Source organism: Novosphingobium naphthalenivorans NBRC 102051, assembly GCF_001590985.1.
Lineage (GTDB): Bacteria > Pseudomonadota > Alphaproteobacteria > Sphingomonadales > Sphingomonadaceae > Novosphingobium > Novosphingobium naphthalenivorans.
In genome coordinates this window covers 1-113827 of the sequence record NZ_BCTX01000004.1, presented here as the reverse complement: position 1 = coordinate 113827, position 113827 = coordinate 1, and the positions used below count along the sequence as shown (strand labels likewise).

Sequence of the window (113827 nt, the reverse complement as noted above, 5' to 3'; positions counted from 1 at the left end):
ACGCGGCGGTAGGCTTCGTGGGGGGATTGCTGCAGCAACATATTAACTGCTCGAATTGTTCCAAGCGTCGATCTGGCTCTGGAGCATCGTCTGGGTCGATTTCAGCGATGCGATGCGGCTCTCGGAGGTGGTGAACTGGGAGGCAAGGCGGGCGCGCAGCGCTTCCTGCTGGTCGGCGACCTTGGTGAGGTCTTCGCCGATCTGGGTCAGCTGCGAGTTGAACTTCGTGATCGACCCGGCAAGCGAGCCGGTATTGGTGGTCGATGACGCCGAACGGTAGATCTTGTCGAACGTGGCATAGACACCATAGAGGCCGTTGGTGAACATCGCGGCCACGCCTTCGGGATCGGCTTCCAGCGTGGCTTTCAGGCGATCCGTATCGAGCGAGAAGGTGCCGTCGCGCTGGGTCGAGAGGCCCAGGTCCGCAAGCGTCTTGGCCGCGCCGGTGGCGTTCGGCATGACGGTCGTGCCGGCCAGCTGCATCAGCGACTGCTTGAGGAGGCGGGCGCCGGAATCGTTGGCGAGGTCGCCGCCGAGCGCCGTGGCCGTGTTCAGCGAGGACATCACCTCGTTGAGGGCATCCGTGAAGTCCTGCATCGAGCTGCTGATGCTGTCGGACGGATCGCTGAAGCTGATCGTCGTCGGCGATCCCACGTTGGTGCCGGTGAGCTGTAGCTTCAGGCCGGGAACCGGATCGGTGATGGTATTCGAGGCCGAAGTGTAGGACAGGCCATCGATGGTGTAGGAGGCATCCTGCGCTGTTGCCAGCAGCGTGCCCGATCCGGAGCTGGGCGTCCAGGCGAGGTTGGAAAGGCCCGGATCGGCCGCATCTTCCGTCGCTTCAAGGATGAAGCCGTTGGCGGCGCCTTCCGCGCCCTTCATGACGAGCTGGGAGCCGCTGGCGGTATTGGCGATATAGGCCGTCACACCGGCGCCGGAAGCGTTGATGGCGCTGGCGACATCGGCAAGCGTGGCGCCGGCCGCGATCGTGATGTCGACCGAGGCGTGGCTTGTGTCCTCGGTGAAGCTGCTGCCCGACACTGTGCCGAAACGCAGAGTGAGCGTGCCCGAGCCCGTCGTGCTGGCGGAGGACGCGTAAGCGGTGCTCGCGAGCTGCTGACCCTTGGCGATCTGGCTGACTTCCAGCGAGTATGTGCCGGTGGGCTGGCTGGTGCCCGACAGCGTTGCCGTGGCGACCGAGCTGTTGGCGACGCTCGGTGTGCGAGCGAGGTCGCCCGAGCGGACGAGCGTGCCCAGCGAGGTGTCGAGAGCGAGCAGCTGCGACTTGATGTCGGAGGCTGTCGAAATCTTGGTGTTGAGCGTGTCCTGCTTGGTCGTCAGCACCGAAGTCCGGTACTCGAACTGGGCCGTGGCAAGGTTGTTCGCCAGCGCCGCCATGTCGATACCGCTGCCCGCGCCGAGCAGCGTTGCGATGGACGTCGTCTTCAGCGAAGTGCTCGCCGTGCTCGTGCTGGTGGTGCTGGTTGTCGTGGTCATGGCTTCTAGGACGGATTTTCCAGGGGGCGGTTAAGGGACGAAGACGGATTTCCGTGGTTTCCCAACATCGTCATTCTCACACGCTGGCCGGGTCGAGACGGCCGTCGGCGTCGAAGCGCAGAGTGACCGGCACCGTGACCTGCGGGGCGGCCCGCTTCTCGCCGCGCTTGATGGCCAGGACGAAAGCAAGGATCGCGGCGACGGCGACGTAGTGCTCCTCGCGGATCGCCTCGCGTTCGCGGGTGGTGTAGAACACCGAACGGGCCAGCGAGGGATATTCGAGCATGGGCACGGCATATTCGGCCGCCAGCTCGCGCATGGCCATGGCCTTGTCGCCGCGCCCTTTGGCAATGACGACAGGCGCGAAGTGCTTTTCCGGATCGTAGGCGAAAGCGACCGAGAAGTGCGTCGGGTTGGTGATGACGAACTGCGCTTCCTTCATCGCCGGGACCAGCCCGCCCATGGCGATCTGGCGCTGGCGCTCCTTGATCGCGGCTTTCTTTTCGGGGGCGCCTTCGGAGTCCTTGTGCTCGTCGCGCACTTCCTGGAGCGTCATCTTGAGGCGCGACATGCGGCGGAACAGCTGCACCGGCAGGTCGATCATGGCGATCAGGAACAGTCCGGCGGCCAGCCAGAAAAGCAGCGTGATGATGCCGTGCCAGGCCCAGGAAAGCTGCTCGAACAAGTCGCCGCGGCCGAGCCGGGCGAATGTCGGCAGGCGGCCGCTGGCCCAGACCCATGCGATCGTGCCGAGCAGGCCGATCTTGAGCAGGCCCTTGCCCAGCTCGATCAGGCCGTTCGGGCCGAACATGCGCTTGAGGCCGGAGGCCGGATTGATGCGCGAAGCCTTGGGGGCGAGGTTGCCGGCATTCCAGCGCCCTTCGCCGAAGCCGAGCTGCGAAATGAGCGAGGATGCGATGATTGCTAAGCCGAGGATGGCGACTGGCGGCAGGACCGCGAGCATCGCCGACATCAGCATCTGGCCGGGCGCAAAATCGATGATTGAGGCGCGGTCCCAGGTGAAACCGGCGCGCAGGTTGCCGAGCAGGAGATCGAGAAGCCAGGGACCGGCGATCAGCAGCCAGGTTGCGCCGATGCCGACGGCCGCTGCCGTGGCGAGTTCGCGCGAACGGATGACGTCGCCTTTTTTGGCGGCGTCGCGTTTGCGCTTTTCTGTTGGCGCAAAACTCTTTTCGCCACTGGACTCGCTCATTTGGCCATGACCTCGGAAGTTGCCGTGATGGCGTCAGCGGACAGGCGCGTGACAAGATCGGTCAGCACCGGGGTGGACAGCATCAGGGCGGCAATGCCGGCCAGCAGGCCAGCCGGTAGCCCCAGCGAAAACAAGTTGAGCGAAGGTGCCGAGCGGCTGAGCACGCCCGTAATCATCTGAACGATGAACAGCACCAGCGTGACCGGCAGCGCGATGGTGACGGCCGTGACGAACATCTGCGATGCGAAACCGGCAACCATCGCGAAGCGTTCCGGGCCGAGCCAGGTGTGGCCCGGAGGGAACACGCGGTAGCTTTCCACCAGCAGCGCGAACCACTGCAAGTGGGCGCCCAGCGCGAGGAAGATCAGCGTCAGCACCACCATGAAATACTGGCCAAGCGCCGGGGACTGGGTGCCGGAGGTCGGATCGACCGCGATCGCCATGTTCATGCCCATGCCGCCGCCGATGACTTCGGCCGCCATGATGGGCGCAGCGAAGGACAGCTGCAGCACGAAGCCGAGCGTGAGGCCGACCAGCACTTCGCCGGCGACGCTGAGCATTCCGGCCAGAGAGAACAGGGCGGGCGGGGCCTGAACGTTCGTCCAGGCGCAGATCATGACGGCGATGGCGCCGGCGCCGATCACCCGCACTTGCGCGGGAACCGAAGCGGAGCCGAACAGCGGCGCGGCCAGGAGCGCGGCACCGATCCGCGTCATGACGAACAGCAAGCGCCAGAATTCGACTTCGAGCGCGCCATAGCCGAAGTCCAGATTGATCACGGCGCCACCTGCTCGGCCTGGCCGATCGTGGCGATCTGCGTGAAGATTTCCTGCGTGAAGTCGGCGATCAGCGTCATCATCGAGCTGCCGAACAGCACCAGCACGAGAGCAATGATCGCCAGCTTGGGCACGAAAGTGAGGGTCTGCTCGTTCACCGAGGTCGCGGCCTGGATGATGCCGACCACAAGGCCGATGGCCAGCGCGGCGAGGAGCACCGGGGCAGCGACCAGCGCTGCCACCCAGAGCATCTTGTCGGCAAGGGCCAGAAGGGCGGAGATGTCTTCCACGCGGGGCTTATCCGAAGCTCGATGCCAGAGAGCCCATCAGCAGCGCCCAGCCATCGACCATGATGAAGAGCAGCAGCTTGAAGGGCAGCGAGACGATCATCGGGCTCATCATCATCATGCCCAGCGACATGAGGACCGAGGAAACGACGATGTCGATCACCAGGAAGGGCAGGAACAGCATGAAGCCGATCTGGAACGCGGTCTTGAGCTCGCTGGTGACGAAGGCTGGCAGCAGGATCGAGAAGGGCACATCTGCGCTGCTCTGGAACTTGGGCGCCTTGGCCATGTCGGCGAACATCATCAGGTCGCGCTGGCGGGTCTGGCGGATCATGAAGGCGTGGAATTCCCCGCCCGCGTTCTGGATCGCCTGCTCGGCGTTGATCTGGTCGGCGGCATAAGGAGCGATGGCGACCTGGTTCACCCGGTCTAGCGTGGGCGACATCACGAACAGCGAGAGGAACAGCGACAGGCCGATCAGCACCTGATTGGGCGGTGACTGCTGCAGGCCGATCGCCTGGCGCAGGATCGACAGCACGATCAGGATGCGCGTGAAGCTGGTCATCATCAGGATCAGGCTGGGCAGGATCGTCAGCAGCCCCATGATGAGCAGGAGCTGCAGCGACAGGTTCATGCCCGGCCCTTCGGTGCCGCCGAGCGAGCCGAAGGCGCGGTCGAGCGCGCCGGGAATCGCGGTCGGTGCGGAAGCCGCCGCGGGAGCCTGCGCCTGGGCGAAGGCTACGACCGGAAGCAGGGCGGCGGGGATCGCCGCGATCAGGGAGAAGATGCGCTTCACTGGGGCAGACCCTCGCTGCGTTCGCGTGCCGGCGCTTCGGCGAGGCGGGTCAGGCCCTGGCGCGAGACCGACACGAGGATCTCGCGGCCGTGGAATTCGAGCACCGCCAGCTTCAGCGTCGGCGAGAGCATGGTCGTCTCGACGATGCGGACCGATTTCGAACCGGCGCCGATGCCGGCCTTGTCCTGCATCTTCTTCGCCAGCTTGAGCGCGCCCCATGCCATGAGGCCGATCATCGGCAGCATGATGATGAGCTTGAGGATGTACCAGAGCATGGAAGGATCAGGCCCCTGCGATGTCGGCGTCTGTGTCGGAAATGGCCATCGAGTTCTGCGCCGGGGCAGTCTCCTCGACGCCGACCATCTCGACGATGCGCAGGCCGAAACGGCCGTTCTGCGAAACCACTTCGCCCTTGGCGATGGGCTTGCCGTTCACCAGCACGTCGAGCAGTTCGTCGGTCAGGCGGTCGAGCACGACAAGGCTGTCGGGGCCGAGCGCAAGGACGTCCTTGAGCTTCATCTGGGTGCGCCCCAGTTCGACGGAGAGACGGACATCGACATCGCGAAGGAAATCAAGGCCGCGGGAATGCATGGTCATGGGATCAATCTTTCCGAATGTCAGAATGCTTGCTGGATCTGGACCGCGACGCGGTCCTCGACTTCACCGATGGTGCCGGTGGCAATGGTGCGTCCGTCGACCTGCAGCGGGACCGAACGGGCGATAGCCACCGGCAGGACATCGCCGGGCTTGAGGGATGAAAGACGCGAGAAGCCGATGGTCATGTCGACCAGCACGGCGGTAACGGGAACCGGCATCGAACCGTAGGGCTCGGCCGAGGGGTCGGGCGTGCCCTGGCGGGCCTTGCGGCGGACCGGGTGGCGCGGCTCGGTAGTGACGGCGGCCAGCGTCGGCTGGGGGAAGGCCAGCGAGAACGACCAGGGCTCCACGCCGGGCTCTTCCACTTCCAGCGAGAGCTGCAGCAGGTCCTGGCGCTTGTCGAACGGGTTGAGGTAGCGCAGGCTGGTGTCCCGGCGCATCGCGCGGACCTTGTGTTCTTCCTGGCCGCCGAAAGTCGTGGCGAGGGCTTCGCAAAGCGCCTGCTCAAGGCGGCCCAGCAGCAGTTCGGCGGACAGCGGGAAGCTGTCGGGGAATTCGTCGGGCACGTCGCCGCGCCCGCCAAAGGCCCGGTCGATCAGCCGGAACACCGAGGGCGCCTCGAAAATGGCCAGCATCGGCAGGCCCTTGGGCCCAACCGCCATCAGTGTGTGCGAGGCCAGCGTTTCGATGTCTGCGGCGATCGAGGCGAGGTTGCAGTCCATCGGCATGCCGATGCGTACCAGCGGCGGTTCACCACCGGCGAAAGGCGAGAGGTGGCCGGGCAGGATGCGGGCCAGCCGCTCGCCGAGCAGCGCAAGGGCCGGGACCAGTTCGTCGATCGACGGGCCGGTGCCAAGCAGCTCGGAGCAGTGCTTGGCCTTGCGGCTCTGGCCGAATTTTGCGGAAGTCATGGTCATGGCGGTTCAGGCGGCCGGATTACTGGATGATGAAAGTGCGGAAGTAGACGGCGTCGACGCCGCCGAAGCCTTCCTTCTGGATCAGGACCTGGTTGATCGCAGCCGTCATGCGCTTCTGCAGCTTGTCCTTGCCCTGCATCGTGTAGACATCGTCTTCGGGCGTATCGGCCAGGATCTGGAGCAGGTGCGAGCGGATCGCCAGTTCGTGCTTCTTCAGCCACATCAGCACGCGGCCATCGCGGCGGGTGGAGCAGGCCAGGCTGGTCTGGATCAGCGCGTCGGAGTCCTTGAGGTTCGACGTGAAGTCTTCCGTGAAGGTGTAGTAGGCAGTGCGGTATTCGTCGCCGCCCTCGCCTTCCACTTCCATCGCGGTGCCTTCGCCCTCGCCTTCCTTGGTCTTGGGCATGTAGGGATCTTCCTCACCCTTGCGGACGAGCTGGGGACCGCGCTCCTTGGGCTCGTTGGCATGGCTGCCACCGATGACGCCGGTCGCAACGAGGGCAAACACGCCGCCGCCGCCGATCGCGAGCATACCTACGGCGACGAGGATCAGCATCAGCTTGCCCTTGCCGCCTTTGCCCTTGGCGTCCTTGTCCTTGCTCTTGTCACTCATTTACGTTCCCCTGGTATTCGAAAGGATCAGGCGTAGATGCCGCCGGCGCGCCGGGTGCCGTCCCGGGACTGGCGGGGCGCGGACGCCTCCTGATCGTGCGGAAGGGATGCCGTTCCCTGTCCGCGGTTCATCGATTGCCCGGCCTGATCGGCGCGGGCCTGCGAATTCTGTCCGGCGCCATTGCCCATCCCTGCACCGGTGCCGTTGGCGGCCGTCTGGTTCTGGGAGGAGGCCGGGGTGTACTGCTGTTGTTGCTGCTGCGAGGAATCGCTGCCGTTGCCATTCGATCCGCCCGAGAGCGAGGCGCTGGCGGCCGCATGGACGGCGCTGGCGAAGCCCGGATCGGCGTTCGCCATGGTCACGGAAAGGGCGTTGTCCTCGTGGCGGAACTGCAGCGAGATCTGGCCGAATTCGGCGTGATTGATCGCCGTCTTGACGAGATTCGGGTTCGCCGCTTCGCGCGCTTCGGCAAGGCGCGAGACGAGCGTGGAGAAGTCCTGAGGGCCGTCCACCGCCGCGCTGGTGGAAGGCGTGCTCACGGCGACCGGCGCCGGCGTGGTGTCCGCCGTTGCCGGGGTGGCTACCGTGATCTGCGTGGGCTCGATCATGCGCGCCAGCGGCGATGCCTGTTCCGTCCGGGCAGGCGTCTCCAGCTTGTCAGCGGCCTTGAGCGAGCCGGTCTCGGGCTGATCCGTCTCGCTGCGGGCGGCGCGCGGCGTGAACGAAGCGGTCTGCAACGCGGCACTGTCCTGTACGGTCTGGGCCTGCTGCACCGGCTGCGAAGTCTGGGCCGCCTGGGCGGTCTGGAGCGTCTGCGCGCCCGAAGCCGGTTGCGCGGACGAGGCCGCTGCGGTCACTTGCGGGCGGGTGGCGAGCTGCGCGGCGATGGCGGGCACGGTATCGCTTGCCGTCGCGGAAGGGGCTGCCGGCTGTTCGGCAACGATCGTGATCGGCGCCAGTGCGACATCGGGAAGCGCGGGGGCGTTCGCGGTGCCCTTGGCGGAAGCCGCGGTCTGTCCCTGTGCCTGCACCTGGCCCTGCACTTGCGCTGCCAGCGCCTGCTGGGCGGAGGCGGGGGCCATCGCGACGGCGGCAGTTCCCGCCATCAGGCTGGCGGTCGATTGCGTGGAAGTGCCGGCGGCCGCAGGCGGATTGGCCGCCGTGGCTTCGGTGCCGGACTGCGGCTTGACGGGAAGCGGGAGAACACCGGCAAGCGCAAGCGACAGGACAGCCGGGTCCAGTGCCGCGTCGGAAGAGGCCGTTTCGGCGTCCGCATCGGTATCGGCAGTCGTTTCGGTCTCGCCATTGGTGTTCGCGGCAGCGTCCCCGGCCGCACCCGGCAAGGTTTTGCCGGTTGCCTTGCCGGTATTGCCGCCGGCAACCGACGCCAGCAGTGCGGCAAGGACGGTGCTGGCGTCGGTTTCGGTAGCCGGTGCGGCTTCCTCGGGCGCGGCATCGAGGCTGCCGGAAAGATCAAGAAGCGCAGAAAAGCTGCCCGCTCCCGCAGCGTTCACGGCAGAGCCGTGCGCTTTGCCCGCAGCCTGGGTGTGGCCGGCGGAGGGTGAGGTGGCAGCGGTTTGGATCATGTGGAACGGGTCCTTGTTCTGGCGTCGCAGAACACTAATCAAGATCCGTGCCAGATCCCTTTCTGCTTGTAAGAACAGGCTGTTCCGAGGCTTTCGCGATCAGCCGCGCCTGCAGTTCCGCGCGTTCTTCGATGGCCGCGCGGCGGCGTTCGGCTTCGGCCAGTTCGCGCTGCTTGGCATCGGCGATCGATTGCGCGCGCAGGGCGTCGCCATCGGTGGTGCGGCTGAGCGCCTGCAGCCCGACGACGAAGCGGCCGAGCTGGCGGAGCGAGGCGCCATCGGCGGCCTCGCGGCGGCTGGCATAGTCGGAAGCCATCTGCCGGGTCCGTTCGGACAGCGAGCGCAGTTGCGTGAGTGTGCTTTCCGCCTGCGCGGCTTCGACGGCTGCCGTCTGCTTGGCAATGGCGCGGATCTTTTCGAGCCGCTTCAGCCGGGCGAGGCGCTGTTTCTCTTCCTTCACGGCGAGATCTCACGACGGGGCGCGGCGTGCATGTCCATCATCCCAGCAGCGCCACCAGTTGCGCGGCGCTGTCTGCGAGATTGATCGTTTCGCGTGCCGACTGGCTCAGGAACGCGGACAGCAGGTCGTGCATGGCAATCGCGCGGTCCAGCTTGTGGTCGGCCCCCGCACGGTAGGCGCCCATCAGCACCAGGTCACGGTTGGCTTCGTAGCTTGCCGTCAGCGCGCGGAATTCGCGGGCCAGCTCCTGATGCTGCGGCGGCACGATGTCGTTCATCACGCGGCTGAGCGAGGCGGCGATATCGACCGCCGGATACTGGCCGCGCTGCGCGAGGGCGCGCGAGAGCACGATATGGCCGTCGAGGATCGAGCGGGCGGTATCGACCACCGGATCGTCCTGATTGTCGCCGTCTGCCAGCACGGTGTAGAGGCCCGTCACCGAACCGCCGGTCGCCGCCGAATTGCCCGCGCGCTCCACCAGCTTGGTGATCGTGGCGAGCGCCGAAGGCGGATAGCCGCGCGCTGCGCCGGGCTCGCCCAGCAGCAGGCCGATCTCGCGCGCGGCGTGGGCGACGCGGGTGAGGCTGTCCATGATGAGCAGGACTTTCTTGCCCTGCGCACGGAAGTGCTCGGCCATCGAAGTCGCCAGCATCGCGCCGCGCAGGCGCAGGTTCGGCGCGTGGTCGGCGGGAACCGCGACGACGACCGTCTTGTCCTTCTTCTCGGCATTCATGTGCCGTTCCACGAAGTCCGAGACTTCGCGGGCACGTTCGCCGATCAGGCCGACAATCACGATGTCGGCGCTGGAGCCGCGCGCGATCATGTCGATCAGCACCGACTTGCCGACGCCTGAGCCGGCCATCACGCCGATGCGCTGGCCGATGCCGAAAGTGGTGAGGGCATTGAGCGCGCGCACGCCGGTGTCGAAGGTCTCGCGCACCGGGCTGCGATCGAGCGCGGAGGTGCGCACGCCGCCGGCGGGCCATTCCATGCGGCTGTGGATCGGCGGGCCGCCGTCGATCGGCAGGCCTTCGCCATCGACCGCGCGGCCGAGGAAGCCGTCTCCCACCGGCAACATGCCGGGGCGGCCCTGCGGGCAGACGCGGGCGCCGGGGCGCAGCATGATCGTGTCGCCCAGCAGCATCATCATCGTGCGGCCGTTGCGGAAGCCGATGACTTCGGCGGAAATCGAAAGGTTGCCGCCATGGGCGATGCGGCACATCCCGCCCACCGGCACGGACAGGCCGCTCACTTCGAGCAGGCCGCCGTCGCAGGCGACCACTCGGCCGAACCGGCGCGGGGCGAGGTCGATCTGCTCGCCGGACATGTCGGTCAGGATCGAATCCCAGAGCTTCAGCATTCGTGCATCGCCTCGGCAATGGCGAGGCGCCAGGTGGCGGGGCCATCCTCGACGCCGCCGTTCTGGCTCTCGATGCGCACGGTGCCGCGCTCCAGCGTGGCATCAGGCTTGACGTGCCATTCGCGCGAGAGCTGCGGAGCGATCAGCTTGATGTCGTCCGGGTGAAGCCGGACGAGGCGCTCGTCGTCCGCCCGCGCCAGCATCGATGCCGCGCGGGTGATGCGGTGCATCAGCGCGTCCTCGTCGATGGCGAGCGGGGCCAGCGCGGCTTCGCACAGGGCTACGACGGTATCGCGCAGGCGCAGGCGCAATTCTTCTTCCAGAGCCGCGTCGAGCCGGCCGAACGCCAGTTTCAGCCCTTCGAACGCAGCCGCGTCTTCGGCGGCGCGTGCCTGCGCTTCGGTCTGGGCCTGGTCGTGGCCTGCGGCAAAACCCTGGGCAAAGGCCTCGGCGACCGGATCGGGCTGTTCCTCTTCGGCGGCGGCGGCCGGTTCAGGGGGCGGAGCCGGTTCGGGTTCCGGCTCAGGCTGCGGTGCGTTCGCATCCAGCAGCGCCTCGAAACGCTTGTCCGGCCGGAACCCGCCCGGTCTGGCGAAAGCCTCCAGCAGACTGAATTCGGGTTTTGGGACGGGAAAGCCGAGGTCAGACATAATCGTCGTCGCTCGAACCGAACACGATCGTGCCTTCCGCCGCCAGCTTGCGGGCGATCGTCACGATCTCCTTCTGCGCAGCGACCACATCGGCCAGCTTGGTCCGGCCGCGTGCGGCGATCTCGTCCTTCACGCCATCGGCGGCGCGGCTCGACATGGCGCGGAAGAAGAAGGTGCGTTCTTCCTCGCCGATACCCTTCAGGGCGTCGATCAGGGTGTCGCTCGGGACATCGCGCAGCAGGGCGCCCATCGCCATGGGTTCGAGCACGAAGAGGTGCTCGAACTTGAACATCTCTTCCTCGATCTTCTTGGCCATCGGCTTGTCGAGCTTGTTGAGCTCGCTCATGATCCGCTTTTCCGTAACCTTGCCGGTGCCGTTGATGATCTCGGCCGCCTCGCGCGCACCGCCCATCTGCAGCGGGCGCTGGCCGTGGCATTCGGTGATGCGCTGGTTCAGCAGTTCCTCCAGCATTTCCAGCGCGGGCGGCGCAACCGGGCCCAGCGTGGCGATGCGGTGAATGATCTGGGGCTGGATTTCGGGCGGAAGCGAGTGGAGCACTTCGGCCGCGACTTCGGGGTCGAGCTGGATCAGCAGCACTGCGATGGTCTGCGGATGCTCGTCCTTCACCAGCGGCACCAGCGCTTCCGGATTGAGCCAGCGCGCCAGTTCCAGCGTCGAGGTCTTCGGTTCCTCGGGCACGATCCGGCGCATCAGGTTCTCGGTCTTCACCTCGCCGATGGCGCGGTGCATCATCGAGCGGACCTGGCCGACGCGGTTGTGGGCGACAAGGCCGAGCTTCTCGGTCTTCTCGACGAAGCCGGTGATGGCCTGGGCGATGATTTCCGGGCTGATTTCGCCCAGAGCGCACATCTTCTCGCCGAGCATCCGCAGCTCGTCCGGTTCGAGCTCGGAGAGAATGCGGGCCGTCTGGTCTTCAGCCAGCAGCATCATCATGACAGCGGCGCTGTCAGCTGCGCGCAGGGGAACGACTTCACTCATCACGCGGCTTCCTGCTTGGTCTCATCCTCGGAGGGCGGTTCGTTCAGCATCTGGCGCAAGGCAGCGACGGCGCTGGCGGGCTGTTCGGAGACGAGGCGCTGGGCCAGGTCGAGCTGACGGGTCAGAAGTTCGGACCGGTGCATCTCGATGTTCACGCCTTCCGCACCGAGCAGACTGTTCGGGTGGATCAGCGATGCCGTGGCCGGCGGGCTGTCCTGAGCGGCGGCTCCGGCGGCTTCGCCTTCGATATCCTCGCTCTCTTCATCATCGTCCTCGTCCGAGGCGCCCTTCTTGGCCTTTTTCGCCTTCTTGTCGTCCTTCGCGGGCTTGTCGCCGCGCAGGGCCTTGATCACCGGGCGCACACCCAGCAGCAGAACCAGCAGCACGGCCAGCACCGCCGCGCCATTGCGCACGAGCATCGCGAACCAGCTGGTTTCGTAGAAGGGCAGGGCATCTTCAGAGACCGGCTCGAAGCTGCGGGTCACGACTTTCACCTGGTCGCCGCGCCGGGGATCGGCGCCGACCGCGGCACTGACCAGCGCTTCCAGATCCCTGAGATCCTGCGGCTTGGCGCCCTTCATGGCATCGGCGCTGATGGCGACGGCCACCGAAAGGCGCTTGATGGAACCTGGCCCATTGCTGGAGACCGAAACCTCGCGGCCCAGTTCATAAGTGCGGGTGGAGGAGGATTCGCCGCTCGTCGGCGGGGTCGCGGCCGGCGTGGGCTGGGTGCCCTGCGGTGCTCCCGGAGTGGCTTGCGTGGTGGGCGGCGGCGTGTTGGAGAGCACGCCGGGGACGCCGACGGGCGCCTGGCTCGCTCCGGTGGACTGCGACTGCTGCTCGGACTCGCTGCGCACGACGCCATCCTTGTCGTAGCTTTCGCGCGCGGCGGTGACTTCGCTCATGTCAAGATCGACTTGGATCTCCGAAGTGAAGTTGCCTTCGCCAAGGACCGGGCGCAGGAGCTGCGAGACTTGTTCACGCAGTTTGCTTTCCATGCGCGCCTGCAAGTCAAGGCGGTCGGAATCGGTATTGCCGCTGCTGTCGGACAGCAGGCGGCCGTGCTGGTCGACCACACGAACGGCGTCTGGCGAGAGACCGGGCACCGAGCCTGCGACCAGATTGACGATCGCGGAAACCTGGCTGTCGCTGAGCTGGCGGCCGGATTTCATGCGCACCATGACCGATGCGGACGGTGCGACGTTGTCACGCACGAAGACCGATTTCTCGCCTTCGGCCAGATGGACCCGGACCGAATCGACCCCGTCGATCTCACCGATCGTCAGCTGCAGGTCATGCTCGCGGGCAGAGCGCAGGCGTTCGCCTTCCAGCGTGCGGCTGGCCCCCATCGGCAGCTTGTCGAGAACCTGGTCGCCGCTTTCGGGCGTTGCCAGCGAGCCGTTGGAGGCGACCAGCATCCGGGCCTTGTAATAGTCGCTGTCGGCAACCGTCAGGGCGCCGGTCGAGTTGTCGATGTGATAGGGAATGGATGCCTGATCGAGCGCGGCCGCGACGCCCGCGCGATCGCTGTCGTCGAGCTGGGCATAGAGCGTGCGCTGCGGGTCGGGCGTCAGCGCGCTCCAGGCCAGCAGGGCGCCGCCGACTGCCGAGAGGCCGACGAAGGCAGGCAGCATCTTCTTGATCGCAGGCTGGGCACCAAACGCGGAAAGGCGCGTCAGCACGCTGCCGCCGGCCGGGTTCATGAGCGGGGCGAACAGGGAGGCGGACGCCGGAAGACCGGCGCCCGGCGCACCATCGGGAGTAGCGGGAACGAGATCGGACATGTCTTATCAGACCCCCATTCGCATGATGTCCTGATAGGCGGACAACAGCTTGTTACGAACCTGCAGGGTTGCTTCGAAGGCAACACCGGCTTCCTGGCGGGCGAGCATGACCTTGGCGACGTCGGTCACTTCGCCCTTCTGATAGGCTTCGGTCAGCCCGTCGGCTTTCGCCTGCACCGAACTCACACCGTCCAGAGCATTCTTCAGCGTATCGGCGAAACCCTGTGCGGGCTCCTGCGTCTGGGCCGGGCCGGCAACGGCAGTGGCGTCGGCGCCCTGGGTGGAATGCAGTTGCTTGAGCAGATCGTTGCGCTGAATGATCTGCTGGCGCATCTGCATGATCTGCTGGACACCGCCGGCGCCACCGCCGATGCCAGAGATCCCGCTCATCGCCGGCCGCCGACCGCAGTGCGGCCGATCTCAATGCCGGCCTCGCGCAGCGAGGCGAGGCGGTAGCGAAGCGTGCGCTCCGAAATGCCGAGCTCGCGGGCGGCGCGGCCGCGGTTGCCGCCGCAGGCCTCAAGCGTTTCCATGATCGCGCGGGCTTCCGAGATCTGGACGACGCTCGACAGGCGGCGGGGCGCTTCGGCGGCCGCGGCAGCCGCGAGGGCTTCCATCGAGGTCGGCGCCGGAGCGGCAACGAGACGGGCCGGGCTGTCGAAGACGATATCTTCGGGGGCGATCAGGTCCTTGCCGTGAGCCAGCAGCAGGGCGCGGCGCATGACGTTTTCGAGTTCGCGGACATTGCCCGGCCACTGGTGCAGCTTGAGCATGGCCAGGGCGCCTTCGGTCAGCACCGGAACGCGGGCCGGATCGGGCGCATGGCGCAGGGCCATGGCGAAGGCGAGCGGCGCGATGTCGTCCGGACGTTCGCGCAGCGGGCGCAGCGTCAGCGGGAAGACATTGAGGCGGTAGTAAAGGTCGGCGCGGAAACGGCCTTCGGCAACTTCGGCCGGAAGATCGCGGTTGGCGCAAGCGATTACCCGCACGTTAACCTTAATCGGGTGAGTCGCACCGATCGGCACGACTTCCTGTTCCTGGAGCGCACGCAGCAGCTTGGCCTGAAGCTGGAGCGGCATCTCGGCGATTTCGTCGAGCAGCAGGGTGCCGCCGTCGGCTGCACGCATGAAGCCTTCGCTGGCCTGGGTCGCGCCGGTGAAAGCGCCCTTCTGGTGGCCGAACAGCATGGCCTCCAGCATGGCTTCCGGCATCGCCGCGCAGTTGACGGCGATGAACGGGCCGTTGCGACGGTCGCTGCGGGCATGGATGAAACGGCTGAGCACTTCCTTGCCGGTGCCGGTCGGGCCATTGATCAGAACGGGGATGTCGCTGGTGGCCAGACGGTCGGCCAGCGCGAAAATCGAGAGACTTTCGGGATCGGCGGCGATCGGTTCGGCGGGGCCGGACATGGCGGCGAGCAGCATGGCAAGCGAGGCTTCGCTGACGCCGTCGCCGTAAGTCAGGCTGATTTCACCATCGGCAGCGCGGCTCAGGGCGGGCATGTGGCCGCGGGCAAGACGCACGGTGCGCGCATTCGGATTGCCCGGTGCAGTATCCTTCGCGTCGCGCAGATCGATCGCGGTGCAGTCGAACAACGACGTCGCGATCGCCCCCGCGCGATTGACCAGCGGACCATGCCGGCGCGCAAATTCATCGTTAAGAGCCAGAGCGGCCATGTCTCGATTTCCCCCGTGGAATTAACCAGTTCCGAGGGTGTTTATGTGGGCCTAACGGCCAAGAGATCGGAAATTTAAGGCCTCGTATTAACACCTAAATTTGCCGTTATGCGGCAAGGGTCTGCAGGCCATCCGGCAAGCCCCCGGCAAGAAACCGGCAACGAAGCGGCTTAATTTTGCCGGTCCGTTGCCGGTCTATGCAGTGGCAGCCGTGCCGGATGGGCCGGTCAGGTTGCCCGGATCTCGGGACACCTAACGGGAGCTTTGAAATGTCAGTTATCAATACCAACATCTCGGCGATCAAGGCGATGAACGCCTCGAACTCGGCGAGCAAGATGCAGAGCACGGTCATGGAGCGCCTGTCGACCGGCAAGCGTATCAACGGTTCGAAGGACGACGCCGCCGGCCTCGCCATCGCCACCTCGATGACCTCGTCGATCAAGGGCATGAGCCAGGGCATCCGTAACGCCAACGACGGTATCTCGCTGGCCCAGACCGCCGACGGCGCTCTGTCGGAAGTTACCAACATGCTGCAGCGCGTTCGTGAACTTTCGGTCCAGTCGTCCTCGGGTACCTACCAGGACTCCGACCGTGCGGCGATGCAGTCGGAAGTGACCGCGCTCACCAGCCAGATCGGCGACGTGCTCTCGCAGACGAAGTTCAACGGCAACGCGCTGTTCTCGACCACGTCGGGTTCGGACGTCTCCTTCGACATCCAGACCGGTGCGAACTCGGGCGAGAAGATCACGCTGACGTCGACCGCGATCGACGGCACCAACATCACGTCGGCGGCTCTGGACGTTTCGACCTCGACGGCCGCTTCGACCACCATCGACAACGTCGATTCTGCTCTGGCGGACGTTAACTCCACCCGCGCTTCGCTGGGTGCCGGCCAGAACCGCCTCGAATCGGCGATCAACACCCTGACCAACAACGTGACGAACCTCTCGGACGCGCGTTCGCGGATCGAGGACGCCGACTATTCGAGCGAAACCACGGCGATGGCCAAGGCGCAGATCCTCTCGCAGGCTTCGACCGCGATGCTCTCGCAGGCCAACCAGAGCCAGCAGAACGTCCTGTCGCTGCTGCGCTAATCTAAAAATTAGTTAACCAGCCTGCCCTAACCAAGCAGGTTTTCGGGCCCGGTGGGTTTCCCCAGACCGCCGGGCCCTTTTTCGTGTCTGCAGGATAGGCACAGGGAACCTTCGCCATACGGTGGCGATGGTCTCCCACGCAGGTTCGGAGCGGCCGCTTTGCCGGAGGGGTTCTCTGACATAGCGGGCCCCAGACTGCCCCCTTTCCCGAAAATGCCCGCGATCGTTGTGGACTTGGCGATGCGCCTAGCGGCGCTGCCGGTTACACGGATGGTGCCGGGCATGACCCAGTAGGGTCAAACACGGCTATCGTCAGCCGGTCAGCTCTTGGCGTTCGGACAAGGCCGCCTTGCGGATGCATCGTTAATACCATCGCCGGTGGACCTCTTCCTCACGCAGCCGACTGTCCGGTGGGCCAACCATCGCTGCTTTGTCCTTGCGCGTTTCCCATGCGCGAGGACGCGTCCGCATAAGCCTCCCAACACGTTCGCGAATGGTTATCCGGTTGCGTGCCGGGCCAGTGAGAACGGCATCGGGCCGATCGGGGCGGGACTCGCGCTTACGGACGTGAGGACGATTGGCGAGCTACCCCTGCACCGTGCGTCGAGACGGATGTTGGGGGCTGCCAGTGCGGCAAGGCTTTTCGGCCTCGAAACAGGGCGAGCGCCAGCGGGCGTGCCCGGCGCAGATGGTCAACCAGACCTCACGGTCGATCCGAAGAGCGCCGTCAGTAAAGCTTTCGTAGAGAGCACGGAGGGTGGGAAGGCCGGATTCCGGTCCGGTTGCACCAGGCACGCTCTCCCTTTCGTTCGAGCGCCATGGCGCGGCGGCCGGACGCGTGGCCCGGCAACCGGATCGCGGCCGTGATGGCCGGATCCGGGTACAGGGCCGGCGCCGGATCAGTCCAGCAGCGTGATGGAGATACGGCGGTTGCGCGGATCCTGCGGATTGTCCGGGATCAGCAGTTCCTTGTCGGCCACGCCTTCGATGCGCTTGAACCGGTCCTCGCTGATGCCATCACGCATCAGGGCCTGGCGCGTCGCTTCGGCACGGCCGGCCGAGAGCGACCAGTTGTTGCCCCGGACATCCGCCTTGTACGGCAGGGCATCGGTATGGCCGCGGATGGTGAGCTGGCCAGCATCGGGGCCGACGGCCTCGGCGAGCGCGCTGATCAGTTCGGCGGCCTCGGGGGTCAGCACCGTGGTGCCCATGCGGAACATCGAGAAGTCGGCGTCGTCCACCAGGTCGATGCGCACGCCCTCAGTGGTGTCGACGAGCCGGACCTGTTTGGCGAGCTGGCGCAGGCGCCGGGTCGATTCGAGCTTTTTCGTGACCGCTTCCTTGGCGCGCATGGTGCGCTTGACCTTAGTGCCGCCTTCCTTCGGTCCGCCGGTGGCGTCGCGCGGAATGGTCAGCGTCTTGGTGCCGGTCTGGCCGGCGCGGTGCGGATAATCGTCGGCGTCGACAAGCGAGGAACCGCCCAGCAGGCCGGCGCCCGACCCTGCGGAGGCGTCCTTGTTCTTGACCAGCGTCGGCGTGAAGTAGTCGGCAATGCCCTTGCGCTGCTTTTCGGTGGTCGCACCGAGAATCCACAAGAGGAGGAAGAACGCCATCATCGCCGTCACGAAGTCGGCATAGGCGACTTTCCACGCGCCGCCGTGGTGGCCGCCGGCAACCACGGTGATCTTCTTGACGATGATTGGTTTGGGCGGCTCGTTCTTGCCCCGCTTGGCGGCCATCTCAGCGGCCCCTCATGGCGTCGAGCAGTTCGGACAGGCCGGGGCGGAACGCGTGGCCGAGGCCCGAGCGGGCCGATTCGACCACCAGCGGCTGCGGCCAGCCGTGCAGCGAGGCGATGATGACTTGCTTGACGGCGTGGAAGATCTGCTCGTCCTGCTCGTTCACCTGCTTGAGGCGTCCGGCCATCGGCGCGACAATGCCGTAGGCCAGCAACACGCCCATGAAGGTGCCGACGAGCGCCGAGCCGATCATGCCGCCCAGGATCGAAGGCGGCTTGTCGATCGAGCCCATGGTCTTCACGACGCCCAGAACGGCCGCGACGATACCGAGCGCGGGCAGGGCATCGGCCAGCGTCTGCAGCGCGTGCTGGGGTTCGTGCAGCTCGTGGAAGTGAGTCTTCATGGCGTTGTCCATGACGTCCTCGACGGCGTGGACTTCCAGCGTGCCGGAGGAGACGACAATCAGCGTCAGGGTGTCGCAGATCAGGTGGACCAGCGCTTCGTTGCCGAGAATGCGGGGGAATTCGGCGAAGAGCGAGGAGGTCTTGGGATCGTTGACATGGCTTTCCAGCGCCACCGGGCCTTCCGAGCGCAGGATGCGCATCAGACGGGTGGTCAGGATAATCGCATCGATATGATCCTGCTTGTTGTGCTTCGGCCCCTTGAACACGCGTGCGAAACCGGCGCCGAGCGCCTTGATCTCGTGCATCGAGTTGCCGGTGACGATTGCCCCCACGGCGGCGCCGCCAATGATGATGAGCTCGTGCGGAATCGCTTCGAGCACCGGGCCGAGCGCGCCGCCGGTGATCGCGAAGCCGCCGAACACCATCACCAGCAGGATAACGACGCCGATGATTGCAAACATGGTTAACTTCCCCCGTCGAAAAAGAACCCGGCCCTGCCGAAGGCCGGGGGCAATGGTCTCAGTTCAGGTTGTTGAACAGGCTGAGGCTGGACAGCTTGGTGAAGCTCGCCTGGCTGGCCTCGAGAACGGTCAGTGTTTCCTGCAGGTTCGCGATGGCCTCGGTCATGTCGACCCCGCCGAGGTCGGACTTCTCGTTCGCCCGCAGTTCCGAAAGATTGGTGCTGCGCGTGGCGACGGTATCGAGCCAGGCAAGCCGGGTGCCGACCACCGTCTGCGCCGTGGACAGCGTGTCCAGACCCGTCTTGAGCGATGCCAGCGCGTCGTTGGCTGATCCGGTCGGATCGGTGGATCCGCCCTTGAGCGCATCGGACAGCGACTTGATCGTCGCCATCACGTCGGTGGTATTGCCGTTGCCATCGGTGAATTCGAAAATCTGCGTGCCGGTCATCGAACTGGCCATCGTCTGGCCGTCGCCGATCGGCAGGCTGTCCGCGCTGCCAGTGCCGATATACGTGGCGTTGCCATTGGCATCGAGCTCATAGGCATTGCCTGAACTCTCGCCCCCGAACAGCGCGTGGCCGTTCGAATCGCGCGAATTGGCGAGAGTCACCAGATCCTGCTGGATCTGATCCAGTTCGGTGGCGATGCCAGCGCGCTGGGTGTCGGTCAGCGTGGTGCTGGCGGCCTGGGTGGCCAGTTCCTGGGCGCGGATGATGGCGGTCGACATGTTCGACATGGCCGAATCGGCCAGCGACAGGTCCGCGGTCGCGCGGTCGGCGTTCGACGAGTCGATGGTTGCCAGTTTTTCAAGCCGCGAGAGCGTGCGCAACCGGGCGGCGGCGACGGGATCGTCCGACGAGCGCGACAGTTTTTCGCCGCTGCCGACCTGTGCCTGCAGAGTCTCGGCCTTCAGGCGCAAGTCCTTCATGCTGGCGCGGGACCGCTCGTAAAAGGCGCTGGTGCTGGTGGAAACGATCGTCATGGCGGGCCTACTTGATGCCTAGGATGGTGTCGAAGATGTCGGAGGCCACCTGCATCACCCGGCCCGAAGCCTGGAATGCCTGCTGGTAGCGCACGAGGTTGACGGCTTCCTGATCGAGATCGACGCCGGCCTGAGCCTGAAGCGCGACCTTGGCGGCGCTGGCGATCGAATCGAGAGCGTCGCGCGTCACTGTCCGTCCGGCCACCGCGCTGGAAATGCCGAACAGCACAGTGTTCATGTCGCCCGCCGGATCGGCGGTGGAGAGCGCGTCGCGCAGGGCCGTGAGGTTCGTCGCGTCGCGGCTGCCTGCGGCGCTGCCGGCCGCGGCGGTGGCGACGGCGCTGCCGCCGGTGGCGATCATCGTCATGTCGGCCGCGCCGGTGCCGCTGAACAGCGCCGTGCCGGTATCGCCGTTCAGGTCCACGCCATTCGCCTGCGCGGTGTTGACGGTATCGATGATCTTGGCGGCGAGCGCGTCGAGCTGGCTGTTGGTGTCGGCAAGCTGGGTCAGGGCCTGTCCTTTGCCGGCCAGGGCCCCGGAATCGATCGTCGCTGCGGAACTGTCCAGCGTGAAGGAGATGGTCCCGTCAGTGGCGGTGGCCATTTCCAGAGTCGAGGCCGTGCCGCCCGTGACCATGGTCGGGCCGGAGGAATCCCCCAGCGTGACAGTGACGACGCCATTGGTGCCGAAACTGGTCGAGATGCCGAGCTGGTCGCTCAGGTTCTGCAGCAGCAGATCGCGCTGGTCCAGCAGCGAGGTCTGGTCGCTCGACGAATCCGAGGAGCGGGCGAGGCGCAGGTTCACGCGGGCCAGTTCGGTCGTGATGCTGTTGACCGTGTCAACGCCCGACTGCGCTTCGAAACGCAGCCCGTCGCCGACGGCCTGGAGGCTGGACGACGTGACGTTGAAGGTCTCGGCCATGCTGCGGCCCTGTTCGACCACCGAAGCGCGCAGGGCGCCGTCGGAGGGGTCGGAGACCAGCTGCTGCAGGGCCGCTTCGAAGTTGACGATCGAATCGTAGGCGCCGGTCTGCTCGACGGCGGATTCGATGTTCTCCAGACCCTGCACTTCGGCATCGGCGCGCGCGGCGTCGGAGCCGGTGCGGCGGACTTCGGACTGGCGGAAGGTATCGGCGTTGCGGACCACGCTGGCGACGCGCACGCCGGCCAGGTTGATTTCGGTCGGCGAAGTGCTGACCGAGTTGACGCCCAGTTCGGTGACAGTGACGCTGCGGCGGACATACCCTTCCGACGAGGCGTTCGAGATGTTGTTGGCCGTGACGTCGAGCGCTGCCTTGGCAGCACGCGCGCCCGAACTGGCGATCGTGAGGAGGTCCGCGGCCATGGCTTAGGTGTCTCCCGTTCCGGTGGTGGTGCCCATGGTGATGCCCGTACCGCTGCTCGGGCCGATGCCAATACCGGCAGTAGTCTGGTCCGCGCTCTGTTCGGGCAGGAACCGCGCCATCTGCGCCTCGATGATGGTGGCAAAGCCGAGCGTGCCGCTCTGCGCGGTCACGTCGGCGAAATGCTCGTCCTGCATCTGGTTGAAGGTGTCGAGCGCCTGGCTGCTGAACAGCTTGTCGCCGCCGAAGTCGGCCTTGCGGGCGCTCGACAGCATCTGGCGCATGAACAGCGATTCGAACTGCTTGGCCACGGCTGTGAGCTTTTCGCGATCGGTCGCGGTCGCAGCCGTGGTCATGCCGGGAAGGGAGGACGTGATCGTGCTCATATCACCACCATTTCCGCCTTGAGCGCGCCGGCCTGCTTGAGCGCTTCGAGGATCGCGACGAGGTCCGACGGGGTGACGCCCAGCATGTTGAGGGCATCGACCACCTTGGACAGCGAGGCGCCGGGCTGGAACAGCGCGACGGAGCGCTTTTCCTCGTCGGCCGAGAGCGTCGAGTTCTGTTCGACGGCGGTCTGGCCCTTGCTGAACGGGGCGGGCTGGACCACGGTCGGATTCTCGTCGACCCGCACGGTCAGCTTGCCGTGGCTGATCGCGGCGGCCGAGAGGCGCACGGCCGAGTTGATGACGACAGTGCCGGTGCGGCTGTTGACGATCACGCGGGCCGGCGTTTCGGCCGGATCGACATTGATCATCTCGATCGCCGCCATCACGCTGGCGCGGGTGTTGGGATCGAGCGGCAGGGTCAGGGCCAGCGTGACGCCGTCCTCGACCGAGGCCGTGCCCGGGATTCGCGCGTTGATCGCATCGCGCACGCGCGCGGCGGTCAGGAAGTCGGCGTCGAACAGGTTCCAGCGCAGCACCGGATTGTTGTCGAACCCGGTGGCGACTGCGCGTTCGACGCTGGCGCCGTCGGCAATGCGGCCGACGGTCGGGATGTTGACGGTCAGGTTCGAGCCGTCCTTGCCGGAAATGCCGAGGCCGCCCACGGCCAGGTTGCCCTGGGCCATCGCATAGACCTGGCCGTCGGCACCGTAGAGCGGGGTCAGGATCAGGGCGCCGCCGCGCAGCGACTTGGCCTTGCCGATCGTCGAGACGGTCACGTCGATGCGCTGGCCCGGCTTGGCGAAGGCGGGAAGATCGGCGGTGATCATGACGGCCGCGGCGTTCTTGAGGCCCGGCGCGACGCCGGCGGGCAGGGTCAGGCCCATGCGGCCCGAGACGCCCTTCATCGCCTGGGTCAGATATTCGAGGTTGTCGTCACCCGTGCCCGGCAGGCCGACGACGATGCCGTAGCCGGTGAGCTGGTTCGAGCGCACGCCCTGGAACTGCCCGAGGTCGCGCACGCGTTCGGCCATGGCCGCGCCGGGAAGCACGGCGGCGAAAGCGGCGCTGAGAGCGGCGAGGGAAAGGAGGATGCGGCGAATCATGGCGGTCCCCATCAGAACGGCGAGATCATGTTGAAGAACCGGCCAAGCCAGCCCTGTTTGCTCGACTGCTGCAGCGCGCCCTTGCCACTGTATTCGATGTGGGCATCGGCGACGCGGCTCGACGGGATGGCGTTCTCCTGGTCGATATCGGCCAGGCGAATGATGCCGGAAAACCGGATCCATTCATTTCCCTGGCTGAGCAGCATCTGCTTTTCCCCTCTGACAAGCGCGGTGCCGTTGGGACGAACCTCCGCAATGGTGACGGAAAGCGTCGAGGCGAGCGTGCTCGTCTGGGCCGCATTTCCCCCTCCGTTGAACGACGAAGTCGAGCTTGCTTTAAGGGCATTGGGATTCAGGAAGGACAGGAGCCCGGCGGTCGGCGGGGTGATCGAGGCACCGCCGCCCTTCGAGTTCTTGGAAGTCACTGACTTGGCGGCGGTGGTGCTTTCCACGAGCTGGATCGTCACGGGATCGCCGACCCGGGCGGCACGCGTGCCGGTGTAAAGCGGCGCATAGCCGGTTGCGACGTTGAAGATGCCGCCGGTCGCGGCCTGGGGCTGCGCGGGCTGGGCCATCGGTAGCGTGGGCTCGAAGCCGGAGACCTTGGGCTTCTTCTTCGCGAGTGCCGGCGACGGAGCCGCTGCCAGCATGGTCATCGCGAGAAGCGCCGCGGCGCAATGGGTGAATGTCTTGCTCATGGTCCTTACAGCGTCTGGTTGGCGTTCTTGAGCATTTCGTCGACGGCCGAGATCATCTTCGAGTTGATCTCGTAGGCGCGCTGGGTCTCGATCATGTCGACCAGTTCCTCGACGATGTTCACGTTCGAACCTTCGAGCATACCCTGCTTGATGTTGCCGCGCCCCTGCTGGCCGGCAATGCCGATCTGCGCCGGGCCGCTGGCGGTGGTTTCAAGCATGAAGTTGTCCGACGAGGCCTGAAGGGCGGCCGGATTGGTAAAGCTGGCGATCGTGATCTGGCCGAGCTGCGTGGCATCGGTCTGTCCGGCGACCTGGGCCGAAACCGTGCCGTCGGTGGAAACGGTGATCGTGGTCGTGCCTTCGGGAATGGTGATCGGCGGCTGGACCACATAGCCCTGCGCCGTCACCAGCTGGCCCTCGGACGAGCGCGTGAAGTTGCCGGCGCGGGTATAGCCGAGCTGGCCGCCTGGAAGCTGCACCTGGAAGTAGCCGTCGCCGTCGAGCGCGAGATCGAGCGAGTTGCCCGTGGAGTTCAGCGAACCCTGCGTTTCCATGCGGGTGGTCGACTGGATGCCGACGCCGGTGCCGAGGTTCAGGCCCGTGGCGTAAGTGGTTTCGGTCGATGACTGGGCGCCGGCCACGCGGGCGTCCTGATAGGCGAGCGTCGCGAAGTTCGCGCGGTCGCGCTTGAACGCGGTGGTCGAAACGTTCGCCAGGTTGTTGGCGATCACGCGCATCCGCGTGTCCTGGGCTTCGAGACCGGTACGGGCGACCTGGAGTGCTGAACTGGGCATGGCTTCTTATTCCTCAGCTATCGATGCGCATGAGACGGGCGCCAGCTTCATCGAGCTGGCCGGCGGTCTGGACGAGCTTGGTCCGCATATCGAAAAGACGCTGGGCCGAGATCATCTGGACCAGTACTTCGGATGCGTTGACGTTCGATTCTTCGAGTGCTCCGGTAATTACCCGGGCATTCTCGTCGACCGGAAGGACACCCCCGCCTTTCACGCGGAACTGTCCGTCGAGGTCCTTGGCGATCTGGGTGCCGGTGGTGCTGACCAGCTTGATCCGGTCGACGGCCTGCGGCGGCTGGTCCGGCGTGGCGGGATCGGTGATCATCACGTTGCCGTCCGGCGCGATCGTCACGTTCGAGCCGGGCGGTACGGTGATCGGGCCGTTGTTGCCGATCACCGGCAGGCCTTCGCCGTTCTGGAGCACGCCGGTCACGGTGACCGAAAGGTCGCCGCGCCGGGTGTAGCTCTCCTGCCCGTCGGGGGCCTGAACCGCGAGCATGGCATCGCCCTGCATCGCGATGTCGAGGGCGTAACCGGTCTGCTTGATCTCGCCGTCCTTCATCGAGGCGCTCTTCACCTCGGTGCTGGACATGGCCCGCACATCCAGTTGCGGGCCTTCCAGCGTCATCGGCGTTGCCTGCAGAATCTCGGCCTTGAAGCCGGTCGTCTGGGCATTGGCCATGTTGCTGGCAATCACGCGCTGCTGGTTGAGCGAGGCGTTCATGCCCGAAACGGCGGTGTAGATCAGACGGTCCATCGGTCAGCCCCCCAGCGTTATCCGTCAGGTCCGCAGGTTGATGATGGTCTGCGAGATCTGGGTGGCGGTATCGATCGCCTTGGCGTTCGCCTGGAAGTTGCGCTGGGCGGTGATCAGCGAAACGAGTTCCTCGGCGATGTCGACGTTCGAACGCTCCAGCGCGCCCGACAGCAGGCTGCCGTAGCTGTTCGAGCCGGGCTGGCCATAAGTTGCGGTGCCCGAAGTGCCGGTCGCGGCCCAGGTCGCGTTGCCGAGCTGCTTGAGGCCGGTCGGGGCGATGAAGTGGGCGAGGGCGACGACGCCCAGCGTTTCGCTGGTGCCGTCCGAATAGGTGGCGACGACGTCCCCGTTCTCGCCGACCGAAACGCCCGAGTAGTCGGCGCCGGCGGCATTGGTCGAGGGAATCTGCACCGCCTGCAGGGTGGTGCCGCTGATCGCGCCGGTGGAATCGACCGGGTAGACCTGAAGCTGCGAGCCCTGGGCATTGGTGATGTAGCCGTCGCCGTCGACCGTGAAAGCGCCGTTGCGGGTGTACTGGGTATCGCCCGAGAGCGGGTTGACCACGGTGAAGAAGCCTTCGCCGTTCACCGCGACGTCAAGCGCATTGCCGGTCTGCTCGATCGGGCCCAGCGTGAAGTCCTGGGTGATCTTGGCGACGCTCGAACCGACACCGAACGTGGTGTTCGGGTTGGAATTGGCCGAAGCGGCGATGATGTCGGAGAAGGCGGTGTTGCTCTTCTTGAAGCCACCGGTTTCCGAGTTGGCGATGTTGTTCGAAATGACGCTGAGGTCGGTCTGGGCGCTCTTGAGGCCGCTGAGGGATGTATAGAAAGACATCGAGGCAATACTCCTGGAAGAGGATCAGGCTGCGGTTTGCGTGTCGGTCGAACCGGAGGACAGGCTGGCGCTCAGCGCTGACACGGCGCTCTGCGTCGCGTTCTGGGCGGAGACGACATCGTCGAGCTTCGACGAGATCGTGCTCAGCGTGTCGTTCATCTCGGTCGAGTTGGACAGCTGCGAGAACTGCGCCATCTGCGCGAGCATTTCCTTCTGGTCGACCGGATTGGTCGGGTCCTGCTGCTCCATCTGGGCCAGCATGAGCTTGAGGAAATCGTTCGAATTGAGCTGCGAAAGCGAATTCTTGGCCGTGGACGAGGAACTCGTCGTCGAGCTGGTCGAGGTTACGGAAGTGACGGTCATTTCATCCTCATCGTGTCGAGCATGAGCTGCTTGGCGGTGGACATGGCCTCGACCAGGTTCTGGTACTGGCGCGAGGCTTCGAGCATCTCGACCATCTCCGCGTTCTCATCGACGGGAGCGACCCAGACGTCGCCGTTCTCGTCGGCGAGCGGGTGGTCGGGATTGTGCTGGCGGACGGCAGCGGCGCTCTCGCGCACGACGCCCTGCACATCGACGGAGGCCAGACCGCTGGCGCGGTCGAGGTCTTCGGCAAAGACGGCGCGGATCGGCTTGTAGGCAGCTTCCTCGCTGCCCGAGACGGTCCCGGCATTCGCCAGGTTCGACGCTGCGGCGTTCATGCGCACCAGCTGGGCGGACATGCCGCGCTGGGCGAGGCCGAACAGGGTCATGGGCTGGTTGGACATCGTCAGTCTCCCTTCAGGGCCCGGGTCACGGTATCCACGCGGGCGCGGATGAACTGGAGCGTGGCCGAATAGCCGACGGCGTTTTCGGAGAAGGCGACCTGCTCGTTCTGCAGTTCGACCGTGTTGCCGTCGAGCGAAGGCATCACCGGCGTGCGGTAGAGCGTCGCGCGGTCGGCGGCGGTTGAGACGTCGGTCCCGCTCTCGGCAGCCTTGAGCGCGGCGGTGAAGTCGATGTCCTTCGCTTTGTAGCCGGGGGTGCCGGCATTGGCGATATTGGAGGCAAGCAGGCCCATGCGCTGCGAGCGCAATTCCAGAGCCGTGCCATTGATTCCGAAAAGATCGGGCATTTCTCTCGTGTCCTACGTTTACCAGCGGACTTAATAGCAAAGGGCGTGCCAAAATCCGGAATGGCCCGTTTTTCACGGGTTTTGGCGGTTTCGGCGCAAGGCTGGCAGCCGGAGCGGCAAGAGTTTGCCGGTAGGCGGCAAATTTACGCCTTCGGACTTCAAATCCGGCAGCACCTGTCGTTCTGTATGCCAAAGGAGATCTGCACAGATGCAGCCGGAAAACCTGTTCGACGCGGGCAGTGCCCTGATCGTGGTGGGCGGGACGTGCATGGCCACGGTCCTGCGCTGCGGGCTGGGTGATACACGTGCGGCGCTTGCAGCGCTGATGGGGCTTGGCCGGACCAGCTTCGATGCGGCGCGTGTGCGCTCCGAGCTGGCCGTGCATGTCCGCGGAATGCAGGCGAATGGCGTGATCCGCACCGAGCCGCGCTTTTTCGGCGATGCCGAAATCGACGAGGCGACGGATGCGCTGATCGGCACGCGCTCCATCGCAAGCCTGCACCGTACCCATCTCGAGCACAAGCGCGAGCGCAACCGGAACGCCCTGCGGGCGGTGCGCACGCTGACCCAGGCGGCCGATCTGGCGCCGGTGTTCGGTCTGGCCGGCACGCTTGTTTCGCTCAGCCAGCTTCCTGCCGGAGACGGGGCGGGCGGGAGCTTTACCGCAGCGATCTCCATGGCGGTGCTCACCACTCTCTACGGGCTCTTGCTCGGCAATCTCTTCTTCGCCCCGCTGGCGCGCGCTGTGGCGCGCCGCGCCTCGGATGAGGAAAAGGCCCGCCAGCGTGTGCTCGACTGGCTTGAAAAGCAGGTGGCCGGCGCCTTGCCGGCCGCGCCCGCGGCAAACGTGATCAAGCACAAGGCGGTGGCAGGCCAGGCGCGATGAGCGTTCGGGCCGGGCAGAGCTGGCAGACATCGCTGGCGGATCTGTCGCTGATCCTGTTCATGGCCACGGCGGCAGCGGCCAGCCATCAGGTGTCCAAGCCGCCGGCCAAGACCGCTTCCAGCCAGGCTTCCGCCGCGCCTTCGCCGCAGACCGAGCCGCTCTCGGTCTATGTCGCCGGGCCGGGCGCGCCGCCGCTTGCACAGTGGCTGCACGAGCAGGCAGCGGACCCGCGCCAGCAATTGACGATTACGGCCCGCTACGGGGCGGGGAGCGGCGCCCAGTCGCGCGCGCTCGCCGAAGCGGAGAAGCTCCTGGCCGAGGCAGGAGCGCAGGGGCAGGCCGCGCGGATCGTGGTCGAGCCGGGCGACGGCGCGGTGCGCGCCGTTCTGGCTTACGACTCTCCCTATGAAGGACGGACGGACGGCAAATCTTCTCGATAAAATGGCATGGTACTTGCTTAGTTTTCAGCAAGTCCAATTGACGGGAAATCCATGCCATGACTCCCAGCCTCATTCTCCTTGCCGCCGCTGCGGCGTCCGGAGCTTTCGCTGATCTCGACGTGATCGACCGCCAGGTTGCCGCGTTCACGGGCGCGACGGTTGGTCAGGTCGGTGGCGCGTTGACCCCGGTCGACCGGCGTCTGCGCCTGCAGCCCTGTCGCAGCGGTATTGCGCTGTCGTGGCGCACGACACTGCAGGAAAGCGTCGTGGTGCAATGCGGCGATGTGAACGGCTGGCGCCTGTTCGTGCCGGTCCGCCGGCCGGCGCCGGTTGCCGCCGCTATACCCGAGCGTGTGCCCGACGCGGTCAATCGCGGCGATGCCGTCGCGATTGCGATCAGCGGTGACGGGTTTACCGTTTCTCAACCAGGCGAAGCTATGGAATCCGGGCCGGTCGGTGCTTGGATACGAGTGAGGCCGGTGTCTGCGGGCAATGCCCGCACAGAACCGATGCGGGCGCGCATTGAACGCCCGGGACTGGTAATCTTGCCGCTGCCGTAAGGCGGCGGATTTTTATTGCCTGCCGCCAATTGGCAGTTTTTTGCCGCCCCCATTAAAAAGTTCTATAAAGTGCCGTTCTCAAGGTCAGGAACTTTTAAGGAGCGGCATCATGCCACCTATCGAAGTGGGACCTGCACGCGCTGCCAGCGCGATCGATGCAAGGTTGGCCCGCGCGGCGGGCGGTGAAGCATTGCCCGGTGCGAACGGGGCTGCTGCCAACCGCACGACAAGCAAGAATACGAGCACGACTGCCAGTACGGCGGTGGAAACCTCCGACGCGCTCAATCCGGGCGCGGCGCCGGTCGATACCGATCGTGTCAATGCAGTCCGCAAGGCTGTGGAATCCGGCTCGTACCCGCTGATTCCCGCCAAGATCGCAGATGCCATGATCGCCGCCGGCGTCATGCTGAGGAGCCCGAAGTAATGTCCAGTTCCGATCTTCGTGACACCCTGCGGCAGATGCTTGCCGTTCTGGAAGAAGAGCGGCAGGCCCTTGCCGGGCTGGATCTGGACGGGATCGTCGGTGCCTCCAACGACAAGAACCGCCTGTGCGGAACCCTGGAAGGCGTAGAGCCTGTGCAACTGGACGAGGAATGCCGCGGCATGCTCGACACCGCACGGCGCCTGAACGAGGTAAACCGCCAGGTTCGCAACATTATCGCGGCCAATGTGTCACGGCGTCTCGATGCCATGATGGGCGGTCCGCAGCTCTATCGCGCGGGGGCGACTTATGCCGTCGCCGGTGCCAGGGCCTAACGAAAAGGCATTTGGCACGCCTCTTGCTTAAGCGGATCCCGGTAACTTTTGTGCCGGGAGCCGGAATTGAGCGAGGGACAGATCTACAACGGGATTGGCGGCGCCGCTGCGGCCGGGGGGGCGCAGACGCGCGCCGCCATCGCCCGTGCGTCCGAAAAGACCGGGGTGGATTTCCAGTACCTGCTCGCGCAGGCCAAACTGGAATCGAGCCTTGATCCCGGTGCCCGGGCTTCGACTTCGAGCGCGGCCGGGCTTTATCAGTTCACCCAGGGAACCTGGCTTGAGACGCTGGGGCGTCACGGCTCCGAGCATGGGATGGACTGGGTCAACAGCGTGATCCAGGGTGGCCGTATCAGCGATCCGGGCACGCGCGCGCAAGTCATGGGGCTGCGCTACAACGCCGATGTCTCGTCGATGATGGCCGCCGAGCTGGCCAGCGACAACAAGGCCGAACTCACCACCCAGCTGGGCCGCGAGCCCGATGCCGCCGAACTCTACATGGCGCATTTCCTCGGCATCGCCGGGGCGAGCAAGTTCTTCTCGGCATTGCAGAGCGATCCGTCGCAGAGCGCGGCGGCGATCCTTCCCAAGGCGGCGGCGGCCAATCACGGCATTTTCTACGCGGGCGGTGGTCCGCGCAGCGTCGGCGCCGTCATGGACCTGATGCGCGGCAAGGTCTCCAGCGCCATGGAAGGCGGCGATGCCGCTTACTGGGCCAGCGTGAGCCCCGCGCAGGGCGTTCAGACCGCTTCAAACGAAATCACCGAACAGGCGGGGGCCAGCTGGCAACCGCCGATGGGCCCGATCGCCCGCGAATTCCACGCCGGGCTGGGCTCCGCGCCGCAGGCGCCGAAAGTGAGCACGCTCTCGATGGCGGAAACGCTGCAGGGCGCATTCGGAACCTCTCCGGACGCCGTCCCCGCGCGGGTGCGTGATGCCTACGCCAAGCTTGCGAGGTTCAACCTGTGAATCTGTTCAACCGTATCAGCGATCCCGGCGCCATCGCGCTGCCGGCGGGCATCCTGGTCCTCATCGTCCTGATGATCGTGCCGGTGCCGGCTTTCGTGCTGGACGTCTCCTTCGTCATGAACATCGCGCTTTCGGTCGCGGTGCTGATGGCGGCGATGAACGCGGAAAAGCCGCTGGACTTCTCCTCGTTCCCGTCCGTGCTGCTGTTCGCGACGCTGCTGCGCCTGGCGCTCAACGTCGCTTCGACCCGCGTCGTCCTCGTGCATGGCCACGAAGGCGGCGAAGCGGCGGGCAAGGTCATCGAGAGTTTCGGCGAGTTCCTGATCGGCGGCAATTTCGCCGTCGGCATCTTCGTCTTCCTGATCCTCGTCATCATCAACCTGGTGGTCGTCACCAAGGGTGCGGGCCGCGTGTCCGAAGTGTCCGCGCGCTTCACCCTGGATGCCTTGCCGGGCAAGCAGATGGCGATCGACGCCGATCTGGCCGCCGGCCTGATGACCGCCGAAGAAGCCAAGGCCCGTCGCCGCGAAGTGGCGACCGAGGCGGACTTCTACGGCTCGATGGACGGTTCGTCGAAGTTCGTGAAGGGCGACGCGATTGCCGCCCTGCTGATCCTGGGCGTCAATATCATCGCCGGTTTCTGCCTGGGCATGATCAGCCACGGCCTTTCGGCGGGCGATGCGGCGCAGACTTACATCACGCTGGCGATCGGCGACGCGCTCGTCGCGCAGGTGCCGTCGCTGCTGCTTTCGATCGCCGCGGCCGTCATCGTTACCCGCGTCTCCGACAGCCGCGACCTTGCCGGCCAGATCGGCGGCCAGTTCGCCGCGCCCGGCACCTGGCTGCCGGTGGCGGTCGTGCTCGGCGCCATCGGCATGATCCCGGCGATGCCGCAGACGGTGTTCCTGCCCGCTTCGGGCCTCGCCTTCTGGCTGTGGAACACCTTGCGCAAGCGTGCGGTCAAGGCGGCCATTCCGGAGCCCGAACCGGAACCCGTGGTCGATCCGGCGCGGATCGACCTGGACGAAGTGTCCGATCACACGCTGGTCACGATCGAGCTGGGCTATGGCCTCGTACAGCTTGTCGACGAACGGCGCGGTTCGCCGCTGGTCACCCGGATCACCGGCGTGCGCAAGCAGCTCAGCCAGGCATTCGGCTTCATCGTCCCGCAGTTCCGCGTCCGTGACGCGCTCGACATGCCGCCATACGAATACCGCGTGGTGCTGGGCGGCGTGAACCTGGGCGGCAGCACGATCCGGCCCGACAAGGTGCTGGCGATCGACACCGGCGAAGTGCGCCAGAACCACACCATCCGGGGCGAGGCCGCGCGAGATCCCAGCTTCGGCTGCCCGGCGCTGTGGATCGATCCTGCTTCCCGCGATCACGCGACCGCCGAAGGTTTCCTCACGGTCGATCCCGGCACGGTCATCGCGACGCATCTCAACCAGTTGCTGAGCGAGAGCCCGCAGGATCTGCTCGGCCCCGATCAGGTCAAGGCCCTGCTCGAATCGCTCAAGGTGAATTCGGCCGGGCTTGTCGAGACCGTCTATCCGCAGCCGCTTTCGCTTGCCGCGCTCACCCGTGTGCTGCGCACGCTGCTGGAGGATCACATTCCGATCACGCATCCGCTGCCGATCCTCGCCAGCCTGTCACGCGCGGTTCAGCAGACGACCGATCACGACCGGCTGATCGAGCTGGTCCGCTCCGACCTCGGCGGGCTCATCGTCGGCCGGGTCTGCCCGCCGAACGCGCGGCTTGCCGTCATCACCCTCGATGCCGGTCTCGAAAGCGCGATCGTCCAGGGTATGCGCGATCCGGTGACTGGCCAGCCGGTGATCGAGCCGGATCTGGCCCGCATGATCGGCGAACGTATTTCCGAACTGTCCGAGGCTCGTGGTCCGGGCGCGATTCCGCTGACGCTGGTCGTCCAGCCGGCGGCGCGCCGGGCGTTGTCCGCCCTGCTGCGGCTGCGCGCGCCCTCGTGCCTCGTCATCTCGATCGCGGAGCTGCCGCCGACGCAGCCGATCGAAGTTGTCGACGTCATTGGTGCGGCGCCCGCTGTGAACCAGCAACCGGGCCTGACGCACTCCGAATCCGCCAGAAACGACTATCAAGACCAAGCAGAGAGCATGGCTGCATGAAACAAGATCAAGGTGCCTTCACAACGGCCCACGCCACTCCTGTTCCCGCTGGCCGCCCCAATCGAGTCGCCGGGGCCTACCAGGGGGACGTAGCCGACCGCGTCCGGCGGTTTCTGCCGATGGTCAGGCGATTGGCCTGGCACGTCCACGGCACCGGCAGGCCGGGCATAGAGCTGGAGGATCTCATCCAGGCGGGGCTCGTCGCGCTGACCGAATGCGCGCAGAAGCACTCCGGCCCGACCGAGGACGGCTTTGCCGCCTATGCCAAGATGCGCGTGCGCGGGGCGATGGTCGATCTCATCCGCCGCACCGTGCCGATGTCGCGCGGGGCCGCCGAACGCCGCCGCCTGCTGGCGGAAAAGGAAGCGGAACTGCGCGGCGAACTGGGCCGCGATCCGCATCCGCAGGAACTGGCCGATGCCATGGGCATGGCCATACAGGATCTGGCCGCGCTGCGCGATTCCAGCCAGCCCTTGCGCTTCGATTCCATTGACGAGGTCTATTCCGATCAGAGCATGGCCTTTGCCGACGAGATGCCCGACAGCTTTTCCCTCATGGCCGACGAGGAACTGCGCGGCGCGGTGATCGATGCCATCACCGACTTGCCCGACCGGCTCAAGCTGGTGGTGCAGCTCTACTTCGTCGAGGAGTTGAACCTCGCGGAAATCGCGGAAGTCCTTCAGGTTTCCACCCCGCGCGTGCACCAGCTCAAGGCGCAGGCGCTCAGCAAGCTGCGCGAAAGTCTCGAAGGGGTTGCCGACATTCTGTGAATTCCCGGCCATTCCGGCGCGTTGTGATGTGGTAATGCCGTTGGTCGAAGGCAGGGGGCGGTTCGTCGATTAAGCCCCTGTTCCCGTCCGGGCGGGCTCTACCCCCTTGCAGTTCAATGCGGGGGGCGGCGGTCTCCCGTTCCAGGGAACTGTCCGGGAGCCTCCATCGACATGATCCAGCACGGCAGACTGAAGCGTGCGGCCCTTTTCGCCGCACCCCTGCTCGCACTTGCCATTGCCCCCCAAACCGCTTTCGCCGCCGATCCTCCGGCGAATAGCGCTGCGGCCGCCGCGGTGCACGTGCCGGTCGAGTATCACAAGCTTGCCAATGGCCTGAAAGTGGTGATCTCGCCCGATCACTCGGTGCCCACCACGACGATCGGCGTCTATTACGGCATCGGCTTTCGCATCGAGCCCAAGGATCGCACGGGCTTTGCCCACTTGTTCGAACACATGATGTTCCAGGGCTCGCAGAACCTGGGCAAGGCCGAGTTCATCGGCCTCGTCAACAAGAACGGCGGCGTGCTCAACGGATCGACCCGGTTCGACTTCACCAACTATTACGAAGTCGTCCCCAGCAATACGACCGAGACCTTCCTGTGGGCCGAGGCCGACCGGATGAAGGGGCTGGACATTACCCAGGCCAACCTGACCAACCAGCAGGAAGTCGTGAAGAACGAGGTCAAGGTCAACGTCCTCAACCAGCCCTATGGTGGTTTCCCCTGGCTCGACCTGCCGCAGCTGGCCAATTCCAACTGGTACAACGCGCACAATTTCTACGGCGATCTGAAAGAGATCGACGCGGCGACGCTGGGGGACGTGCAGGCGTTCTTCAAGCAGTACTATGCGCCCAACAATGCCGTGCTGGTGGTGGCCGGCGACGTTGACCCCCAGCAGGTGATGGGCTGGGCGAACCAGTATTTCGGCGTGATCCCCGCCGCGCCGAAGATCGCGCGGCCCGACATTTCCGAGCCGCGCCAGACGGCGGAAAAGCGCATCGAGAAGACGGATCCGCTGGCGCCGCAGCCCGCACTCGCCTGGGCCTATCACGTGCCGCCCAAGGGCACGCCCGAATGGGCGGCGATGACGCTGATCGACCTGATGCTGATGCAGGGGGACGACAGCCGCTTCACCAAAGTGCTGGTCAACGACAAGGGCTATGGCGGCAGTGTCGATGGCGGCATCAACTGGCCGCTGGGCAATGCTTACGACTACAACGGGCCGATGCTGTGGTCGGGCATGATCATTCACGGTCCCGATGTCAGCGATGACACGATCCTCGCCGCGATTGACGGTATCGTGAAGGATCTGCAGACCAATCTCATCACGCCCGCGGAGATGGAGCGGGCCAAGACCAAGGCCCGCTCGAAGCTCTACGACGTGATCGGCGACGGCAACCGCATCGGTCTCGTCAACCTGCTCGCCAGCTTTGCGCTGTTCGACGACGATCCGGGCCGGATCAACCGGTTGGAGCAGGAGATCGACAAGGTCACGCCCGAGCTGATCCGCAAGACCGCGCAAGAATACTTGCGGCCGGCCAACCGTTCGATCGTGGACCTGAAGCCCGGTGTGAAATCGGCTGGGACCGCGGCGGAAACCGGCAAGTAAGGGAGGCGAGACGATGAAGATGTTCCTGGCTTTCGCCACTGCAACCGCCGCCCTTGCCATGGGGATTGCCGCCGTGCCTGACGCCGTGGCGGCCAAGGAAGCGCCGCCCGCCCCCAGCGCGCCGCGCCCGTTCACACTGCCGCAGATGACCACCTATGCGCTTCCCAACGGGATGCAGGTCACGCTCATTCCCTATGGCAACGTGCCCAAGGCGACGATCCTGGCCGCCGTTTACACCGGCAATATCGACGATGGCGCCAATGTCTGGCTGGCGGACATGACCGGCGCGCTGATGCAGAAGGGCGCGGGCGGGCGCGATGCCTCGCAGCTGGCCGATCTGGCGGCGGGCATGGGCGGCAGCCTGTCGCTCTCGACCGGGCTCAATCTCACCACCGCCGCGATGGATGTGCTGAGCGAGGATGCGCCGCAAGCGATCGGGCTGATCGCCGACCTGTTGCAGCGCCCTGATCTCAAGGCGGAGGAGCTGGAGAAAGTGCGCGCCGATCTGATGCGCAACCTTTCGGTGGCCAAATCCACGCCGGATTCCATTGCCGAGGACGCCTTTGCTTCGGTGATCTATCCCGATCACCCTTATGGCCGCGTTTTCCCGACCCAGCAGCAACTGGCGGGCTATACGCTGGATCAGGTCAAGGCGTTCCATGCAGCCAACTTCGGCGCGGCGCGCACGCATTTCTATGTCGCCGGACGCTTTGATGCAGGGGCCGTGCGCGGGGCGATCGAAAAGGCGTTCGGCGGCTGGAAGGCAGGCGCTGCACCGACTGCATTGCCAGCCCCTGCCAATCCGGCTCCCAAGGTGGTGCTGATCGACCGACCCGGCGCGCCGCAATCGATGGTGCTGATGGGCCAGCGCGTCGACAAGCCCGGCGCAAACGTCGATTTCAAGGCGGCGAGCACGCTGCTGGGCGGCTATTTCTCCTCGCGCATCACGCGCAACATCCGTGAGGACAAGGGCTATACTTATTCGCCGCGCGCGAGCCTTTCCGATCGCGTCGAAGGCGCCTCGTGGGTGGAGAGCGCGGCGGTGACGGCGCAGGCCACCGGACCGGCGATCACCGAGATCTACAAGGAAATCCGGCACATGCAGGACGAGCCGCCCACGGCCGCCGAAGTGCAGGGGATCAAGAACTACATGAACGGCACGTTCGTGATCGGCCTTGCCTCGCGCAAGGGCATGGCGAACTCGCTGGCAAGCCTGGACCTGCTCGGGCTCGGGGCGAATTACATGAACGCCTATGTCGGCAAGGTCAGCGCGCTGACACCCACTGACCTGCAGAACGCCGTCAAGCGTGAGCTGCCCATCGGCAAGATGAGCGTGGTCGTCGTCGGTCCGCTCGACAGCGTGCGCCCGCAACTGGAAAAGGTGCCGGAGATCGCTTCGGAGCTGCCGAAGTAGCGGCCTGCTCGATTGTCATCGGGACTGCATTTCGCATCCCAGTTTTCCGTCATCCCCACGAAGGCGGGGATCCCGCTTTTTTCTGCGTCACGTATGAAAAAGAGAGCGGGGCCTCCGCCTTCGCGGGGATGACGAAGTTTTGCGGGGCTTTGTTCCCGCTACATCAGCTCGCTGCCTTCTCCGCCAGCAGTGCAGGCGTCAGCACTTGCGGCAGTTGTTCCGCCTTGCCGTCCTTCGCGTACCAGACATAGAGCGGCACCCCGGCGGCGCCTTGCGCAGTGAGGAAGCGGGTGATCTCCGGATCGCGCCGGGTCCAGTCACCGCGCAGCACGATCACCCCGGCCTTGTCGAACGCGGCTTTGGTCTCGGCGCGCTCTATCGCGACTTCCTCGTTGACCTTGCAGGTCAGGCACCAGTCGGCGGTCATGTAGACGAACACCGGCTTGCCCGATGCGCGCGCTTTGGCCAGCGCCTCCTCGCTGAAGGGTTTGGTGTCGAGGATCGATTCGACCTCGCTTGCAGGGGGAGCAGGCTGAGGCAAGATGGCCATTGCAGCGGGGACGCCAAGGACTGCGGCAAACACTTGCCAGCGGGTGTCGAGTCCCTTGCGCTGGCGGCGTCCTATCCACCAGAGGACAACCAGCAGCATCAGGACATCGGAAAGCACCAGCCAGGTGAAAAGGCTGCCCGCGACCTTCCACACCAGCCAGGCCAGCGCCAGCGCGGTCAGTCCCATCGGCAGCGCCATCCAGTGGCGGAATTTCACCATCCACGCGCCGGGCTTGGGCAGGCGCGTGCGCAGTGCGGGCACGAAGGCGACGGCGAGGAAAGGCAGGGCGATCCCCAGTCCCAGTGCCGCAAACAGCGCGAGTGCGGGCAGCACCGGCAGCAGCAGCGCCGCGCCCATGGCCGAGGCCATGAACGGCCCGGTGCAGGGCGTGGCGACGAAAGCGGCGAGCAGGCCGGTCGCAAAGGCACCCTGCGTATAGCTGCGCGGCGAACCGGTGCCGACGAAGCCGGGCACGGTGAACTCGAACAGCCCCATCAGGTTGGCGGTGATGGCGCTGGCCAGCAGGAATAGCGCCACGACCACCAGCGGCTCCTGTAACTGGAACGCCCAGCCGACCTGCTCCCCGCCCGCGCGCAGAGCCAGCAGCACGCCGCCGAGTACCAGACAGGCGGCGATCACGCCCGCCGTATAGGCCAGCCCCTCGATCCGTGCATGGGCCTCGCTTTCCCCGGCGCGGGCAAGGCTGAGCGCCTTGAGGCTGAGGATGGGGAAGACGCAAGGCATCACATTGAGCAGCAGCCCGCCCGCCAGCGCCGCCAGCAGCAGCCAGGGCAGGGCGGGCAAGTCCGGCGCTTCAGGCCCCGCGACCGGAACGCCGCCCACCGGCACGCTGCCGGGCCGCGCGGCGAAGGACACGCCATTGCCCTGATCGTCCAGCTTGAGCACGCCTTCGATCTCGTCCGCCCCGCGCGCCGCGAACTTCGCGCGCGGGATCGTTACCAGCAGCGTGTCTCCCTTGCGGGTGAAGACCTGCGGTGCGGCATAGTCGACGATCTTGTCCTCGCGGATGAAGACGTGCGGGGAGGACAATGCCACCGAGGCGGGAAGCGGGATCGCCAGGCGCAGCACCTTGTCCGACAGCGCCATCGTGGCCGGCGCATCGAGCGGTGCGGGCAGGCGCTGGCGCCAGGCGTCGAAGCGGGCCGCGGTGTCTGCCTGGGCCGTTCCGACGGGTATTTCCGTCGCGAGGTCAGCGCTTTCAGGGACGCAGATCTGTTCGGTGCAGGCCAGCCACTGCGCCTTTACCCGCACCGGCAACCGGCTGCCCGGCGCGGCATCTGCCGGCACGGTGAAAGGCACGAGAACGGCATATTCGCTCTCATAGACATGGTTCATCAGCCCCTGCACCAGCAGCGTTTGCGGCACCGGATAATCCGGCTCTCCCACTTTCGCGCCGTCAGGCAGCGTCCAGTCGAGCTGCATCCCGAGCCCGGCATCGCCGGGATTGACCCAGTAGCCGTGCCAGCCCTTCTCGGGCGTCATGCGGATGGCGATCGTCGTTTCGCCGCCGGGCTTCGCGGCGGGGCCGGCGACCAGCTCGGCAGCGATGTGATTGGGGGCCGCCAGCGCTGGCGGGCTCCACAGGATCAGCGCGAGGATCTGACACAGGAGTGCCATAAACGGGCGATAGCAGCGCAAATCCATCAAGCTTCCGTGCGTTGGGGGCTCTTGCGCTCATCGCGCGTTCCGGTCATCGACGCATCTGCCTGCATTGCGCCGACAATTCAAGGAACTCCCCCCTCATGCGCCTCGCTCTTCCGCTGATTGCCCTTGCCACCGCGCTGTCCTTCACCAGCCCGGCGCTGGCGGATGAGACGCCTGCCGCGCCTCCCGCGGCCGAGGCCAGCACGCCGGCACCCGCCCCCCGGCTGATCGTGGCGATTTCGGTGGATCAGTTCTCGGCCGATCTCTTCGCGCAGTACCGCGAGCATTTCTCCAGGGGCTTCAAGCGGCTGCTGGATGGCGCGGTGTTTCCCAGCGGCTACCAGTCGCACGCGGCGACCGAGACTTGCCCCGGCCACTCGACCCTGCTGACCGGCGTTCATCCCGCGCGCACCGGGATTGTCGCCAACAACTGGTACGTCCCCGGCATCGGCCGCAAGGACAAGAAGGTCTATTGCGTCGAGGACGAGGCGAACCCGGACAGCACCTCGAAGAACCCGGTGGTCTCGCCCAGGCACCTCAAGGCGCCGACGCTGGGCGACCTGATGAAGAAGGCCAATCCCGCCACGATCAACGCCGCCGTCTCCGCCAAGGACCGCGCGGCGGTGATGATGAGTGGGCATGACACCGACGCGGTGTACTGGTTCGACGGCAAGGGTTTCACCACGTTCGAGGACCGCAAGATCACGCCCGCGGTCGAGGCGGAGAATGCCGCGGTGGCCAAGCTGGTCGATGGCGGCGATGGCGATCTGCCGGTTCCCGGCTTCTGCGGCGCGGTGGATCATGCGGTGAAAGTGAAGGACTTCACGATCGGCACTTACCGCTTCCCGCTCAAACCGGGCGACTACCGCACTTACGCGGGCGGTCCGCGCCTCGATGCCGCGACCGGCGATCTCGCGATCCGCATGGTCGATGAGCTGGGCATGGGCAAGGACGCGGTGCCGGACGTGCTTTCGGTCAGCTTCTCGCAGACCGACCGCGTCGGCCATGCCTTCGGCCACGAGGGCGTGGAAATGTGCATCCAGCTTGCCCAACTCGATGCCACGCTCGGCACGCTGTTCGATGCGCTCGATGCGCGCGGGATCGATTATGCGGTGGTGCTGAGCGCCGACCATGGCGGGATCGATGCGCCCGAGCGGCTCAATCAGGAAGGCTATCCGGGCGCGAAGCATATCAGCGCGGACCTGGAAGGCGACGCGCTGGCCGAAGCGGTTTCGAAAGAGACCGGTATCACGGCGCCGCAGGGCAAGCTGCTCTATGGCGGCGGGAGCTCGGGCGATATCTGGCTGGGCACCGGCCTGACCGCGAAGCAGCGCAAGACCGTGACCGGGGCGCTGGTCGCGCTGCTCAAGGCCAATCCCGAAGTGGATGCGGTCTATACCGCCGAGGAACTCAAGGCCGTGCCGGTGCCGCAGGGCGATCCGCAGGACTGGACGATGATCCAGCGCGTGCGCGCCTCCTTCGATCCCGAGCGTTCGGGCGAGGTGCTGATGATGACCAAGCGCGGCGTGGTCGGGATCGTCGATCCCGCGCCGGGCTATACCGCGACCCATGGCAGCCCGTGGGACTATGACCGCCGCGTGCCGATCGTGTTCTGGCGCAAGGGCATGACCGGTGAAGAGCAGCCCGTGCCGGTCGAGACGGTGGACATCGCGCCGACGCTGGCCGCGCTGGTCGGCCTGAAGGAACCGGCAGGCACCTGGGACGGAAGATGTCTCGACATCGATGGTTCGGAGGCCGATACCTGCGCGCGATGAGCGACTCGGAAACGACTGCGAAGCCTGCGGGGGATACCCGCGATCTGATCATCCTCGGCGGCGGCCTCGTCGGCATGACGCTGGCGCTGGCGGCCGCGAAGGCGGGGATTACCAGCCATGTGATCGACCGGGCCGACCCGGCCGATCTCGTGGCCGAAGGCGCGGACGGGCGCGCTTCGGCGATCTCCACCGCGAGCTGGAACCTCTTCGCCAATATCGGGCTGGGTGAGCGGCTGGCCCCGCTTGGCTGCGCGATCGATTCCATCGCCGTGACCGACGGGATGAAGCCCGGCCAGATCGACTTCACACCCAAGGCCGGGGACGGCTCGCTGGGCAAGATGTTCTTCAACCGCGATCTGCGCCTCGCGCTGTTCGAGGCGGCCAAGGACGAGCCCCATATCGCCTGGCATGTGAAGACCGAGGCGGTGCGCCGCGATCGTGGGCCGCACGGCGTCGAAGTGGAACTGAGCGACGGGCGGTTGCTGCGCGCCTCGCTGCTGGTCGCGGCGGAAGGCCGCCAGTCGCCCACGCGTGACGAGGCCGGGTTCTCGATGGCGAAGTGGGACTATAAGCACCGCGCGATGGTGACGGCGCTGTTCCATGAGAAGCCGCATAACGGCACTGCGTGGGAAATCTTCTACCCCGCCGGGCCTTTCGCGCTGCTGCCGTTGCTCGACGACGCGCAGGGCCGCCACCGCAGCGCGCTCGTCTGGACTGTCGCGGAAAAGGACGCGGCGGGCGCGATCGCGATGACCGATGCGATGTTCATCAATGAAGTCGCTGCGCGAATGCACGGCGTATTGGGCGGGATCGAACTTGCGGCCCCGCGCATGAGCTATCCGCTGAAATTCCATCATGCCGCCAAAGTCATCGACCAGCGTCTCGCGGTGATCGGCGATGCCGCGCACGGGATGCACCCGATTGCCGGGCAGGGCCTGAACCTGGGCCTGCGCGATGTCGGGGCACTGGTCGAAGTGCTGACCGACGGGATGCGCCTCGGCCTCGAACCGGGCGATGCGCAACTGTTGGCCCGCTACGAGAAGTGGCGCAGCCTCGACAGCTTCATGGTCATGTCGGTGACGGACAGTCTCACCCGCCTGTTCGGCATTCCCGGCAAGCTGCCTAGCGCCGCGCGCCGCCTCGGCATGGGCGCGGTGCAGCGGATGCCGACCCTCAAGCGCTTCTTCATGGATGAGGCGCGCGGGATGTCGGGCAAGTTGCCGGAATTGCTGCAGGGGTAAGGGAAGGGGCGCCCATCCCTCATCCCTTATAGTCTATCGTCTTACTTTGAATCGTCATTGCGAGGCCCGTAGGGCCGCGGCAATCCAGAGCGAGCGTAAACCGCTCTGGATTGCTTCGCTTCGCTCGCAATGACGAAGGTTCTGTCCAAAGGTGATTACCCTCTAGGTTTCACCGCCTCGCCTGACGTCGGCGTCGGCGTTGCCGTCGGTGTAGGCGTCGCCAAGGGGCTCGGCTGGTCGACCTTGTGCCCTTCGGCGTCCTTCAGACGGGTCGGTTCAAGCATTGCGGTGGTTTCCAGCAGGTCGAGCGCGTGCTGGACGTCCTCGTAGCGGCGCGCGTCGGCGATCCAGGTCTGGGCCTGATCGGCGCCGGGCAGGCGTTCGACTTCGGCCACGGCGTTGTTGATACGCTTTGCGGTCAACATCACCTTGGCGCGGTCGATGCGGGCGGAAGGCGAGACCAGCGCCGAGGAATCCCGGCGGATCACGAAGAGGGCGCCGAATTCATGCCGGGCGCGATCCCACAGGCTCTCCTTGGTCTCTACGCCGGTCAATCCGGGCGAGAGCGCTTCGAGGCGGGCGGAGAGTTCGTCGATCGTGACCGGGTTCTTGCTGAAGGCGATGATCGTGTCGACCGCGCGCGGCTGGGCATTCATGAAGCGCAGCTTGAGCTGGTCGGCGACGTAGCTGAGCGGTTCGCCCCGGTCGATCATGCGGCGCGCGGCGAAGGCGATCAGCAGGCCTTCGGCGCGGGCGGCGTTGCCCGATGCGGCATCGGTCTGGAAATCGAGGCGGGAGATCCGGTCTTCCAGCATCGCCAGCCGGCCCTCGACCGAACTGATCGCTGCCATTTGCGCGGCCGTGGTTTTCGGCGCAGGAGTCGTTGCGGCGGCATTGGGCAGCGCGGCCGGTTCCACCAGCGTTTCCGCCACGGCTTCGGTCGTTTCCTGCGCGTCCGGCGCGGTCAGGACGCCCGAGAGATAGCCGTGCGAGGCGGCCCAGGCGACCAGCGCCGCGCCCATGATGAAGGCCATCAGGGCAATGAACACAGTGATGCTGCGCGAACGCGGACGGCCGGAGGACGACGCTGTTATGGCGGAGTATTCCTGCATTTATCCTTGTTCTGGCAGTTGTGAATGTGATCCCGAGCGGGCTTCTTCGCACATCTGGGCCGCCAAGGCCAGCAATGCGGCATCATCGGGCCGGCTGGCACTGTGCAGCGCGGCCCAGCCCTGTCCGGCCCGCGCGGCCACGCGCGGTCCGATCGCGGCGATTTTGATCGTATCGCGAGCAATTCCCGCCTCGTCGCACAGCCGCGCGAAATGGGCCGCGGCCTCTCCGGAGTGAAGCAGGACGAGTGCGGGGGCGGCGAGGTGGCCCGCCAGTCCGGGCTGCATCGGCAGAGGCTCGCTGGCATAGACTTCGCGGGTCGTGACTGTAATGCCATCGGGCAGTGCGAGATCGACCCGCTCGCGTCCGGCAAGACGGAGCAGGCGGCGGTGCTCGTGACGAACCTGAGCGATGACCTGCTGCAATCCGCCCTTGCCCGCCGTCACCACGTCGAGCCCGGCGGCCCGCGCCGCATCGGCGGTCTTTTCGCCGACCGTGTAGGCGGGAAGCCCGCGATAGAGCGCCAGCGCCTCGCCGCCGTGGCGCAGGGCGTTGGCGCTCCCCAGCAGCAGCGCGTCGATGTCCCCGCGCGGCACTGGCTGCCAGGGCAGCGGACGCACGGCGAACAGCGGAAAGGCATGGGCTTCGAGCCCCATCGCCCGCGCCTGCCTGACGGTTGCCGCCGCGCCGGGTTCGGGCCGCAGGACGAGAACCGGCAGGGTCATGTCAGGTGCCGGGACCGTCGAAGTGATCGGCAATCGCTGGGACCGCGCGGGCGAGCAGGTCTGCCGCAAGCCGCGCCGGGCCGTCCTCGTCGTCCGCGGCGAAGCGGGCGTGACCTTCGATGTGTTCGGCCCCGTCCGGGCTGTAGAGCGCGGCGCGCATCACCAGTTCGCTGCCATAGACGCGGGTGAGCACGGCGATCGGGCTGTGGCAGTTGCCGCCGAGCGCCGCGAGCAGCACCCGCTCGGCTAGGAGCGTCGCGCGGCTGTGTGCATGGTCCACCGCCGCGAGGAAGGCACGGGTGCGCGCGTCGTTTGCGCGGCATTCGATCAGGATCGCGGCTTGCCCCGGCGCGGGCAGCCAGTGCTCCTCGTCGAGCGGATGGCCGGTGCCGTGTTCGCCCAGCCGCTTGAGCCCGGCGGCGGCAAGAAACGTGGCGTCGGCCTCTCCGGCGGCGAGCTTGGCAAGGCGCGTGGCGACATTGCCGCGGAAGGTCACGACCTTGCAGTCCGGCCGGGCGTGGAGCAATTGCGCGGCGCGGCGCGGCGCGCTGGTGCCGACGACCGCGCCTTGCGGGAGGGCGGCGATGCTCTCCGCCCCGATCAGCACGTCGCGCACATCCTCGCGCGGGAGCACGGCGCCGATCGCAAAGAGATCGGGGCGGAGCGTTTCCACGTCCTTGGCCGAGTGCACGGCGAAATCGATCTCGCCCGCCGCCAGCCAGGCGTCCAGTTCCTTGGTCCACAGCGCCTTGCCGCCGATTTCGGCCAAAGCCCGGTCCTGAATGCGATCACCGCTGGCGGTTACGGCCACGATCTCTATATGCGCCGGATCGATTCCATGCGCTTCCGCCAATCGGTCGCGTGCTTCCTCGGCCTGAGCCATCGCAAGCGGCGAGCGGCGGGTGCCGAGGCGAAAAGTCTGGTTTGAACTATGTGTCTGCGTTTCCATGGGCGGCTTGTGCTACCCGCCATTGCCGTTCAGGGGAAGTGCGGCCAAAGAAGAATGGTATGAGGATCGTTCTCGGCATAGAATCGTCCTGCGATGAAACCGCGGCCGCGCTGGTGACGAGCGAGCGCACCATTCTGGCGCAGCGCATCGCCTCGCAGGATGAAGTGCACCGGCCCTACGGCGGCGTCGTGCCCGAGATTGCCGCGCGCGCCCATGCCGAGCGGCTGGCCCCGATGATCGAAGCGACGCTGGCGGATGCCGGCATGACGCTGGACGATGTCGATGCGATTGCGGCGACGGCCGGGCCCGGGCTGATCGGCGGGGTCATGGTCGGGCTTGTGACGGCCAAGGCGCTGGCGATGGCGGCGGACAAGCCGCTGATCGCGGTCAATCATCTCGAAGGCCACGCGCTGTCGCCGCGGCTTGCCGATGCCACGCTGGCCTATCCCTATCTGCTGCTGCTGGTGTCCGGCGGGCATTGCCAGATCCTGCTGGTGGAAGGGGTGGGGCAATTCCGCCGTCTTGCCACCACGATCGACGATGCGCTGGGCGAGGCGTTCGACAAGTCGGCCAAAGTGCTGGGGCTGGGCTATCCCGGCGGCCCGGCGCTCGAACGGCTGGCGCGGGAGGGCGATGCGAAGAAAGTGCCGCTGCCGCGCCCGCTGATGGGCAGTGCCGAGCCGCATTTCTCTTTCGCCGGGCTCAAGAGCGCGGTGCTGCGGGCCAAGCAGGCGCTGACGAATGCGGCGGCGCCACTGGCCTATACCGATGCCGACATCGCCGCCTCGTTCCAGCAGGCGGCGATCGACTGCCTGATCGACCGGACGCGCAGGGCGCTGGCAGGCGTCGGAGCAGTCAACGCGCTGGTGGTGGCGGGCGGCGTGGCGGCGAACACGGCGATCCGCGGGGCGCTGGAAGGGCTGGCGGCGGAGTTCGAGCTGCCGTTCATTGCACCGCCATTGACACTGTGTACCGACAATGCGGCGATGATCGCATGGGCGGGGCTTGAACGGTTCGAACGCGGCCAGTCGGACCCGCTCGACGTGGCGGCGCGGCCGCGTTGGCCGCTCGATCCGGATGCCGAGGCTGTGCGCGGGGCAGGAGTGAAGGCATGAGCAAGGTGGGGGTGATCGGCGCGGGTGCCTGGGGCACGGCGCTGGCGCAGTCGCTGGCCGGGGATGGCAGCGAGGTCCTGCTCTGGGCGCGCGAGCCGAACCTTGTCGCGCAGATCAACAGCGAGCACCGCAACGGCCTTTACCTGCCGGACGCCGCTCTGGCCGAAACCGTTCGCGCGACGAGCGATCTGACCGCTCTGGCCGCGCTGCCGGTGCTGCTGGTCGTGGTGCCCGCGCAGTTCCTCGCCTCGGTCATTGCCGGTCTGCCGGATGGAGACCGCGATCTTGTCCTGTGCGCCAAGGGGATCGAGGCGGGCACTGGCCGCCTGATGGCCGATGTCGCGGCCGATGCCGCACCCGGCGCGCGGCTGGCGGTGCTGTCCGGCCCGACTTTCGCGCATGAAGTGGCGGCCGGATTGCCGACCGCCGTCACCCTCGCCTGTTCGGGCGGGGAGGCGCAGTGGGACCGGCTGGCCCCGGTCATCGCCCGTCCGGCACTGCGGCCCTATTACTCCGACGACGTGACCGGCGCGGAGATTGGCGGTGCGGTCAAGAACGTGCTCGCGATTGCCTGCGGCGTGGTTGACGGGCTCAAGCTCGGGCAGAACGCCCGCGCGGCACTGATCGCGCGCGGCTATGCCGAGATGCTGCGTTTCGGTCTGGCGCGCGGCGCGCGGCCGGAAACGCTGTCGGGCCTGTGCGGGCTGGGCGATCTGGTGCTGACCTGCTCGTCCACCTCCAGCCGCAATTTCTCGCTCGGCCTCGCGCTTGGCCAGGGGCTGACTGCGGAGCAGGCGCTGTCGGGCAAGAACAGCGTGGCCGAAGGCGCGGCGACGGCGCCGGTGCTGGCGGACCTTGCCCGGCGCGAAGGCATCCAGATGCCGATCGTCGATGCCGTGTGCCGCCTGCTGTCGGGCGAAGCACCGGCCGGTGCGGTGGTGTCCGATCTGCTGGCACGCCCGCTGCGGGCGGAAGGGGAGTTCGCTCTTTGAGCGAGACTGTGAGCCGCGACGAGGCGGCAGCCGAAAAACGCGAGAACGACGACATCGCGGCTCTCGCCAAGGGCGGGCGGACGAACTTCTTCGGGTTCTTCCTGCGCCTTGCCGCGCGCATCCCGTTCTTGTTCATCGCGGGCCGCGCCGCATCTTACGGTCCCGCCGCGCTTGGCCGCTTCGCTTCGGCGCTGGTGGTGATCGAGCTCACCTCGATGCTGTGCACGATGGGTGAGAAGCGCGGTCTGGCACAGCGGCTGTCCGATACCGAGGGGCAGGTCCATCCGGCCAACGTGATTGCAGACGGCACCGTCCTGGCGCTGATCACGTCCTGTGCCGCCGCGCTGTTCTTCTATCTGGTTCCCGAGCCGATGTTTCCGGGGGGCAATTACAGCCAGATCGACCGGCTGATCGTCATCGCGATCCCACCGCTGACCCTGACCGAGATCTGGCTGGCGGCGCTCGCCTATCGTTTGCGGATCAGCCCCACGGTTTGGGCGCGCGCGATTGTCGAGCCGTGGACGATCTCGATCATGGCCGGGGCGATGATCTGGATCGCGCCCGAAAGCGGCCTGACGCTGGCTTATCTGTCCTCGATCTTCGCCGCCGCGCTGACCGCCTTCATCCCGTTCTTCCGCGAATACGGTCTTCCCTACGCATGGCGGCCGCGCCCGGGGGAAATGCACCGGCTGGCCGTGCGGTCGATGCCGATCGCGCTGGCCGATGCCATCGAATGGGGCACCCGGCGCGTCGATATCCTGCTGCTGGGTTTTCTGGCGCCGCCGTCGGCCGTCGGCGTCTATTATGCCGCGCAGCAGGTGGCGAGCCTGCCGCAGAAGCTCAAGACCAGCTTCGAGCCGGTGCTTGGCCCGGTGATTACGCGCAATCTGAAGAAAAAGGACTATGCCGCGATCGCCAGCCAGGTCTGTCAGGTGGGCTTCTGGATCACCGCCGCGCAGGCGGGCATCGCCTTGGCTCTGGCGATCCCCGGCGAGGGCGTCATGGGGCTGATCGGCCGCGAGTTCGTGGGCGGCACCGGGGCGCTGGCCTTCCTGCTCGCTGCCGAAGTGGTGGCTGCCACCGCCGTGGTGAGCGAGGCGGCGCTGATCTACATGGCGCGGGTGAGGAACCTCGTGGTCTCGCTGCTGACGATCGGTCTGCAGGCAGTGCTGACGCTGGCCGGCATCCTGCTGATGCAGCATCTCGGCTTCAATTCGCTCTATCAGGCGGCGGCGGCGGCGGCGGCACTGATGCTGGCGCTGGGGCTGGCATCGATCGTCAAGTCGCAGATGCTGGCCCGCCTGCTGGACCAGAAGATCAACAACTGGCGCTGGGCGCTGATCTGGGCGGCGGTGCCGGCAGTGATGCTGGGCTATCTTGCCACGCAGTACCTGCCGGAATGGGCCGAGCTGGCTTTCGGTATCCCTGCGATTCTCGGCTCCTACATGTGGGTGATCTGGAAGAAGGCTTTCGGTCCGGAAGACCGCAAGCTGTTCCAGAAGACCAAGACGGCCTGAAGCTGACGCGGGTGGCTGACAGGAGGCGATGAAGATTCTAGGCTCACGTTCATGAATCCCCGCCGTGCCTCGATCGTTGCTGCCGGAGCCGCCCTGAGCCTGGCCATGGCCTTCGCTGCGACCAACCTCCATGGCGGGGCGTTCATCGGCGGGCTGGAGCAGAAGGCCCTGGCCGCGCGCGATGCGGCCGGCGGCAAGGGAGTGAAGCTGGCCTTTCGCGACCGCTATGGCTGGCTGACCCGTCATCCGATTCTGTCCGGCGGCGAACGGCTTAACGCCGCCACCCGCACGCGGGTTGCTGCCGCTGTCGCGCGCATTCCCGGTATCGGCGGCATCAGCTGGGATCATGACGGCGCGGCGGTGGCGGTTCCGCTCCATTGCCAGGATGACGTGAAACGCATCCTCCAGACCCGCACGATCCGTTTCACCGAAGCGAGCGCCCGCATCGATCCGGCCAGCGAGCGGCTGCTTGACGAAGTTGCCCGCGCGCTGAGCCCTTGCGTGGGCAGTATCATCGCGGTGATCGGGCATACCGATGCAGGCGGCAATCCCAAGGCCAATCTGGCGCTGTCGATGGCGCGGGCCAATGCCGTGCGCTGGGCGCTGGTGGGGCGCGGCATTCCCGCCGATGGACTGCGCGCGGCGGGCGTGGGCTCGGCGCAGCCGGTAGCGGGGCTCGACCCGAGCGATCCGGCCAACCGCCGGATCGAATTTTCCGTGATTTCCCCGGCGCCGGTCAAGCCGACGCCGATCGATACGCCGGGGCCGGGATAGCCTCTATGAAAGGAACCTGCCTTGCCGCTATGGCTTGAAATGGCTGTCTCGGTGCTGCTGACCTACGGGCTGGGTTTCGGCATCGGCTGGCTGCTGTGGAACCGGAAGGGATAGATACTGTGCTGCAAATGATCGAGGCGAACTGGCTGATCTTTATCGCCGCGCTGCTGGTGGGCATCGCCGTTGCGTACTGGCTGTTTGTCCACGGGACGAAGCCGCCCCGGCGCGACCGCCGCCCGGACGTGCTGGACGAGGGTGCCGCGCCCGCGCAGCGCAATCAGGCGCTGATCGACGCGCCGCCCGCCGCGCAAGTGGATGCCCCGGTCCATATCGATCCGCCCGCGATGGCCGGGACCATGGCCGGGATCGGCGAAGTGATCGCCGTGGCCGCGCAGGAGGAAGTCGACAATCTCGCGCCCGAGCCCGCACCTGAAACGGTGCCTGAGGTGGCGGGCGCCGGAGAGGCGGACGACCTGCGCAAGATCAAGGGCCTCGGCCCCAAGATGCTGACGCTGCTCACATCGCTCGGCATCACGCGCTACGAGCAGATCGCCGCCTGGAGCGATGCCGAGCTGGACGAGCTCGATACCAAGCTCGGTTCCTTCGCCGGCCGTCCGCGCCGCGACAACTGGGTGGAGCAGGCCAAGCTGCTGGCCGGCGGCGATACCGGCGCTTACGAGGCGAAGTTCGGCAAGCTCTGAACCGCCTTGCGAAGTGGGGCGATCCGGAGCAGGCATAGACCAGCGGATCGCTTCACGCCGCCGTTACCGGCCGATCAGGGCCAGCGCATGGCGAATGAATGCGTCGCGGTCGAATATCCACCGGGCCTCCGCGGGGACTTGCGGATCGGCAAAGCCCCAGCCCTCCTTCGCATAGACCCGGCCTACGTTGCCCGTGGTGTTGAAGGCGAGCGAGATCACGCGCTGCTGCGCGCGGGTGGTCGTGTCGTTGCCTTTAACCAGCGTGGTGCCTGGTTCGATCCAGGTGCCTTGCGGCCTTACCGCGAAGACATAAGGCTCGGTGCGATAGCTCTTTACCGAGGTGTTGAGGAAGACCGAGAGATAGACCTGGTCGAGCACGGATAGCGGCGCGGCGGGCATGTGCCAGCCGGGATTGGCCAGCACGTTCCACGGATAGCTGTCCGGCGCGGCATAAGTGATGTCGCTGCGCAGGTCGACCAGACCGTCGCGCACGGCCTGTGCAGGCTCCTGCCGCTGGATCCGCAAGTTGTTCGACCAGGTGAACCCGTAGATCGAGGCATCGATCAGCGGCATCGCCGAAGGCGGGGCGCCGTTGGGCGTATTGGCGACCGTCACGTTCTCGTAGATGCGTAGATAGGCCTTGTCCTTGAGCTGGTGGCCGCTCGCAACGTTCGACCAGCCGCGCTGGCCGTGCCAGATCGAATTGCGCAGATGCGTGACCAGCGTGCCGTTGATGTAGGTGGTGTGCTCCTGATCGGGACTGGAACTGATATTGCCGGCAATGTCGCTGTCCTCGACATAGAGCATCGTCTGGCCGCTGGGCACGAAGATGGCGTTCTTGCCGCCGAAGATCCGCGCCCGGCGAATGACCGCGGTGAACAGGCCGGGCCGCTGCCCTCCGAAGACTTCCAGATTCAGCCCGCCCTTGGGCTGCTTCGCGCCGGGGAAGTCGAGCTGGATGTCCTGCATCTCGAAGTGGATGCGCTGGCGGCCGATGTCGAACAGCCTGAGGTCGATGCTCGCCCACTCGTCTCCGGTGCGGAACACCACCGGGTGGCCCGGCATCGAGGATCGCAGAATGTACTGGGTGCCTTGCAGCGGCCCTACGATCTGCGGCTGCCACGGCGCGAAAGGATAGACGCAGGGCTTGCCGGCGGAATCGAGCGCCTCGTAAACGAACTCGTACCCGCCCTCGACCCGGCCATAGAGCGAAGCCGCGTCCCGCCCGGCATAGACTTCACGTCCCGCCGCGCGTGAGGCATCGCATTTGATGAACAGCTTTACCGCAGGCGGGCGCAGCCCCTGCATCGGCATGTAGAACGGATAGGCGCCTTCGGCAGGCGCAATGACCTCCGGCGCGGGCTCTTCCTGCGCAGCGGTGGACGACTGGCCCGGCCCCGCACTGCCCAGCGCGAGCGCCGCGGCCAGCGCCAGAAGCGGCTTGAAGTGAAAGTGCCTGGACACCGCGTGCCGCTTCTTCATCGGGATTGCCCTGCAAACCGCGCGGCTGGGTGCGCGCGCGGCAAAGGCATGGGCCCGGCAGCCGGAACGTCAAGCCCTGTTCCCCGGGTGTCGCATTGTGGAGCGCGCGGGGAGCAGAGCGTTGCCGCTGCGAGGGCGACTCAGCCGCCCTGGTAGCTTCCCATCACATCGCGCCGCATCGCCGCGCCGCTGTCCGCGCGCGAATAGAACATGTGCCCACCCGGATACATATGCAGGCTGATCCGGCCGTCGCGGGCAAAATCGGGCATCTGCGCCAGGATCAGCTTCGATCCGTAGAACGGGCAGGACAGGTCATCCCAGCCGTGGACGATGTTCACTTTCATCTTCGGGTCGGTGGCGACGGCCTTGCGCAGATCGCTGACTGGGCTGTCGGTATCGTCGCGCTTCCACTGCTCGTTCACGGCGTAGGACAGCGCGTTGTAGCGGGCATCCACTTTCCAGCCGACTTGCCGGGTGATGAAATCGACCATGGCGGACGTCGTGGGCGCGATCAGCGTGGTCAGCAGCGGGTCGCTGTATTGCGGCGTCGCGCTGGCGGGGAAGGGGTCGTAGGCGGTGTAGTTGGAATCATAGACCGAGCCGATCAGGCCCTGACTGCGGCGGATTTCGCGCAGGTAGGTGTCGATATCGACGCGCCCGTTCATGCGCCGCACCAGGGCCGGATCGAGCCCGGTGATCTCCGCGACTTTCGCTGAAAGCCGGTCGGTCGCGGCCTTGTCTCCCGGACCGGCGAGGAAATCCTGCACGAACTGGGTGCGCATGTAGGTCTCGACCGGGCCCATGGTGGTCTCGTCGAGCGGCTTGCCCTGCCGTTCGAAATGACCCGCCGCCATCGAGGGCAGGTTGATCATCCACGGCAGCGGAGAGAGCGCGTCGTCCTCGCCGATGGCGGGCGGATCGAGATAGGGCGAAACCAGCGTCATGCCGGAAATGCCCACGCCCATCTGCGTCTGCAGGTAATAGGCGAGGCGCGGCACGCGGTAGCCGCCGTAGCTTTCGCCCGCGAGGTACTTGCGGCTGGTCAGGCGGTCATTGGCGACCAGCCAGTCATAGACCACGCGGCTGAGGTAATGGATGTCGGCGTCGGCTTCGTAGAAGTCCTTCTTGGTCTTGTCCTTGTCCTCGCGCGAACGTGAAAAGCCGGTGCCAATGGGATCGATGAAGACGAGGTCGGTGAAATCGAGCCAGGAATTGGGATTGTCGCGCAGCACGGCAAGATCGGAAGGCGCATCGCCCTGATCGCCGAACGCCACGCTCTTGGGGCCGATCGCGCCGAGGTTGAGATAGACTGACGAGGCACCGGGGCCGCCGTTGAAGGCGAACGTCACCGGCCGGGAAGTGGGCGCGCCGGGCACGGTATAGGCGGTATAGACGACTTCGCCGATGACCTTGCCCGTCTCGTCCTTCACCGGCAGCGACCCGACCGTGGCGGCGTAGCTGACCGTCTTGCCGCCGATCACGGCCGATTGCTTGATCGACCTGGGCGCGGGGAAGGGGGTGAAATGGTCGTCGGTCTTGGCGTCGGCCTTTTCGGAGGCCTTGGCGTCATCGGCGTTGTCGGCGGCGAGGATGGCTGAGCCGGAAGCCGCCAGCAGCAGGGCCGAAGCGGCCAGAGTCAGGAATCGCATGGAATGTCGTACCTCGAATGCTTGGCGCCTCTGGGGGGAGGGGGAGGCGAAGCGAGGCACCTTAGCGCGGCGGTGCGATGCGGCAAGACCTGCACGGGCAAGACCTGTACGGGGCAGGCCCGGACGGGTTTCCGCGGCATCGCACCGCCGCGCGGGAAATCAGGGCAGCATCGATCCGGTTTCGATGAAGCGCTGGTGCCAGGACAGCGCCTCGCTGAGGATCGAAGGTGACTGCAACCCGTAGGACTGCTTCTGCGCGCGCGCGAAGTAGTCTTCCAGCAGCGGCCGGTAGTCCGGATGCGCGCAGTTGGCGATGATCACCTTGGCGCGCTCCTTGGGGCTGAGCCCGCGCAAGTCGGCAAGGCCCTGCTCGGTGACGATCACCTGCACGTCCTGGTTGATGTGGTCGACGTGGCTCGCCTGCGGCACGATCGCGGAAATGGCGCCGCCCTTCGCCGTCGAGGGCGTCACGAAGATCGAGATATAGGCATTGCGCGCGAAGTCGCCCGAGCCGCCGATGCCGTTCTGGATGCGCGAGCCCATGACGTGGGTGGAATTGACCGCGCCGTAGATATCGGCTTCGATCAGCCCGTTCATGGCGATGCAGCCCAGGCGCCGGACCAGTTCGGGATGGTTGCTGATTTCCTGCGGGCGCATGATCATCTTGTCGCGGTAGCGGTGCATGTCGCGGTTGACGCGCTCGGCCGCCTCGGGGCTGAGCGAGAAGGCGGTGGCACTGGCCATGCGCAGCTTGCCCGTATCGAGCAGGTCCAGCATCCCGTCCTGGATCACTTCGGTATAGGCGGTCATCGCGTCGAAGGGGCTGTCGATCAGCCCGGTCAGCACGGCATTGGCGATATTGCCCACGCCCGACTGGATCGGCAGCAGCGAGGCGGGCAGGCGGCCCACTTTCACTTCGTGGCCGAGGAATTCGAGGATGTGCCCGGCAATCGCGCGCGCCTTTTCATCCGGCGGGGAGAACGGGGCATTGCGGTCGGGCGCGTCGGTCTCGACGATGGCGACAATCTTCTTCGGATCGCAGCGCAGCGTCTTCTCGCCGATCCGGTCGTCGGGCTTGACCAGCGGGATCGGCACGCGGTGCGGCGGCAGGGCCGTGCCGTAGTAGATGTCGTGCATCCCTTCGAGCGCTTCGTTCTGCCAGGAATTGACTTCGAGGATCACCTTTTCGGCGCGATCGAGCCAGGTCTTGTTGTTGCCGACCGAGGAGGAGGGGATCAGCGAGCCGTCCTCGCGAATGCCGGTCACTTCGATCACGGCAGTGTCCAGCGGGCCGAGGAAACCCTGCCAGGCCATCGGCGCCACCTGGCTCAGGTGCATGTCGAAATAGTTCATCTCGCCCTTGTTGATCTTCTCGCGGGCGATGGGATCGGAATTGTAGGGCAGGCGGAACTCGATGCCATCGGCCTTGGCCAGCGCGCCGTCGAGTTCGGGACCGGTCGAGGCACCGGTCCACATGCTGACCTTGAAGGGATTGCCGGCGGCATGTTCGGCTTCGATCTGCGCGGCGAGCGCTTGGGGAACGGCTTTGGGATATCCGGAACCGGTAAATCCGCTCATGCCCACGGCACTGCCGTTGGTGATGAACCGGGCGGCATCGGCGGCGTCCATGATCTTCGAACGCAGCATGTGATTACGGATACGCAAGCGACCTCTCCTTCTCTTCCACAGATCGCCCGTTCGCGCGCGAGCGCGTGAAAGAACAGTGAAAAAGCAGCAGAAACGATTGCATATTCTGCAACTCGCGATTCCGGCACATTGCCAAGGGCACGAGTTCCCCCATCACACAGTGCCTCAACTCATGCGGCGCGCCATGACATGGCGCAAATTTTGCTTTGTTTTTTCCCGGAACCCCAACCGCCAAAAGCCCGAGGAGAAGACAGCCCATGACCGACATGACCGAACTGGCCAAGCGCAAGCAGCCGATCAACCTCGCCATCGTCCACGCCGATCCGGATGCGTTTCTCGACAATTTCCTGCCCTGGCTGGAGATCACCGCGTTCCTTTCGGCCCATCGTTCCGGCCAGGTGGAGATGCCTGCCGACGGACTCACGCCGGCGCTGACGGAACAGCAGCTGGCAGGTGGCATCACGCACCAGATCGGCGATGATACGCTGGTGGCCTTCGCCATGGCGGCGGCGATGAAGGGAGACAAGCACGCGGTCGACAAAGTCGAGGCGGGCTTGCGCGAACGCTTCGGGCCGGGGTTCCCCGGAAACGCCGGACTCTGGCACTTTCGCGGGGAAATCGCAGCGCCCGTGACGCTTGACGATCATGTCGGCCAGGCCGGCAAGAAGATGCTGGCAGGCGAACCGACCCCGCCGCCGATGCGTAACGGCGAGACCTGGACCGTGGGGATGCGCTTCCTCGAACGCGCGATGGGCTCCAACTTCAAGAGCGAGATTCTCTATCCGCTGGCGCTGTGGACGCGGGCCAAATGGGAAGAGGTTTGCGAGGCGGGCGTGGCCTTCATGGCCCACATCGAAGAGAACCTGCCGATCCTGCGCGAGGCCCTTAAAGAGCCGCGCAACGATGCCGCCTTCGTTGCCAACATGCTGCTGCTGGGCGCCCCCGCGGTGGAGATGGACCTGCAGGACGAAGTGCAGGGAATGCTCCGCTCGCTGTCGCGCCGCTGATGGCGAAAAGCCGACAATCCGCCAGCCCCGCGCCGGACAATTGAAGGCTTTGTAACGCTCGCTTGTCGTACTCCGCGCCTGTCCGGGGGCTCAGGGAATCGTGCACTCAGGGAATCGTGCGCAGGGGGCGTGTGGGGATGACGGGCTTCCTGCCCCGGTTCCGCAGGGCCTCGGTGCGCTGCTGCGAGGCTTTGACTTCCTCTGCCGCTTTCCGGGACCAGCCGCCCTGGGTGTTCTCCTCGAACACGACCTGGTTGCGTTCCCAGGCCGGGTGGGCTTTCTGCCGGGCCATCAGTGCCTTCACATAGGCATCGCCCAGCGCGTGGATGCGCGTGCGGCAGAGCTGGTCGGTGCAGTCGTGTGCCCAGACCGGTTCGTAGGTCTTGAACAAGTCCTTCCCGTAGAGATCAACCTCGGCCACCTTGCTTTCGAGGATGATCGCCTTGCCTTTCTTGTCGGCCTCGATCGCGTTGCGGATCATGATCTGCGCGGTTTCGATCGAAGGGTACTTGGGCTGGGCGCGCATTTCGTTGAGGATGCGGTTGCCCGTCATCTCCGCCACGCCCGTGATCGCCACGCCGCAGAAGTTGAGCGGCAGGTAGGCGCACTGGTCATAGTACTTCTTTATATAGGCCTGCCGCCAGTCGAAGACTTCCTTCTCCATGGGATCGGAAGGGGGCTGCTGCGCGCCGGGCGCGTCCTTGCTCACGGTCGGCGAATAGAAGTACTCGCGCGCGCAGATGGTCTTCTCGTGGCAGGTGAAGGTCACGCCGTCCGGGGGCAGCGTCACGGAAACTTCGGGGAACCACACCGGCCAGTCCCAGTGATGCGACCAGACCGCGACATCCACGAAGACCCGCGCGGCAAGGCCCGGCGTGACCTGGAAGGCCAGCGAATATTCCGGGTGGCCGATCGAGAAGCTGCTCGAATGGTCCTGCGGGTTGACGGCGAGCGGGTAAGTCTGGCCGGAACTCGTCATTTCGGTGACTTTGCCTGACAGGTTGTCCTTGAGCTGCACCTGCAGCTTGTCGGAGGTCAGGCCGACTTGCACGGCGGGCAGGATCTTGGCTCCCGCCACGCCGTAGTTTGCCAGCCCGGCCAGCAGATCGGGGCTGTCGAACACGACGTCCTTGTTGAGCGCGCCGCCAGGGCCCGGAGCGGGGGGCTGGAACTGGCCGTTGGTGAACGGCGCGGGCAGCCCTTCGGTCAGGTCCTTGCCCACGTTCGCGGAAACCCCGCCGCTGTGGAACGGCACCTTGTAGTTCATGCCCGCATAGGCGGTCAGCTCGGCCACCAGTTCGCGGCCCTGGAACACCTGGCCGCTATCGAGCCCGGTTTCTTCGTAATCATGCGGGCTGCCGTTGATCGGCTGGAACACCGGCGCGATGCTGGCGGTCTCGGTGCTGCCCACGCGGTTGTAGGCATAGAGCCCGCTTACGCTGATCGGGAAACGCAGGCCGAAACCGTAGCCGAAACCGGCATAGACCTCCAGGTAATAGGTCTTCTTGCAGCTTACGAGACAGGTCTTGACGGTGACGGAGACACGCCGGCGCCATTCGTTTTCGCGTCCCAGCGTAAAGCCGGTGAGGAGGACATGCTGCGCCAGCGTGCGCTCGGCCTCGACTTTCTCGGGGATCTGCGGCCGGGGCATGGGTTTTTGCGAAAATGCGGGGCGCGCTGCCAGTTGCAGCTTCTTGTCGAACGCGGGGAGGAACATGGTGTCCTCGATCTGCACGTCGGCCGCGTTGATCATCTCGCCTTCAAGCTGGGCGTCGGGCAGGGCGGCCAGACGGGCCGCCTCGGCCGCGCCGACTTGCGCTTCCACCTGCTGGCGCTGCGCGGGATCCTTCATCATCGCGCGGAACTGCGCGATCCCTTGTGCGAAATCGGCCTGTTCGGCCTCCGCTTCCTTGCCGGCGGCGGCAATCGCCTGCGCGCGCCTGGCCGGATCGGCGATGTAGCGCGCGCTGCCGGGATCGGCAAAAGCGGCGTTGCGGGCTGCGGCACTCGTCTGCACGAAGCAGCCGATACCGGCGCGATCGAGCGCGGCGCTCTTGGCCGGCGTCGAGCAGGCGCCGGGTTTCATGCTGTAGGCCAGGTACTGGCGCACGATCAGGCCCTGATCGATCCGGCTCGCCTCGATGTCATCGGCCATGACCCGGGTCAGCGCCGTCTGTGCGCGCAGGCGTGTGGCCATGTTGCCGAGCGAACCGGGATTGTTGAGCACGGGCCGCAAATTCACTTTGTCCCTGCCCAGCGTCAGCACCGGATTGGCCCGCAAGGTAGCGGCCGAATAGCGCTGCCGCACCGGCAAGGCGCGCAGCGCCTCGCTGGTGGTGCCTGCCTTCAGCGTGACGGACGAGGCCGGCGCGGTGGCCGTGGCGGCGACCGGCGGCTTGATCTCGCTTTCGGGCGGAGCGTCGCTTCTTTCCACGCGCGGGGCGGGTTTCAAGGTCGTGAATTGCGCCTGCGCCGCTTCGCTGAAGCCCAACAGGCATGACGCGCCGCCACAGACGGCAATCCATCCAAACGTCCACTTTTCCATGGCCAGCTCTCTCCCAGGCCGCAGCAAGACAAGCGAACTGTATCAGACAAAGTGTCAGGAGAATTGCGGCAGGACAATTATCTCCTGTTTAACCATGGCGCGGCGCGATGCGATGGTGCGCGGCCCTGTCAGCCGTTCGCGATTTCCGTCACTGCACGCGCCATCGCGGCGAGTTCGCTTTCGCGCCGGACATTGCACTTGAGGAATACGTTGCGCAGCTGCGCGGTGACTGTCTGGACGCTGACGCCGCGAAGGCGGGCGATGTCCTGCCGGGAATGACCGCGCGAGAGCAGCGCCACGACCTGGGCTTCCGCGCTGCTCAGGCTCAGGGCCTCGGACAAGTGCCGGGCATCGCGCTCCAGGCCTTCGTGCGCCAGATGATGCGCCTCCTCGCCCGGCGCGGCGAGCGGTGAGCGCAGGGTCACGATCACCCGCGGGGTGAAGCCGAAATGCCAGTCCTGTCGCGGCAGCGCGCGGACTTCCACCAGCAGCAGCCCGGCATCGCTGCGAACCCACAGGGGGGAAGGGCCGGTGTCGGCGCCGGAAAGGGCCAGCGCGATGCGGGCTTGCAGGGCGCGGTCCGTGGCCGGGACGCTCGCGCGCAGGGTCTGGTTTCGAACCTGAAGCGTGCGCAGGCCCAGCAGCGGGGCGGCCGCCTCGCTGACGTAGCAGACCCGCGCGGCCGCATCGAGCAGGATCGCCGGCGTGCGCATCGTCTCGATCGAGCCCTGTACCATCAGCAATCCCTGATGCTCGATGGCGTTCTGCGTGCGCAGGGCCGCCAGAACGTGCGGCGCGGCTTGTGCGAACACGTGCCGGTCGGCCTCGGTCGAGCGCCCGTCGGACTCGCTGCGCAGCACGGCCAGCCCGAAAAAGGCATCGGGCTGCTGGGTGAGCACCATCTGCGCGCCATGCTCGACATCGAGACGGCGCATGGCGTCGAGATAGCGTTCGTCCGTATGCGCGGCCCGCACGGCGTCATAGTGCGCTTCCCAGGCCATTTCGAGCGGCTGACCGGCCGCTGCCACGCGATAGTTCACTTCGGGCAAGTAGCCGTCGATGTCCTCCAGCAGCGTGTGAAAACCGGGGTCCGCATCGCTCACCCAGTTGAAGGCCAAGTGCCGGGCGCCCATCGCCAGCATCTGCCCATGCGAGGAACGGGTCGCCTCCGCCAGCGTGCGCAGGGCGGTGTCCCAGCCCAGCGGCTCGAACGGCGCGCGCGCGAAAGCAGCGGCAATCCGCGCCACTTTCCGCGTTGCACTGTCCCTGCCTTGCCTGCCCACGCCGCCCCCGCGTTTGCCCCGTTCCGGAGCGGTACATACCATGATCTTGGTATGTGTGGAGAAGGCTTTGCGTTCAAAAGGGAAACGCGACCCGAAGGATTGGTAATGCCATTCCTTTTCCTGCCCCGGCGCCTGTCCGTCAGGCCCGGGGCTTTTTGTTCGGGGGTGTTTGGTCAGGCCGCTCGCGGGACGATGCGGTCAAGTTCGTCGCCGCGTGTCCGGCGTCCTTCTTCAAGGTCGTAGTCGATCTGGAGCCCCAGAAAAAATCCTTCGCTCATGCCGAAATAGCGGGCGAGCCGCAGGTCGGTGATGGCATCGACGGGGGCGGATTCGGAGAGAAGCGCCTTGAGGTAATCCAGGGCGAGCCCGGCTCCGGTCGCGACCTCCTCGACGGGAATTTCGCTCCCGATCAGGAAATCTTCACGCAGGATCGCGCCGGGGTGGACGTTGTCCAGCCGGTCTTCATCCCTTGTGATAGTCCTCGATCCGGACATCGTCCGCGCCTCCTTCTGACCAGCGGAAGGTGATCCGCCACTGGTCGTTGATGCGCAGACTATATCGTGAAGGTGTAAAACCTTTCAACTGTTCGAAGCGATTGCCGGACGGGATGCGCAAGTCGTGGAGCTTCACCGTCCGATCAATCTGGCGCAGTTTGCGCCGTGCCGTGTTCTGGATGTCCGGCGGCAGCTTGCGGCTGCGGGTGCCGTGGAACACCAGTTCGGTTTCGGGATCGGCGAATGAACGGATCATGGCAAACTCCTTGCCACGACGTCTGACTCATTTGAATCGCATACACTACGGACGTCCAGTGAAATGTATGCCCGTGCAAACTCCGCTTTTTTGTGGCTTTCGTTTTGCGTCATGGCTGCCTCTAAAAATGTGCAGCACCTCTACTAACCTCGGGTCATTTGGGCGCAACAAGCAGTTAGACGACGTCGAATGTGGCGCCATTTCCAAAATATTGATTCTATAGGATAAGATATCCACAGAAAAACCTGTGGCGTCGCACCGTTACCGCCCCCACTTCTTCTGCACCTTCCCGTACCGCGTCTTCCGCGTCCCCGGCTTACCCTCGTTGCTCCGCCCCACCTTCGGCGCCTTGTGCTCGCCCTCCGGCAAGCCCAGTTCGGTCGCCTCCAGCCGCCGGATTTCGTCGCGCAGCCGCCCGGCTTCCTCGAACTCCAGATCGGCGGCGGCCGCGCGCATCCGGCCTTCTAGTTCCTCGATGTAGGCGCGCAGGTTGTGGCCGACGAGTTCGTTGCGTGTCCCGTCGTCGATCTCCACCAGCACGCCGTCGCGGCTGGCGGTGTCCGCCACGATATCGGCGATGCGGCGCTTGATCGTTTGTGGGGTGATGCCGTGCTCGGCGTTGTATTCCTGCTGCTTGGCGCGGCGGCGGTCGGTTTCGGCGATGGCGCGTTCCATCGAGCCGGTCATGCGGTCGGCATAGAGGATCACGCGGCCGTCCACATTGCGCGCGGCGCGGCCGATGGTCTGGATCAGCGAAGTCTCGCTGCGCAGGAAACCTTCCTTGTCGGCATCGAGAATGCACACCAGGCCGCATTCGGGAATGTCGAGGCCTTCGCGCAGCAGGTTGATGCCCACCAGCACATCATAGACGCCCATGCGCAGATCGCGGATCAGCTCGATGCGCTCCAGCGTCTCGACGTCGCTATGCATGTAGCGCACGCGCACGCCCGCCTCGTGCATAAATTCGGTGAGGTCCTCGGCCATGCGCTTGGTGAGGGTGGTGACGAGCGTGCGGTAGCCCTTGGCGGCGGTTTCCTTGCACTCGTTTATGCAGTCCTGCACCTGATCCTCGACCGGACGGATCGTCACCGGCGGGTCGATCAACCCGGTGGGGCGGATCACTTGCTCGGCGAAGACCCCGCCCGACTGCTCCATTTCCCAGCCGCCGGGCGTGGCGGAGACAGCGACCGTCTGCGGGCGCATCGCATCCCATTCGTTGAAACGCAGCGGCCGGTTGTCGATGCAGCTCGGCAGGCGGAAGCCATATTCGGCCAGCGTGATCTTGCGCCGGTGGTCGCCTTTCGACATCGCGCCGATCTGCGGCACCGTCTGGTGGCTTTCGTCGACGAAGAGCAGGGCATTGTCCGGCAGGTATTCGAACAGCGTCGGCGGCGGCTCGCCCGGCAGGCGGCCGGTGAGGAAGCGGGAATAGTTCTCGATCCCCGCGCACGAGCCGGTGGCGGCGATCATCTCCAGGTCGAAATGGGTGCGCTGTTCCAGCCGCTGGGCTTCGAGCAGCTTGCCCTCGGCCTCCAGTTCTTTCAGCCGCTCGGTCAGCTCGAAGCGGATCGCCTCGGTCGCCTGCTTCATCGTCGGTCCCGGCGTGACGTAGTGCGAGTTCGCATAGACGCGCACTTTTTCCAGCGCCGAACCCTTCTTGCCGGTCAGCGGATCGAACTCGGCGATCTCCTCGATCTCGTCACCGAAGAAGCTGATCCGCCAAGCCATGTCCTCATAGTGGCTGGGGAAGATTTCGAGGTTATCGCCGCGCACGCGGAAGGTGCCGCGCGCGAAGGCATGGTCGTTGCGCTTGTACTGCAGGGCGACGAGCTTGCGGATGATCTCGCGCTGGTCCTGCTCCTTGCCGGTTTCCAGGTCGAAGATCATCGCCGAATAGGTCTCGACCGAGCCGATGCCGTAAAGGCACGAGACCGAAGCGACGATGATTACGTCGTCCCGCTCCAGCAGCGCGCGCGTGGCCGAATGGCGCATCCGGTCGATCGCCTCGTTCACCGAGCTTTCCTTCTCGATGTAGGTGTCCGACCGGGGCACATAGGCTTCGGGCTGGTAATAGTCGTAGTAGGAGACGAAATACTCGACCGCGTTGTCGGGGAAGAAGTCCTTCATCTCGCCATAGAGCTGCGCGGCGAGGATCTTGTTGGGGGCCAGGATCAGCGCCGGGCGCTGCAGTTCCTCGATCACTTTGGCCATGGTGAAGGTCTTGCCCGAGCCAGTGACGCCGAGCAGCACCTGCGTCTTCTCCCCCTCCTGCGCCGAGCCGACCAGTTCGGCGATCGCGGTGGGCTGGTCGCCGGCCGGCGCATAGTCCGAGACGATCCGGAATGCCTTGCCGGGCAGGGACTTTTCCGGACGCTGCGGCTTGTGGGGAACGAAGTGGCCCGAGGTGTCCGGTTCTTCGAGCCCGCGGCGGATGATGAGTTCGGCCATGGCGGAACATATGGGGTATATGCTCGTCTGCCGCAATGTGTCACTCGCCGATCGGCCATTGGCACCGGACGGGGGCAGTGATAGCTCTTCGCGCCCTGTTCCAGGGTGGAGGACGTGCGACATGACGAATGGTTCGAGGGCGGGTTCGATGCGTGCCGGTATGATGCATAAGGGGGCGGCCGGTATCTGGCTTGCCGCGGCGATGCTGTCGCTGGCGGGTTGCGGCTCCAAGCAGGAAGCGCCGGGCGAAAGCGCGGCTCCGGCGGGCGAAACCAAGTCCGCCCAGGATGTCGCGCACGAGGCGGCGAAGCTCGATCGGCCCAAGCCGGGTGCCTACAAGCAGACCATCGAGATCCTCGACATGGAGATTCCCGGCCTGCCCAGGGAAGCCGCCAGCCAGATGAAGGCGATGACCGGCAAGCCCCAGGTCCAGACCATCTGCATCACCGATGCGGATACCGACAAGGGCTACAAGGAAATGCTGCAGAATGTCGGCAAGGGCGGCGACTGCACGTATTCCAAATTCGATGTTGCCGGCGGCCGTCTCGATGCCCAGATGCATTGCACCACCGAAGAGCAGGGCGAAGCGACGATGACCATGAACGGCACTGTCAGCGAAACCGGCTCGGACGTGACGGTCAGCATGGACGTTACCGGCGGGAAAGAGTCCGCAGGCGCCATGAAGATGAAAATGCACCTGACGACGGAGCGTATCGGCGATTGCGCATCCTGATCCGGGATCGATGAACGGAAGGCCGAAAGACGACGTGAACAGTACCGCGCGCCATCAAACGGGGTCCCTGCGCGAGGCGATTGCCCGGCGCGCGGCTTTCGTGCGTGAGCCGCATCCGCCGGGCGTGGGCAAGCCGCCGCTGCAACTGATGCTGGCCGAGCTGCTTTCGCTCTACCGCGGGCGCAGCAAGGAACCGGCGGTGCAGCCGGCCGCGCATCCGATGCCGGTCATGCTGCTGCCGGGCTTCGGCTCGCATCCCCGGCGGATGAAGCCGATGGCCGATGCGCTGACGGCGGCGGGCCATCACGTCCACGAATGGGGTCTGGGCTTCAACTTCGGTCCCAGCCAGAGCAATTTCGCCTTCCTGATGCGCCGCGTCGGCGCGATCGCGTTCCGGCACAAGGCGCCCGTCGCGCTGGTGGGCTGGAGCCTGGGCGGTCTCTTCGCGCGCGAGATTGCCCGGCGCGAGCCGGACATGGTCGCCAAGGTTATCACCATGGGCACGCCGTTCTCGGGCGACCCGCGCGCCAACAATGCCTGGCGCGCCTATCAGGTCGTCACCGGCCATTCGGTGGACGAGCCGCCGATCGAGTGCGATTTCTCGGTCAAGCCGCCGGTCCCGACGATCGCCCTGTGGAGCCCGCGCGACGGCATCATCGCCCCGCGCGCCGCCTGCGGCTGGCCGGAAGAACGCGACCGCGCGGTGTCGGTCCGCTGCTCGCACCTCGATTTTTCGAATGCGCCCAGGGTTATCGCGGAAGTGCTGCGGCAGCTGGATTGGGAGGATTGAGGGGGCGGCTTGGCCGCCTGCTGCGAAGAATGCAGTGCTAAAAGAGATGCCTTAGGGAGCGGGCACCTGATTATATCGGGGACGAGGCCCAGCCTCGCACTTGTTTCCGTGACTTGATACGCCAGCCATCCGGCGAACGGACGAGATCGTCCTCGTACCAAAGGCCGCTGATAAAGGTGCTTTCATGGCCATCGGCGGTGACGGTTGTCATCGGCACGATCGCGGCGGAGCGAGCCTTGGCAATGTCGCCTTCAAGATCGATTTTGACTGTTGATACTGTGTGCTGCGAGTTGGTGAGGCCAGAGAGAATAGGGGTAAGAAATGCCTCGAGATCGCTGACGCAACCCTGTGGTCCGCCAAAGGCGGAAAAATCGAGATGGGCGTCGGGTGCAAATACCTCACGGAATGCAGCCCAGTCCTTTTGGTCCAAGGCGTGGCAATATCGCGCCAGAAGTTCATTGATTTCCAGTTTGTCGGAAACTTCTTGCAGTTTCACGGCGCCTATTCCCATTTCGAAACTTTGAGCCAAACACGGTATCGTGTAGCTGGGCTGTCGCTGCGATCAAAAGAGATTATTCGCCATCAACTGGCCGACAGGTGTTTTCGCCAGTGTTTGCTGCCGGATGAAATGAAATTAATGGCTGCGGGCTGTCCCGGGCGCACGGAACGCGTATCGTGCGGGGGCTTGGAGGAAAGCCGTGACCGCACAAGCCCGCGATACTCTTGCCGCCAGGCAGATTGGCCTGAAGGTTCTGCCGTTTCTTGTCGTCGCGCTGGCCGCGATGGCAGTGCGCCTGCCGGTGGCGGAGCGGTATCCCGCTGCGGCGCTGTTGCTGTTTCTCTGGATCGTCGCGGATAGCCTGATGCTGGCGCTGATCGCGCGGTCTCCCGGCGGCCGTCCGCCGCGGCGTGCTGTCGTGGCGGTTCTGGCCTCGGCGAGTGTTGCCGTCGGGCTGGGCGCGCCTCCTGCATTGAAGCAGGCATTGCTGGCCATGCCGGCCGTCATGGTGCCGATGGCCATGGCCGTGATGGCCCATGTCGCGTGGTCCGCGCTGCGGGCCGGGCACATTGTCCGGGGCGAGGGCTCTCGGCGGGAGCGGTGGCAGGCAGCGGCCTCGGAATTCCTGCCGCCCGCGCTGGTGCGCTTTGCGGCCATGGAACTCACGGTGATCCATATCGCCTTGTTCCGCTGGGGCGGCCCGGCCGATGTGCCTGCGGGAAGCCGGGCTTTCGTTTATCACCGGCATCTGGCGCCGATGTGCACCGCGCTGCTGGTGCTGTCGGCGATTGAAGTCGCGGCCTATCACTTGCTGCTTGGCCGCTGGAGCGGGATGGCGGCGATCATCCTGTTCGTGGTGAGCGACGTGGGGCTGGTCTATCTGGTCGGACTGATCAAGTCGTTCCGGCTGCGGCCCGTGCTGGTGACGGGCGAAGGCGTGCGCGTGCGGGCCGGTTTCCTGATCGATCAGGAAATCCCTTTCCATGCGATCGCCAGCATCGAAAGCGGCATTGGCCTTGCGGGCGGCGATATCCGTGATCCGGCGACTTTCAATGCCGCGCTGCTGGCATGGCCCAACGTGCTGCTCAGACTGAATGCCCCGCTGCCGCGCCGGTCGCTGCTGCGGGAGCGCTCCTTTTCCGCCGTGGCTTTCAGGCTGGACGACCCGGAGCCGTTCGTCCGGTTGCTGAACTGGCGTCTGGGACAGGGCCATGGCCCTGCCGCAGCGTGACGCGGCGAATCTGGAGACGTGGATCGATGCGAGGTTTGCTTTTCCCGGCTCTCCTGTGCTTGCCAGTGGCGGTGCTTGCCGACGCTCCGCCCAAGCCGGCCGAAATTCCCGATACGCCGGCGGGCCATTTCATCTCCGCCTTCATCACGGCCTATCATTCGGATGATCCGGAAGATGTGCGGGCATACAATCGTCTCTATCATCGCCAAACGACGGCGGAGAGCTGGAAGGATCTCTACCGCATGACCGGGCGGATCACGCCGGTGCGTATTGATGCTCGCGGTCCCAACGGGATCACAGTGCTGTTCGCAGCCGAACGGGGCGACGCGTTCTGGAAGGAAGCCGTTTCGCTTGACCCGGCCGATCCGATGACAGTCCTTGATGCCGGTTTCAGTTTGGCGGACCGGCCGCCGGAATTTGCCATCCCGCGTGTGCCGTATGCCGAACTCGATCGGATGATGGCGGCAAAGCTGGCCCGGGATGTCGCGGCCGATCGGTTTGCCGGGACGATCATGGTCGAGCGCCACGGCAAGGTGATTTACCAGCAGGCTGTCGGCCTTGCCGATCGTGCGGGGAAAACGCCGGTAACGATGAGCACCCGCTTCCGTATCGGATCGGCGAACAAGATGTTCACCGCGATCAGCGTGCTGCAACTGGTGGAGAAGGGGCAGATTGCCCTCGATGCGACAATCGGCACTTATCTGCCGGATTATCCCAATACCGACTTTGCGAAAACGGTGACGATCCGCGAACTCCTCACACATATGGGCGGGGCGGGAGATATCTTTACGCCGGAGTACGAGGCAAAGCGCCTCGAAGTGAAGACCCCGGCTGACTACGTGAAGCTGTTCGGCAACCGTGCGCAGGATGTCAGCAAGGACGGGAAAGGGGCATACGCCAATTACGGTTTCGTGCTGCTCGGCCGGATAGTCGAAGCGGTCAGTGGCCAGAACTATTACAGCTACGTGCGCGAACACATCTATGCCCCTGCAGACATGCGGGATTCCGGATCGTTGCCGGAGAACGTGGCCGTGCCGAACCGTTCACGCGGCTATACTTTGAACGGGGAGGGCAAGCTCGTCGATAATGCTGATACTTTGCCCTACCGGGGCTCTCCGGCAGGGGGCGGCTATACGACCGCGGGTGACATGATCCGGTTCGCGGATGCCCTGCGCTCGGGCAAGCTGCTGTCGAAGGCACTGCTGGCGCAAGCGACGTCGCCGCAGCGGCCCGATGGCTGGTATGGTTTTGGATTCCTTATCAGTGGCCAGGGCGTTGGACGGAATTGGGGCCATGGCGGCGGTGCCCCCGGCATGAATGCCGCGTTTCGCGTCTATCCTGAACTCGATGCGGTCGTCGTGGCGCTCGCCAACCTCGATGCGCTTTCCGCTGATGACGAAGCCGATTTTTACGCGAACCGGATGCCCCTTGGCGAATAGGCGGGCATTCTCCCAAAACGTTTTCCTACATCCCCGGCGCTTGACACACTGCGCGCGGCATCTGTTTGCCTTGCTCTTTGAACCGTCAAATTCCGCTTCGGCGTGTCGTGCCGGGGGGTGTGAAATTATCGCCGCCGTAAGATATTGCGAACACGGGCTTTTTTGAAAGTTACCGGTGCTGCTGTGGGTGAAGTTAAACTTTTACGCCCTCGGCGCCTGCCGCCGGTAGCTCAGCGCCTCCGCCACATGAATGCGGCCCACGCTTTGCGCGCTGGCAAGGTCGGCAATGGTGCGGGCGACGCGCAGCACGCGGGTGTAGCCGCGGGCTGAAAGGTGCATGGCCTCGGCCGCCTGCATCAGCAGCTTGCGTCCGGCTTCGTCGGGCGTGGCGTGGGCGTCAAGCAGGTCGCCGTCGAGTTCGGCATTGGTGCGCCGTCCGGTGCCGTCCAGCCGTGCGATCTGGACCTGGCGGGCGCGGGCTACGCGCGCGGCGACTTCGGTGCTGCCTTCGGCTGGGGGTGGCAGGGCGAGATCGGCGGCGCGCACCGGGTCGACGTCCACATGCAGGTCGATCCGGTCGAGCAGCGGGCCGGAAACCTTGCTCTGGTAGTCGGCCGCGCATTTCGGCGCGCGCGAGCAGGCTAGTGCCGGATCGCCCAAGTGGCCGCAGCGGCACGGGTTCATCGCCGCGATCAGCTGGACCCGGGCCGGATAAGTGACATGGGCGTTGGCGCGCGCCACGGTCACTTCGCCGGTCTCCAGCGGCTGGCGCAGCGAATCGAGGGCCTGCCGCTGGAATTCGGGCAGTTCGTCGAGGAACAGCACGCCCAGATGCGCCATCGAGACTTCGCCGGGCCGCACTTTCAGCCCGCCGCCGGTCAGGGCCGCGATCGAGGCCGAATGGTGCGGCGCGCGGTAGGGGCGGGCGCGGCTGATCCGCCCGTCCTCCAGCGTGCCCGCGACCGAGGCGACCATCGAGACTTCCAGCGCCTCGGCCGGAGTCAGGTCCGGAAGAATGCCCGGCAGGCATGAGGCGAGCAGCGACTTGCCCGCGCCCGGCGGCCCGATCATCAGCAGGTTGTGCGCGCCCGCTGCCGCGATCTCCAGCGCGCGCCGTGCCGTCTCCTGCCCCTTGACCTGCTTGAGGTCCGGCCCGCGCCCGGGCGGATCGACGAGGCCCGGCTGGGGCGGCAGCAGGACTTGCCGGCCCTTGAGGTGGTTGAGCAGGCTGATCAGGTTGGGCGCGGCGACAACGGGCGTCCCGCCTGTGCCGTTACTGGCCCAGCTCGCCTCACTGCCTTGCGCGGCCGGGCAGATCAGGCCCTTGTCCATCTCGCTGGCGTGCAGGGCCGCAAGCAGCACGCCGGGCGAGGGGATGATCCGCCCGTCGAGCGCGAGTTCGCCCACCGCGACGAAGTCCGCCATCTGCTCGGCATCGACTACGCCCATGGCACTCAGCAGGGCCAGCGCCACCGGCAAGTCATAGTGCGAACCGTCCTTGGGCAGGTCAGCCGGGGAAAGGTTGACCGTGATCCGCTTGGGCGGCAACGCAAGACCCATCGCGGTCAGCGCGGCAGAGACCCGCTGGCGACTCTCGCTGACCGCCTTGTCGGGCAGGCCGACCAGCGCGAAGGCCGGCAGGCCGGGGGCAATTTGACACTGGACTTCGACCGCACGCGCTTCCAGCCCGAGATAGGCCACGGTCGAAACCAGCGCGACCACGAGGAGCTCCTCTGCTTCTTCGAGATATTAATTAACGGATTAGTTTTACTACCCTATTCGCGCGCCGATGGGCATCGATAATTTATACCTTACAACGTTTTAACCAATTCGCGCATGATTTGGGTAAGGCGGTGCGGCGCAGTTTGCTTCCATGCGCTCGTTCACTGCTCTCCTTGGGTTGATAAGTCTGGCTGCTGTGTCCCCTGTGTCGGCCCAGACCATCGATTACGAGTCCGTTGACGTGGATGCCGACTACTTCAGCGGCGGTGGCGAGCGCAGCCTTCCGGTACGGTGGGAGTCGGCTCCTGCGGCAGCGATCCCGGCGGGTATCGCCAGCTATGGGCCATTTCGCGTGCTCGATGCCGGCCGTGCCGCGCTGGTGGACGTCACCGATGCCCGCAGTCCGGGCCAGTTCGCCGCGATGCTGCGCGATCATCCGGGGATTGCCGAAATCGAGATGGTCGAATGCCCCGGCACCGAGGACGACCTTGCCAATTTGCGGCTGGGCCGGATGATTCGGGACAGGGGGATTGCGACGCACGTTCCCGATGGCGGTTCGGTCCGTTCGGGCGGCGTCGAACTGTTTCTGGCGGGCGCACACCGCTATGCCGATCCGGGCGCCGAGTTCGCCGTCCATTCGTGGAAGGACGATACCGGGCTTGAGGCGGCCGACTATTCGGCCAGCGCGCCCGAGAACCGCCGCTACCTTGAATATTACAAGCAGATGGGCATGAGCCCGATTGAGGCCGAGGCCTTTTATGCCATGACCAATTCGGTGCCGTTCGAATCGGCAAAGTGGTTCGGCACCGGCACGATGGGGCTCTGGGTCAATCTTGACCGTTCCGCATCGGAAAATCCGGCCGCGAACTTGGCCTATCAGGACGTCTCGTCCTTGACTCTCGCCTACGCCTCCAGTAACGGCCCGCGTCTGTAATCGGCTGTCCGCCGCGCGGATGGCCTTTTTTGTTCGGGTCCTTCGGGGCCGATTTTGGAATTTCGAGGACTGACATGAAGCGCACTTTCCAGCCCAGCCGCCTTGTCCGCGCCCGCCGTCACGGCTTCCGCGCCCGCACGGCGACCGTCGGTGGCCGCAAGGTGCTTCGCGCTCGCCGCGCCCGCGGCCGCAAGAAGCTCTCGGCGTAATCTGCCTGGCAGCGGGCAGGGGCCCAGGCCCTTGCCTTTCGGCACCAACCCACGCCCCCGTCCGGCCTTTGCGGCAAGGAACAGGGGCGTGAGCTGGTGCCGTTTTGCTTGCAGCAGGATGCGAATCGGCTCTTCCGGTTTCCCTGCCCGGGCAATCGCTGTAGAGCTCATGCGATGACTGCCGCATACCAGACGATGACTCGCCGGTCGGACTTCCTGGCCGCCAATCGCGGTCTGCGAGTCGCGCGCGCCGGATTCGTGCTGCTGGCGAATGCCAATGGCGGGCAGGGGCAGCGGGCAGGCATTACCGTCACCAAGAAGATCGGTAATGCCGTGGTACGCAACCGCATGAAGCGCCGTTTCCGCGCGCTGCTGCGCGACGTGCTGCCCGAATATGGCCTTGCCGATACCGATCATGTGCTGATCGGGCGCGAGAACGGGATCGAGCGCGATTTTTCCCTGCTGCGCGAGGAACTGGTGGCCGCGCTCGGCCGCGCGCGTGACGGCAAGGGCGATCCGGCCCGGCGCAAGGGCGCACCGCGAAAGGGGGGCCGGTGAAGAAGGTTCTGGCCTTTATCGTCTCGCTGCCGGGCCTGCTGCTGATCGGCATTGCCCGGGCGTGGCAGCTCGGGCCGTCGCGGATGATGCCGCCGACCTGCCGCTATACGCCGTCGTGCTCGCAATATGCGATTGAGGCGGTGCGCAAGCACGGTGCGATTAAGGGTGGATGCCTGGCGATATGGCGTCTATTGCGCTGCCAACCTTGGGGCGGGCACGGTCATGATCCCGTACCGGACTGACTATAACGATCGACGAGAAGCGGGCGGCGAATCACGCCGCGGCTGACGGGAATACGACAGGAAAAGCCTTCGTGGATAATCAGCGCAACATCATCCTGGCGGTCGTTCTGACCGCGCTTGTCCTCTTCGGATGGGAAGCCGGCGTCGGCTATTTCTATCCGCAGGCCAAGGAACCGGCGCAGGTCGAGCAAGCCAGTAGCGCAGAGGACGCCGCGAAGCCGGCCGATGCCAGCAAGATCAAGCCCACGCGTGAGGGCGGCCTGCGCGATGCGGCGGAAGTCGCTCTCGAAAAGCAGGATCTGAAGACCGCGCTTGCCACTGGCGGCCGCGTGCCGGTCGTGGCGCCGGGGCTGTCGGGCTCGATCAATCTCACCGGCGCGCTGATCGATGATCTGGTGATCAACCGTCACAAGGAGACGGTGAAGAAGGATTCGGGTCCGGTCCGCATCTATTCGCCCGCCGGCACGCCCGCGCAGCAGTTCGCGCAGTTCGGCTGGGTGGGTGACAAGGGTATCGCGCCCAGCGCCCAGACGGTCTGGTCCGTGCCTGCCGGTGCCAAGCTGACCCCGTCGACCCCGGTGACGCTCACCTGGGACAACGGCAAGGGCCAGGTCTATTCGATCACCTTCAAGATCGATGACAATTACATGATCACGGCCGATCAGAGCGTGGCGAACAAGAGCGGCGCGCCGGTTTCGGTGCAGCCTTTCGGTCTCGTCAACCGCACCGATGAAACCGCCAGCCTCGACACCTGGAACGTCCATTCCGGTCCGATCGGCGCGTTTGACGGCTCGGTGACTTTCGGCACCAATTACAGCGACGTTTCCGACGCTCAGACGGTCAAGGAAACCGGCAATACCGACTGGATCGGCTTTACCGACGTCTACTGGATGTCGACGCTGATCCCGGTGAAGGCCAAGGCGGAAGGCACGTTCCGTTCGCTGGGCAACCACATCTTCCGCGCAGACGTCGTTTACAGCCCGTCGGTGGTCCAGCCGGGCAAGGTCCTGACGCAGGAAACCAAGCTGTTCGCGGGTGCCAAGGAGCACACCGTGCTCGATGCCTATGAAAAGCAGGGCATCACCAATTTCGGCCTCGCGATCGACTGGGGCTGGTTCCGCTGGTTCGAAAAGCCGATCTTCTGGCTGCTGACCTCGCTGTTCAAGTTCACCGGCAATTTCGGCGTCGCGATCATCCTGCTGACCGTGATCGTGCGCGGGATGATGTTCCCGATCGCCCAGCGCCAGTTCGCCTCGATGGCGGCCATGCGCGCGATCCAGCCGAAGATGAAGGCGATCCAGGACCGTTACAAGGACGACAAGGAACGCCAGCAGAAGGAGATCATGGAGCTCTACAAGAAGGAAGGCGTGAACCCGCTTGCGGGCTGCCTCCCGATGTTCCTCCAGATCCCGGTGTTCTTCGCGCTGTACAAGACCCTGATCCTCTCGATCGAGATGCGCCACCAGCCCTTCGTGCTGTGGATCAAGGACTTGTCCTCGCCCGATCCGCTGCACATCCTCAACCTGTTCGGCCTGCTGCCGTTCGATCCGCCGGGCTTCCTGGGGATCGGCGTGCTGGCACTGCTGCTGGGTGTGACGATGTACTTCCAGTTCAAGCTCAACCCGGCGCAGATGGACCCGACGCAGCAGCAGATCTTCGCGCTGATGCCGTGGTTCATGATGTTCGTGATGGCGCCGTTCGCTTCGGGCCTGCTGATCTACTGGATCACTTCGAACCTGCTGACCATTGCCCAGCAGAAGTACCTCTACAGCCGCCATCCGCAGCTGAAGGCCCAGGCGGACAAGGACGCGCAGGACAAGCAGCGCGCCCTTGATCGCGAGAAGAGCAAGGCCTGAGGTGGAAGAGACTTCGGAGGATACCGGCGCCGGTGAACTGATCGAGCGCGCACGCAAGCTGTTTTCAGGGCCGGTGACGTTCCTGAAGAGCGCGCCCGCGCTCAAGTTTCTGCCCGATCCGGAGGTGCCGGAGATCGCCTTCTGCGGCCGCTCCAACGTGGGCAAGTCCTCGCTGCTCAATGCCCTGACGGGCCGCAAGGCGATCGCGCGCACTTCGGTGACGCCGGGGCGCACGCAGGAACTGAACTTCTTCGACGTGGGCGAGCCGCTGCAGTTCCGCCTGGTCGATATGCCCGGCTATGGCTTTGCCAAGGCGCCGCCGGCCGTGGTCGAGAAGTGGCGGCGGCTGGTGCGCGAGTTTCTGCGTGGACGGGTCGTGCTCAAGCGCACGCTGCTGCTGGTGGACAGCCGTCACGGCGTGAAGCCTGTCGATGCCGAGATGATGAGGATGCTGGATGAAGCCGCCGTCGGCTACCGCATCGTCCTCACCAAGGCAGACAAGATCAAGGCTAGCGAACTGGAAAAGGTTCACGCCGCCACCGTGGCCGAAGCGCGCAAGCACCCTGCGGCCTTTCCGGACGTCCATGTCACGAGTTCGGAAAAAGGGCTTGGTATAGAAGAGTTGCGCGCTGCCGTGCTGGGCGACGCGGAACTTTGATACAAGGCTGAAGGTTTCTTCGGAAAACTGCCGTTTTTCGGCAATGTGACGATTGCGTGACAGCCTGTGCTCGATTATGGGCTCGCGCTTCCATGCGCCGGGGAAGGAGGATATCTTGCCGATGCGCCAGATTGCCGTTCTTCCTTACCGTACCGTCGGACAGGCGGTCGATGCGCCGATCCAGATCCTGCTGATCACGTCGCGCGAGACGCGGCGCTGGGTCGTTCCCAAGGGCGGGTTGATGAAGGGCCTGCCGCCGCACGCGGCTGCCGCGGTCGAGGCGGAAGAAGAGGCGGGCGTGCTGGGCGCAGCCTGCCCGACGCCGCTCGGGTCCTACCGCTATCGCAAGAAGCGCAGTTCCGGCGCTCTGGTGTGGGCCGATGTCGATGTGTTTCCTTTCGCGGTCACCGAGGAACTGGAAACCTGGGACGAGCAGCATCAGCGCGAGCGCCGCTGGTTCTCTCTGGCGGAGGCGGCAAACGCCGTCGACGAGGAAGACTTGCGCGCGCTTATCCGTTCCTTCGGCGCCCGCGAGTTCCGCGCGGCGGCCAGTCCCGCGCGGCTGATCGGGGCCGTGGCAGACAAAACAGGGGTCAATACGATGTTCGCGTGGTTCCAGAAGCTGCTGCCACAGCAGAGCCATTTCTTCGATCTGTTCGAAAAACAGGCGGCAACGCTGGTGGCCGGTGCCGATGCGCTGGCGCGGCTGGCGCAGGGCGGGGCCGGCCGGGCGCAGCACATCCGCGAGATCGAGGAGCGCGAGCACGATGCCGATGACATCACCCGCGATGTGCTCCACGCCGTGCGCCGCAGTTTCCTGACCCCGTTCGACCGTTCGGCGATCACCAGCCTCATCACCACGATGGACGATGCCATCGACGAGATGCAGCAGACCGCCGGGGCCGTCGATCTCTATGACGTCTCCGAGTTCGAGCCGGAAATGCGCGACATGGCGGCGATCATCGTCGATGCCGCGCGCCTTACGGCCGAAGCCATGCCGCTGCTGCGCAAGATCGCCGACAACGGTCATCGCCTGCACGAACTCACCGAACGCCTCGTGCGCATGGAAGGCCATGCCGACGAGATCCACGCGCAAGGGCTCAAGCGCGTGTTCAAGGCGAGCAGCGGCAAGGATCCGCTGCACTTCATCGTGCGCCAGGAGATGTTCAAGCGGCTGGAGCGCGTGGTCGACCGGTTCGAGGATCTGGCGAACGAGATCGACGGTCTCGTGATCGACCACGCCTGACACGCACGAGCGGACCATGGATCATAGTCTTGCCCTGCCGCTGCTGATCGGCCTTGTCATGATGGGGCTGGCGTTCGACTTCCTCAACGGGTTGCACGACGCCGCCAATGCCATTGCCACGGTGGTGGCGACGCGCCTGCTGTCTCCGGTCGTGGCCGTGCTGTTCGCGGCGGCGGGCAACTTCGCGGCCTACTGGTTCGTCGGCCTCCACGTTGCCGAGACCGTGGGCAAGGGCATCATCGACAAGGATGCAGTGACGCCCGCGGTGGTGTTTGGCGCCTTGGTCGGCGCGATGTTCTGGAACGTCGTGACCTGGGTGAAAGGCATTCCCTCCAGTTCCAGCCACGCGCTGATCGGCGGACTGCTGGGCGCGGGCATGGCGCATGGCGGGTTCGCCGTGGTCGAAAGTTCGGGCACGACGAAGACCGTGGTGGCCATCGTCGCATCGCCGGTGATCGGCTTTGTGATCGCCATGCTGCTGATGCTGATTACCAGCTGGGTGTTCCGGGGCACCTCGTCACGCTCCGCCAACAAGTCGTTCAAGGGGCTGCACCTGCTTTCCAGCGCGGCCTATTCGATCAGCCACGGCGGCAACGACGCGCAGAAGACGATGGGCATCATTGCCGTGCTGCTCTATTCGACCGGGCACTTGTCGGGCGAGTTCCATGTGCCGGAATGGGTGGTTCTGTCCTGCTATACGGCGATGGCCCTGGGCACGCTGTCGGGCGGCTGGAAGATCATCAAGACGATGGGTTCCAAGCTGACCAAGCTCAACCATCACTCGGGCTTTTGCGCTTCGGGCGCGGGTTCGATGGTGGTCTTCGGCGCCAGTGCGCTGGGCATTCCGGTTTCCACCACCCATGTCATTACCGGCTCGGTCGTCGGCACCGGCGCCGCGCGCCGGGCGAGCGCGGTGCGCTGGTCGGTGGCGAGCCGGGTGATCGTGGCCTGGGTCATCACGATCCCGGCCAGCGCGGCCGTGGGCGCCTTGTTCTACGCGATCACGTGTTTGTTCTGATCTGGCCTGTTCTGATCTGACCGGTTCTGATTTGCCCTTTGCGCCTCGACAGGGGGCGGCTTAGCCCTTAGGTCCTCCGGTTTCAGCCAAAGGGAACCCCCGCCCCGTGAAGCTCATCATCGGCAACAAGAACTATTCGAGCTGGTCGCTGCGCGGCTGGCTGGCCTGCAAGCAGTCCGGCCTGCATTTCGATGAACTGACCGTGCCCCTGTTCGGGGAGGACTGGGAGCATCTCAAGCAGACGTCCGACGATCTTGCCCCCAGCCACGGCAAAGTGCCGATCCTGTGGGACGGCGAGGCGGTCGTGTGGGACAGTCTGGCGATCATCGAATACCTGGCCGACAAGGTCGGCCGCGACCGGTTCTGGCCCAAGGCGGACGATGCGCGCGCGATGGCGCGTTCGATGGTCGCCGAGATGCATTCCAGCTACATGCCGCTGCGCCGGTCCTGCCCGATGAACATCCGCGGACGGGTGCAGGCCGCCGAGATCGACGAGGACGTGCGGGCCGATATCGTGCGCATCCTCACTTTGTGGGCAGAGGCGCGGGCACGCTTCGGCAAGGGCGGTCCCTACCTGTTCGGCACGTTCGGCGCGGCGGACGTGATCTATGCCCCGGTCGTCAGCCGCTTCCTGACCTATGGCATTGCCGTTCCGGGCTTTGCGCAGGCCTATATGCAGGCGGTCTGGGAGCACGAATGGATGCAGCAATGGATCGCCGCGGCCGAGGCCGAGGACTGGGTGATCGAACAATACGAGATGCCGGTAGCCTGACGATGATGCGTGGTCTGTTCCTTGTCGTTGCGGCGTTTGCTTCGCTGGCTGCCCCGTTTGCGGCTTCGCCCGCCCTGGCCTGGGGTGCCTACGGCCATCGCACGATTGCGGCCATTGCGCTGCAAAACGTGAAGCCGGCCACGCGGGCGCAGATCCGCAGGCTGCTCCACGCCGCGCCCGAACTGGTCACGCCCGAATGCCCGGTGAAGAGCCTGGAGGATGCCTCGGTCTGGCCCGATTGCGTCCGGCGCGACGGGGCACGCTGGGCCTATACGTTCCCCTGGCACTATCAGAACATTTCGGTGTGCAAGCCTTTCGACGTCAAGGCGAACTGCTCCTACGGCAATTGCGTCACGGCCCAGATCGACCGCAATGCCCTGCTGCTGGCGGACCGGCGGCTGTCCACCGAACGGCGGCTGGAAGCGCTGATCTTCCTCACCCATTTCGTCGGCGACCTGCATCAGCCGCTGCATGTGGGGGAAAATCAGGATCTTGGCGGCAACAGGGTCAAGGCCGATTACGGCATGGCCACGGGGCTCAATCTGCACAGCATCTGGGACGGTCCCGAGGCCGAGCGCGCGATTTCCTCGGCCAGCCCGCCGCTGGTGCGCCGCTACAGTGATGGGGAAAAGACGCGTCTTGCCACCGGCAGCGTGGCGGACTGGGCCAAGGAAAGCTGGGAAGTCTCCCGCGACTTCCTTTACCCTGCCGCTTTCGGCAAGTTGCCCTGCAACGGCACCGAACCCGATCATGTCGAGTGGACCAACGCGGCGATCGAAAAGGCGATCCCCATCGTCGACGAGCGGATCGAGCGGGCGGGCCTGCGGCTGGCGAAGATGCTGGACAAGGCGCTGGGCTGAGGTTTGGGGCTTCGGCCCCTTCGAATCAGAGTCGGGAATTGCACCTGCGCAGGGGCGCGACTGGTATTTTGATCCTTTGCATTGATTCGGATCAATTTTTCTGGGTCGCCACTTTTTCGTGATCTTTCCTTGTGACCGTTCACGAGGGTGTGGGTGGAACATATTTCTTTTTAAAACAATGCTTTGCGGCAGGTTTGTGTATGGAGGCGCGGCCGGGCGGGTTCGAGTGAGTAATTTTTAATTTTCTCACTGCAAACGTGTGTAGTCCCCCCGGAGTACTGAAATTGCTCGAAATTCTGCTATGTGTTCGCGACGAGCACGACCTTCGTTTGGTGCCGCTCGCCGCTGCGGTCTGCCTGCTGACGACGACAACTGCCGTGCTCATGCTCAGGCAGTCCAGCTTGTCCCAGCGCGCTTCGGCGCATCTATGGACGGTGATGGGCGGTCTCGCCACGGGGTTCGGCATCTGGGCCACCCATTTCATCGCCATGCTGGGCTATGATCCGGGATTTATTGCGGGCTACAAGGTCGGACTTACGCTCGGCTCACTGCTGATCGTGCTGATGTCGACGGTCGCCGCGTTTGTCGTTGCGCGCCATTGCCGCACTGCGGGATGTCTCATTGCTGCAAGCGTGATCGCCGGCGGGGGATTTGCGGCCATGCACTACGTCGGCATGGCGGCTCTCGAAATGCCGGCACGGATACAGTGGCAGGCGTCATATGTTGGGTTGTCAGTGGCACTGGCGATTGTGCCGCTCTACCCGGCCCTGTTCCTCGTGGTCAGGGGCAAGGCCGTGCCGAGCGGCCTTGCTGCGGCACTCATCATGGCAGTGGCTGTCGTGGGTCTGCACTTTACCGGCATGACCGCGATCCATCTCATTCCCTCGCATATGCATTCGCAGGCGATGTTGATGTCGCCGCGGACGATGTCTGTAGTGATCGGCACCGTATCTGTGGCTTTGCTGGCCCTGTGCATCGCGGCCTGGCTGGCTGCGCGCAGGACGCGGGCGGCCGTTGCGGCGAGCGAACGGCAGCTCAGCATTCTGGTCAAGGGCATATCCGATTGTGCTATCTACATGCTCGATCGCAGCGGGCGGGTTGCCAACTGGAATGCCGGCGCGCAGCGGCTGGAAGGTTACGATATCGATGAGGTGCTCGGCATGCCGTTCGAGTGCTTTTATACCGAGGAAGATCGCATGGCCGGCCTTCCCGAAAAGGCCCTGAGCGAGGCTAGGGACTGCGGCAAGTTCAGTGCCGAAGGCTGGCGCGTGCGCAAAGACGGCTCGCGCTTCTGGGCCCATTTCACCATCGAACGGATCCAGGGCGAAGACGGAAAGCTGCTGGGTTTCGTCAAGATTACGCGCGACATGACTCGATTCAAACAGGATCAGGACCGGATCGAGGAAGCCAGCGGCAACCTGGATGCCGCATTGGAGAACATGCAGCACGGCCTGTGCCTGTTCGATGCAGAGGAACGTCTGGTGCTTCGCAACCGCCGGTTCGCGGAGTTGTGGAACCTGCCTGAGGACAGCTGCCTGCCCGGATGGGCGCTCACCGACATCATTCAGGCAGCGCTCAGTGCCAAGACGGGGATGAGCGTCACGTCCGAGCGGGTCGAGAACGCACGGCTTACGCTCCTCGATACCCTGCGCGATCCCAGCCTTCCGCCGATTGTTTCGGAGTATGGTACAAACTTCATTGTGTCGGTTTCGAGCAGGCAGCTTCCCGACGGGCGGTGGGTCGCCACATTCGAGGATATTACCGAACGCCGCCGCTCTGAAGAGCAGATCGCGCACATGGCCCTTCACGACGGGCTGACCGGTATGCCGAACCGCGCAAGCTTCAATCGCTGGCTTGATAAGGAAATCGAGTTCGCCAGCGTGCGGGGGCAGCAGGTTGCCCTGGTGGCGATCGATCTCGATCGGTTCAAGGAAATCAACGATTCTCAAGGACATGCAGCGGGCGACCGCGTGCTGCAGAGCATTGCCGGTGCTCTCACGGAATCGGCCAGGGACGGTGAGATCGTCGCCCGGCTGGGAGGTGACGAGTTCGCTGCGGCGAAATATTTCTCGGACACTGCCGAACTGGCGGATTTCGTCGCACGCTTGAACGCCTGCTTCGAGATTCCGCATGGCGCTCAGGATGGTATCGCCGTCGGTGCCAGTCTGGGCATTGCGGTTTACCCTGCCGATGCCCAGGCGCGCGAGCCGTTGCTGAACAATGCCGATCTGGCCATGTACCGCGCGAAGAGCAGTCTCGACGAACATATCTGTTACTATGAGCACGGTATGGACGAGTCCGCCCGCTACCGGCGCCAGCTGGCAAACGATTTGCGGCAGGCTGTAGCCCGCGGCGAACTGCATATTCTCTATCAGCCGCAGCGCTCGCTGAAGACCAACCAGGTCAGCGGTTTCGAGGCCTTGCTGCGCTGGCAGCATCCCCGGTTAGGTATCGTTTCGCCGGTCGAGTTCATTCCCATTGCGGAAGAAACGGGTGAGATCGTCCGCATCGGGGAATGGGTTCTGCGCATGGCCTGTGCGGAAGCGGCCCAATGGGGCCACGATCAGAAGATCGCCGTCAATCTCTCCCCGGTGCAACTGCTCAAGGCCAATCTGCCCGAACTGGTCGCGTCGATCCTGCTTGAAACCGGGTTGTCTGCGCGGCGGCTGGAACTCGAAATCACGGAAAGCGCGATCATTGCCGACAAGGCGCGTGCGCTGCACAGCCTCCGCAAGATCAAGTCGCTGGGCGTCAGCGTGGCCATGGACGATTTCGGAACCGGCTATTCCTCGCTCGATACGCTGCACTCGTTCCCGTTTGACAAGATCAAGATCGACAAGTCGTTTCTTTTGCGGTCGGAAACCAACGAGCAGGCCCGCGCGATCATCCGCGCGGTGCTGGCGCTGGGCAAGAGCCTGAATATTCCGGTTCTGGCCGAAGGCGTGGAGACCAAAGGACAGCTTGCACTGCTGATCGGCGAAGGCTGTGACGAGGCACAGGGGTATTATTTCGGCCATCCCGCGCCGGCCCCCAGTGCCGGTTCTGCCCTGGAGGTGGCTATCGCCTGATCCGCCGCGGGATGCCTGTCTTGCCTACTTCGCCGGATAGGGCGTGCCGTCCTTGTGGAAGTAGGCCCTGTCGTCGAACATCATGTCGATGTCCGGATAGGCGCCCGTTCCCTTCTGGTTGCCGGCACCGATCGCGATGAAGCTGCAGTCCGCATCGCTTTCGTTGATCAGGTGGTGGCCATTGGTGACGCCTTTCGGCCAGGCGCAGACATCGCCGGGTTTGAGCACGGTCCTGCCATCACTGTCTCCTGAGGCATCTTCGACCAGAACGGCTTCGCCGGTCAGCATGACGAGCAGTTCGTCCTCGTCGTCGTGCCAGTGGCGCTGGCTCGACCAGGCGCCGGGCTTGAGGACCACATGGCTCGCGCCCATTTCGGTGAGCCCGCCCGCCGGGGCGAGGCGGCGCCACCAGCGGCCGGCCACGGGCTCGTCGAAAGGCGCCGGATAGCCGGTCGCGTTCGACGGGGGGATGTCTTCGATATAGAGCTTGGGCATGGGTCTTCCTCCGGCGGCTATGGTTTTCGCAGGCGGCTTGTGCGATGAGCGCGGGCTATGTCCCAGACCGCGCCCGTTGCTGCAAGTGTTACCGACCTTGCCGAAGCCCTGATCGCCTGCCCCAGTGTCACACCGGCCATGGGCATGGTGTTCGATTGCCTGGAAGAGCAGCTCGCGCCGCTGGGTTTCGAGGTTGTGCGCTTTGTTGCGGGCGAGGCGCCCGATGGGCCGGTCGAGAATCTCTTTGCCATACGGCGCGGGCCCGAAGGCTCCCGGCATTTCGCCTTTGCCGGCCATCTCGACGTGGTGCCGCCGGGGGAGGGCTGGACGACGGCGCCATTCCTGCCCGAACGGCGCGGGGAGCTGCTCTACGGACGCGGCGCAGTGGACATGAAGGGCTCGATCGCCGCAATGGTCGCGGCCGTGCGCGACATTCCGGCCGCAGCGGGCACGATCAGCTTCGTCATTACCGGCGACGAGGAAGGCCCGGCCCGCTACGGTACGCTGGCACTGATGGACCTGATGCGCGAGCGCGGCGAGATCCCCGACTTGTGCCTCGTTGGCGAGCCGACTTCGGTGCACCGGCTGGGCGACACGATGAAGATCGGCCGCCGCGGCTCGGTGAACATCTTCCTCGATGTCGAGGGCGTGCAGGGGCACGTCGCCTATCCGCATCTGGCGGACAATCCCGTACCGAAGCTGGTGGCCATGCTGGCCGAACTCGATGCGCTGGTGCTCGACGAGGGGACCGACTGGTTCCAGGCGAGCAATCTCGAAATCACGGACATCACCGTCGGCAATCCGGCGCATAATGTCATTCCGGCCCAGGCTTCGGCCCGTATCTCGATCCGGTTCAATGACCTGCACACCGGTGCCGAACTGGGCGCGCGCGTCACGGCGATTGCCGAAAAGCACGGCGGCACCGCACGGCCGGTGATTTCCGGCGAGGCCTTCCTGACCGAGCCGGGGGCGTTTTCCGCCCTGCTGGTGGAGGCCATTCGCGCGGAAACCGGCGTGGATCCAGAGCTCTCGACCAGCGGCGGCACTTCGGATGCGCGCTTCCTCAAGAACTTGTGCCCGGTGATCGAATTTGGCCTGTGCAATGCCACGATGCACAAGCGCGACGAGGCCGTAGCGATCGCCGATCTGGATGCTCTGACCCGGATTTACGGGCGCGTCATCGAGGCGGTGTTCAAAAGCCCCGGGGCAAATTCCTGACGGTCCGTGACATTGACCCGACAGGTTCGCCTGTTACGTTCTTCGTGATTTTCTTCCCGGGGGTTGCATGGCCAAACGGCTGACGTTCTTGATTATCGCAGGCATGGTGCTCGGCATTCTGGTTGGCTGGGTGCTCAATATCACGCATGTGGCCGGTGATCCGGCGCTCAAAGTGTGGGCGGACTATCTCAAGCTCCTGCCTGATGTTTTTCTGAAACTGATCAAGATGATCATTGCCCCGCTGGTCTTCGCGACCATCGTCACCGGCATTGCCGGGATGGGCGACAGCGCCGCGCTCGGGCGGATCGGTGCGAAGGCGCTCGGCTGGTTCATTTCGGCAAGCCTGCTGTCGCTGGCGCTGGGTCTGGTGCTGGTCAACCTGTTCCGCCCCGGCGTGGGTGTGGGGCTGGAGACGGCGGACGACCTGGGTGAACTGGCGACCGGCGAGCTTTCGTTCCGCCACTTCGTGCTCGAAATCTTCCCGACCAGCGCGTTCGACGCGATGGCGAACAACAACATTCTGCAGATCCTGGTGTTCTCGCTGTTCACCGGTGTTGCGCTCACCGCCATTGGCGAAAAGGGCGCACCGGTGGTCAAGGCCAGCGAGGCGCTGTCGCACCTCATGCTGCAGATCACCGATTACGTCATGCGCTTCGCCCCGGTCGCCGTGTTCGGCGCGCTGGCCAGCGTGATCGCGACCAAGGGCCTCGGCATCGTCGTGACTTACGGCGTGCTGGTGAGCGAGTTCTACTTCGGCCTGCTGCTGCTCTGGACGATCCTGCTTTCGCTGGGCGCGGTGTTCCTGCGCGGGCGCATCTTCACGCTGATCCGCTACATCCGCGAGCCGCTGCTGCTGACCTTCTCGACCGCATCGTCCGAGGCGGGTCTGCCCAAGCTGTTCGAACAGCTCGACCGTTTCGGCGTGCCGCGCCGCGTTTCGGGCTTCATCCTGCCGCTGGGCTATTCGTTCAACCTCGACGGCTCGATGATGTACATGAGCTTCGCGACACTCTTCGTGGCGCAGGCCTATGGCATCCACGTGCCGATCGAGACGCAGATCCTGATGCTGCTGACGCTCATGGTCAGCTCCAAGGGCATCGCCGGCGTGCCGCGCGCCAGCCTGGTGGTGATCGCCGCGACGCTGAGCCAGTTCGGCCTGCCGGTGGAAGGCATCGCGCTGCTACTGGGTATCGACACTTTCCTCGACATGGGCCGTTCGGCGACCAACGTCATCGGCAACGCAGTGGCGACTTCGGTCATCACCCGCAGCGAAGGCATGTTGCAGCCGCTGATGGACGACGATGCGGAGCCGCCCCATGCCCCCACCCGCACGTCCTCACACGGGCGTGCAGGCCTCAATGTCGATCCCGAGCAGTACGAGAGCTGAGAGGCGCATTGTGCTATCTCTCCCCCCTTCTCAGGGGAGAGATGCTTGGCGGCTTGTCCGCCTAAGCGGGAGTAGAGAGGGGCTTGCTTTCCCCTCTCCCAACCCTCTGCCCTGAAGGGGAGAGGGCTATTTTTTTTACCGCGAAAGCTTGACCGGCACGAACGGACCCATGCCGCAACCGGGGCCGCGCTGGAGCTGGCCGCCGTACCGGTTGAGCGGATAGATGATGTCGGTCCGGCACAGCTGCGAGAGCGAGGTCTCGTAGGTGAAGCTGTCGGCGGCCTTCAGTCCGCTGCACCGGTTGGGCAGCGTCACGCGCCAGACCCTGCCGCCGGCGCCGAAGAAGTCGATGGTCTGGTCGTCGCGGATCTTGCTGCTGGATAGCTGCGTGACCGACAGGCAGTTCAGCGCCGGGCCGACCGCTTCGGCGGCGGGGCTGGGCGGGGGCATCTTGCGCGGTTCGCCCTGGGTGCAGGCCGCCAGCGCCAGCGGAGCAAGCACGAGCATCGGCAGAGCAGCTTTCATGAGATCCTCCTCTCAGGAAGCCTTCCTGCCGGCTCCCTTCTCCATGATCTTGGGCTTGTAGGCGCACAAGTCAACGACCGGGCAGCGCCAGCACTCGGGCGTGCGGGCCTTGCAGATGTAGCGCCCGTGCAGAATCAGCCAGTGGTGCGCGCCGACGCGGAAGGGGCCGGGCACTTTCTTTTCCAGCTGCTTTTCGACTGCCAGCGGGGTCTTGCCCTTGGCCAGGCCGGTGCGGTTGCCGACGCGGAAGATGTGGGTGTCGACAGCGAAAGTCTCGGCCCCGAAGGCGCAGTTCATCACCACGTTGGCGGTCTTGCGCCCCACGCCGGGCAGCTCGACCAGGGCGTCGCGGTCCTCCGGCACTTCGCCGCCATAGCGTTCGACGAGGATCTGCGAGAGGCCGATGACGTTCTTGGCCTTGGAATTGAACAGGCCGATGGTCTTGATGTGCTGCTTGAGACCCTCTTCGCCGAGATCCAGCATCTGCTGCGGCGTCTTCACCTCGCGAAACAGCGCGCGCGTCGCCTTGTTGACGCCGACGTCGGTCGCTTGCGCGGAAAGCACCACGGCAACCAGCAACTGGTAAGTGTTGCCGAACTCCAGCTCGGTCTCGGGCGAGGGGTTGAGTTCGGCGAGACGGCGGAAGAACTCGAAGATCTGGTCCTTCTTCACCGCAGCCACCGTGCCATTTCGGGGTAGGCGGGGGCGCTCTCGGGCCCGACGCCCATGCTGCGCGTCATGCCGTACCAGGCGAGCAGGGGCACGCCGGGGCCGCCGTTATCCGCGGCAAAGGCGGTGTTCAGCGCTTCGCCGCCGCCGCGATAACCGCCGGAGTGGAACACCACGTCGAGCCCGACTTCGCACGCTTTTGCCGCGGCGACGGACCAGGCGATCGCGGCTATTTCCTCACCCTGATCGTCGCCGACTTCGACCAGCGCGGCGCGGCGGGCGGGTTCGGCAACGGCGATGTGCCCGGCCTCGTGCAGGAGATCACCGGGCCAGACCGGGGTTTCGGGATCGACCCGGATCGCCGTGCCGCATACGCCAAGGCCGGGAAGTACGATGGCCTCGTGGGGCGGCTCCGGTTCCACGGCAATGCCGATGCCGTCGAGGAAGGCGATGATGCGCTCGGCGGCGGTGGCACCGCCCGGTTCGCGCCAGCGGCAGGCCGCGAGAGCCGGATGGGGGCTCACAGGCCCAGCACCTCGGGCATGGTGTAGCGTCCCGGTTTCTGGCCCACCAGCCACTGCGCGGCCTTGACTGCGCCCTTGGCGAAGATGCCGCGGTTCTCGGCCATGTGCGCGAACGAGAGCCGCTCGTTGTCGCCGAGGAAGTGGACGGTGTGATCGCCCGCCACCGTACCGCCACGCAGTGCGGCGAAGCCGATCGTGCCGGGCTCGCGCTTGCCGGTGATGCCGTCGCGCCCGCGTACCGCGCTGTCCGCCAGGGCGACGCCGCGCCCGTCCGCCGCTGCCTCGCCCAGCAGCAGGGCGGTGCCGCTGGGAGCATCGACTTTCATGCGGTGATGGGTTTCGACGATCTCGATGTCCCAGTCCTCGCCGAGCCGGCTGGCGGCTTCGCGCACGAGATGGGCGAGCAGCGTCACGCCGAGCGAGGTATTGCCGGTCTGCAGCACGGGGATCGTCTGCGCGGCGCTGTCGATCAGCCAGTGGTGGCGTTCTTCCAGGCCGGTGGTGCCGATGACGATCGGCACGCCCGCCGCCGCCGCGGCTTCGAGATTGGCTTCGAGCGCGGCGGGGCTGGAGAAATCGATCAGCACATCGGCCTGAGCAGCCATGGCTGCCACGTCACCGTTCTTGTCGGTGCCGCCTGCAAGATCCTCGCCCGCATCGGCCAGGGCTATCGCGATGGCTTGCCCCATGCGTCCGGCGCTGCCGATGATACCGATTCTGCTCATTCGTCTTCTCCGCTGGCCGGGGTCTTGCCGAAAGGCTGCCGCACGCCCGCATGGCGCAAACAAGCCGCTTCGACAACCTCGCGTTGGACGGTATGGTCGCGCCATGGGCACTATCCGCAATATCGTGATCCTCACCGGCGCCGGCGTTTCGGCGGAAAGCGGCATCGACACGTTCCGCGATTCGGGCGGGCTGTGGGAGCAGCACCGGGTGGAGGACGTGGCGACGCCTGAGGCCTTCGCGCGCGATCCCGATCTGGTCCTGCGCTTTTACGATATGCGGCGCGCGGCGATCCAGACCAAGCAGCCCAATGCGGCGCATCTGGCCCTGGCGAAGCTGCAGGCGCAGTGGCCGGGGCGGGTGACGCTGGTGACGCAGAACGTCGACGATTTGCACGACCGCGCGGCGGCGGCGCTGGGCGTGGCGGCGCCCGATCTCATCCACATGCACGGCGAGCATCTCAATGCCTGGTGCACGGCCTGCGATACGCGCTCGCGTTGGGCCGGCCCCCTGATCACGCGCTCGGCCTGCCCGTCATGCGGCAGCGCGGCGCTGCGCCCGGACATCGTCTGGTTCGGCGAGATCCCCTACCGCATGGACGAGATTTTCGAGGCATTGCGCGAGGCCGACCTGTTCGTCTCGATCGGCACGTCCGGCGTAGTCTATCCCGCCGCCGGGTTCGTGCGCAATGCGCGCGATCTGGGGGCGGAGACCCTCGAACTCAATCTGGAGCCGTCACAGGGCACGGCCTGGTTCGACGAGGCGCGCCATGGTCCGGCGACCGAAGTGGTGCCGGCGTGGGTCGAGGAGATGCTGGGAGCCTGACGGCAGGCGCTCAATGCGCTCCGCATCCCTTGCAGGCCGGATCCTTGGCGATTCGCAGCGGGCGCATGGAAGGGGCCATGCCGTCGATCAGGTGCAGCGTGCCGAACTGGGGATCGCCGAAAGCGGCATGGCCGGCCAGCAGCACCCGAATCGCCTGCATCGCCGCGAACGTGCCGACCATGCCCACCATGGCCCCCAGCACGCCATCGGCCGCGCACGTGTCGCAGTCCTGCGCATCGAAGGCATCGCCCACGAAACAGCGGTAGCAGGGCTGATCCGGCAGGTGTCCGGCGAAGTTTGCGACCTGGCCCTGGAACCGGCCGACGGCGGCGCTGGTGAGCGGGATTGCCTGTTTGACACAGGAATCTGACACAGCCAGCCGAGTCGCGAAGTTGTCACAACCGTCCAATACGAGATGCGCGCCGGAGAGGACCTGATCAGCGTTGTCACCCCCCACCCGCGCGACGACTGAATCGACCTTGAGGCCAAGATCAAAACGCCGCACCCACTCGGCCGCCACTTCCGCCTTGGGCTTGCCGAGATCAGACGGCGTGTAAATCGTCTGGCGCTGGAGGTTGCTGACGTCGATGGCGTCATCGTCGACCAGCGTCAGCCGCCCTATGCCGGCTGCGGCGAGATATTGAAGGGCAGGACTGCCGATCCCGCCGCAGCCGACAAGCACCACGTGCGCGCCGGCCAGTGCCACTTGTCCGGTTCCCCCCACTTCGGGCAGGACGATATGGCGGGCGAAACGGGCCAGCCGGTCGGGGCCAAGGCTCATGCTGCGTCCGAGGGCTTGTCGTCGGGCAGGCGTTCCTTGACGAAGCCGTGCAGTCCAAACCACCACTGCGCTGCGATGACCGCACCCTTGGCGGGTTGCAGCATTCCCAGCATCATCACCAGCGCCAGCGGCACCAGGATCGAGACCATGGCCAGCGGACCCAGCTCGAAATCGAGCGAGAGCATGATGATCAGCGGCGCCATCAGGTGGCCGGTCACAAGGATCGCGATATAGGCCGGAAAATCGTCTGCGCGCTGCGGTGTGAGATCGAGCGTGCAGACCGGGCAATGGTCGCGCGGCTTCAGCCATTTGCGGAACAGGCGGCCCTCGCCGCAGCGGGGGCACTTGCCGCGGATGCCGCGGGTCGCGGCCTGGACGAAAGTGGCTGGAATCATGGAGCGGGCCTACAGCAAGCAACCCGGGCGGTGAAGCGGGAAATGGCCGGCCGGCTCCGGCACAAACGAAACCGGCCGGCCGCGCAGTGTGTGCGGAGCCGGCCGGTCCGGGGCAAGGCGTGGGATCAGTCGGTGGCGGCGTGGATCCGGTTGCGGCCGCCGTTCCTCGCATCGTCGAGTGCAGCATCGGCCCGGCTGCAGGCCTCGTCGAACTGGGCATAGTCCCGGATCGGCGCAAGACCGCAGGAGAACGTGACCGGCCAGCCCTGATTGGCCAGGCTCTGGTCCAGCGCGATTGAGGCGCGCAGGCGTTCCATGATCAGGCGCGCTTCGTCGAGCAGGGTGTCGGGCAGCAGTACGGCAAATTTCTCGCCGCTCCAGCGGGCCGTGATATCGGTGCGGCGCAGTTCGCTTTCGAGGTGCCAGCCCACGGCTCTCAGCACTTCGTCTCCGGCTTCCCGGCCGAACTGCTCATTGATCAGGGCGAAGTGATCAACGGCGACCAGGGCGAGGACGGCGGTATGCTGGCCGAGCAGGACTTCCCGGGCGGAATCGTCGAACCCGCGCCGACTGCGAATGCCGGTGAGCGGATCGCGCTCGGCGGCATCGACCAGGCGCCTGATACGCGCGGCCGACTCGTTGGCGGCCGTCGCGACGCCGCGCAGCAGCCGGCCCACGAGGTCGTCTCCGCCTTCGGGGATCTGTTCGACAGGCTCGCCGGTCTGAATGGTCTCCAGAATGGCAGCGGCCTGGGCAAGTGGTGCCAGCAAGGCCTGGATCGCCCAGATCCCGAGCCCGCCGCCGATCACGCTGGCGGCCAGCACGGTTGCCAGCACAGGGATGTCCCACTTTCCGCTCGCGGCTTGCAGAACGGCGCAAGCTATTGACGGAACAAGGGTCACGCTGCCGCAGATCAGCAGAATTCTTCGCTCGTAGTGGTTTGGACACAGAAAGACTGTGGCTTTGTAGAAGCGCATCGGGGGGTGCCTCTTCCAGTTGTCTCTGTCTGCGATTCGCTCGCATATCTATCTAAAGATAGTATGAGAAGGCGCTTATCAAAGCGTTAAAATTTGGAAGAGGGGGTAAGGGCGTGAATGGAAATCGATTGTATTTCCAGAAATGGTAGTTTTACTTTTCAGACGGGTCTTGCTTGGGCTGTTTACACTTGCCGCTGCTGCAAAAGAACAGGGTCTGCAAAGCGGATGGCGCCTTGCAGACCCTGTTGAGAACCCTGTGGGCTATCCCGGCAGGACCGGGGGATGAAATCAGCTTTCGAGCTGGCGCAGCAGCGAGCGGACGTCGCCGTCCATATCGGCATCGCGCGTGCGCAGTTCCTCGATCAGGCGCACCGCGTGAATCACGGTGGAGTGATCGCGCCCGCCGAACTTGCGGCCGATTTCCGGATAGGATCGCGGCGTCAGGACCTTGGCGAGGTACATCGCCACCTGACGCGGGCGCACGACCGCGCGGGCGCGGCGCTTGGAGCTCATCTCGGTACGGTCGATGCGGTAGAACTGGCAGACCGTGCGCTGGATCTCGTCGATCGTGATCCGGCGGCGGTTGGCCGACAGGATATCGGTCAGCTGTTCTTCGGCGAGTTGCAGCGAGACCTGCTGGCCGGTGAGCTGGGCATAAGCGATCAGCTTGTTGAGGCCGCCCACCAGCTCGCGCACATTGCGGTTGATGGTGCGGGCGAGGAACTCGATCACGTCGGCCGGCACGTCGATCGAGGCGAAGCGCTGCAGGCGGTTTTCGAGGATCGAGCGGCGCAGTTCGATGTCGGCGGGCATGATGTCCGCGACAAGCCCCATCGACAGGCGACTGAGCAGGCGCGGCTCGACGCCGTCGAGCGCCTGCGGCGCACGGTCGGCGGCGAAGACCAGCCGCTTACCTTCGGCCAGCAGCGCATCGATCGTGTAGAGCAGCTCTTCCTGCGCCGATGCCTTGCCGATGATGAACTGGATATCGTCCACCAGCAGCAGGTCGAAACCGCGCAGGCGGGCCTTGAATTCGATCATCTGGTTCTGGCGCAGCGCCTGAACGAATTCGACCATGAAGCGCTCGGCCGAGCAGTAGAAAATGCGCGCGTGCGGGTGGTTTGCCAGATAGGCGTGGCCAATCGCGTGCAGCAGGTGCGTCTTGCCCTGACCGGTCGCTGCCTTGAGGTAGAGCGGCGAGAACTGCGGCTTCTCGTTGGCGGCCATGCGCTGTGCGGCGTTGAACGCCAGCACATTGGCGGTGCCGGTCACGAACGAGGTGAACGTCTGCGAGGCGTCGATGCTGGCCGGGCCCTGGCCGAGCGCGGTGAACGATTCGCCTGCCAGCGCAGCCGAAAGCGGGTCGGCGGTGCCATGCGCCGAATCGTTGGCCGGTGCGCTCCCCGGGCGGCCACCGCTGCCCAGGCGCAGTTCGGGCAGCTGGCGGCGGCCGGGATGGACGAGGATGCGCACGTGGCGCACGTCGGGCCGGGCGATCTTCCACGCGAGCGAAAGACGGTCGGCGAAGCGATCGTTCACCCAGTTCGCCGAGAACTCGGTCGGCAGGTAAAGGTCCAGCGTACCGGTTTCGTTGCAGTAATTGCCCGGCTGAATCGGCTTGATCCACTGGCTGTGGACCTGATGGCCCAGGTCCTTGCGCAGGCCCTGGCTGATATCTGCCCAGTCGGCCGCCAGATTTACGGCTTCCTGATCCTCTTCCATCACTGCACGCACCGCCTTGGACTTCCTGTTCGCTGAATTAGCGTTCTGACCCGTTGATGACCCTGACACCCGCTCGAACTCCCCTGGTTCGTCTGACCTCAAGCAGCCGTGCCGGAACCGATTCCCATCGACGAAGAGCAAATAAACCCCCAAGCCGCAAACCTTGGTTTGCAGCTCTAGTTATCCACTCTATCGATGTTTTCCCCGGCCAGTTCCGCAACGGCCGAGAACCCTTTTGGTAGGGGTTTTGCCAGCGTGCAATACAGGCTCAGCCAAATAAAAAAAATTATCGCAGTTGACACACGGATGACTGCGGGGTTCCGCCACAAAAAATATTTTGTGGCTAAAAAACAGCATCTTCCGCAGTGCGGCACCGCGAATCGCAGCGTTTTCACAGCTTTGGGTCGCTGTGCAGTGCACTGCAGCGTAAAACGAAACGGAGCCGGAGATTGCCTCTCCGGCTCCGTTCCTGTTTTGAGCTCAGGGAAGGCGTCCAGCGCCTGTCCCTGAATGCCGAATCGGCCTGCGACTTAGAGCGCGGAGACGCGCTTGGTCAGGCGCGACATCTTGCGCGCAGCCGTGTTCTTGTGAATCACGCCGCGGGCGACGCCACGGGCCAGCTCGGGCTGGGCAGCCTTGAGGGCATCGGCAGCAGCAGTCTTGTCACCGCCGGCGATCGCGCTTTCCACCTTCTTCACGAAGGAGCGGATGCGGCTCATGCGGTTGGTATTGATTTCAGCGCGACGCTCGTTGCGGCGGATGCGCTTGCGGGCTTGCGGCGTATTGGCCATCGAATTTCCTCTGTCTGGCCGAACCTGCGGCCCCTACCTAACGAATCTGCGGGTGGCGAGCGGACTCGCCGGAAAGCGCGCCCCTTAGCGGTGGAGGTGACTTGCGTCAACCCGGTGGTCGCTCCCGAAACCGCCTATTTCTGCAGGTTTGCCCCGTTTGCGCCTCCCGGCGTAACCGGAAACGGCATCCGCTCAGGCTCCGCGCGGGCTGGCGCTACCGCTGGCAGCGCCGGCACCAGAACGTGCTTCTCCCGCCCTGAACGAAACGCAGGACCGGGGCGCCGCAAGTGCAGGGTTCGCCCTCGCGGCCATAGACCTGCCAGGAAGCGGCGAAATATCCCAGCTCGCCTGAAGGCTGCGCGTAGTCGCGAATCGTCGAGCCGCCGGCTGCGATCGATTCGGACAGCACGCTTTGAATTGCGGGCACCAGCCGGGTGAGGGCGGGCAGCGAAACGCGCCCCGCTTCCTTGTCGGGGCGGATGCCCGCGCGGAACAATGCCTCGCAGACGTAGATATTACCGAGCCCGGCGACGATCGTCTGATCGAGCAGCAGCTGCTTGACCGGGGCGATGCGGCTGCTGAAGGCGCGTTTCAGGTGCTGCGGGGTCAGATCTGGGCCAAGCGGCTCCGGACCAAGCCCGGCGAAGGGGCCCCAGCTATCGAGCGCCTCTGTCGCCACCAGATCGACCGAGCCGAACCGGCGCGCGTCGTTGAGTGCCAGCACATGCCCCGATTCGGTCTCCAGCACGAGATGGTCGTGCTTTTCCGGCTTCTCGGGCTCGATCCGCCAGCGGCCGGACATGCCCAGGTGAAAGACCATGGTCTGTTCGCGGTCGGTATGGATGAGGCCGTACTTGGCGCGCCGCCCCATCGCGGTGACGCGGGCGCCGGTCAGCGTCTGGACCAGATCGGGCGGGAAGGGGCGGCGCAAGTCCGGCCGGTTGACCTGCACGCGCGCGATTCGCTCCCCTTCGAGGAAGCGGGCAAGACCGCGGACGGTGGTTTCGACTTCGGGTAGCTCTGGCATTTGCGGAAGCGTTAGCCGGATCGGCGGCGCCTGTCATCGCTAGGCATTACGCGCCGCTGCGTGTTACGCCGATGCCGCATTCGCCTGTACCCGGAGGAAGACCGCGCGCACGTCATCGGGCAGGGCGGGGTCAGGATCGCTCAGCATGGCGCAGGCGCGCGCTTTCATGCCCGGGTCCCAGAATTGCAGGATATGATCGGTGGTGGCCGCTATGGCTGCCTCCTGCCCTTTCACGGCGAAATTACGCAGGATCTGCCCGGCCATATAGGCAAGGCGTTCGCCGGTGGACATCATGGCCCCAGTCACTCGATCACTCCAGTCACTCCATAACTCCCGTCACTCCGCAGGCTCGGCAGGTTCGATGCGGCGGCTCTGCTCCGCCTGCGCGCGGTAGCTCTTCTGCCACTCCGAAGGGCCGTTCGAAGGGGCGACCTGCACGGCCGTCACTTTGTATTCGGGACAATTGGTCGCCCAGTCCGAAAAGTCGGTGGTGATGACATTGGCCTGCGTGTCCGGGTGATGGAAGGTCGTGTAGACCACGCCCGGCGCCACCCGGTCGGTAATCAGTGCGCGCAAGCTCGTTTCGCCCGCGCGGCTGCGCAGCGAGACCCAGTCGCCGTCGCGAATGCCGCGGTTCTCGGCATCGTGGGGGTGGATTTCCAGCCGGTCCTCGGCGTGCCAGGCCTCGTTGGGCGTGCGCCTTGTCTGCGCGCCGACGTTGTACTGGCTGAGAATGCGGCCGGTGGTGAGCAGCAGCGGGAAGCGTGGGCCGGTACGCTCGTCGGTCGGCACGTAGTCGGTGACGACGAACAGGCCCTTGCCGCGCACGAAGTGGTCGATGTGCATGGTTGGCGTGCCCTCGGGCGCGGCGGCGTTCATGGGCCACTGCACCGAGCCGCGCTGTTCCAGCACATCGTAGTTCACGCCCGCGAAGGTGGGCGTCAGCCGGGCAATCTCGTCCATCACTTGCGAAGGATGGGTATAGGTCCAACCCAGCCCCATGGCGTTGGCCACGAGCTGGACGACTTCCCAGTCTGCGTACCCGTTTTTGGGCTCCATCACCTTGCGCACGCGCTGGATGCGGCGTTCGGCATTGGTGAAAGTCCCGTCCTTTTCGAGGAAGGTCGAGCCCGGCAGGAAGACGTGGGCGTAATTGGCGGTCTCGTTGAGGAACAAGTCCTGCACCACCACGCATTCCATTGCCGCCAGCCCGGCCGCGACGTGGGTGGTGTTGGGATCGGACTGAAGGATGTCCTCGCCCTGGATGAAGATGCCCTTGAAGGTGCCGTCGGTCGCGGCGTCGAGCATGTTGTTGATGCGCAGGCCCGGCTCGGCATCGAGCGCGGTGCCCCAGTCGGCCTCGAACAGCGCGCGCGTGGCGCTGTCGGACACATGGCGGTAGCCGGGCAGCTCGTGCGGGAAGCTGCCCATGTCGCACGAGCCCTGCACGTTGTTCTGCCCGCGCAGCGGGTTCACGCCGGTGCCGGGCTTGCCGACATTGCCGGTTGCCATGGCGAGGTTGGCAATCGCCATGACCGTGGACGAACCCTGTGAGTGTTCGGTGACGCCGAGGCCGTAGTAAATCGCTCCCCTGCCACCACTCTTGCCGCCGCCGGTGGCATAGAGGCGCGCAGCGGCGCGCACGTCGGCGGCGGGAACGCCGATGAGGTCCTCGATCGCTTCGGGCGAGCGGGCGGGTTCGGAGACGAAGGCGGCCCATTCCCCGTAGGCCTCGCCGTCGCAGCGCTCGCGCACATAAGCCTCGTCCACCAGCCCTTCGGTCACGATCACGTGCGCCATGGCGGTCAGCAGCGCGACATTGGTGCCGGGGCGCAGCGGCAGGTGATAGCCGGCCTCGACATGGGGCGAGCGCACCAGATCGATCCGGCGCGGATCGATGACGATCAGCTTCGCGCCCTGCCTGAGCCGCTTCTTCAGGCGGCTGCCGAAGACCGGGTGGCCGTCGGTGGGATTGGCGCCGATGACGAGGACGACATCAGCCTGTTCGACGCTGTCGAAGTCCTGCGTGCCCGCAGATGTGCCGAACGTGGTCTTGAGGCCATAGCCGGTCGGCGAGTGGCAGACGCGCGCGCAAGTATCGACGTTGTTGTTGCCGAAGCCCTGCCGGATCAGCTTCTGGACGAGGAAGGTTTCCTCGTTGGTGCAGCGGCTGGAGGTCACGCCGCCGATGGCGCGGGTGCCGTAGGCGTTCTGGATACGGCGGAATTCGGAGGCGACATGGGCGATGGCCTCGTCCCACGAAACCTCGCGCCAGGGCTCGTCCACCGAAGCGCGCACCATCGGATTGAGCACGCGGTCGCGGTGCTGGGCGTAGCCCCAGGCGAAGCGGCCTTTCACGCAGGAATGGCCGTGGTTCGCCTTGCCCTGCTTCCACGGGACCATGCGCACCAAGTCTTCACCGCGCATCTCCGCGCGGAAGGTGCAGCCCACGCCGCAATAGGCGCAGGTAGTGACGACGGCGCGCTCGGGCGTGCCCTTTTCGATGACGGTATTCTCGATCAGTGCCGAGGTCGGGCAGGCCTGCACGCAGGCGCCGCAGGAGACGCATTCGGAGGCGAGGAACCCCTCATCCTGGCTCGCTGAAATCTTGCTGGCAAAGCCGCGCCCGTCGACGGTGAGCGCCAGCGTGCCCTGCACTTCGTCGCAGGCGCGCACGCAGCGCGAGCAGACGATGCACTTGGCCGGATCGAACGTGAAATAGGGGTTGCTCTCGTCCTTGCACCCTTCGAGGTGGCTGGCGCCTTCGTAGCCGAAACGCACATCGCGCAGGCCTACGGAACCCGCCACGTCCTGCAGCTCGCAATCGCCATTGGCGGAGCAGGTCAGGCAGTCGAGCGGGTGGTCGGAGATATAGAGCTCCATCACCCCGCGCCGCAGCTTGCGCAGCTTCTCAGTCTCGGTGCGCACCACCATGTCCGGCGAGACCGGGGTGGTGCAGGAGGCGGGATAGCCCTTGCGGCCCTCGATCTCGACCAGGCACATGCGGCACGAGCCGAAGCTTTCCAGGCTGTCGGTGGCGCAGAGCTTGGGGATCGCGGTGTCCACCATCGCGGCGGCGCGCATGATCGAGGTTCCGGCGGGGACCGAAACCTGCTGGCCGTCGATGGTGAGCGATACGGTCTCGCCGTGCTTTTCCGGCGTTCCGAAATCCTTTTCGCGGGTGAATGTCATGTCGTTCTACTCACCTGAATCCGAAGCTAGCATCCCTGCCCACGTCATCCCCGCGCAGGCGGGGATCCCGCTTCTGGCGGCGCAGAGGAAGGTCGGGAAGCGGGGCCCCCGCCTTCGCGGGGGCGACGAAGAGGGACGGCGGATGGGCTGCGCTGCCATTATACTATTCCGCCGCCTCGGTCAGCGCAGGACTGGCGCCGAAGTCTTCGGGGAAATGATCGAGCGCGCTCAGCACCGGGTAGGGGGTGAAGCCCCCCAGCGCGCAGAGCGAGCCGTGTTTCATGGTGTCGCAGAGGTCGCGCAGCAGGTCGATTTCCTCGTCATGCGTGCGTGCGGCGGTGCGGGCGTTGCGAATCTGCGGCAGCGTTTCGAGCGTGCCTGCCGCGCGCGGGGCCTTGGCCATGATGCGGTCGATCAGTTCGGTGCCGCGCGTCGAGCCGATGCGGCAGGGCGTGCACTTGCCGCAGCTTTCCGCCGCGCAGAACTCCATGGCGAAGCGCGCCATCCTGGCCATGTCCACGGTGTCGTCGAACACGGTGATCCCGGCATGGCCGATGAGCCCGCCTGCCTCGGCAAAGGCCTCGTAATCGAAGGGCAGGTGGAACATCGAAGGCGGGAGATAGGCGCCGAGCGGCCCGCCGACCTGTACCGCACGCACCGGGCGGCCGCTCGCGGTGCCGCCGCCGATCTGGTTGACCAGTTCGCCCAGCGTCACGCCGAAGCCGATCTCGTAGAGACCGCCGTTTTTCACATTGCCCGCGATCTGGATCGGCATCGTCCCGCGCGAGCGGCCGAAGCCGACATCGGCATAGGCCTGGGGCCCCTCGGACAGGATGAAAGGCACAGCCGAGAGGCTGAGCACGTTGTTGATGACGGTGGGCTTGCCCCACAGGCCCTCGATCGCGGGAAGAGGCGGCTTGGCGCGCACTTCGCCGCGCTTGCCCTCGATCGATTCCAGCAGCGAGGTTTCCTCGCCGCAGACGTAGGAGCCCGCGCCCACGCGCACTTCCAGCGTGAACGGGGCGATCTTGGCCGCCGAACGGGCAATCGCTGCGCGCATGGTCTCGACTGCGAAGGGATATTCGCTGCGGATATAGATATAGCCGTGGCTCGCTCCCACCGCGTGCCCGGCAATCGCCATGCCCTCGATCAGGTGGAAGGGATCGCCTTCCATCAGCATCCGGTCGGCAAAAGTGCCGCTGTCGCCTTCATCGGCATTGCAGATGATGAACTTCTCGTCCGCTGCTGCGTCGAGCACGGTCTGCCATTTGATGCCGGTGGGGAAGCCCGCGCCGCCCCGGCCGCGCAGGCCCGAGGCCTTGACCGCGTCCACCACCGCTTGCGGGGAAAGCGCATAGGCCGCTTCGAGGCCTTTCCAGCCGCCGTTTGCGGCATAGTCGGCGATGCTGAGCGGATCGATTACGCCGCAGCGGGAAAAAGTGAAACGCTGCTGGCCGGAGAAGAACGGGTGCTCCTCGATTTGGCCGATGCGGTTCGGGTGGCTGCCGTCGAGCACCCTGGCGGTGTCTTCGGGGCCGACCGGACCATAGGCTATGCGCCCGGCTTCCGTCTCAACCTCGACCAGCGGCTCGATGGCGAAAAGGCCGCGCGATCCGGTGCGCACCACGTCGCAGCCCGCCTTCGTGAAAGCATCGGCCACGGCATCCGCGCCGAGTGCCATTGAGGCCATGTCCCTGCTGATGAAGACGCGGGTCATGCTTCCACCTCGCAGGCGATCTTCGTGATGGCCTCGTTATCGATGCGCGCCACAGGGCGGCCATCGACGAGGGCGTTGGGACCAATCGCGCAGAGGCCGAGGCAATAGACCGGCTCCAGAGCGACCTGTCCGTCCTTGCGGGCATGGCCCATGGCGACGCCGAGGTGCCGGGCCAGCGCGGCCTCGATCGCCGCGCTGCCGCGCGCCTGGCAGCTTTCGGCGCGGCACAGCTTTATCACATGGCGGGCAGGGGCTTCGGTGCGGAAGTCGGGATAGAAGCTGATGACCCCGTGCACTTCGGCGCGGCTGAGGTTCAGCGCCGCAGCGATCAGCGGCACGGCGGCCGGATCGATGAAGCCGAAGTGCTCCTGCAATTCGTGCAGGAGCGGGAGCAGGGCGCCGCGTGCGCTGTCGCGCACGGCGCCGTCGATGACGGTCTGGATCTCGGCAATGTCTGTCATGGTGCTTTTCTCTTTGCAGCCACGCTGAGGCATCGCGCAGGGGCGGTCAAATTGATTAGCGCGATGCCTGATAGGACTTGTCAATCAATGGGCGACTGCGCGATCGCGCGGGCGCATCCCAGCGCGGCCGCTGCCACCGGATCGAGCGGTGCCCGGTCGCCGACGATCAGGCCGATGCGGCTGACCGGCACTTCCATCGCCAGCGGGTGGACGCTCGCCCAGTCGGCACCTTCGATCAGGCCGACATAGCGTTCGGGCATGATCGTCGCGAGGCCGCCGGAGCGTACCATGGCGAGCAGTGCGACATAGCTGTCCGCGGTGGCGCGCGGCGTGGCGGCAATGCCCTCTTCGCGCATCAGTCCGTCGAGAATGCGCCGGTTCTGCATACCCTGATGGAGCAGGCACAGCGGATAGCGTCCCGCGTCCTGCCAGGTCATGCGTCCCGGCGGCGGGTTGGCAATTCCGCGCCCCATCACAAAGACATAAGTCTCTGCGTAGAGCGGCACGCTGATGACGTTCGACGGCCGCTCGTGGTCGAGGTAGGTCACGCCGGCATCGATTTCGAAAGCCTCGATGGCGCGCACGATCTCGCGCGAGGTCTGGGAGCGGACCGAGAGTGTCATGCCGGGGTGGGTGCGCAGAAGCGCTTCGCAGAGGCGGCCCGCTTCGGGCGCCGCTGCCGGGATGACGCCAAGACGGAATTCCCCGTGCAAGGGACCGTCGAGTGCTTCCACGGCATGTACCATGCTCTCGTGCGCCGCGAGAAGCTGCTGCGCCCAGGGCAGCATGGCCTGCCCCTCGTCCGTGAGGCCGATGAACCGCCGGTCCCGCTCGACAAGGCGTTTACCGAGCTGGGTTTCGAGAGCCGCGATGGCCGAAGACAGGGTTGGCTGGGTCACGCCGCAGGCTTCCGCGGCATGGGCAAAATGCTGTTCGCGCGCCAGAGTCACGAAATAGCGCAGGGCTCTGAGTTGCATGTCCGCGTCCGGTTGCCAGGGTGATAGATGGAACCTATCACTCTGGCGCAGGAAGGGAACATGTCCTGACGCGCTTCAGCGCGGGGCGAAATGTCCGTCTTCAGGCGGGATCAGTCGTCGCCGAGTTGGCCCAGAAGGGCTTCCAGAGCATCGCGGGCGGCGTCGGTCAGGCGCAGGAGCGATCGCCTTGCGTCTGCCGGATCATCGTGCCGTTCGACGTATCCATTCTGGATCAGAATTGTGATCCAGCGCAGCCCGGTGGACGTCGGAACACCCGCGGCAATACATGCGCTGGTAATGCATATTTCCTTCTTGTCCTCTTCAGCCATGTAGAGGTCAAGAATGATGTCCCAGGCTGGATCGCTGAATAGCCCTGATGAGAAAAACTGCTCCCGTTTTTGTCGAATATTATAAATTCTGCGGGCAATTTTTCTTGGATTTGTATTTCTGGTTAAGGATGTTTCTATTAGATTGGCTGACGTGTCTTGCGAGAAATTTTGCACTAATCTTTCCGGAAGATCGGTACGCAGCTCTTCGGCAAGCGTTTCTCTGTTCATTTGCGCCCCTTGTGCGATATGATCGCTGTGCTGATAGTAAACTCACTTCAATCCGTTTTGGAACTAAAATTTATGAAGCCCGTTTCTGCAAACGATTGTGGGTGGTATGTTCCCGGAGCGCGGCGGGGAAATCCGTTAGGCTCTTGTCCGTAGTGCGCTAAGCTGGAGCCAGGCAGGAATTTCGATTTAAGAATTTCGATTCATAGGGAAGTGGGGTTCATGTTCTCAAAAGCGAATTCCCCGGAGGAGGCGCTTCGAGAGTCGATCGCGGTCCTGGATCAGATCGTTTCGCTCTACGATCGTCTGGGCCTCACGTTTCCGGCCGTTCATGCCGCAACGGCGCTGCAGGCCGCCCATTTCGCTCTGGAGGAAGGGGCCGTCGCCGAATGGGATATCCGCCCGGAAGCCACGCGGCGGTAGGCCCATTTCTCCCGCGGTTTACGCTGTCATCGCGAACATGCTGGAATTCCGGCGGGCCTGCTTGATTTCGTAGAGCTTGGCATCGGCCGCTTTCAGCAGCGAATCCAGTTGCTGGTTCCGGTCGTGACTGACCGCCGTGCCCACGCTGGCCGATATCACAAGGCTGTGGTTCTCGATGATGAACGGCTGTTCGATCGCGGCGATGATGCGCCGGGCGAGCAGTGCGGCTTCGTCCGCGTGGTGAAGGCCGAACTGGATGATCGCGAACTCGTCGCCGCCGATGCGGGCCACCAGGTCTCCGCTGCGGACCGAACCGCGCAGGCGGTCGGACACGGCGAGCAGCAGGGCATCGCCGGTCGCGTGGCCATACTGGTCGTTGACGGGTTTGAAGCCGTCGAGATCGAGATAATGGACGGCGATCGGCTGGTGGGAGGAAATCAGGACCGCGTGTTCGTCGAAATATTCCTGCAGCGCCAGCCGGTTGGGCAGGGTGGTCAGGATGTCCCTCCGGGCGAGCGAAATCGAGACCAGGCGCCCGGCGATTTCGGCCTTGGTGGCCTCGACGCGCACGACAATCGAGCGCGCCGCACCCAGCACGAAGGATGCCGCGATGAAGGCCATGGCCAGATAGGCGGGGTCGGAGAGGAACGCGGAAACGAGGATGACCGGGCCGACCGCCGCAAGGATGCTGGCGATGGCCAGCCGGGGCCTGAAGCCGCAACTGGTCGCCGTGCCGGCGCAAAAGCCGACAATGATGCAGATCGTGAGCATGTGAATTTCCGGCACTGGCGAGCGGAAGACCAACATGCCGAACAGCCCCAGGATCAGCGCAAAGGCGAAATAGGGCAGCGAGAAGAGCAACTCCAGACGCCGGGCCTGCGCGCGGTCGAGCGCGCCGGTGAGGGCCAGATCGCGGTAATGGGCCGTCAGCCCGATGCGCAGCGAGCTGGCCGCAATGCCGGCGATGCCCAGAGGGAGCAAGCTGGGCTCGGGCGTGCGGCTATAGGCCAGCCAGAAGGTGATCGCGAACGCGGCCCACATGGCCGCGGCAGGCAGCAGGTGCAGGTAGAGGCTGCGAACCTGCTCGATATAGACCCGGTCGGTCAGGGATTCGACGGAGCTGCCGGACAATGGTCGGACCCTCGAAATGCGGATGGCTGACTCTAGCGTGCCGGGCAAGCGTTAGGCAATTTGTGGCCAGGATCCGCCAGATGTCACAGCGCGTGCGGGGTTGCCGGTCGCCGGGCTGACGCATGTTAGCCCGGTTGATTGACCGGCATCCCGTGCGGACGCCGCGCGATCGCGGGGTCAGTGCCGGCCGACAGAGGTGTAGGCGAAGCCTGCCTCGCGCATCATCTCCGGCTTGTAGACGTTGCGTAGGTCCACCAGCACGGGCGCTTTGGCGAGCGCCTTGACGCGTCCGAGGTCGAGCGCGCGGAAGGCGTCCCACTCGGTGACGATGACGATGACATCGGCGCCTTCGATCGCGGCATAGGGATCGGCGACCATCTCCACTTCGGGCATGAGCGGCTTGGCCAGTTCCATGCCTTCCGGATCGTAGGCGGCCACCGAAACGCCCGCGTCAGCGAGAGTCTGGGCAATGGCGATGGCCGGGGAATCGCGCATGTCGTCGGTATTGGGCTTGAAAGTCAGGCCGAGCAGGGCGGCCCGCTTGCCGCGTGCCACTTCGGCACCGCCCAGCGCTTCGACGACCTTGCGGCCCATGGCGCGCTTGCGCAGGTCGTTGACCTTGACCACGGCCTCGACGATCCGGACCGGGCTTTCATAGTCCTCGGCCGTCTTGAGCAGGGCCAGCGTGTCCTTGGGGAAGCATGAGCCGCCATAGCCGGGGCCGGCGTGGAGGAACTTGCCGCCGATACGCCCGTCAAGGCCGATGCCGCGCGCCACGTCCTGCACGTTGCCGCCCACCTTTTCGCACAGATCGGCCATCTCGTTGATGAAAGTGATCTTGGTCGCGAGGAAGGCGTTGGCGGCATACTTGATCAGTTCGGACGAGCGCCGCGAGGTGAACAGGATCGGTGATTCATTGAGGAACAGCGGGCGGTAGACTTCGCGCATGACCTCGCGGCCGAAATCGTCCTCGGCGCCGATGACGATACGGTCCGGGCGCTTGAAGTCGCCGATCGCGGCGCCTTCGCGCAGGAACTCGGGGTTGGAGACGACGGCCACGCGATGCGTGGTGCCGCTTTCCCTGAGGATGCGTTCCACCTCGTCGCCGGTGCCGACCGGCACGGTCGATTTGGTGACGACGACCGCATCGTTCGACAGGCTCTCACCCACTTCGCGGGCGACCGCATAGACATAGGAGAGGTCGGCATGGCCGTCGCCGCGGCGCGAGGGCGTGCCGACCGCGATGAAGATGGCGCTGGCATCCTTGATGCCTTCGGCGAGGTCCGTGGTGAAGGAAAGCCGTCCGGCCTTGACGTTGCTGGCCACCAGCGCGTCGAGCCCCGGCTCGTAGATCGGCATTACGCCTTCGCGCAGTCGGTCGATCTTCGACTGGTCCTTGTCGATGCAGACTACATCGTGACCGAAATCGGCAAAGCATGCGCCCGATACCAGTCCGACATAGCCCGAGCCCACCATCGCAATCTTCATGAAAACCTCATCCGGTCGAAATCCGCTCTGTCTTTAGGGCCCAAATTCAATCAGGTCCAACCCTATCCCGCACAGCAATCACATGCCGTGATACGCGCGGAACCACTCCACGAAGCGAGGAACACCCACATCGATCGGTGTCGAGGGGACATAGCCGGTGTCGCGGGTAAGGGCAGTGATGTCGGCATATGTCGCGGGTACGTCGCCCGGCTGCATCGGCAGCAGGTTGAGCTGCGCCTTGCGGCCGCAGGCCTGTTCGAGCAGCTCGATCAGGCGCATCAGGTGCTCGGACTTGTTGTTGCCGATGTTGTAGAGCGCGTGTGGTTTGACACTGCGGCCGGCCTTTTCCTCGCCATCGTCGAGCGGCGGACGGTCCAGGCAAGCGAGGACACCGCCGACGATATCATCGATGTAGGTGAAGTCGCGGTGCATCTCGCCGTGGTTGTAAACGTCGATCGGCCGGTCCGACAGGATCCGTTCCGCGAACTTCCACATGGCCATGTCGGGCCGCCCCCAAGGGCCGTAGACGGTGAAAAAGCGCAGCCCTGTCAAGGGGATGCGGAAGAGATGGGCGTATGTCTCGCTCATCAGCTCGTCCGCCTTCTTGGTGGCGGCATAGAGCGAGACAGGGTGGTCGGCGCGATCCTCGACCGCGAACGGCAGCTTGGTATTGCCGCCATAGACCGAGCTGGAGCTGGCATAGACCATGTGCGCCACGCCGCGGGCACGGGCCAGTTCGAGCATGTTGACGTGCCCGGCCAGATTCGCGGAGACATAGGCCTGCGGGTTTTCGAGCGAGTAGCGTACCCCGGCCTGTGCGCCGAGGTGGATGATGGCCTCGAACCCGGTTTCCCCGACGGCATCGGTCAGCGCCGCCATGTCCGAAAAGTCGGCCTTGCGGAAATGGAAGAGGTTGCCGAACCGGGCCGAGAGCCGGTCGAGCCGCGCCTGCTTGAGCGACACCGGATAGTAGTCGTTCATGTTGTCGATGCCGATCACCGGCTGGCCGCGCGCCATGAGCGCTTCGGACACCGCGGCGCCGATGAAGCCAGCCGCGCCCGTTACCAGTACCGTCGAATCACTCCGGACCATGAACTCTCCAAACCTCTGGTGGCGGCCTAAACGCGAAAAGTGCCCTAGAGGATAACGCCCGGCCCCGCCAGAGCGGCCGGTATGGTTCTGATCCCAGGGTCAGAACGACTTGCGCAGGGAGATTCCGCCCGAAGTCGTGTTTCCGGACAGCATCCCGAAGCCGCGCGTGGCGAATACGTCGAGATGGAGGGTCGGCGTCAGTTCCATGTTCGCAGTGGCGCCCGCTTCGAACCAGCTGTCCGAATAGTGGACGCTGAACAGCTCCACGGCGCCGGTCTCCTCGTCGATCGATATGGGATGCACGGCGGAGACGGCATTGCTGGTCCAGTTCCGAGAGATCGAAATCCCGGCATAGTGGCGCTTGTCGGGGCCGAAGGCATGATCGAGGCGCACGGCCCCGCCGGCCGTCCACGTGGGCTCGTCGGTTTCCACGTCGTTGAAGGTGGTTCCCGTGGGGGCAGGGCGCAGGAGCTTGCCGTGCGCATAGGATACGGTGGCCGTGGGGGTCAGATACCAGTTGTGTCCCAGAGGCAGAACTTTGCCGAAGTCGCCGCCGATGGCGAAATAAGTGCTGCCTGTCGCGCCGTTACTGGCGCGGCTGCCGTCGGCCGTGCTGATCTTTCCGTAGTCCTGCCGGCCCAGGCTGATCCAGCCATCCGTCACCCAACCATGGAAGTTTCCGCCTGCCGCCAGAGTCCCGACCAGGTAGTCTGACGGCAATGCGGTATCGGCCTGCAGTAAGGTGCCGTGATAGCGCATCAGCGCGCCGCGCACGTATCCGCGCCCGATCTGCCGGGTCAGCGACAAGGCTTCCCATGTCCCGTCCGGGCCGTCATCGCGGTTGCTGATCCCGGCCGAGGCGGCGATGCTCCAGAGCGGCAGGGGCTCGATCTGCGTGGCAGCGGTAGTGCCGTCCGGGGCGGCCTCCGCAGGTGTCTCCGGAATCTGGGCGGTATCGCTGCCGGAATCCTGCGCCTGCACGGGAAGCGATGCCGCCGCCGTGGCTGCGGCAAGCAGCCACGGGGCTGTTCGAAGCAGGGCCGTCATGCCGCTTGGCGCAGCTTCATGCTGAAGGCAGCGGGCACCCGGACGCGGGCGACGAAACCATCGTTGGCATAGGCGAAGGAGACATCGCCGCCGTGCGCCCGTGCGATCGAGCGGCACACGGCAAGCCCGAGACCGTTGCCGTTCCGGCCGGACTTGCGCGCGGACTCGCTGCGGTAGAACGGCTCGAAGGCGCGATCGAATTCGTCTTCGGGAATGCCCGGGCCGGCATCGACGATCTCGGCCACGGCCTCGCCATCTGCCAGCGAGACGCGCACGCGCGCACGGTCGCCATATTTCACGGCGTTTTCCAGAAGGTTGCCGAGCAGGCGGCGGATACCGACGGGATCGACGTCGACCGGAATATGGGCACTGTGCTCGATCTCGACATCGGCGCCAATCAGCTTTGCGTCGGCAACGCTGCCGCGCACGAGATCGGCAAAGTCTGCCCGTTCACGAGGGCCCGGCGTCGATGCGTCGCGGATGAAGGCAATGACCTGGCTGATCATCGCTTCCATCTCGGTCACTTCCTTGAGCAGGGCATCGCGCTGTTCGTCGGGCACATCCTCGATGCGGAAGCGCAGGCGGGTGAGCGGGGTGCGCAAGTCATGGCTGATCGCGCCGACCATGGCCGTGCGATCGTCGACAAAGGCGCGCAGGCGGTTGCGCATCTGGTTGAACGCGTTGGCCGCCCGGCCGATTTCGGCAGGGCCGGAAAGCGGGATGATCGTGGCGGAGGGATCGCGGCCGAGTTGCTCGGCGGCCTTGGCGAAGTCCCTGAGCGGCAGCACGATGCGCCGGGCGAAGAGCCAGGCCAGCGGGCTGACCACTGCCAGCGACAGTGCAAACCACAGCATGACCCGCTTCTGCCAGGCATTGGGGAAAGGCTCGGCGCGCGGCGCGACGGCGAGCCAGGTGCCGTCCGGTTGGCGGGCCGCCGCGACGAAATCACCTTCGATGAAGGGCGGCGAGGCAATCTCGAACACGGAATCGGGCGTGCGGCGGAACGGGATCGGCTGCGGGGTGCCGCTGGCGATCGCCGCTGTCTGGGCAGGCGCCGGGGCTTCCCCCGTGGCAATCCGGGGGGCTGCGGCCTGCTGCGGCGCTGCGGAAGCCACTGTGACCGGCGTCCTGACCGGGAGACTGGAGGCGCTGCTTTCGGACCGGGCCGTCGCCGCTTCGGTCGCGGCAGCGTGCGGGACAATGACCTGACGGACCGCAGCCCGTTCAGGCAGGACCGGCACAATCCCGCCAGCGGGAATCCCCCGCGCGCCAGGCGCTCCGCCGGGAAGGCCGAGGGGGCCGCCTGTACGGCCGGGCGCAGTGCCTAGGGTTCCGCTGCCCGGATTGGCCCCGGGCAATCCGCCGGGCACGGCATTGCCGCCCGGGGTGGTTCCAGGAGTGGTTCCAGGCGTGCCGCCAGGCTGGGCTACCGGTCCTGCGGAGGGCAGGGCCGGGTTCTGTCCGGGGGACGAAGCTCCCGGGGCCGTTCCGCCCGGGTTTGCATTGCCGGGATTCGAACCGCCCGGAGATGCGCCGCCCGGGAGCGCGCCGCCGGGGCGGCCGGAGCCGCCGGGCGATTGCGGCATTCCTCTCACGGGCAGGTCGGCGCGGGGCATTCTGCCTCCCGGCATGGAAGGCGCGTGCGGCACCGAACCGCCCGGTGGCATACCGCCGGGAAATCCGCCGCCGGGCCCGCCGCCCGGCCCCGTCGCGCCGCCGGCGGGCGGGCCGCCTGGGATCGAATGGGCTTCGGCTGTATCGATCAGCAGAGAACCCAGTCCGCGCGAGGGCGTTTCCGCAGCGGCAAGCGGGGAACGGCTATTGGCCGGCACGGCGACACCGCCGACCGGCAATTGGGTGTAGAAGGCCAGAACCACGTCCTGCCGGTTGCGGTCCAGGCGTTTCGCCAGCGCTTCCCGCGAGGATTCGGAGACCAGCCAGCCTTGCCCGCTGACATCGGGCGGGCCGCTCATGGCCCGGCGTTCGAGCCGGTCGGGCAGGTCGTGCGTTTGCAGCGCCGCGGCGACTTCGTCCATGTTCCACCGCGCGGCCGGGCTCGGCGGCAGGATCACGGTGAGAGCCAGAGTGACAAGCTGGGCGGCGAGCAGGGCGCAGACGAGGATGGCGATCATCTGCATCGCCAGAGGCAGGCCAAGCCGGCGGGGAAGTGCGGGCACGTTCATGGCTGCCGATTTGCCAGAATTTCGCAGGGAATGCGAGAAGGCCGCGTGGCGCTCGCACAGCGCCGGGAAGATTGCGGAGCGGGTACAGGAGAGAGGGACACGTCCCTCCTGTTCCCGCTCCGCGTTCCCGCTTCCGGCAGCAAGGCCGGTATGCGGGAACGGTCACCTCGGGCCGCTTCCGGTGCGTGCGGCGTTTCGCACGGCATCGGGGCGGAATATCTCTGGTCCGGGCCCGGCGGGGTGGCTCGGGCGGACGTGCGGCGCGGCGGGTAGCATGCGCCTGTGTCACTTTCGGGTCGATGAACCGGACCGCGGTCTGGCCGTGCCGTCTCTGGCGAGAAAGGCACGGTGATCCCGGATCCGGAATGAGATCCGGGGCCGTCGCCGGGCAGGGCGGGTGCGACTTCGATTCCTGCCCGGCGAACGGCCCCGGCACCACCCGGCGCCATGGCGGCGGCGTCACGGATGGTGGCTTGGAACGCTTCGGGCATGACGGACTTCGCGAAAGCGGGGGGGAGGCCGAGAGCCAGGTGCTTCGCAAAGCCGCTCGCCCGAAACGATTCTAAGCGCGTTCGACTTTCCATGGCCAAGGATCTGGACCTTGCAGTTTGCTGCTGCATTTCACGGGTTTTGCAATCGCATTTCAAAGGTGATCCGAAATCGCCCCGCTCCTGAAATGCGCGGAGTACACGGGGTTTCTATTGCGGGCGGATGCTATTAGAAACGCCTCCGATGGACCTGCAGACCCGCATCCTCATCGTTGACGATGACGAGGGTATCCGCTCGCTGATCAGCGAATTTCTCGCGAAGCACGGATATGAAACCGCCGTTGCGGCGGACCCTCCGGCTATGCGGGAGCTGCTGGGACGCGAACATTTCGACCTTATCGTGCTCGATGTGATGATGCCGCGTGAGGATGGGTTGACCGCGCTGCGCCAGCTTGGCCCCGATGCGCCGCCGGTGATTATGCTGTCTGCCGTCGGCACCGATGTCGACCGCATCGTCGGCTTGGAAATGGGTGCGGACGATTATCTCGCCAAGCCGTGCAATCCGCGCGAACTGCTGGCCCGGATCCGTACGGTCCTGCGCCGTCACAATCCGCCTCCAAGAGCGATCGAGGAAGACGCGCCGGTGCCGGTCGAAGCCGATTCGGGCGAAGGACTGCATTTCGCCGGGTGGCGGATGGATCTGGGGTTGCGGCTGCTGTTCGATCCCGCCAACCAGCTTATCACGCTGTCCGATGGCGAATTCCGCCTGCTGCGCGCCTTTGCCGAGCATCCGCGCCGCGTGCTGACTCGCGACCAGCTGCTCGACTGGTCGCGCGGCGAGGACAGCGATCATTACGATCGCGCGATCGACGTCCAGCTCTCGCGCCTGCGCCGCAAGCTTGCCGAAGGCGAAGGCGGGCAGGACATCATCCGCACCGTGCGCAACGAAGGTTATCTGTTCGTTCCCTCGGTTGCGGCGGCGCAGCCGGCAAAGTAGCGGCCGGAACAGCGCCGCACCGGGAAAAGCAGGTGCCGCTACCGGTGCGACGCTTCGTAACCTTCCTGCAAATCTCCTGAAATCTTCCGGCAAACGCCGGCGACCACTCCTGCGCTTCTGGCGGCGGCGCTCCCCGTGCCGTCTCAACGCAGAGGGGAATTCGATGCAAGAACAAGACCACGATCATGGCCTGTTCCATGATCTGAAGGCCATGAGCCGCGAGATGCTGGCCCGGCGGCGGGCCCTGGCATTTCTGGCCAGTGCGGGAACCGCCGCGACCGTTGCTGCTTGCGGCGGGGACGGATCCTCGACATCGGGAACGTCGAGCACGACCACCTCGTCGTCTTCCTCTTCGTCTTCATCGTCGTCCAGTTCCAGCTCGTCGAGTTCATCGTCCTCGTCGAGCAGTTCCTCGGCCAGCAGCTGTGTGGTCGATTCGACGGAAACCAACGGGCCCTATCCGGCCGATGGCACCAATACGTCGAGCGGCTCGACCTCGAACGTGCTGACCCAGAGCGGGGTGGTGCGTTCCGACATTCGTTCCAGCTTCATCAATTTGACCACGACGACCGAAGGTGTGCAGCTGGATCTAGAATTGCAGCTGGTCGATGTGAACACCGGTTGCGCCCCGATCGAGGGGGCGGCGATCTATATCTGGCATTGCAATGCTAGCGGCCTCTATTCGCTCTATTCCAGCGGCGTGACCACGCAGAGCTGGTTGCGCGGGGTCCAGGTGACGGACAGCGACGGCAAGGTCACGTTCACCACCATTTATCCCGGGTGCTATTCGGGGCGCTGGCCGCACATTCACTTTGAAGTCTTCGCCGATGGCCTCGGCACGTCCAGCACCGGGCGCACGGCCAGCCTGATCTCCCAGCTGGCGATGCCGGCGGCCACCAACACCGCCGTCTATACCGGCGACACGCGCTACACTTCCAGCATCTCGCCCTACAACTCGGTGTCGCTCGCGTCGGATAACATCTTCAGCGACAACACTGCGGCACAGATGGCGCAGCAGACGCCCACGATCAGCGGCAGCCTTTCGGCCGGTTACACCGGCAGCGCCCTGATCGGCATTGCCGTCTGACCCTTTCCGCGAGTGAAACCCGAGGCCGGTCCGGATCTCGGGTGTGTTGCAGTTTCCCAGAGAAAGTCTTTCCGATGCGATCCCTTCACGCTTCCACGAGCCTTGGCGCTCTCGTCCTCGCGCTCGCGGCGGGCCCGGCGCTGGCCGATACTACGGTTTCCACCGACACAACCAAGGCTCTCGTCACGTCGAGCGCCGGTGACGTGACGGTCACAGAAGATGGTACGATCACGCTGTCCAGCGGCTCGGCAATCACGGTCGATTCCGATGCCACTGTCGATACCGACGGCGGGATCGAAATGGGCGATGCCGATGGTGCGACCGGGATCACGGTGAAATCGGGCACGAATTCCACGATCACCATCGGCGAGGACGCGACCCTCTACGTGCTGGAGGACTATGTCCCGGAGGACGAGGACGGCAATTCCATTGCTGACGGTGCCATTGCCGAGGCCAGCAACCGTTACGGCGTCTATGTCGACGGCGATGCTTCCGGCACGATCCTCAACGAAGGGATCATCAAGGTCGAGGGGCTGAACTCGGGCGGCATCGTGCTCGACGGCACTTATACCGGCACCGTCACCAACACCGGCACGATCACGGTCATCGGCGATTATTCCACCGGCATCTCGACCCAGGCGATCGACGGCGACCTGACGGTTGAAGGCACGGTGAAGGCGATCGGCGAAGGCGCGACCGGGGTGGCCGTCAATGGTGACGTGACCGGCACGGTCACGATCCAGGGGACTGTCACTCAGGCGGCTTCCTATACCGATGACGACAGCGACACGATCTATCTGTCGCGCGCGGCCCTGCGCACGGGGACGGCAGCCGTTTCGATCACCGGCAATGTCGATGGCGGTATCTATATCGCGGCGCCGCCGGTGGACACCGACAGCAGCAACGACGACGAAGACGGCGACGGGGTGGACGATTCCGACGAGGGCACGGCTTCGATCGTGTCCTATGGCAACGGCCCTGCGTTGCAGGTCGGAGGCACCAGCGATATCACGATCGGCGCGGTCGATGCGAATGTCGGGACTTACTCGATCGCCATCGAAGGCTCGGTGGCCGGCAATGCCTATTACAGCAACACCGCCGCTTATGGCCTGGTGATCGGCGGCGCGGGCGGCAATGTCACGCTGACCGATGGCATTGGCGTTTCCGGCACGGTGCGCGCGACCACGTACGATTCGTCGGCCACGGCGCTGCTCATCAACGCGGGCAGCACGGTCAGTTACCTCTACAACAGCGGCTCGATCGCGGCGACGATCAGTTCGCCGGGCGAAGGCAGTACCACGGCCATCCAGGACCTTTCGGGCACGCTGACGACGATCGACAACACCGGCTTCATCACCGCCAGCGGATCGAGCACCGACACCCGCGTTGCGCTCGACCTGACCACGAACACCACCGGCGTGACGATCAACCAGTACCTCAACGACTATGATGCCGAGACGAGCGCGGAATACCTCGACGACAATGACGTCGACGTGGACCCCACCGTCTATACCAAGATCACCGGCAACATCCTGCTGGGCTCGGGCGACGATACGATCAATGCCTCCTCGGGTGCGATTTCCGGCGACACCTATTTCAACGGCGGCAACGACACGCTCAATCTCTCGGGCGATCTGGCCTATACTGGCGATGTCTATTTCGGCAGCGGCACGGCGACGGCCACGATGTCGGGTACGTCGAGCTTTTCGGGCACGATGGATTTCGCCGGCGAGATCGGAACGCTGACACTTAGCGATTCGGCCAGCTATGCGGGCGACTTCAGCAATGCCGGCAACCTTACCGTGACGGTCAACGGCGGCACGCTGACGCCGGGCGACACGTCGACGGTCAGCTTCGGCACGCTCTATGTCGCCTCGGGCGGCACGCTCGGCGTCTATGTTGATGGCGATGAAAGCTCGACCTTCAACGTGACCAATGCCACGCTGGAGGACGGCGCCGGCATCACCGCGACGGTGAGCAGCCTGGCGGACGCGGAAGGCACCTACACCGTGCTCACGTCCGACAATCTCGATGTTGAGGGCGCTTTGACGTCTTCGGTGGATCTGCCGTTCATCTACGACGGCTCGGTCTCCACCGATGCCAACAACATCTACCTGACGATCAACCGCAAGACCGGCTCCGAGCTGGGCCTAACCCGTGCCGCGGCGTCGGCGTGGGATGCCGTCTATGCCACCGCGCAGAACGACGACGATCTGACCAGCAGCCTGCTGGAGGTGGAGGATACGGACACCCTGCAGAGCCAGATGGACGGACTGCTGCCCGATCATGCGGGCGGCGTGTTCAGCGCCGTGACCACCGGCGACCGGCTGGCAGCGCGGCACATCAGCGACGATACCACGATGTTCGATATTTCGGATGTCGGCGGGTGGCTGGAACCGGTCTACTGGAACACCACGCGCGATGCCGGGCAGACGGCGGGCTACAAGGTTTCCGGTTGGGGTATTTCCACCGGCGTCGAACGGCGCACGTCGATCGGCTACGTCGGCGTGTCCTATGCCTGGCTGCAAAGCACGGTGAAGGATAGCGGCGGCACGGACAAGCTCGACCTGACCCAGCATGATTTCGGCCTGTTCTGGCGGACCGCGAAGGGTCCGTTCATGGCCTGGGCGCGTCTGGGCGGGGCGCATGTCTCGGTCGATTCGACGCGGACGTTCACCGGCACCATCGACGATACCGACTTCACGTATGAATCGGACGGCAAGTGGTCGGGCTGGCTGCTTTCGGGGCTTGCCGGCGCCTCCTATCGCTATCAGGCCTCGCGCCGCTTCAGCCTCAAGCCCAAGATTGAGCTGGAGCAGATGTGGCTGAAGGAGAACGGCTACGACGAAACGGCGGACAGCGATGCCATCGCGCTGACCGTTGCCAGCCGCACCAGCAAGGCGCTGACGGCGACGCCGACCATTACGGCGGCCTATTCGCTGGGCACGATCTCGCCCGACTGGCGTCCGCTTACTTTCCAGGTTGAAGCGGGCCGCCGCGAAGTGCTGACCGGAAACCTGGGCAGCACGACGGCCTACTTCAACGGCGGCGACAGCTATGACGCGGGCGACAGCTTCACGATCACGCCCGACAGCCTGAAGGGCGCGTGGATCGGCGAGGCGAGCATGTTGGCAGGTGGCTATGACTTCACCTGGAAGCTCACCACGCGAGTGGAGCGGACGTCGGACAGCACGAGTGTATCGGCCCGCGCTTCGCTCAGTGTCGCGTTCTGAGGTCACGCTTCCGGCTTTTGCGCGCGGCGTGCCTCCTTGGGGAGAGCGCCGCGCGCGCAGGCTTGCCTTTTGGACAGTCGTGGCGCTGGCCGGGTTCCTGCTCGGCTGGCGCCTCGATGCGGTCGCGGGACCGATCTGGGATGAAGCCTATTACGTAACGGCCGAGGCCCGGGTGCATCAGGGCCAGCTCCAGTTCGCTTCGCATCCGCCGCTCGGCATTCTGCTGATGGCGGGTGGCGATGCCGCCAGCGGCCTCAATCGCGATGCCGACTGGCGGAAGATCGCCGGGGACAAGTCGATCCGCGGCGAGGACATGCCACCGGGCTTTGATTGGCGCGGCCCCCGGCTTGCCCCGGCGATCTTCGGTGCTCTGGCTGCCGGCCTGTTCTTTCTGCTGATGGCGGACCTGACCGGCAGCACCGGCGCGGGGCTGCTGATGACGCCGCTGTTCCTGTGCGATACGGCGCTTCTGGCCCAGTTCCGGGCCGGGCAGCTCGATGCGTTCCAGCTCGCCTTCGTGCTGGCGGGCCTGATCTGCGCGGTCAGGGGACTGCGCAGCGATGGTATGCGGGCGCGGGTCTGGTCGGCCGGGTTCGGCGCCGCGATCATGCTGGCGGCGATGGTGCGGGTCAATGCGCTGATGCTTGCCCCGCTCGGCCTCGCGCTGGCGGTGCCCTGTCTGCGCCGGGGCGATCGGGGCAGGCGTGATTGGGGATGCGCTGCGGCCCGTATCGGTGCCGGTGCCGGTGCGGCGATATTGGCCGCGGGCTGGGTCCTTGCCGTCATGCTCGCCATGTCCCCGCTGCCGCCCGATGGTTCGACCGGGGCAGGCCGCATCGATGCCGCGCATGTCTCGCGGGACTATCAGCAGGAAGGCCTGCTTCCGTCGATCGTAGCCTATGGCGCCGATTATGCCGCTTTCATGCGCGATGATCTGCAGGGCATGGCCCGAAGCGACGCCAATGCCTCGCATCCGGCGCAATGGCTGCTGGGCGGCGGTGCGATCCTGTACCGCTGGGATGCCTCCGGCAATCGCGTCTCGACAGTCGCGCTCGTTCCCAATCGTGTGGCCTGGCTGGTTTCGCTGGCCGGCGTCCTATGGGCCCTTTCCCGCGCCGTCATGGGCCGGGGCCGCTGGCTGCGGGACGATCCGGAGGCGGCGCTGCTGTTGGGCGGCTGGCTGCTGAACATGGCCGCGCTCGTCTGGCTGGACGGCCAGCGCGTGATGTACCTCTATCACTATTTCATCCCGCTCCTCTTGGGATACGGGCTCGCGGCAAGGGCGTGGCGCAGCATCGGCCGCGCCGAGTGGGTAGCCTGGCCGGTACTCGCCGCGCTCACGCTCTATGCCGTGGCCGCGCTGCCGCTGGCCCTGCATCAGGACGTATCGCGCGGCCATTGCCGGCTGCTGCTGGCGCAGTGCGGGACGCCTCCGCCGGACCCGGCCTAGGGCCGATCGACATTCAA

110 protein-coding genes (1 of these 110 cut by a window edge) are annotated in these 113827 nt (G+C 65.5%); 42 read left to right on the top strand and 68 right to left on the bottom strand.

Going from position 1 to position 113827, the window contains the following annotated elements; all coding sequences use genetic code 11:
• The 18 genes from NN5_RS02745 to NN5_RS02660 all read right to left on the bottom strand — a co-directional run.
• Positions 1–41, bottom strand: partial view of a flagellar export chaperone FliS gene (locus NN5_RS02745; RefSeq protein ID WP_067732522.1) — the start only. The gene continues 331 nt to the left of window position 1, outside the view; only the first 41 of its 372 coding nucleotides appear in the window; it begins with the start codon at positions 39–41; its stop codon lies off the left edge, out of view.
• Between the two features lies 1 nt (position 42).
• The gene (fliD, locus tag NN5_RS02740; protein WP_067732521.1) at positions 43–1497 is read right to left on the bottom strand and encodes a flagellar filament capping protein FliD; all 1455 of its coding nucleotides are present in this window, start codon (positions 1495–1497) and stop codon (positions 43–45) included.
• 76 nt (positions 1498–1573) lie between these two features.
• Positions 1574–2710 carry an EscU/YscU/HrcU family type III secretion system export apparatus switch protein gene (locus NN5_RS02735; RefSeq protein ID WP_067732520.1) on the bottom strand — a complete coding sequence of 379 codons (1137 nt, stop codon included), beginning with the start codon at positions 2708–2710 and terminating at the stop codon, positions 1574–1576.
• The gene (fliR, locus tag NN5_RS02730) at positions 2707–3489 is read right to left on the bottom strand and encodes a flagellar biosynthetic protein FliR (RefSeq protein WP_067732519.1); all 783 of its coding nucleotides are present in this window, start codon (positions 3487–3489) and stop codon (positions 2707–2709) included. The genes NN5_RS02735 and fliR overlap by 4 nt, the downstream gene beginning before the upstream one ends.
• A complete protein-coding gene (locus NN5_RS02725; protein ID WP_067732518.1) occupies positions 3486–3776 on the bottom strand; it encodes a flagellar biosynthetic protein FliQ in 291 nt (96 codons plus the stop codon). Before NN5_RS02725 ends, fliR begins: the two co-directional genes overlap by 4 nt.
• A 7-nt stretch (positions 3777–3783) precedes the next feature.
• Positions 3784–4569 carry a flagellar type III secretion system pore protein FliP gene (gene fliP, locus NN5_RS02720; RefSeq protein WP_084384692.1) on the bottom strand — a complete coding sequence of 262 codons (786 nt, stop codon included), beginning with the start codon at positions 4567–4569 and terminating at the stop codon, positions 3784–3786.
• The gene (locus NN5_RS02715; RefSeq protein WP_067732517.1) at positions 4566–4844 is read right to left on the bottom strand and encodes a flagellar biosynthetic protein FliO; all 279 of its coding nucleotides are present in this window, start codon (positions 4842–4844) and stop codon (positions 4566–4568) included. The genes fliP and NN5_RS02715 overlap by 4 nt, the downstream gene beginning before the upstream one ends.
• Positions 4845–4851: 7 nt before the next feature.
• Positions 4852–5166 (bottom strand): flagellar motor switch protein FliN, encoded by a 315-nt coding sequence (gene fliN / locus NN5_RS02710; RefSeq protein WP_067732516.1) that lies wholly within the window; start codon positions 5164–5166, stop codon positions 4852–4854.
• A 20-nt stretch (positions 5167–5186) separates the two neighbouring features.
• Complete coding sequence (locus tag NN5_RS02705; protein ID WP_245656165.1) at positions 5187–6083, bottom strand: FliM/FliN family flagellar motor switch protein; 897 nt, start codon at positions 6081–6083, stop codon at positions 5187–5189.
• Between the two features lie 19 nt (positions 6084–6102).
• Entirely contained in the window at positions 6103–6696 is a 594-nt protein-coding gene (locus NN5_RS02700; protein WP_067732515.1) for a flagellar basal body-associated FliL family protein, read from the bottom strand.
• 26 nt (positions 6697–6722) lie between these two features.
• Positions 6723–8282 carry a hypothetical protein gene (locus tag NN5_RS02695; protein WP_067732514.1) on the bottom strand — a complete coding sequence of 520 codons (1560 nt, stop codon included), beginning with the start codon at positions 8280–8282 and terminating at the stop codon, positions 6723–6725.
• Between the two features lie 34 nt (positions 8283–8316).
• Positions 8317–8742 (bottom strand): hypothetical protein, encoded by a 426-nt coding sequence (locus NN5_RS02690; RefSeq protein WP_067732513.1) that lies wholly within the window; start codon positions 8740–8742, stop codon positions 8317–8319.
• 37 nt (positions 8743–8779) lie between these two features.
• Positions 8780–10102: a FliI/YscN family ATPase gene (locus tag NN5_RS02685; RefSeq protein WP_067732512.1), complete on the bottom strand. Its 1323-nt coding sequence runs from the start codon at positions 10100–10102 to the stop codon at positions 8780–8782.
• Positions 10096–10752, bottom strand: a complete 657-nt coding sequence (locus tag NN5_RS02680) for a FliH/SctL family protein (RefSeq protein ID WP_067732511.1) — start codon at positions 10750–10752, stop codon at positions 10096–10098. The genes NN5_RS02685 and NN5_RS02680 overlap by 7 nt, the downstream gene beginning before the upstream one ends.
• The gene (gene fliG / locus NN5_RS02675; protein ID WP_067732510.1) at positions 10745–11752 is read right to left on the bottom strand and encodes a flagellar motor switch protein FliG; all 1008 of its coding nucleotides are present in this window, start codon (positions 11750–11752) and stop codon (positions 10745–10747) included. The genes NN5_RS02680 and fliG overlap by 8 nt, the downstream gene beginning before the upstream one ends.
• Complete coding sequence (gene fliF / locus NN5_RS02670) at positions 11752–13536, bottom strand: flagellar basal-body MS-ring/collar protein FliF (protein ID WP_067732509.1); 1785 nt, start codon at positions 13534–13536, stop codon at positions 11752–11754. The genes fliG and fliF overlap by 1 nt, the downstream gene beginning before the upstream one ends.
• 6 nt (positions 13537–13542) lie before the next feature.
• Positions 13543–13926 carry a flagellar hook-basal body complex protein FliE gene (gene fliE, locus NN5_RS02665; protein ID WP_067732508.1) on the bottom strand — a complete coding sequence of 128 codons (384 nt, stop codon included), beginning with the start codon at positions 13924–13926 and terminating at the stop codon, positions 13543–13545.
• Positions 13923–15212 (bottom strand): sigma-54 interaction domain-containing protein, encoded by a 1290-nt coding sequence (locus tag NN5_RS02660; RefSeq protein ID WP_067732507.1) that lies wholly within the window; start codon positions 15210–15212, stop codon positions 13923–13925. The genes fliE and NN5_RS02660 overlap by 4 nt, the downstream gene beginning before the upstream one ends.
• A 269-nt stretch (positions 15213–15481) precedes the next feature.
• On the opposite strand from NN5_RS02660, the gene NN5_RS02655 reads away from it, so the two are divergent.
• Positions 15482–16306: a flagellin N-terminal helical domain-containing protein gene (locus NN5_RS02655; protein WP_067732506.1), complete on the top strand. Its 825-nt coding sequence runs from the start codon at positions 15482–15484 to the stop codon at positions 16304–16306.
• An 899-nt stretch (positions 16307–17205) separates the two neighbouring features.
• Here the strand turns inward: NN5_RS02655 and NN5_RS02650 are convergent.
• The 13 genes from NN5_RS02650 to flgB are packed head-to-tail and all read right to left on the bottom strand — an operon-like array spanning position 17206 to position 26927.
• Positions 17206–18045, bottom strand: coding sequence for a flagellar motor protein MotB (locus NN5_RS02650; protein ID WP_067732505.1), 840 nt, complete (start codon positions 18043–18045; stop codon positions 17206–17208).
• Between the two features lies 1 nt (position 18046).
• A complete protein-coding gene (gene motA, locus NN5_RS02645; RefSeq protein WP_067732504.1) occupies positions 18047–18910 on the bottom strand; it encodes a flagellar motor stator protein MotA in 864 nt (287 codons plus the stop codon).
• 58 nt (positions 18911–18968) lie between these two features.
• Positions 18969–19892, bottom strand: a complete 924-nt coding sequence (flgL, locus tag NN5_RS02640) for a flagellar hook-associated protein FlgL (RefSeq protein WP_067732503.1) — start codon at positions 19890–19892, stop codon at positions 18969–18971.
• 7 nt (positions 19893–19899) lie between these two features.
• Complete coding sequence (gene flgK, locus NN5_RS02635) at positions 19900–21237, bottom strand: flagellar hook-associated protein FlgK (RefSeq protein ID WP_067732502.1); 1338 nt, start codon at positions 21235–21237, stop codon at positions 19900–19902.
• 3 nt (positions 21238–21240) lie between these two features.
• The gene (locus NN5_RS02630; RefSeq protein ID WP_084384691.1) at positions 21241–21621 is read right to left on the bottom strand and encodes a rod-binding protein; all 381 of its coding nucleotides are present in this window, start codon (positions 21619–21621) and stop codon (positions 21241–21243) included.
• Positions 21618–22727 carry a flagellar basal body P-ring protein FlgI gene (locus NN5_RS02625; protein ID WP_067732535.1) on the bottom strand — a complete coding sequence of 370 codons (1110 nt, stop codon included), beginning with the start codon at positions 22725–22727 and terminating at the stop codon, positions 21618–21620. The genes NN5_RS02630 and NN5_RS02625 overlap by 4 nt, the downstream gene beginning before the upstream one ends.
• A gap of 11 nt (positions 22728–22738) precedes the next feature.
• Positions 22739–23425: a flagellar basal body L-ring protein FlgH gene (locus NN5_RS02620; RefSeq protein WP_067732501.1), complete on the bottom strand. Its 687-nt coding sequence runs from the start codon at positions 23423–23425 to the stop codon at positions 22739–22741.
• Positions 23426–23430: 5 nt separating this feature from the next.
• Positions 23431–24219 (bottom strand): flagellar basal-body rod protein FlgG, encoded by a 789-nt coding sequence (flgG, locus tag NN5_RS02615; RefSeq protein ID WP_067732500.1) that lies wholly within the window; start codon positions 24217–24219, stop codon positions 23431–23433.
• 13 nt (positions 24220–24232) lie between these two features.
• Entirely contained in the window at positions 24233–24976 is a 744-nt protein-coding gene (locus tag NN5_RS02610; RefSeq protein ID WP_067732499.1) for a flagellar basal body rod protein FlgF, read from the bottom strand.
• Between the two features lie 24 nt (positions 24977–25000).
• The gene (locus tag NN5_RS02605) at positions 25001–25813 is read right to left on the bottom strand and encodes a flagellar hook-basal body complex protein (protein ID WP_067732498.1); all 813 of its coding nucleotides are present in this window, start codon (positions 25811–25813) and stop codon (positions 25001–25003) included.
• Between the two features lie 24 nt (positions 25814–25837).
• Complete coding sequence (locus tag NN5_RS02600; protein WP_067732497.1) at positions 25838–26176, bottom strand: flagellar hook capping FlgD N-terminal domain-containing protein; 339 nt, start codon at positions 26174–26176, stop codon at positions 25838–25840.
• On the bottom strand, positions 26173–26580 hold the full coding sequence (gene flgC / locus NN5_RS02595) for a flagellar basal body rod protein FlgC (protein ID WP_067732496.1): 408 nt from the start codon (positions 26578–26580) through the stop codon (positions 26173–26175). Before flgC ends, NN5_RS02600 begins: the two co-directional genes overlap by 4 nt.
• A 2-nt stretch (positions 26581–26582) precedes the next feature.
• Positions 26583–26927, bottom strand: a complete 345-nt coding sequence (gene flgB, locus NN5_RS02590; protein WP_067732495.1) for a flagellar basal body rod protein FlgB — start codon at positions 26925–26927, stop codon at positions 26583–26585.
• Between the two features lie 208 nt (positions 26928–27135).
• On the opposite strand from flgB, the gene NN5_RS02585 reads away from it, so the two are divergent.
• The 10 genes from NN5_RS02585 (at position 27136) to NN5_RS02540 (ending at position 36471) form a co-directional block, all read left to right on the top strand.
• Positions 27136–27813, top strand: a complete 678-nt coding sequence (locus NN5_RS02585; protein WP_067732494.1) for a MotA/TolQ/ExbB proton channel family protein — start codon at positions 27136–27138, stop codon at positions 27811–27813.
• Positions 27810–28253: a hypothetical protein gene (locus tag NN5_RS02580; protein ID WP_067732493.1), complete on the top strand. Its 444-nt coding sequence runs from the start codon at positions 27810–27812 to the stop codon at positions 28251–28253. The genes NN5_RS02585 and NN5_RS02580 overlap by 4 nt, the downstream gene beginning before the upstream one ends.
• 56 nt (positions 28254–28309) lie before the next feature.
• Complete coding sequence (locus tag NN5_RS02575; protein ID WP_067732492.1) at positions 28310–28813, top strand: flagella basal body P-ring formation protein FlgA; 504 nt, start codon at positions 28310–28312, stop codon at positions 28811–28813.
• Between the two features lie 109 nt (positions 28814–28922).
• A complete protein-coding gene (locus NN5_RS02570; RefSeq protein ID WP_067732491.1) occupies positions 28923–29237 on the top strand; it encodes a flagellar biosynthesis anti-sigma factor FlgM in 315 nt (104 codons plus the stop codon).
• Positions 29237–29569 (top strand): flagellar protein FlgN, encoded by a 333-nt coding sequence (locus tag NN5_RS02565; RefSeq protein WP_245656163.1) that lies wholly within the window; start codon positions 29237–29239, stop codon positions 29567–29569. The genes NN5_RS02570 and NN5_RS02565 overlap by 1 nt, the downstream gene beginning before the upstream one ends.
• A 66-nt stretch (positions 29570–29635) precedes the next feature.
• Positions 29636–30538 carry a lysozyme family protein gene (locus tag NN5_RS02560; RefSeq protein WP_245656162.1) on the top strand — a complete coding sequence of 301 codons (903 nt, stop codon included), beginning with the start codon at positions 29636–29638 and terminating at the stop codon, positions 30536–30538.
• A gap of 71 nt (positions 30539–30609) precedes the next feature.
• Positions 30610–32679, top strand: a complete 2070-nt coding sequence (locus NN5_RS02555; RefSeq protein ID WP_373280320.1) for a flagellar biosynthesis protein FlhA — start codon at positions 30610–30612, stop codon at positions 32677–32679.
• Entirely contained in the window at positions 32676–33449 is a 774-nt protein-coding gene (locus NN5_RS02550; RefSeq protein ID WP_067732489.1) for a sigma-70 family RNA polymerase sigma factor, read from the top strand. The genes NN5_RS02555 and NN5_RS02550 overlap by 4 nt, the downstream gene beginning before the upstream one ends.
• Before the next feature lie 171 nt (positions 33450–33620).
• On the top strand, positions 33621–35057 hold the full coding sequence (locus NN5_RS02545; RefSeq protein WP_067732488.1) for a M16 family metallopeptidase: 1437 nt from the start codon (positions 33621–33623) through the stop codon (positions 35055–35057).
• Positions 35058–35070: 13 nt separating this feature from the next.
• Positions 35071–36471 carry a M16 family metallopeptidase gene (locus NN5_RS02540; RefSeq protein ID WP_067732487.1) on the top strand — a complete coding sequence of 467 codons (1401 nt, stop codon included), beginning with the start codon at positions 35071–35073 and terminating at the stop codon, positions 36469–36471.
• A 163-nt stretch (positions 36472–36634) separates the two neighbouring features.
• Here the strand turns inward: NN5_RS02540 and NN5_RS02535 are convergent, their stop codons facing one another.
• Positions 36635–38659 (bottom strand): protein-disulfide reductase DsbD family protein, encoded by a 2025-nt coding sequence (locus NN5_RS02535; RefSeq protein WP_373280319.1) that lies wholly within the window; start codon positions 38657–38659, stop codon positions 36635–36637.
• A gap of 125 nt (positions 38660–38784) precedes the next feature.
• On the opposite strand from NN5_RS02535, the gene NN5_RS02530 reads away from it, so the two are divergent.
• Both NN5_RS02530 and NN5_RS02525 read left to right on the top strand, forming a co-directional pair.
• Positions 38785–40461, top strand: coding sequence for an alkaline phosphatase family protein (locus NN5_RS02530; protein ID WP_067732485.1), 1677 nt, complete (start codon positions 38785–38787; stop codon positions 40459–40461).
• Positions 40458–41702 (top strand): FAD-dependent monooxygenase, encoded by a 1245-nt coding sequence (locus NN5_RS02525; RefSeq protein ID WP_067732484.1) that lies wholly within the window; start codon positions 40458–40460, stop codon positions 41700–41702. The genes NN5_RS02530 and NN5_RS02525 overlap by 4 nt, the downstream gene beginning before the upstream one ends.
• 155 nt (positions 41703–41857) lie before the next feature.
• Here NN5_RS02525 and NN5_RS02520 read toward each other — a convergent pair whose 3' ends face one another.
• Genes NN5_RS02520 through hemC form a run of 3 tightly spaced genes read right to left on the bottom strand, consistent with a single transcriptional unit; the run spans position 41858 to position 44486 of the window.
• Positions 41858–42814, bottom strand: coding sequence for a hypothetical protein (locus tag NN5_RS02520; RefSeq protein WP_067732483.1), 957 nt, complete (start codon positions 42812–42814; stop codon positions 41858–41860).
• Positions 42815–43537, bottom strand: a complete 723-nt coding sequence (locus NN5_RS02515; protein ID WP_067732482.1) for a uroporphyrinogen-III synthase — start codon at positions 43535–43537, stop codon at positions 42815–42817.
• 1 nt (position 43538) lies between these two features.
• Positions 43539–44486 carry a hydroxymethylbilane synthase gene (hemC, locus tag NN5_RS02510; protein WP_084384690.1) on the bottom strand — a complete coding sequence of 316 codons (948 nt, stop codon included), beginning with the start codon at positions 44484–44486 and terminating at the stop codon, positions 43539–43541.
• Positions 44487–44545: 59 nt separating this feature from the next.
• Between hemC and tsaD the strand changes: the two genes are divergently transcribed.
• From tsaD to NN5_RS02485, 5 genes are all read left to right on the top strand, one after another.
• Positions 44546–45601 (top strand): tRNA (adenosine(37)-N6)-threonylcarbamoyltransferase complex transferase subunit TsaD, encoded by a 1056-nt coding sequence (gene tsaD / locus NN5_RS02505; protein ID WP_067732481.1) that lies wholly within the window; start codon positions 44546–44548, stop codon positions 45599–45601.
• Positions 45598–46593 (top strand): NAD(P)H-dependent glycerol-3-phosphate dehydrogenase, encoded by a 996-nt coding sequence (locus NN5_RS02500; RefSeq protein ID WP_067732480.1) that lies wholly within the window; start codon positions 45598–45600, stop codon positions 46591–46593. Before tsaD ends, NN5_RS02500 begins: the two co-directional genes overlap by 4 nt.
• Positions 46590–48110, top strand: a complete 1521-nt coding sequence (locus tag NN5_RS02495) for a lipopolysaccharide biosynthesis protein (protein WP_067732479.1) — start codon at positions 46590–46592, stop codon at positions 48108–48110. Before NN5_RS02500 ends, NN5_RS02495 begins: the two co-directional genes overlap by 4 nt.
• Positions 48111–48161: 51 nt before the next feature.
• Positions 48162–48884 (top strand): OmpA family protein, encoded by a 723-nt coding sequence (locus NN5_RS02490; protein ID WP_067732478.1) that lies wholly within the window; start codon positions 48162–48164, stop codon positions 48882–48884.
• 128 nt (positions 48885–49012) lie between these two features.
• Positions 49013–49585 carry a helix-hairpin-helix domain-containing protein gene (locus NN5_RS02485; RefSeq protein WP_067732477.1) on the top strand — a complete coding sequence of 191 codons (573 nt, stop codon included), beginning with the start codon at positions 49013–49015 and terminating at the stop codon, positions 49583–49585.
• 63 nt (positions 49586–49648) lie between these two features.
• Here NN5_RS02485 and NN5_RS02480 read toward each other — a convergent pair whose 3' ends face one another.
• The 3 genes from NN5_RS02480 to scpC form a co-directional block, all read right to left on the bottom strand.
• The gene (locus tag NN5_RS02480; protein ID WP_157080969.1) at positions 49649–51049 is read right to left on the bottom strand and encodes a hypothetical protein; all 1401 of its coding nucleotides are present in this window, start codon (positions 51047–51049) and stop codon (positions 49649–49651) included.
• A gap of 158 nt (positions 51050–51207) precedes the next feature.
• Complete coding sequence (locus NN5_RS02475) at positions 51208–52716, bottom strand: S10 family peptidase (RefSeq protein WP_067732475.1); 1509 nt, start codon at positions 52714–52716, stop codon at positions 51208–51210.
• A gap of 159 nt (positions 52717–52875) precedes the next feature.
• Positions 52876–54381, bottom strand: a complete 1506-nt coding sequence (scpC, locus tag NN5_RS02470; protein WP_505765282.1) for a succinyl-CoA:acetate CoA-transferase ScpC — start codon at positions 54379–54381, stop codon at positions 52876–52878.
• 239 nt (positions 54382–54620) lie between these two features.
• Between scpC and NN5_RS02465 the strand changes: the two genes are divergently transcribed.
• Positions 54621–55370: a hypothetical protein gene (locus NN5_RS02465; protein WP_067732473.1), complete on the top strand. Its 750-nt coding sequence runs from the start codon at positions 54621–54623 to the stop codon at positions 55368–55370.
• A 106-nt stretch (positions 55371–55476) separates the two neighbouring features.
• On the opposite strand, the gene NN5_RS02460 is transcribed toward NN5_RS02465, so the two are convergent.
• From NN5_RS02460 to uvrB, 5 genes are all read right to left on the bottom strand, one after another.
• Entirely contained in the window at positions 55477–57915 is a 2439-nt protein-coding gene (locus NN5_RS02460) for a hypothetical protein (RefSeq protein WP_067732472.1), read from the bottom strand.
• A gap of 128 nt (positions 57916–58043) precedes the next feature.
• Positions 58044–59240 (bottom strand): helix-turn-helix transcriptional regulator, encoded by a 1197-nt coding sequence (locus NN5_RS02455; protein ID WP_067732471.1) that lies wholly within the window; start codon positions 59238–59240, stop codon positions 58044–58046.
• A gap of 131 nt (positions 59241–59371) precedes the next feature.
• A complete protein-coding gene (locus tag NN5_RS02450; RefSeq protein WP_067732470.1) occupies positions 59372–59692 on the bottom strand; it encodes a HigA family addiction module antitoxin in 321 nt (106 codons plus the stop codon).
• Entirely contained in the window at positions 59661–59948 is a 288-nt protein-coding gene (locus NN5_RS02445; protein ID WP_067732469.1) for a type II toxin-antitoxin system RelE/ParE family toxin, read from the bottom strand. Before NN5_RS02445 ends, NN5_RS02450 begins: the two co-directional genes overlap by 32 nt.
• A 261-nt stretch (positions 59949–60209) precedes the next feature.
• Entirely contained in the window at positions 60210–62396 is a 2187-nt protein-coding gene (gene uvrB / locus NN5_RS02440; RefSeq protein WP_067732468.1) for an excinuclease ABC subunit UvrB, read from the bottom strand.
• A 121-nt stretch (positions 62397–62517) separates the two neighbouring features.
• On the opposite strand from uvrB, the gene NN5_RS02435 reads away from it, so the two are divergent.
• Positions 62518–63129 carry a DUF3617 domain-containing protein gene (locus tag NN5_RS02435; protein WP_245656161.1) on the top strand — a complete coding sequence of 204 codons (612 nt, stop codon included), beginning with the start codon at positions 62518–62520 and terminating at the stop codon, positions 63127–63129.
• A gap of 10 nt (positions 63130–63139) precedes the next feature.
• The gene (locus NN5_RS02430; protein ID WP_067732467.1) at positions 63140–63919 is read left to right on the top strand and encodes an esterase/lipase family protein; all 780 of its coding nucleotides are present in this window, start codon (positions 63140–63142) and stop codon (positions 63917–63919) included.
• A gap of 70 nt (positions 63920–63989) precedes the next feature.
• Here the strand turns inward: NN5_RS02430 and NN5_RS02425 are convergent, their stop codons facing one another.
• Positions 63990–64415 carry a nuclear transport factor 2 family protein gene (locus NN5_RS02425; RefSeq protein WP_067732466.1) on the bottom strand — a complete coding sequence of 142 codons (426 nt, stop codon included), beginning with the start codon at positions 64413–64415 and terminating at the stop codon, positions 63990–63992.
• A gap of 202 nt (positions 64416–64617) precedes the next feature.
• On the opposite strand from NN5_RS02425, the gene NN5_RS02420 reads away from it, so the two are divergent.
• Positions 64618–65649 (top strand): hypothetical protein, encoded by a 1032-nt coding sequence (locus tag NN5_RS02420; protein ID WP_067732465.1) that lies wholly within the window; start codon positions 64618–64620, stop codon positions 65647–65649.
• A gap of 65 nt (positions 65650–65714) precedes the next feature.
• Positions 65715–67088, top strand: a complete 1374-nt coding sequence (locus NN5_RS02415) for a serine hydrolase domain-containing protein (protein WP_067732464.1) — start codon at positions 65715–65717, stop codon at positions 67086–67088.
• A 201-nt stretch (positions 67089–67289) separates the two neighbouring features.
• Here the strand turns inward: NN5_RS02415 and NN5_RS02410 are convergent, their stop codons facing one another.
• Positions 67290–68810, bottom strand: a complete 1521-nt coding sequence (locus NN5_RS02410) for a YifB family Mg chelatase-like AAA ATPase (RefSeq protein ID WP_067732463.1) — start codon at positions 68808–68810, stop codon at positions 67290–67292.
• 205 nt (positions 68811–69015) lie between these two features.
• Here NN5_RS02410 and NN5_RS02405 point away from each other — a divergent pair, with 205 nt between their 5' ends.
• The 11 genes from NN5_RS02405 (at position 69016) to NN5_RS02355 (ending at position 80231) form a co-directional block, all read left to right on the top strand.
• Positions 69016–69744: an alpha/beta hydrolase gene (locus tag NN5_RS02405; RefSeq protein WP_373280318.1), complete on the top strand. Its 729-nt coding sequence runs from the start codon at positions 69016–69018 to the stop codon at positions 69742–69744.
• A gap of 74 nt (positions 69745–69818) precedes the next feature.
• A complete protein-coding gene (rpmH, locus tag NN5_RS02400) occupies positions 69819–69953 on the top strand; it encodes a 50S ribosomal protein L34 (protein ID WP_039388288.1) in 135 nt (44 codons plus the stop codon).
• Positions 69954–70127: 174 nt separating this feature from the next.
• A complete protein-coding gene (gene rnpA / locus NN5_RS02395) occupies positions 70128–70511 on the top strand; it encodes a ribonuclease P protein component (protein ID WP_067732462.1) in 384 nt (127 codons plus the stop codon).
• Positions 70508–70753 carry a membrane protein insertion efficiency factor YidD gene (gene yidD / locus NN5_RS02390; RefSeq protein ID WP_067732461.1) on the top strand — a complete coding sequence of 82 codons (246 nt, stop codon included), beginning with the start codon at positions 70508–70510 and terminating at the stop codon, positions 70751–70753. Before rnpA ends, yidD begins: the two co-directional genes overlap by 4 nt.
• Before the next feature lie 71 nt (positions 70754–70824).
• Entirely contained in the window at positions 70825–72609 is a 1785-nt protein-coding gene (gene yidC, locus NN5_RS02385) for a membrane protein insertase YidC (RefSeq protein ID WP_067732460.1), read from the top strand.
• Position 72610: 1 nt separating this feature from the next.
• Entirely contained in the window at positions 72611–73267 is a 657-nt protein-coding gene (gene yihA, locus NN5_RS02380) for a ribosome biogenesis GTP-binding protein YihA/YsxC (protein ID WP_067732459.1), read from the top strand.
• Between the two features lie 121 nt (positions 73268–73388).
• The gene (locus NN5_RS02375) at positions 73389–74513 is read left to right on the top strand and encodes a DUF47 family protein (protein ID WP_084384696.1); all 1125 of its coding nucleotides are present in this window, start codon (positions 73389–73391) and stop codon (positions 74511–74513) included.
• A 16-nt stretch (positions 74514–74529) separates the two neighbouring features.
• Positions 74530–75531: an inorganic phosphate transporter gene (locus NN5_RS02370; RefSeq protein ID WP_067732458.1), complete on the top strand. Its 1002-nt coding sequence runs from the start codon at positions 74530–74532 to the stop codon at positions 75529–75531.
• Between the two features lie 106 nt (positions 75532–75637).
• Positions 75638–76303, top strand: a complete 666-nt coding sequence (locus NN5_RS02365) for a glutathione S-transferase family protein (RefSeq protein WP_067732457.1) — start codon at positions 75638–75640, stop codon at positions 76301–76303.
• A gap of 5 nt (positions 76304–76308) precedes the next feature.
• Positions 76309–77163: a S1/P1 nuclease gene (locus NN5_RS02360; protein ID WP_067732529.1), complete on the top strand. Its 855-nt coding sequence runs from the start codon at positions 76309–76311 to the stop codon at positions 77161–77163.
• 284 nt (positions 77164–77447) lie between these two features.
• Positions 77448–80231, top strand: coding sequence for a bifunctional diguanylate cyclase/phosphodiesterase (locus NN5_RS02355; protein WP_067732456.1), 2784 nt, complete (start codon positions 77448–77450; stop codon positions 80229–80231).
• Between the two features lie 24 nt (positions 80232–80255).
• On the opposite strand, the gene NN5_RS02350 is transcribed toward NN5_RS02355, so the two are convergent.
• Positions 80256–80726 carry a cupin domain-containing protein gene (locus NN5_RS02350; protein ID WP_067732455.1) on the bottom strand — a complete coding sequence of 157 codons (471 nt, stop codon included), beginning with the start codon at positions 80724–80726 and terminating at the stop codon, positions 80256–80258.
• Positions 80727–80783: 57 nt separating this feature from the next.
• On the opposite strand from NN5_RS02350, the gene dapE reads away from it, so the two are divergent.
• Positions 80784–81944 (top strand): succinyl-diaminopimelate desuccinylase, encoded by a 1161-nt coding sequence (gene dapE / locus NN5_RS02345; RefSeq protein WP_067732454.1) that lies wholly within the window; start codon positions 80784–80786, stop codon positions 81942–81944.
• Positions 81945–82011: 67 nt separating this feature from the next.
• A complete protein-coding gene (locus NN5_RS02340; RefSeq protein WP_067732453.1) occupies positions 82012–83331 on the top strand; it encodes a dicarboxylate/amino acid:cation symporter in 1320 nt (439 codons plus the stop codon).
• Positions 83332–83466: 135 nt separating this feature from the next.
• Here the strand turns inward: NN5_RS02340 and NN5_RS02335 are convergent, their stop codons facing one another.
• From NN5_RS02335 to dapB, 4 genes are read right to left on the bottom strand one after another with little or no spacing between them, the layout of a single operon-like run.
• Positions 83467–83856, bottom strand: coding sequence for a hypothetical protein (locus NN5_RS02335; protein WP_067732452.1), 390 nt, complete (start codon positions 83854–83856; stop codon positions 83467–83469).
• Between the two features lie 12 nt (positions 83857–83868).
• Entirely contained in the window at positions 83869–84528 is a 660-nt protein-coding gene (gene nth / locus NN5_RS02330; RefSeq protein WP_067732528.1) for an endonuclease III, read from the bottom strand.
• On the bottom strand, positions 84525–85049 hold the full coding sequence (locus NN5_RS02325) for a hypothetical protein (protein ID WP_067732451.1): 525 nt from the start codon (positions 85047–85049) through the stop codon (positions 84525–84527). The genes nth and NN5_RS02325 overlap by 4 nt, the downstream gene beginning before the upstream one ends.
• Positions 85046–85774, bottom strand: a complete 729-nt coding sequence (gene dapB / locus NN5_RS02320) for a 4-hydroxy-tetrahydrodipicolinate reductase (RefSeq protein WP_067732450.1) — start codon at positions 85772–85774, stop codon at positions 85046–85048. Before dapB ends, NN5_RS02325 begins: the two co-directional genes overlap by 4 nt.
• Before the next feature lie 103 nt (positions 85775–85877).
• Here dapB and NN5_RS02315 point away from each other — a divergent pair, with 103 nt between their 5' ends.
• Positions 85878–86597 (top strand): NAD-dependent deacylase, encoded by a 720-nt coding sequence (locus NN5_RS02315; RefSeq protein WP_067732449.1) that lies wholly within the window; start codon positions 85878–85880, stop codon positions 86595–86597.
• A gap of 10 nt (positions 86598–86607) precedes the next feature.
• On the opposite strand, the gene NN5_RS02310 is transcribed toward NN5_RS02315, so the two are convergent.
• From NN5_RS02310 to NN5_RS25585, 12 genes are all read right to left on the bottom strand, one after another.
• A complete protein-coding gene (locus NN5_RS02310; RefSeq protein WP_067732448.1) occupies positions 86608–87378 on the bottom strand; it encodes a HesA/MoeB/ThiF family protein in 771 nt (256 codons plus the stop codon).
• The gene (locus NN5_RS02305) at positions 87375–87773 is read right to left on the bottom strand and encodes a DUF983 domain-containing protein (protein ID WP_067732447.1); all 399 of its coding nucleotides are present in this window, start codon (positions 87771–87773) and stop codon (positions 87375–87377) included. Before NN5_RS02305 ends, NN5_RS02310 begins: the two co-directional genes overlap by 4 nt.
• Positions 87774–87898: 125 nt before the next feature.
• Positions 87899–88750, bottom strand: a complete 852-nt coding sequence (locus tag NN5_RS02300; protein ID WP_067732446.1) for a GGDEF domain-containing protein — start codon at positions 88748–88750, stop codon at positions 87899–87901.
• Positions 88751–89038: 288 nt separating this feature from the next.
• Positions 89039–90472 (bottom strand): chromosomal replication initiator protein DnaA, encoded by a 1434-nt coding sequence (dnaA, locus tag NN5_RS02295; RefSeq protein ID WP_067732445.1) that lies wholly within the window; start codon positions 90470–90472, stop codon positions 89039–89041.
• 530 nt (positions 90473–91002) lie between these two features.
• Positions 91003–91263 carry a 30S ribosomal protein S20 gene (gene rpsT, locus NN5_RS02290; protein WP_067732444.1) on the bottom strand — a complete coding sequence of 87 codons (261 nt, stop codon included), beginning with the start codon at positions 91261–91263 and terminating at the stop codon, positions 91003–91005.
• A 214-nt stretch (positions 91264–91477) separates the two neighbouring features.
• Positions 91478–92290 (bottom strand): bifunctional DNA-formamidopyrimidine glycosylase/DNA-(apurinic or apyrimidinic site) lyase, encoded by an 813-nt coding sequence (gene mutM, locus NN5_RS02285; protein ID WP_067732443.1) that lies wholly within the window; start codon positions 92288–92290, stop codon positions 91478–91480.
• 63 nt (positions 92291–92353) lie between these two features.
• On the bottom strand, positions 92354–92596 hold the full coding sequence (locus NN5_RS02280) for a formate dehydrogenase subunit delta (protein WP_245656157.1): 243 nt from the start codon (positions 92594–92596) through the stop codon (positions 92354–92356).
• Between the two features lie 30 nt (positions 92597–92626).
• Positions 92627–95482, bottom strand: coding sequence for a formate dehydrogenase subunit alpha (gene fdhF / locus NN5_RS02275; RefSeq protein WP_067732441.1), 2856 nt, complete (start codon positions 95480–95482; stop codon positions 92627–92629).
• Positions 95483–95645: 163 nt separating this feature from the next.
• Entirely contained in the window at positions 95646–97199 is a 1554-nt protein-coding gene (locus NN5_RS02270; protein ID WP_067732440.1) for a formate dehydrogenase beta subunit, read from the bottom strand.
• Positions 97196–97660 carry an NAD(P)H-dependent oxidoreductase subunit E gene (locus NN5_RS02265; RefSeq protein ID WP_067732439.1) on the bottom strand — a complete coding sequence of 155 codons (465 nt, stop codon included), beginning with the start codon at positions 97658–97660 and terminating at the stop codon, positions 97196–97198. The genes NN5_RS02270 and NN5_RS02265 overlap by 4 nt, the downstream gene beginning before the upstream one ends.
• 80 nt (positions 97661–97740) lie before the next feature.
• Complete coding sequence (locus tag NN5_RS02260; RefSeq protein ID WP_067732438.1) at positions 97741–98637, bottom strand: LysR family transcriptional regulator; 897 nt, start codon at positions 98635–98637, stop codon at positions 97741–97743.
• 110 nt (positions 98638–98747) lie between these two features.
• Positions 98748–99194 (bottom strand): winged helix DNA-binding protein, encoded by a 447-nt coding sequence (locus tag NN5_RS25585; RefSeq protein ID WP_157080968.1) that lies wholly within the window; start codon positions 99192–99194, stop codon positions 98748–98750.
• A gap of 219 nt (positions 99195–99413) precedes the next feature.
• Between NN5_RS25585 and NN5_RS02250 the strand changes: the two genes are divergently transcribed.
• On the top strand, positions 99414–99614 hold the full coding sequence (locus tag NN5_RS02250) for a hypothetical protein (RefSeq protein WP_067732436.1): 201 nt from the start codon (positions 99414–99416) through the stop codon (positions 99612–99614).
• An 18-nt stretch (positions 99615–99632) separates the two neighbouring features.
• Here the strand turns inward: NN5_RS02250 and NN5_RS02245 are convergent, their stop codons facing one another.
• From NN5_RS02245 to NN5_RS27135, 5 genes are all read right to left on the bottom strand, one after another.
• Positions 99633–100745 carry a GGDEF domain-containing protein gene (locus NN5_RS02245; protein WP_245656155.1) on the bottom strand — a complete coding sequence of 371 codons (1113 nt, stop codon included), beginning with the start codon at positions 100743–100745 and terminating at the stop codon, positions 99633–99635.
• A 177-nt stretch (positions 100746–100922) separates the two neighbouring features.
• The gene (locus tag NN5_RS02240; protein ID WP_067732435.1) at positions 100923–102233 is read right to left on the bottom strand and encodes a UDP-glucose dehydrogenase family protein; all 1311 of its coding nucleotides are present in this window, start codon (positions 102231–102233) and stop codon (positions 100923–100925) included.
• Positions 102234–102311: 78 nt separating this feature from the next.
• Complete coding sequence (locus NN5_RS02235; protein ID WP_067732434.1) at positions 102312–103325, bottom strand: NAD-dependent epimerase/dehydratase family protein; 1014 nt, start codon at positions 103323–103325, stop codon at positions 102312–102314.
• Positions 103326–103424: 99 nt separating this feature from the next.
• Positions 103425–104372 carry an autotransporter outer membrane beta-barrel domain-containing protein gene (locus NN5_RS02230; RefSeq protein ID WP_067732433.1) on the bottom strand — a complete coding sequence of 316 codons (948 nt, stop codon included), beginning with the start codon at positions 104370–104372 and terminating at the stop codon, positions 103425–103427.
• Positions 104369–106555 carry an ATP-binding protein gene (locus NN5_RS27135; protein ID WP_067732432.1) on the bottom strand — a complete coding sequence of 729 codons (2187 nt, stop codon included), beginning with the start codon at positions 106553–106555 and terminating at the stop codon, positions 104369–104371. The genes NN5_RS02230 and NN5_RS27135 overlap by 4 nt, the downstream gene beginning before the upstream one ends.
• 732 nt (positions 106556–107287) lie before the next feature.
• Between NN5_RS27135 and NN5_RS02215 the strand changes: the two genes are divergently transcribed.
• Entirely contained in the window at positions 107288–108040 is a 753-nt protein-coding gene (locus tag NN5_RS02215; protein ID WP_084384688.1) for a response regulator, read from the top strand.
• A gap of 183 nt (positions 108041–108223) precedes the next feature.
• Here the strand turns inward: NN5_RS02215 and NN5_RS24915 are convergent, their stop codons facing one another.
• Positions 108224–108490 (bottom strand): hypothetical protein, encoded by a 267-nt coding sequence (locus tag NN5_RS24915; RefSeq protein ID WP_084384687.1) that lies wholly within the window; start codon positions 108488–108490, stop codon positions 108224–108226.
• Here NN5_RS24915 and NN5_RS24910 point away from each other — a divergent pair.
• The 3 genes from NN5_RS24910 to NN5_RS02200 all read left to right on the top strand — a co-directional run bounded on the left by NN5_RS24910 (position 108468) and on the right by NN5_RS02200 (position 113810).
• Positions 108468–109127, top strand: a complete 660-nt coding sequence (locus tag NN5_RS24910; RefSeq protein WP_245656153.1) for an intradiol ring-cleavage dioxygenase — start codon at positions 108468–108470, stop codon at positions 109125–109127. The genes NN5_RS24915 and NN5_RS24910 overlap by 23 nt on opposite strands.
• A gap of 74 nt (positions 109128–109201) precedes the next feature.
• The gene (locus NN5_RS02205; RefSeq protein ID WP_067732428.1) at positions 109202–112360 is read left to right on the top strand and encodes an autotransporter outer membrane beta-barrel domain-containing protein; all 3159 of its coding nucleotides are present in this window, start codon (positions 109202–109204) and stop codon (positions 112358–112360) included.
• Positions 112361–112439: 79 nt separating this feature from the next.
• Complete coding sequence (locus tag NN5_RS02200) at positions 112440–113810, top strand: phospholipid carrier-dependent glycosyltransferase (protein WP_067732427.1); 1371 nt, start codon at positions 112440–112442, stop codon at positions 113808–113810.
• Positions 113811–113827 lie beyond the last annotated feature (17 nt).

Coding starts and splice junctions, on each gene's coding strand:
- NN5_RS02580 (WP_067732493.1), top strand. CDS start 27,810: ATGAGCGTTCGGGCCGGGCAGAGCTGGCAGACATCGCTGGCGGATCTG.
- motA (WP_067732504.1), bottom strand. CDS start 18,910: ATGTTTGCAATCATCGGCGTCGTTATCCTGCTGGTGATGGTGTTCGGC.
- NN5_RS02625 (WP_067732535.1), bottom strand. CDS start 22,727: ATGATTCGCCGCATCCTCCTTTCCCTCGCCGCTCTCAGCGCCGCTTTC.
- rnpA (WP_067732462.1), top strand. CDS start 70,128: ATGACTGCCGCATACCAGACGATGACTCGCCGGTCGGACTTCCTGGCC.
- NN5_RS02340 (WP_067732453.1), top strand. CDS start 82,012: ATGGCCAAACGGCTGACGTTCTTGATTATCGCAGGCATGGTGCTCGGC.
- NN5_RS02700 (WP_067732515.1), bottom strand. CDS start 6,696: ATGAGTGACAAGAGCAAGGACAAGGACGCCAAGGGCAAAGGCGGCAAG.
- NN5_RS02555 (WP_373280320.1), top strand. CDS start 30,610: ATGATCGTGCCGGTGCCGGCTTTCGTGCTGGACGTCTCCTTCGTCATG.
- NN5_RS02620 (WP_067732501.1), bottom strand. CDS start 23,425: ATGAGCAAGACATTCACCCATTGCGCCGCGGCGCTTCTCGCGATGACC.
- NN5_RS02525 (WP_067732484.1), top strand. CDS start 40,458: ATGAGCGACTCGGAAACGACTGCGAAGCCTGCGGGGGATACCCGCGAT.
- dnaA (WP_067732445.1), bottom strand. CDS start 90,472: ATGGAAGAGGATCAGGAAGCCGTAAATCTGGCGGCCGACTGGGCAGAT.
- NN5_RS02735 (WP_067732520.1), bottom strand. CDS start 2,710: ATGAGCGAGTCCAGTGGCGAAAAGAGTTTTGCGCCAACAGAAAAGCGC.
- NN5_RS02375 (WP_084384696.1), top strand. CDS start 73,389: ATGCGCCAGATTGCCGTTCTTCCTTACCGTACCGTCGGACAGGCGGTC.
- NN5_RS02610 (WP_067732499.1), bottom strand. CDS start 24,976: ATGGACCGTCTGATCTACACCGCCGTTTCGGGCATGAACGCCTCGCTC.
- dapB (WP_067732450.1), bottom strand. CDS start 85,774: ATGAGCAGAATCGGTATCATCGGCAGCGCCGGACGCATGGGGCAAGCC.
- fliF (WP_067732509.1), bottom strand. CDS start 13,536: ATGTCCGATCTCGTTCCCGCTACTCCCGATGGTGCGCCGGGCGCCGGT.
- NN5_RS02350 (WP_067732455.1), bottom strand. CDS start 80,726: ATGCCCAAGCTCTATATCGAAGACATCCCCCCGTCGAACGCGACCGGC.
- NN5_RS02360 (WP_067732529.1), top strand. CDS start 76,309: ATGCGTGGTCTGTTCCTTGTCGTTGCGGCGTTTGCTTCGCTGGCTGCC.
- NN5_RS02630 (WP_084384691.1), bottom strand. CDS start 21,621: ATGAGCACGATCACGTCCTCCCTTCCCGGCATGACCACGGCTGCGACC.
- NN5_RS02535 (WP_373280319.1), bottom strand. CDS start 38,659: ATGGCACTCCTGTGTCAGATCCTCGCGCTGATCCTGTGGAGCCCGCCA.
- NN5_RS02605 (WP_067732498.1), bottom strand. CDS start 25,813: ATGTCTTTCTATACATCCCTCAGCGGCCTCAAGAGCGCCCAGACCGAC.
- NN5_RS02435 (WP_245656161.1), top strand. CDS start 62,518: ATGACGAATGGTTCGAGGGCGGGTTCGATGCGTGCCGGTATGATGCAT.
- flgC (WP_067732496.1), bottom strand. CDS start 26,580: ATGTCCAACCAGCCCATGACCCTGTTCGGCCTCGCCCAGCGCGGCATG.
- NN5_RS02660 (WP_067732507.1), bottom strand. CDS start 15,212: ATGGCCGCTCTGGCTCTTAACGATGAATTTGCGCGCCGGCATGGTCCG.
- NN5_RS02680 (WP_067732511.1), bottom strand. CDS start 10,752: ATGTCTGACCTCGGCTTTCCCGTCCCAAAACCCGAATTCAGTCTGCTG.
- NN5_RS02215 (WP_084384688.1), top strand. CDS start 107,288: ATGGACCTGCAGACCCGCATCCTCATCGTTGACGATGACGAGGGTATC.
- flgB (WP_067732495.1), bottom strand. CDS start 26,927: ATGCCCGATCTTTTCGGAATCAATGGCACGGCTCTGGAATTGCGCTCG.
- dapE (WP_067732454.1), top strand. CDS start 80,784: ATGTCCCAGACCGCGCCCGTTGCTGCAAGTGTTACCGACCTTGCCGAA.
- NN5_RS02575 (WP_067732492.1), top strand. CDS start 28,310: ATGACTCCCAGCCTCATTCTCCTTGCCGCCGCTGCGGCGTCCGGAGCT.
- NN5_RS02475 (WP_067732475.1), bottom strand. CDS start 52,716: ATGCGATTCCTGACTCTGGCCGCTTCGGCCCTGCTGCTGGCGGCTTCC.
- NN5_RS02550 (WP_067732489.1), top strand. CDS start 32,676: ATGAAACAAGATCAAGGTGCCTTCACAACGGCCCACGCCACTCCTGTT.
- NN5_RS02460 (WP_067732472.1), bottom strand. CDS start 57,915: ATGGAAAAGTGGACGTTTGGATGGATTGCCGTCTGTGGCGGCGCGTCA.
- flgK (WP_067732502.1), bottom strand. CDS start 21,237: ATGGCCGCGGACCTCCTCACGATCGCCAGTTCGGGCGCGCGTGCTGCC.
- NN5_RS02515 (WP_067732482.1), bottom strand. CDS start 43,537: ATGACCCTGCCGGTTCTCGTCCTGCGGCCCGAACCCGGCGCGGCGGCA.
- NN5_RS02705 (WP_245656165.1), bottom strand. CDS start 6,083: ATGACCATGACTTCCGCAAAATTCGGCCAGAGCCGCAAGGCCAAGCAC.
- NN5_RS02240 (WP_067732435.1), bottom strand. CDS start 102,233: ATGAAGATTGCGATGGTGGGCTCGGGCTATGTCGGACTGGTATCGGGC.
- NN5_RS02445 (WP_067732469.1), bottom strand. CDS start 59,948: ATGATCCGTTCATTCGCCGATCCCGAAACCGAACTGGTGTTCCACGGC.
- NN5_RS27135 (WP_067732432.1), bottom strand. CDS start 106,555: ATGAACGTGCCCGCACTTCCCCGCCGGCTTGGCCTGCCTCTGGCGATG.
- NN5_RS02570 (WP_067732491.1), top strand. CDS start 28,923: ATGCCACCTATCGAAGTGGGACCTGCACGCGCTGCCAGCGCGATCGAT.
- NN5_RS02650 (WP_067732505.1), bottom strand. CDS start 18,045: ATGGCCGCCAAGCGGGGCAAGAACGAGCCGCCCAAACCAATCATCGTC.
- NN5_RS02685 (WP_067732512.1), bottom strand. CDS start 10,102: ATGCTGAAGCTCTGGGATTCGATCCTGACCGACATGTCCGGCGAGCAG.
- fliE (WP_067732508.1), bottom strand. CDS start 13,926: ATGAGCGGGATCTCTGGCATCGGCGGTGGCGCCGGCGGTGTCCAGCAG.
- NN5_RS02655 (WP_067732506.1), top strand. CDS start 15,482: ATGTCAGTTATCAATACCAACATCTCGGCGATCAAGGCGATGAACGCC.
- NN5_RS02310 (WP_067732448.1), bottom strand. CDS start 87,378: ATGAGCCTTGGCCCCGACCGGCTGGCCCGTTTCGCCCGCCATATCGTC.
- NN5_RS25585 (WP_157080968.1), bottom strand. CDS start 99,194: ATGAACAGAGAAACGCTTGCCGAAGAGCTGCGTACCGATCTTCCGGAA.
- tsaD (WP_067732481.1), top strand. CDS start 44,546: ATGAGGATCGTTCTCGGCATAGAATCGTCCTGCGATGAAACCGCGGCC.
- NN5_RS02465 (WP_067732473.1), top strand. CDS start 54,621: ATGACCGACATGACCGAACTGGCCAAGCGCAAGCAGCCGATCAACCTC.
- NN5_RS02315 (WP_067732449.1), top strand. CDS start 85,878: ATGGGCACTATCCGCAATATCGTGATCCTCACCGGCGCCGGCGTTTCG.
- rpsT (WP_067732444.1), bottom strand. CDS start 91,263: ATGGCCAATACGCCGCAAGCCCGCAAGCGCATCCGCCGCAACGAGCGT.
- NN5_RS02335 (WP_067732452.1), bottom strand. CDS start 83,856: ATGAAAGCTGCTCTGCCGATGCTCGTGCTTGCTCCGCTGGCGCTGGCG.
- NN5_RS02260 (WP_067732438.1), bottom strand. CDS start 98,637: ATGCAACTCAGAGCCCTGCGCTATTTCGTGACTCTGGCGCGCGAACAG.
- flgG (WP_067732500.1), bottom strand. CDS start 24,219: ATGCCCAGTTCAGCACTCCAGGTCGCCCGTACCGGTCTCGAAGCCCAG.
- NN5_RS02370 (WP_067732458.1), top strand. CDS start 74,530: ATGGATCATAGTCTTGCCCTGCCGCTGCTGATCGGCCTTGTCATGATG.
- NN5_RS02695 (WP_067732514.1), bottom strand. CDS start 8,282: ATGATCCAAACCGCTGCCACCTCACCCTCCGCCGGCCACACCCAGGCT.
- NN5_RS02500 (WP_067732480.1), top strand. CDS start 45,598: ATGAGCAAGGTGGGGGTGATCGGCGCGGGTGCCTGGGGCACGGCGCTG.
- hemC (WP_084384690.1), bottom strand. CDS start 44,486: ATGGAAACGCAGACACATAGTTCAAACCAGACTTTTCGCCTCGGCACC.
- NN5_RS02600 (WP_067732497.1), bottom strand. CDS start 26,176: ATGACCGTCACTTCCGTAACCTCGACCAGCTCGACGACGAGTTCCTCG.
- NN5_RS02565 (WP_245656163.1), top strand. CDS start 29,237: ATGTCCAGTTCCGATCTTCGTGACACCCTGCGGCAGATGCTTGCCGTT.
- NN5_RS02235 (WP_067732434.1), bottom strand. CDS start 103,325: ATGGTCCGGAGTGATTCGACGGTACTGGTAACGGGCGCGGCTGGCTTC.
- NN5_RS02490 (WP_067732478.1), top strand. CDS start 48,162: ATGAATCCCCGCCGTGCCTCGATCGTTGCTGCCGGAGCCGCCCTGAGC.
- rpmH (WP_039388288.1), top strand. CDS start 69,819: ATGAAGCGCACTTTCCAGCCCAGCCGCCTTGTCCGCGCCCGCCGTCAC.
- NN5_RS02530 (WP_067732485.1), top strand. CDS start 38,785: ATGCGCCTCGCTCTTCCGCTGATTGCCCTTGCCACCGCGCTGTCCTTC.
- NN5_RS02250 (WP_067732436.1), top strand. CDS start 99,414: ATGTTCTCAAAAGCGAATTCCCCGGAGGAGGCGCTTCGAGAGTCGATC.
- NN5_RS02265 (WP_067732439.1), bottom strand. CDS start 97,660: ATGACAGACATTGCCGAGATCCAGACCGTCATCGACGGCGCCGTGCGC.
- NN5_RS02230 (WP_067732433.1), bottom strand. CDS start 104,372: ATGACGGCCCTGCTTCGAACAGCCCCGTGGCTGCTTGCCGCAGCCACG.
- NN5_RS02455 (WP_067732471.1), bottom strand. CDS start 59,240: ATGGTATGTACCGCTCCGGAACGGGGCAAACGCGGGGGCGGCGTGGGC.
- fliD (WP_067732521.1), bottom strand. CDS start 1,497: ATGACCACGACAACCAGCACCACCAGCACGAGCACGGCGAGCACTTCG.
- fliN (WP_067732516.1), bottom strand. CDS start 5,166: ATGACCATGCATTCCCGCGGCCTTGATTTCCTTCGCGATGTCGATGTC.
- fdhF (WP_067732441.1), bottom strand. CDS start 95,482: ATGACATTCACCCGCGAAAAGGATTTCGGAACGCCGGAAAAGCACGGC.
- flgL (WP_067732503.1), bottom strand. CDS start 19,892: ATGACGATCGTTTCCACCAGCACCAGCGCCTTTTACGAGCGGTCCCGC.
- NN5_RS02715 (WP_067732517.1), bottom strand. CDS start 4,844: ATGCTCTGGTACATCCTCAAGCTCATCATCATGCTGCCGATGATCGGC.
- uvrB (WP_067732468.1), bottom strand. CDS start 62,396: ATGGCCGAACTCATCATCCGCCGCGGGCTCGAAGAACCGGACACCTCG.
- NN5_RS02300 (WP_067732446.1), bottom strand. CDS start 88,750: ATGCGCTTCTACAAAGCCACAGTCTTTCTGTGTCCAAACCACTACGAG.
- NN5_RS02270 (WP_067732440.1), bottom strand. CDS start 97,199: ATGACCCGCGTCTTCATCAGCAGGGACATGGCCTCAATGGCACTCGGC.
- NN5_RS02485 (WP_067732477.1), top strand. CDS start 49,013: ATGATCGAGGCGAACTGGCTGATCTTTATCGCCGCGCTGCTGGTGGGC.
- NN5_RS02585 (WP_067732494.1), top strand. CDS start 27,136: ATGCAGCCGGAAAACCTGTTCGACGCGGGCAGTGCCCTGATCGTGGTG.
- NN5_RS02540 (WP_067732487.1), top strand. CDS start 35,071: ATGAAGATGTTCCTGGCTTTCGCCACTGCAACCGCCGCCCTTGCCATG.
- NN5_RS02205 (WP_067732428.1), top strand. CDS start 109,202: ATGCGATCCCTTCACGCTTCCACGAGCCTTGGCGCTCTCGTCCTCGCG.
- NN5_RS02545 (WP_067732488.1), top strand. CDS start 33,621: ATGATCCAGCACGGCAGACTGAAGCGTGCGGCCCTTTTCGCCGCACCC.
- NN5_RS02305 (WP_067732447.1), bottom strand. CDS start 87,773: ATGATTCCAGCCACTTTCGTCCAGGCCGCGACCCGCGGCATCCGCGGC.
- NN5_RS02430 (WP_067732467.1), top strand. CDS start 63,140: ATGAACGGAAGGCCGAAAGACGACGTGAACAGTACCGCGCGCCATCAA.
- NN5_RS02520 (WP_067732483.1), bottom strand. CDS start 42,814: ATGCAGGAATACTCCGCCATAACAGCGTCGTCCTCCGGCCGTCCGCGT.
- NN5_RS02450 (WP_067732470.1), bottom strand. CDS start 59,692: ATGTCCGGATCGAGGACTATCACAAGGGATGAAGACCGGCTGGACAAC.
- fliG (WP_067732510.1), bottom strand. CDS start 11,752: ATGAGTGAAGTCGTTCCCCTGCGCGCAGCTGACAGCGCCGCTGTCATG.
- mutM (WP_067732443.1), bottom strand. CDS start 92,290: ATGCCAGAGCTACCCGAAGTCGAAACCACCGTCCGCGGTCTTGCCCGC.